General features: G+C 65.0%; 90 protein-coding genes and 1 other RNA gene (1 of these 91 running past the window's edge). 43 read left to right on the top strand and 48 right to left on the bottom strand.

The features are described 5' to 3' along the window. Nucleotides 1-1,066: the 3' portion of a Xaa-Pro dipeptidase gene (pepQ, locus tag AC3WJE_RS04375; protein ID WP_493729556.1), read on the top strand. 275 nt of this gene lie to the left of the window's left edge; 1,066 of the gene's 1,341 nt are visible here — the last part of the coding sequence; its start codon lies off the left edge, out of view; the stop codon is at nucleotides 1,064-1,066. A 625-nt stretch (nucleotides 1,067-1,691) separates the two neighbouring features. Here pepQ and AC3WJE_RS04370 read toward each other — a convergent pair. Next, the gene (locus AC3WJE_RS04370; protein WP_493729555.1) at nucleotides 1,692-3,023 is read right to left on the bottom strand and encodes an aminopeptidase P N-terminal domain-containing protein; all 1,332 of its coding nucleotides are present in this window, start codon (nucleotides 3,021-3,023) and stop codon (nucleotides 1,692-1,694) included. 159 nt (nucleotides 3,024-3,182) lie between these two features. After that, nucleotides 3,183-3,728 carry a YecA/YgfB family protein gene (locus AC3WJE_RS04365; protein ID WP_493729554.1) on the bottom strand — a complete coding sequence of 182 codons (546 nt, stop codon included), beginning with the start codon at nucleotides 3,726-3,728 and terminating at the stop codon, nucleotides 3,183-3,185. A gap of 161 nt (nucleotides 3,729-3,889) precedes the next feature. Here AC3WJE_RS04365 and AC3WJE_RS04360 point away from each other — a divergent pair, with 161 nt between their 5' ends. From AC3WJE_RS04360 to rpiA, 8 genes are all read left to right on the top strand, one after another. Then, nucleotides 3,890-6,100 carry a putative bifunctional diguanylate cyclase/phosphodiesterase gene (locus tag AC3WJE_RS04360; protein ID WP_493729553.1) on the top strand — a complete coding sequence of 737 codons (2,211 nt, stop codon included), beginning with the start codon at nucleotides 3,890-3,892 and terminating at the stop codon, nucleotides 6,098-6,100. Beyond that, nucleotides 6,097-6,354 carry a TIGR02449 family protein gene (locus AC3WJE_RS04355; protein ID WP_493729552.1) on the top strand — a complete coding sequence of 86 codons (258 nt, stop codon included), beginning with the start codon at nucleotides 6,097-6,099 and terminating at the stop codon, nucleotides 6,352-6,354. The genes AC3WJE_RS04360 and AC3WJE_RS04355 overlap by 4 nt, the downstream gene beginning before the upstream one ends. Next, nucleotides 6,351-6,653, top strand: coding sequence for a cell division protein ZapA (locus AC3WJE_RS04350; RefSeq protein ID WP_493729551.1), 303 nt, complete (start codon nucleotides 6,351-6,353; stop codon nucleotides 6,651-6,653). The genes AC3WJE_RS04355 and AC3WJE_RS04350 overlap by 4 nt, the downstream gene beginning before the upstream one ends. Before the next feature lie 98 nt (nucleotides 6,654-6,751). Continuing rightward, a non-coding RNA gene (ssrS, locus tag AC3WJE_RS04345) (6S RNA) lies at nucleotides 6,752-6,936 on the top strand. Nucleotides 6,937-7,104: 168 nt separating this feature from the next. Continuing rightward, the gene (locus AC3WJE_RS04340) at nucleotides 7,105-8,334 is read left to right on the top strand and encodes a peptidoglycan DD-metalloendopeptidase family protein (RefSeq protein WP_493729550.1); all 1,230 of its coding nucleotides are present in this window, start codon (nucleotides 7,105-7,107) and stop codon (nucleotides 8,332-8,334) included. A 194-nt stretch (nucleotides 8,335-8,528) separates the two neighbouring features. Continuing rightward, nucleotides 8,529-9,119 (top strand): 5-formyltetrahydrofolate cyclo-ligase, encoded by a 591-nt coding sequence (locus tag AC3WJE_RS04335; RefSeq protein WP_493729549.1) that lies wholly within the window; start codon nucleotides 8,529-8,531, stop codon nucleotides 9,117-9,119. Then, nucleotides 9,116-9,586: an EVE domain-containing protein gene (locus tag AC3WJE_RS04330; protein ID WP_493729548.1), complete on the top strand. Its 471-nt coding sequence runs from the start codon at nucleotides 9,116-9,118 to the stop codon at nucleotides 9,584-9,586. Before AC3WJE_RS04335 ends, AC3WJE_RS04330 begins: the two co-directional genes overlap by 4 nt. Before the next feature lie 86 nt (nucleotides 9,587-9,672). After that, the gene (gene rpiA / locus AC3WJE_RS04325) at nucleotides 9,673-10,320 is read left to right on the top strand and encodes a ribose-5-phosphate isomerase RpiA (protein ID WP_493729547.1); all 648 of its coding nucleotides are present in this window, start codon (nucleotides 9,673-9,675) and stop codon (nucleotides 10,318-10,320) included. A gap of 116 nt (nucleotides 10,321-10,436) precedes the next feature. Here the strand turns inward: rpiA and AC3WJE_RS04320 are convergent, their stop codons facing one another. Beyond that, nucleotides 10,437-10,823: a transcriptional regulator gene (locus AC3WJE_RS04320; protein WP_493729546.1), complete on the bottom strand. Its 387-nt coding sequence runs from the start codon at nucleotides 10,821-10,823 to the stop codon at nucleotides 10,437-10,439. Nucleotides 10,824-10,936: 113 nt separating this feature from the next. On the opposite strand from AC3WJE_RS04320, the gene AC3WJE_RS04315 reads away from it, so the two are divergent. The 3 genes from AC3WJE_RS04315 (at nucleotide 10,937) to AC3WJE_RS04305 (ending at nucleotide 12,885) form a co-directional block, all read left to right on the top strand. After that, a complete protein-coding gene (locus AC3WJE_RS04315; RefSeq protein WP_493729545.1) occupies nucleotides 10,937-11,446 on the top strand; it encodes a hypothetical protein in 510 nt (169 codons plus the stop codon). A 54-nt stretch (nucleotides 11,447-11,500) separates the two neighbouring features. Next, nucleotides 11,501-11,953, top strand: coding sequence for a DUF192 domain-containing protein (locus AC3WJE_RS04310; RefSeq protein ID WP_493729544.1), 453 nt, complete (start codon nucleotides 11,501-11,503; stop codon nucleotides 11,951-11,953). An 86-nt stretch (nucleotides 11,954-12,039) separates the two neighbouring features. Continuing rightward, nucleotides 12,040-12,885 carry a SirB1 family protein gene (locus AC3WJE_RS04305; RefSeq protein WP_493729543.1) on the top strand — a complete coding sequence of 282 codons (846 nt, stop codon included), beginning with the start codon at nucleotides 12,040-12,042 and terminating at the stop codon, nucleotides 12,883-12,885. A gap of 228 nt (nucleotides 12,886-13,113) precedes the next feature. Here AC3WJE_RS04305 and AC3WJE_RS04300 read toward each other — a convergent pair whose 3' ends face one another. Continuing rightward, entirely contained in the window at nucleotides 13,114-13,302 is a 189-nt protein-coding gene (locus AC3WJE_RS04300) for a rubredoxin (protein ID WP_493729542.1), read from the bottom strand. Nucleotides 13,303-13,370: 68 nt separating this feature from the next. On the opposite strand from AC3WJE_RS04300, the gene thiE reads away from it, so the two are divergent. After that, complete coding sequence (thiE, locus tag AC3WJE_RS04295; protein ID WP_493729541.1) at nucleotides 13,371-14,000, top strand: thiamine phosphate synthase; 630 nt, start codon at nucleotides 13,371-13,373, stop codon at nucleotides 13,998-14,000. A 220-nt stretch (nucleotides 14,001-14,220) separates the two neighbouring features. Here thiE and AC3WJE_RS04290 read toward each other — a convergent pair whose 3' ends face one another. After that, on the bottom strand, nucleotides 14,221-17,394 hold the full coding sequence (locus AC3WJE_RS04290; protein WP_493729540.1) for a TonB-dependent receptor: 3,174 nt from the start codon (nucleotides 17,392-17,394) through the stop codon (nucleotides 14,221-14,223). 304 nt (nucleotides 17,395-17,698) lie between these two features. On the opposite strand from AC3WJE_RS04290, the gene hemL reads away from it, so the two are divergent. The 3 genes from hemL (at nucleotide 17,699) to AC3WJE_RS04275 (ending at nucleotide 24,535) form a co-directional block, all read left to right on the top strand. Then, nucleotides 17,699-18,988: a glutamate-1-semialdehyde 2,1-aminomutase gene (gene hemL, locus AC3WJE_RS04285; protein ID WP_493729539.1), complete on the top strand. Its 1,290-nt coding sequence runs from the start codon at nucleotides 17,699-17,701 to the stop codon at nucleotides 18,986-18,988. Between the two features lie 586 nt (nucleotides 18,989-19,574). After that, nucleotides 19,575-22,343 carry a winged helix-turn-helix domain-containing protein gene (locus AC3WJE_RS04280; protein WP_493729538.1) on the top strand — a complete coding sequence of 923 codons (2,769 nt, stop codon included), beginning with the start codon at nucleotides 19,575-19,577 and terminating at the stop codon, nucleotides 22,341-22,343. Nucleotides 22,344-22,495: 152 nt separating this feature from the next. Next, nucleotides 22,496-24,535: a TonB-dependent receptor gene (locus AC3WJE_RS04275; RefSeq protein WP_493729537.1), complete on the top strand. Its 2,040-nt coding sequence runs from the start codon at nucleotides 22,496-22,498 to the stop codon at nucleotides 24,533-24,535. Nucleotides 24,536-24,571: 36 nt separating this feature from the next. Here the strand turns inward: AC3WJE_RS04275 and azu are convergent, their stop codons facing one another. The 6 genes from azu to AC3WJE_RS04245 all read right to left on the bottom strand — a co-directional run bounded on the left by azu (nucleotide 24,572) and on the right by AC3WJE_RS04245 (nucleotide 32,074). After that, nucleotides 24,572-25,021 (bottom strand): azurin, encoded by a 450-nt coding sequence (gene azu, locus AC3WJE_RS04270; RefSeq protein ID WP_493729536.1) that lies wholly within the window; start codon nucleotides 25,019-25,021, stop codon nucleotides 24,572-24,574. Nucleotides 25,022-25,232: 211 nt separating this feature from the next. Beyond that, entirely contained in the window at nucleotides 25,233-26,441 is a 1,209-nt protein-coding gene (locus AC3WJE_RS04265; RefSeq protein ID WP_493729535.1) for a pyridoxal phosphate-dependent aminotransferase, read from the bottom strand. 20 nt (nucleotides 26,442-26,461) lie between these two features. Then, nucleotides 26,462-26,956, bottom strand: a complete 495-nt coding sequence (locus tag AC3WJE_RS04260; RefSeq protein ID WP_493729534.1) for a RidA family protein — start codon at nucleotides 26,954-26,956, stop codon at nucleotides 26,462-26,464. 56 nt (nucleotides 26,957-27,012) lie between these two features. After that, complete coding sequence (locus tag AC3WJE_RS04255) at nucleotides 27,013-27,438, bottom strand: c-type cytochrome (protein ID WP_493729533.1); 426 nt, start codon at nucleotides 27,436-27,438, stop codon at nucleotides 27,013-27,015. Further along, on the bottom strand, nucleotides 27,435-29,018 hold the full coding sequence (locus tag AC3WJE_RS04250; RefSeq protein ID WP_493729532.1) for a flavin monoamine oxidase family protein: 1,584 nt from the start codon (nucleotides 29,016-29,018) through the stop codon (nucleotides 27,435-27,437). The genes AC3WJE_RS04255 and AC3WJE_RS04250 overlap by 4 nt, the downstream gene beginning before the upstream one ends. A gap of 347 nt (nucleotides 29,019-29,365) precedes the next feature. Beyond that, on the bottom strand, nucleotides 29,366-32,074 hold the full coding sequence (locus tag AC3WJE_RS04245) for a TonB-dependent receptor plug domain-containing protein (protein WP_493729531.1): 2,709 nt from the start codon (nucleotides 32,072-32,074) through the stop codon (nucleotides 29,366-29,368). Nucleotides 32,075-32,403: 329 nt separating this feature from the next. On the opposite strand from AC3WJE_RS04245, the gene AC3WJE_RS04240 reads away from it, so the two are divergent. Continuing rightward, nucleotides 32,404-33,018: an HAD-IA family hydrolase gene (locus tag AC3WJE_RS04240; RefSeq protein WP_493729530.1), complete on the top strand. Its 615-nt coding sequence runs from the start codon at nucleotides 32,404-32,406 to the stop codon at nucleotides 33,016-33,018. A gap of 22 nt (nucleotides 33,019-33,040) precedes the next feature. On the opposite strand, the gene AC3WJE_RS04235 is transcribed toward AC3WJE_RS04240, so the two are convergent. Together AC3WJE_RS04235 and AC3WJE_RS04230 are read right to left on the bottom strand one after the other, a co-directional pair. Further along, complete coding sequence (locus AC3WJE_RS04235; RefSeq protein WP_493729529.1) at nucleotides 33,041-33,469, bottom strand: HIT family protein; 429 nt, start codon at nucleotides 33,467-33,469, stop codon at nucleotides 33,041-33,043. Then, a complete protein-coding gene (locus AC3WJE_RS04230; RefSeq protein ID WP_493729528.1) occupies nucleotides 33,469-34,701 on the bottom strand; it encodes an acetylornithine transaminase in 1,233 nt (410 codons plus the stop codon). The genes AC3WJE_RS04235 and AC3WJE_RS04230 overlap by 1 nt, the downstream gene beginning before the upstream one ends. Before the next feature lie 267 nt (nucleotides 34,702-34,968). On the opposite strand from AC3WJE_RS04230, the gene AC3WJE_RS04225 reads away from it, so the two are divergent. Then, nucleotides 34,969-35,217 carry a hypothetical protein gene (locus tag AC3WJE_RS04225; protein WP_493729527.1) on the top strand — a complete coding sequence of 83 codons (249 nt, stop codon included), beginning with the start codon at nucleotides 34,969-34,971 and terminating at the stop codon, nucleotides 35,215-35,217. A gap of 90 nt (nucleotides 35,218-35,307) precedes the next feature. On the opposite strand, the gene AC3WJE_RS04220 is transcribed toward AC3WJE_RS04225, so the two are convergent. The 10 genes from AC3WJE_RS04220 to AC3WJE_RS04175 all read right to left on the bottom strand — a co-directional run bounded on the left by AC3WJE_RS04220 (nucleotide 35,308) and on the right by AC3WJE_RS04175 (nucleotide 49,258). Beyond that, nucleotides 35,308-35,763, bottom strand: a complete 456-nt coding sequence (locus tag AC3WJE_RS04220) for a DUF4265 domain-containing protein (RefSeq protein WP_493729526.1) — start codon at nucleotides 35,761-35,763, stop codon at nucleotides 35,308-35,310. Between the two features lie 433 nt (nucleotides 35,764-36,196). Continuing rightward, the gene (locus AC3WJE_RS04215) at nucleotides 36,197-36,703 is read right to left on the bottom strand and encodes an RHS repeat-associated core domain-containing protein (RefSeq protein WP_493729525.1); all 507 of its coding nucleotides are present in this window, start codon (nucleotides 36,701-36,703) and stop codon (nucleotides 36,197-36,199) included. A 47-nt stretch (nucleotides 36,704-36,750) separates the two neighbouring features. Further along, on the bottom strand, nucleotides 36,751-37,293 hold the full coding sequence (locus AC3WJE_RS04210; RefSeq protein WP_493729524.1) for a hypothetical protein: 543 nt from the start codon (nucleotides 37,291-37,293) through the stop codon (nucleotides 36,751-36,753). Nucleotides 37,294-37,504: 211 nt separating this feature from the next. After that, nucleotides 37,505-37,732 (bottom strand): hypothetical protein, encoded by a 228-nt coding sequence (locus AC3WJE_RS04205; RefSeq protein ID WP_493729523.1) that lies wholly within the window; start codon nucleotides 37,730-37,732, stop codon nucleotides 37,505-37,507. 474 nt (nucleotides 37,733-38,206) lie between these two features. Then, nucleotides 38,207-38,611: a hypothetical protein gene (locus tag AC3WJE_RS04200; RefSeq protein WP_493729522.1), complete on the bottom strand. Its 405-nt coding sequence runs from the start codon at nucleotides 38,609-38,611 to the stop codon at nucleotides 38,207-38,209. 493 nt (nucleotides 38,612-39,104) lie between these two features. Further along, complete coding sequence (locus AC3WJE_RS04195; RefSeq protein ID WP_493729521.1) at nucleotides 39,105-43,988, bottom strand: RHS repeat domain-containing protein; 4,884 nt, start codon at nucleotides 43,986-43,988, stop codon at nucleotides 39,105-39,107. Nucleotides 43,989-44,131: 143 nt separating this feature from the next. Further along, nucleotides 44,132-46,048 carry a glycosyltransferase family 39 protein gene (locus AC3WJE_RS04190; RefSeq protein WP_493729520.1) on the bottom strand — a complete coding sequence of 639 codons (1,917 nt, stop codon included), beginning with the start codon at nucleotides 46,046-46,048 and terminating at the stop codon, nucleotides 44,132-44,134. A 6-nt stretch (nucleotides 46,049-46,054) separates the two neighbouring features. Beyond that, a complete protein-coding gene (locus AC3WJE_RS04185) occupies nucleotides 46,055-47,218 on the bottom strand; it encodes a glycosyltransferase (protein ID WP_493729519.1) in 1,164 nt (387 codons plus the stop codon). 366 nt (nucleotides 47,219-47,584) lie between these two features. Next, a complete protein-coding gene (locus AC3WJE_RS04180) occupies nucleotides 47,585-48,403 on the bottom strand; it encodes an SDR family oxidoreductase (RefSeq protein ID WP_493729518.1) in 819 nt (272 codons plus the stop codon). A gap of 195 nt (nucleotides 48,404-48,598) precedes the next feature. Beyond that, the gene (locus AC3WJE_RS04175; protein WP_493729517.1) at nucleotides 48,599-49,258 is read right to left on the bottom strand and encodes a serine/threonine-protein kinase; all 660 of its coding nucleotides are present in this window, start codon (nucleotides 49,256-49,258) and stop codon (nucleotides 48,599-48,601) included. A 159-nt stretch (nucleotides 49,259-49,417) separates the two neighbouring features. Here AC3WJE_RS04175 and AC3WJE_RS04170 point away from each other — a divergent pair, with 159 nt between their 5' ends. Next, nucleotides 49,418-51,409 carry a bifunctional DedA family/phosphatase PAP2 family protein gene (locus AC3WJE_RS04170; RefSeq protein ID WP_493729516.1) on the top strand — a complete coding sequence of 664 codons (1,992 nt, stop codon included), beginning with the start codon at nucleotides 49,418-49,420 and terminating at the stop codon, nucleotides 51,407-51,409. Nucleotides 51,410-51,505: 96 nt separating this feature from the next. Here AC3WJE_RS04170 and AC3WJE_RS04165 read toward each other — a convergent pair whose 3' ends face one another. From AC3WJE_RS04165 to AC3WJE_RS04155, 3 genes are all read right to left on the bottom strand, one after another. Further along, nucleotides 51,506-52,093, bottom strand: a complete 588-nt coding sequence (locus tag AC3WJE_RS04165; RefSeq protein ID WP_493729515.1) for an LON peptidase substrate-binding domain-containing protein — start codon at nucleotides 52,091-52,093, stop codon at nucleotides 51,506-51,508. Beyond that, entirely contained in the window at nucleotides 52,093-53,448 is a 1,356-nt protein-coding gene (mpl, locus tag AC3WJE_RS04160; protein WP_493729514.1) for a UDP-N-acetylmuramate:L-alanyl-gamma-D-glutamyl-meso-diaminopimelate ligase, read from the bottom strand. Before mpl ends, AC3WJE_RS04165 begins: the two co-directional genes overlap by 1 nt. A 523-nt stretch (nucleotides 53,449-53,971) precedes the next feature. Beyond that, the gene (locus AC3WJE_RS04155) at nucleotides 53,972-54,535 is read right to left on the bottom strand and encodes an adenylate kinase (RefSeq protein WP_493729513.1); all 564 of its coding nucleotides are present in this window, start codon (nucleotides 54,533-54,535) and stop codon (nucleotides 53,972-53,974) included. A gap of 148 nt (nucleotides 54,536-54,683) precedes the next feature. Here AC3WJE_RS04155 and AC3WJE_RS04150 point away from each other — a divergent pair, with 148 nt between their 5' ends. Then, nucleotides 54,684-55,943: a 6-phosphofructokinase gene (locus tag AC3WJE_RS04150; RefSeq protein WP_493729512.1), complete on the top strand. Its 1,260-nt coding sequence runs from the start codon at nucleotides 54,684-54,686 to the stop codon at nucleotides 55,941-55,943. Nucleotides 55,944-56,110: 167 nt separating this feature from the next. Continuing rightward, nucleotides 56,111-56,911, top strand: a complete 801-nt coding sequence (locus AC3WJE_RS04145) for a hypothetical protein (RefSeq protein WP_493729511.1) — start codon at nucleotides 56,111-56,113, stop codon at nucleotides 56,909-56,911. Nucleotides 56,912-57,037: 126 nt separating this feature from the next. Here the strand turns inward: AC3WJE_RS04145 and AC3WJE_RS04140 are convergent, their stop codons facing one another. Beyond that, complete coding sequence (locus tag AC3WJE_RS04140; protein WP_493729510.1) at nucleotides 57,038-57,553, bottom strand: hypothetical protein; 516 nt, start codon at nucleotides 57,551-57,553, stop codon at nucleotides 57,038-57,040. A 246-nt stretch (nucleotides 57,554-57,799) separates the two neighbouring features. On the opposite strand from AC3WJE_RS04140, the gene AC3WJE_RS04135 reads away from it, so the two are divergent. After that, nucleotides 57,800-59,830 (top strand): sodium-translocating pyrophosphatase, encoded by a 2,031-nt coding sequence (locus AC3WJE_RS04135; RefSeq protein ID WP_493729509.1) that lies wholly within the window; start codon nucleotides 57,800-57,802, stop codon nucleotides 59,828-59,830. 53 nt (nucleotides 59,831-59,883) lie between these two features. Here AC3WJE_RS04135 and AC3WJE_RS04130 read toward each other — a convergent pair whose 3' ends face one another. Beyond that, entirely contained in the window at nucleotides 59,884-60,354 is a 471-nt protein-coding gene (locus tag AC3WJE_RS04130; protein ID WP_493729508.1) for a hypothetical protein, read from the bottom strand. A gap of 196 nt (nucleotides 60,355-60,550) precedes the next feature. Between AC3WJE_RS04130 and ppa the strand changes: the two genes are divergently transcribed. The 3 genes from ppa (at nucleotide 60,551) to AC3WJE_RS04115 (ending at nucleotide 65,621) form a co-directional block, all read left to right on the top strand. Next, nucleotides 60,551-61,087, top strand: a complete 537-nt coding sequence (gene ppa, locus AC3WJE_RS04125) for an inorganic diphosphatase (RefSeq protein WP_493729507.1) — start codon at nucleotides 60,551-60,553, stop codon at nucleotides 61,085-61,087. A 155-nt stretch (nucleotides 61,088-61,242) separates the two neighbouring features. Further along, nucleotides 61,243-62,361, top strand: coding sequence for an HDOD domain-containing protein (locus AC3WJE_RS04120; protein ID WP_493729506.1), 1,119 nt, complete (start codon nucleotides 61,243-61,245; stop codon nucleotides 62,359-62,361). A 245-nt stretch (nucleotides 62,362-62,606) separates the two neighbouring features. Continuing rightward, nucleotides 62,607-65,621, top strand: a complete 3,015-nt coding sequence (locus tag AC3WJE_RS04115) for a TonB-dependent receptor (RefSeq protein WP_493729505.1) — start codon at nucleotides 62,607-62,609, stop codon at nucleotides 65,619-65,621. A 191-nt stretch (nucleotides 65,622-65,812) separates the two neighbouring features. Here the strand turns inward: AC3WJE_RS04115 and AC3WJE_RS04110 are convergent, their stop codons facing one another. From AC3WJE_RS04110 to AC3WJE_RS04100, 3 genes are all read right to left on the bottom strand, one after another. Continuing rightward, nucleotides 65,813-68,707, bottom strand: coding sequence for a TonB-dependent receptor plug domain-containing protein (locus tag AC3WJE_RS04110; protein WP_493729504.1), 2,895 nt, complete (start codon nucleotides 68,705-68,707; stop codon nucleotides 65,813-65,815). A gap of 53 nt (nucleotides 68,708-68,760) precedes the next feature. Further along, nucleotides 68,761-69,648 carry a helix-turn-helix transcriptional regulator gene (locus AC3WJE_RS04105; protein ID WP_493729503.1) on the bottom strand — a complete coding sequence of 296 codons (888 nt, stop codon included), beginning with the start codon at nucleotides 69,646-69,648 and terminating at the stop codon, nucleotides 68,761-68,763. 126 nt (nucleotides 69,649-69,774) lie between these two features. Continuing rightward, nucleotides 69,775-72,018, bottom strand: a complete 2,244-nt coding sequence (locus AC3WJE_RS04100; protein ID WP_493729502.1) for a winged helix-turn-helix domain-containing protein — start codon at nucleotides 72,016-72,018, stop codon at nucleotides 69,775-69,777. A gap of 13 nt (nucleotides 72,019-72,031) precedes the next feature. On the opposite strand from AC3WJE_RS04100, the gene AC3WJE_RS04095 reads away from it, so the two are divergent. Then, nucleotides 72,032-72,175 carry a hypothetical protein gene (locus AC3WJE_RS04095; protein WP_493729501.1) on the top strand — a complete coding sequence of 48 codons (144 nt, stop codon included), beginning with the start codon at nucleotides 72,032-72,034 and terminating at the stop codon, nucleotides 72,173-72,175. A gap of 703 nt (nucleotides 72,176-72,878) precedes the next feature. Here the strand turns inward: AC3WJE_RS04095 and AC3WJE_RS04090 are convergent. Together AC3WJE_RS04090 and ggt are read right to left on the bottom strand one after the other, a co-directional pair. Continuing rightward, entirely contained in the window at nucleotides 72,879-74,234 is a 1,356-nt protein-coding gene (locus AC3WJE_RS04090; protein ID WP_493729500.1) for a glycoside hydrolase 5 family protein, read from the bottom strand. 70 nt (nucleotides 74,235-74,304) lie between these two features. Then, complete coding sequence (ggt, locus tag AC3WJE_RS04085) at nucleotides 74,305-76,017, bottom strand: gamma-glutamyltransferase (protein ID WP_493729499.1); 1,713 nt, start codon at nucleotides 76,015-76,017, stop codon at nucleotides 74,305-74,307. Between the two features lie 698 nt (nucleotides 76,018-76,715). Between ggt and ilvC the strand changes: the two genes are divergently transcribed. From ilvC to AC3WJE_RS04060, 5 genes are all read left to right on the top strand, one after another. Continuing rightward, complete coding sequence (gene ilvC / locus AC3WJE_RS04080; RefSeq protein WP_493729498.1) at nucleotides 76,716-77,723, top strand: ketol-acid reductoisomerase; 1,008 nt, start codon at nucleotides 76,716-76,718, stop codon at nucleotides 77,721-77,723. Between the two features lie 42 nt (nucleotides 77,724-77,765). Next, entirely contained in the window at nucleotides 77,766-79,490 is a 1,725-nt protein-coding gene (gene ilvG / locus AC3WJE_RS04075; RefSeq protein ID WP_493729497.1) for an acetolactate synthase 2 catalytic subunit, read from the top strand. Beyond that, a complete protein-coding gene (locus tag AC3WJE_RS04070) occupies nucleotides 79,474-79,725 on the top strand; it encodes an ACT domain-containing protein (protein ID WP_493729496.1) in 252 nt (83 codons plus the stop codon). The genes ilvG and AC3WJE_RS04070 overlap by 17 nt, the downstream gene beginning before the upstream one ends. A 177-nt stretch (nucleotides 79,726-79,902) precedes the next feature. Beyond that, nucleotides 79,903-81,021 (top strand): threonine dehydratase, encoded by a 1,119-nt coding sequence (locus AC3WJE_RS04065; RefSeq protein WP_493729495.1) that lies wholly within the window; start codon nucleotides 79,903-79,905, stop codon nucleotides 81,019-81,021. After that, complete coding sequence (locus AC3WJE_RS04060; RefSeq protein ID WP_493729494.1) at nucleotides 81,018-82,586, top strand: 2-isopropylmalate synthase; 1,569 nt, start codon at nucleotides 81,018-81,020, stop codon at nucleotides 82,584-82,586. The genes AC3WJE_RS04065 and AC3WJE_RS04060 overlap by 4 nt, the downstream gene beginning before the upstream one ends. Before the next feature lie 218 nt (nucleotides 82,587-82,804). Here the strand turns inward: AC3WJE_RS04060 and leuB are convergent, their stop codons facing one another. From leuB to leuC, 4 genes are all read right to left on the bottom strand, one after another. After that, a complete protein-coding gene (leuB, locus tag AC3WJE_RS04055) occupies nucleotides 82,805-83,878 on the bottom strand; it encodes a 3-isopropylmalate dehydrogenase (protein WP_493729493.1) in 1,074 nt (357 codons plus the stop codon). Nucleotides 83,879-84,040: 162 nt separating this feature from the next. Next, the gene (locus AC3WJE_RS04050; RefSeq protein ID WP_493729492.1) at nucleotides 84,041-84,811 is read right to left on the bottom strand and encodes a class I SAM-dependent methyltransferase; all 771 of its coding nucleotides are present in this window, start codon (nucleotides 84,809-84,811) and stop codon (nucleotides 84,041-84,043) included. Then, nucleotides 84,808-85,461, bottom strand: a complete 654-nt coding sequence (leuD, locus tag AC3WJE_RS04045) for a 3-isopropylmalate dehydratase small subunit (protein ID WP_493729491.1) — start codon at nucleotides 85,459-85,461, stop codon at nucleotides 84,808-84,810. Before leuD ends, AC3WJE_RS04050 begins: the two co-directional genes overlap by 4 nt. A 78-nt stretch (nucleotides 85,462-85,539) precedes the next feature. Further along, nucleotides 85,540-86,979, bottom strand: a complete 1,440-nt coding sequence (gene leuC, locus AC3WJE_RS04040) for a 3-isopropylmalate dehydratase large subunit (protein ID WP_493729490.1) — start codon at nucleotides 86,977-86,979, stop codon at nucleotides 85,540-85,542. Between the two features lie 129 nt (nucleotides 86,980-87,108). On the opposite strand from leuC, the gene AC3WJE_RS04035 reads away from it, so the two are divergent. From AC3WJE_RS04035 to AC3WJE_RS04015, 5 genes are all read left to right on the top strand, one after another. Continuing rightward, entirely contained in the window at nucleotides 87,109-88,011 is a 903-nt protein-coding gene (locus tag AC3WJE_RS04035) for a LysR family transcriptional regulator (protein WP_493729489.1), read from the top strand. A gap of 322 nt (nucleotides 88,012-88,333) precedes the next feature. Continuing rightward, complete coding sequence (locus AC3WJE_RS04030) at nucleotides 88,334-88,522, top strand: hypothetical protein (protein ID WP_493729488.1); 189 nt, start codon at nucleotides 88,334-88,336, stop codon at nucleotides 88,520-88,522. Nucleotides 88,523-88,737: 215 nt separating this feature from the next. Next, the gene (locus AC3WJE_RS04025; RefSeq protein ID WP_493729487.1) at nucleotides 88,738-89,391 is read left to right on the top strand and encodes a TetR/AcrR family transcriptional regulator; all 654 of its coding nucleotides are present in this window, start codon (nucleotides 88,738-88,740) and stop codon (nucleotides 89,389-89,391) included. Between the two features lie 151 nt (nucleotides 89,392-89,542). Further along, nucleotides 89,543-90,199 carry a protein-L-isoaspartate O-methyltransferase family protein gene (locus AC3WJE_RS04020; RefSeq protein WP_493729486.1) on the top strand — a complete coding sequence of 219 codons (657 nt, stop codon included), beginning with the start codon at nucleotides 89,543-89,545 and terminating at the stop codon, nucleotides 90,197-90,199. A gap of 17 nt (nucleotides 90,200-90,216) precedes the next feature. Beyond that, nucleotides 90,217-91,608, top strand: a complete 1,392-nt coding sequence (locus AC3WJE_RS04015) for a TolC family outer membrane protein (RefSeq protein ID WP_493729485.1) — start codon at nucleotides 90,217-90,219, stop codon at nucleotides 91,606-91,608. A gap of 111 nt (nucleotides 91,609-91,719) precedes the next feature. Here the strand turns inward: AC3WJE_RS04015 and waaA are convergent, their stop codons facing one another. Next, nucleotides 91,720-93,036, bottom strand: coding sequence for a lipid IV(A) 3-deoxy-D-manno-octulosonic acid transferase (gene waaA / locus AC3WJE_RS04010; RefSeq protein ID WP_493729484.1), 1,317 nt, complete (start codon nucleotides 93,034-93,036; stop codon nucleotides 91,720-91,722). Nucleotides 93,037-93,709: 673 nt separating this feature from the next. On the opposite strand from waaA, the gene AC3WJE_RS04005 reads away from it, so the two are divergent. Then, nucleotides 93,710-94,630 (top strand): LpxL/LpxP family Kdo(2)-lipid IV(A) lauroyl/palmitoleoyl acyltransferase, encoded by a 921-nt coding sequence (locus tag AC3WJE_RS04005; protein ID WP_493729483.1) that lies wholly within the window; start codon nucleotides 93,710-93,712, stop codon nucleotides 94,628-94,630. A gap of 117 nt (nucleotides 94,631-94,747) precedes the next feature. Here AC3WJE_RS04005 and AC3WJE_RS04000 read toward each other — a convergent pair whose 3' ends face one another. The 5 genes from AC3WJE_RS04000 to AC3WJE_RS03980 all read right to left on the bottom strand — a co-directional run bounded on the left by AC3WJE_RS04000 (nucleotide 94,748) and on the right by AC3WJE_RS03980 (nucleotide 101,384). Beyond that, nucleotides 94,748-96,070 carry an O-antigen ligase family protein gene (locus AC3WJE_RS04000; RefSeq protein WP_493729482.1) on the bottom strand — a complete coding sequence of 441 codons (1,323 nt, stop codon included), beginning with the start codon at nucleotides 96,068-96,070 and terminating at the stop codon, nucleotides 94,748-94,750. Further along, nucleotides 96,051-97,163 carry a glycosyltransferase gene (locus AC3WJE_RS03995; RefSeq protein WP_493729481.1) on the bottom strand — a complete coding sequence of 371 codons (1,113 nt, stop codon included), beginning with the start codon at nucleotides 97,161-97,163 and terminating at the stop codon, nucleotides 96,051-96,053. Before AC3WJE_RS03995 ends, AC3WJE_RS04000 begins: the two co-directional genes overlap by 20 nt. Nucleotides 97,164-97,173: 10 nt before the next feature. Further along, nucleotides 97,174-97,371, bottom strand: a complete 198-nt coding sequence (locus AC3WJE_RS03990; protein WP_493729480.1) for a zinc-finger domain-containing protein — start codon at nucleotides 97,369-97,371, stop codon at nucleotides 97,174-97,176. Between the two features lie 194 nt (nucleotides 97,372-97,565). Next, nucleotides 97,566-99,857 carry an NADP-dependent malic enzyme gene (locus AC3WJE_RS03985; RefSeq protein ID WP_493729479.1) on the bottom strand — a complete coding sequence of 764 codons (2,292 nt, stop codon included), beginning with the start codon at nucleotides 99,855-99,857 and terminating at the stop codon, nucleotides 97,566-97,568. 180 nt (nucleotides 99,858-100,037) lie between these two features. After that, nucleotides 100,038-101,384 (bottom strand): dicarboxylate/amino acid:cation symporter, encoded by a 1,347-nt coding sequence (locus AC3WJE_RS03980; protein ID WP_493729478.1) that lies wholly within the window; start codon nucleotides 101,382-101,384, stop codon nucleotides 100,038-100,040. A 245-nt stretch (nucleotides 101,385-101,629) separates the two neighbouring features. Between AC3WJE_RS03980 and AC3WJE_RS03975 the strand changes: the two genes are divergently transcribed. Continuing rightward, nucleotides 101,630-102,802 (top strand): OprO/OprP family phosphate-selective porin, encoded by a 1,173-nt coding sequence (locus AC3WJE_RS03975; protein WP_493729477.1) that lies wholly within the window; start codon nucleotides 101,630-101,632, stop codon nucleotides 102,800-102,802. A 119-nt stretch (nucleotides 102,803-102,921) separates the two neighbouring features. After that, the gene (locus AC3WJE_RS03970) at nucleotides 102,922-105,573 is read left to right on the top strand and encodes a hybrid sensor histidine kinase/response regulator (protein WP_493729476.1); all 2,652 of its coding nucleotides are present in this window, start codon (nucleotides 102,922-102,924) and stop codon (nucleotides 105,571-105,573) included. A 729-nt stretch (nucleotides 105,574-106,302) separates the two neighbouring features. Here the strand turns inward: AC3WJE_RS03970 and AC3WJE_RS03965 are convergent. The 4 genes from AC3WJE_RS03965 to AC3WJE_RS03950 form a co-directional block, all read right to left on the bottom strand. Then, on the bottom strand, nucleotides 106,303-106,941 hold the full coding sequence (locus AC3WJE_RS03965; protein WP_493729475.1) for a LuxR C-terminal-related transcriptional regulator: 639 nt from the start codon (nucleotides 106,939-106,941) through the stop codon (nucleotides 106,303-106,305). Between the two features lie 136 nt (nucleotides 106,942-107,077). Further along, entirely contained in the window at nucleotides 107,078-108,118 is a 1,041-nt protein-coding gene (locus tag AC3WJE_RS03960; RefSeq protein WP_493729474.1) for an ABC transporter substrate-binding protein, read from the bottom strand. 2 nt (nucleotides 108,119-108,120) lie between these two features. Continuing rightward, a complete protein-coding gene (locus AC3WJE_RS03955) occupies nucleotides 108,121-109,503 on the bottom strand; it encodes a sensor histidine kinase N-terminal domain-containing protein (RefSeq protein ID WP_493729473.1) in 1,383 nt (460 codons plus the stop codon). Then, nucleotides 109,487-110,182: a response regulator gene (locus tag AC3WJE_RS03950; RefSeq protein ID WP_493729472.1), complete on the bottom strand. Its 696-nt coding sequence runs from the start codon at nucleotides 110,180-110,182 to the stop codon at nucleotides 109,487-109,489. The genes AC3WJE_RS03955 and AC3WJE_RS03950 overlap by 17 nt, the downstream gene beginning before the upstream one ends. A 206-nt stretch (nucleotides 110,183-110,388) precedes the next feature. On the opposite strand from AC3WJE_RS03950, the gene AC3WJE_RS03945 reads away from it, so the two are divergent. From AC3WJE_RS03945 to AC3WJE_RS03930, 4 genes are all read left to right on the top strand, one after another. Then, a complete protein-coding gene (locus AC3WJE_RS03945; RefSeq protein ID WP_493729471.1) occupies nucleotides 110,389-111,588 on the top strand; it encodes an OprO/OprP family phosphate-selective porin in 1,200 nt (399 codons plus the stop codon). A gap of 163 nt (nucleotides 111,589-111,751) precedes the next feature. Further along, nucleotides 111,752-113,077 (top strand): CitMHS family transporter, encoded by a 1,326-nt coding sequence (locus AC3WJE_RS03940; protein WP_493729470.1) that lies wholly within the window; start codon nucleotides 111,752-111,754, stop codon nucleotides 113,075-113,077. Between the two features lie 85 nt (nucleotides 113,078-113,162). Beyond that, nucleotides 113,163-113,903, top strand: coding sequence for an acetoacetyl-CoA reductase (gene phbB / locus AC3WJE_RS03935; protein WP_493729469.1), 741 nt, complete (start codon nucleotides 113,163-113,165; stop codon nucleotides 113,901-113,903). Nucleotides 113,904-113,975: 72 nt separating this feature from the next. Then, nucleotides 113,976-115,007 carry a LacI family DNA-binding transcriptional regulator gene (locus AC3WJE_RS03930; protein ID WP_493729468.1) on the top strand — a complete coding sequence of 344 codons (1,032 nt, stop codon included), beginning with the start codon at nucleotides 113,976-113,978 and terminating at the stop codon, nucleotides 115,005-115,007. Between the two features lie 149 nt (nucleotides 115,008-115,156). Here the strand turns inward: AC3WJE_RS03930 and AC3WJE_RS03925 are convergent. Beyond that, on the bottom strand, nucleotides 115,157-115,343 hold a 187-nt coding region (locus AC3WJE_RS03925), incomplete at its 5' end, for a hypothetical protein (protein WP_493729467.1).

The raw sequence follows: 115,343 nt of genomic DNA, 5'->3' as shown, positions 1-115,343 counted from the left end.
CGTGGTGCCGGACGCGCCGAGCGGCTGGTGGGTCGAGCACTTCGACGTGCAGATCATCCGCACTCCGGAAGAAGCCCTTGCCCTGTTGCCGAAGAACCCTGCGCGCAGCGCGATCCTCGGTGAGCCACAGAGCGCACTCGGCGTCTACGTGCCGAACAATCCCGAGCCGGTGCTGAACTATCTGGAATATCACCGCGCCTTCAAGACGCCCTACGAACTGGCACTGATGCGTCAGGCGCAAGTGCTGGCAGTGCGCGGCCACCGCGCCGCCGAGGCTGCGTTCCGCGCCGGCCGCAGCGAATTCGACATCCACATGGCCTATTGCAGCGCGGTTGGCCAGGATGCCAACGACCTGCCCTACGGCAACATCATCGCGCTCAACGAACACGGCGCGGTGCTGCACTACACCGAACTGAGCCGCACCGCACCGCAGCCGCTGCGCAGCTTCCTGATCGACGCCGGCGCCTCCGCGCACGGCTACGCCAGCGATATCACCCGCACCTATGCGGCCGACACCGGTGGCGAGTTCCAGGCGTTGATCGACGCGGTGGACAAGGCGCAGATCGCGATGGGCCAGGCGGTACGTGCCGGCTTCGACTACAAGCAGTTGCACATCGACGCGCACCTGGCGCTGATGGGCGTGCTCAAGGACTTCGGCGTCATCACCGTCTCGCCGGAAGCGGCACTGGCCACCGGCGTCAGCGCCGCGTTCTTCCCGCACGGCATCGGCCACGGCATCGGCGCGCAGGTCCACGAGGTCGCCGGCTTCGCCGCCAGCGACCGTGGCGGCCGCATCGAGCGCCCCGCCGGCCACCCGTACCTGCGCCTGACCCGCGTACTGGAACCGGGCATGGTCGTCACCATCGAACCCGGCCTCTACTTCATCGACATGCTGCTCGACGAAGTGAAGAAGGCCGGCCACGCCGACAGCGTGGACTGGCAGCGCGTGGAGCAGTTCAAGCCTTACGGCGGCATCCGCATCGAAGACGAGGTGGTATGCACTGACGGTGAGCCGGAGAATTTGACCCGGCCGGTGTTTGCGGCGGCGGCCGGGAATGGGGAATAGAGAATGGGGAATCGTTGAAGCAAAAACGATGGCTGATGTTTCTGCCAACGCCGTTGGCTCTTTGTAGGAGGGACTTCAGTCCCGACGCTTTGCCGATAAAGCCCGTCGGGACTGAAGTCCCTCCCACAACCGGGATTTGGGGTTCGTTGGAGCCAGGCCGATGGTCGATGCTTCAACGGCCGCCGCGGCGGCCGCCGGTAATGGGAAATGGAGAATCGTTGAAGCAAAGGCGATGTCTGATGCTTCAGCCGGCGCCGTTGTCTCTTTGTGGGAGGGACTTCAGTCCCGACGCTTTGCCGGTAGAGCCTGTCGGGACTGAAGTCCCTCCCACAACCGGGATTAGGGATTAGGGATTTGAGATTCATTGAAGCAAAGGTGATGATCGACGCTTCAACCAGCACGCTGCTTCGCGCTGACGGTCAGTTGCCGCATGAAACCCGACCGTCGTCCCCGCGAAGGCGGGGACCCAGTGTCTTATCTCAGTAACAACCCAAGTCGCTGGATCCCCGCCTTCGCGGGGACGACGACTGAAAGGTTGTGAGAAAGCAGCACTGACACTCGCCGCCATCAGAAAACTCGAAGGCCGCCCAACAGGCGGCCTTCTGCTTTTTCGATTCCCCATTCCCTATTCCCGGCCGTCCCCCATCTCCGCCTCGATCTCCTCCGCAGAGCGCGCCAGCACACCGGTCAACACATGATGACCATCCTCGGTGATCACCACGTTGTCCTCGGTGCGGATCCCGATGCCACGCCACTTCTCTGCAACGCTGGTGTCATCCGGCGATACGTACAGGCCGGGCTCGATCGTGAACACCATGCCCGGTTCCAGCAGGCGCGATTCGCCCGCGACCTTGTAGTCGCCGACATCGTGTACGTCCAGCCCCAGCCAGTGCCCGGTCTTGTGCCGGTAGAAGCGCTTGTAACTGCCGTCAACGATGTTTTCTTCCAGATCGCCACTCAGCAGCCCCAGCTGCAACAGCCCCTCGGTCAACACCTCGATCGCGGCGAGATGGCCTTCCTCGTAGGCAATGCCCGGCCGCGCCTGTTCCAGCGCGGCGGCCTGCGCGGCGCCAACCAGATCGTGCAGCGCGCGCTGCTCCTTGCTGAAGCGTCCGTTGATCGGGAAGGTGCGGGTGATATCGGCCGCGTAGCCGCGGTACTCGGCGCCGGCGTCGATCAGCACCAGCTCGCCGTCGCGTGTCCTGGCGTTGTTGGCGCGGTAATGCAGCACGCAGGCGTTGCTGCCGGTGCCGACGATGCTGCCGTAGGCCGGCCAGGCATCAGCAGCGCGGAACTCGCGCTCGATATCGGCCTGCAGCTCGTACTCGTGGATGCCGGCGCGCGCCACGCGCATCGCGATGCGGTGCGCCTGCACGCTGATGTCGGCCGCGCGTTGCATCAGCGCGATCTCGTCGCGTGACTTGAACAGGCGCTGCTCGTGCAGCAGGTGGCCCAGCTCCAGGAACTCGTGCGGCGGCTGCGCACCGTGGCGCACCTGCGAGCGCACCCGATTCACCCAGCCGATCAGCTTGAGGTCGAAATCGACATCGCGACCGAAGTGGTAGTAGACCCGCGAGCGCCCTTCCAGCAGTCCCGGCAGGATGTCGTCCAGATCCTCGATCGGGTACGCATCATCCATGCCGTATTGCTCGACCGCACCTTCCTGCCCGGCGCGCGGTCCGTCCCACGCCTCGCGCTCGGGATCGCGCTCGCGGCAGAACAGCACCACCTCGCCATGCCGGCGCCCGGGCACCAGCACCAGCACCGCGTCAGGCTCTGGAAAACCACTCAGGTACCAGAAATCCGAATCCTGCCGGTACGGGTAGTGGGTGTCGTGGCTGCGCACGCGCTCCGGCGCGGCCGGCAGCACCAGGATCGCGTCCTCGCCAGCCATTTCCATCAGCTGCCTGCGGCGCCGCACGTACTCGGCCGCCCCGATGCCGGTGAGCTTCTTCATGAGAACTTGTTGAGTTGGATATTCATTGCAAAAGACCAACTGGACCGTAGCGCGGAGCTTGCCCCGCCGGGTCATGCCGAGAAAGCCTCCAGCGGAGCAAGCGCCGCGCTACAACACGGCACCCCACCGTTACGCGGGCGTACCGGATCCCGACACGTTCTAGTTCAGACGCTGCCGATAACGCGGCCCCAGCACGCAGTCGCTGTGCAGCAGCAGCACCGCCACGCGCACGAATTCCTCGATCTCGGCCAGCGCGTCCTCATCCTCGTCGGTGCTGTCGAAATCGGCGCTCGACGCCTGTGCCAGCTTGGCCAGGTCGCGCAGCGCCTCATCGCCTTCCTCCGACAGCTGCGGGCGCTTGCCCGAGGCCAGCCCGAAACTGCCCAGGAACGCGCGGCACCACTCGAACAAGGCATCGGCGCGCGCGGCCGGTGGCGCGCTGTCTTCAGTCAGCAACAGCTCGAAGGCGAAATCGCGGTCTTCCAGCTGGCTGGACGTAGCCTGCCGCAACTGCTCCAACGGGCCGTTCTGGGCCGGCGTCGGCAGGCTGTCATCGGCCAGGATCAGCGCCGGCCAGCGTTCGCTGTTATCGCCGCCGCCGGCCAGCCAGCCGCTCAGGCCGCCATGCAGCTCGGCCGCGTTCGCGGCCAACCCCAATTGCTGGCTCTCCTGTTGCACGGCCAACACATCAGGCAGGTGATTCATGGTCATTCCGCAGTCTCGATCCGGTGAACGATGGCGGACGGACGACAATCCTTCCATCGGGCTACGCAGTGTAATGCCGGCCAGTGCTTTTCGCCTTGTGCGGCTTCCATGTCGCCACCTACACTCTGGTGCTTCCATACTCTCAGAGCATCCCCTGCCCCATGCCGCCTGTCTGCATCGTCGTGGGGCTTGCCGCGCCGATGTCGGTGCTCCCGGCCTGGATCGTGGTGATTCCGGCGGCGCTGTGCGCCGGCATCCTCGGCTGGCGGCTGCGCGGCTACCGGCGCGACCCGCGCCAAGCGCATCTGCAGGCACTCGAACGCGCGCTGCACGGCAATAGCGGACAACTCTGGACCTACGATCTCGCCCGCGGCCGGCTGTGGCTCTATGCCGAGCAGATCCCGGGCCAACCGCAGCGCCCCCTGGAACTGGACAAGAACGAGCTGCTCGCGCGCCTGCATCCGGACGACCTGCCCGGCCTGCGCAGCCATGTCCACGCATGCCGCGCAGGCGATGTGGAGCATTTCCGAACCGAACAACGCGTGGACCTGCAACTTGTCGGCCATTGCAGCTGGCTGGACATCCACGCCCGCGTGGTCGAACGCGACGCCGCCGGCACGCCGTTGCATCTGGCCGGCATCGCCCGGCCATTCGCCCCGGCGCGGCTGGCCGGCGCCGAACCGGACATCGCCGCCGAGATCCTGCAGCGCATGCACGAGGCCGTCGCCGTGCTTGACCAGCACCTGCACTTCGTTTCGATCAACGCCGCCTTCACCCGCATCACCGGACACGACGAAGCGCAGGTACTGGGACAGCCGCTGCATCTGCTCGACCGCCCCATCGACAGCCGCCAGAACGAATACATGCGGGACTCGGTCGAACGCGACGGCCATTGGGAAGGCGAAGCCTGGAAAGTGCGTCGCGACGGCGAGGAAATCCTCTGCAGCCTGCGCCACAACCGGATCCGCGACGCATCCGGCCAGCGCGTCCTGCACGTGCTGGTGATGGACGACATCACCGTCCGCAGACGCACCGAGCAGGAACTGAGTTACCTGGCCAAGTACGACGCGCTGACCGGCCTGCCCAACCGCGCCCTGCTGTCCGAGCGCCTGGAGCAGGCGATCGCGCACGCCCGCACCCACGGCGAGCGGGTCGCGGTGCTGTTCCTCGATCTGGATCATTTCAAGGACGTCAACGACTCGATGGGCCACGCCGCCGGTGATCGCGTGCTGCGGCTGTCGGCCGAACGCATCCGCCACGCCACCGGCCTGCGCCACACCGCCGCGCGCCTCAGCGGTGACGAGTTCACCGTCGTACTTGACGGCCTGTCCGGTATCGGCGAGGCCGAACAAGCCGCACGGCAACTGCTGGCCCGCTTCGAAGTGCCATTGCAGTTGGATGAGAACCGCGAAGTGGCGATCTCGCCCTCGATCGGCATCAGCCTGTTTCCCGACCACAGCGAACAGCCCGACGAACTGCTCAAGTTCGCCGACACCGCCATGTACCGCGCCAAGGCCACCGGGCGGCGTACCTACAAGCTGTACTCGCCGCAGATGGACGAAGGCACCCACCAGCGCGCGCTGCTGGCCAACGCACTGCGGCGTGTGCGCATCGAGGACGAACTGCGGCTGGTCTACCAGCCGCGCTACTCGCTGCACGAGCATCGCATCGTCGGTTTCGAAGCGCTGATGCGCTGGGACAGCCCGGAATTCGGCGCGGTGTCGCCGGACCGCTTCATCCCGCTGGCCGAGGAAACCGGCCTGATCCTCGCCTTCGGTGAATGGGCGCTGCAGCAGGCCTGTCGACGGCTGCAACTGTGGGCGCAGCGCGGCATCGACAACATCTCCGTATCGGTGAATGTCTCGGCGATCCAGCTCGACCACGGCAACCTGCCCGACACCCTCGCGCGCATCCTGCACGAGACCGGCGTCGCGCCCGAGCGGATCGAACTGGAACTGACCGAAAGCGCGGTGATGAGCGACACGCTCGGCAATGCCGACGTCCTGCATGCATTGCGCAAACTCGGTGTGGGCCTGGCGATCGACGACTTCGGCACCGGCTACTCCTCGCTCGCCTACCTCAAGCGCCTGCCGATCGACACGCTCAAGATCGACCAGGAATTCATCGCCGATCTCACCTGCAACAGCGACGACCAGGCCATCACCAGCGCCATCATCGCGATGGCCCGCTCGCTGTCGCTGAAGGTGGTCGCCGAAGGCGTGGAGGATGCCCGCCAGGTCGAGTTCCTGCGCCGCCACGGCTGCGACGAGATCCAGGGCTACCTGGTCTCACCGGCGCTGGAACCGGAGGCCTGCGAGATCCTGCTGCGGCGCATGCCGACAGCCGACCAGGCCGAACCGATGCCATCTTGACCACCGCTCCAGCCGCCGCCTATCTTCCGCGCATGAACAACGCCGACGCCCTCGCCCAACTCCGTGCCCTGGCCGCACGCGTGGAGGCGTTGGTCGAACGCAGCCAGCGCCTGGCCGATGAGAACCGCAGCCTGCGCCACCAGCAGGAACAACTGATCGGCGAGCGCTCGCAACTGCTGGCCAAGAATGAACAGGCACGGTCACGGGTGGAAGCGATGATCACCCGACTCAAGTCGCTGGAGCAGCACACGTGAGTCACCCCACCGAGCCGGTCAGCGTCCGCATCCTCGACCGCGAGTACACCGTCGGCGTCACCGGCGAGGAACGTGACAGCCTGAATGCCGCCGCGCGCATGCTCGACGCGCGCATGCGCGAGATCCGTGGCAACAACCGGATGGCCGCGCTCGACCGCGTCGCCGTGCTGGCCGCGCTCAATCTCGCCCACGAGCTGCAACAACTGCGCGACGAACAGGCGCTGTACAACCGCGAGCTCGCACGCACGCTCGACGAGCTCAACCGGCGCATGGACAACCTGCCCGATACACCGCGTTGAAACCCAATGCGCACTTCCATGGGAAAAATGAATTCCCCGGGAACCCAAATTCGACAAATAACCTTCCCACGCCGGGCACGCTGGCTATAATGGCGACGCGTTCTCTGCTGTGAACGACGGCGTGTGCAAACATTCGCCTTGTCCCTTAATTACGACCACGGGGGCGCGACGACGCCGGGTGTGCATGTCCGCCTCGCAGCGGAAAGCCCGATGGCCTCCCAGCGTTCCCACTTGAACCCCGGGTTCAAGGTCGTTTCGCACGCATCGTCACCGCGGAGAATGCATTTTTTGCCCCCATGCAAGACCGGTTCGAAGGAAACCGGCTTGTGTGGGTTGGGGGCGCCGCCTGTTGCGGCCATCGCGTTCAAGGCTCCCCGAGGTCGATGCGTACATTGACCTGAACAATCTGCCATCGTATTGAGACTGTTCAATATCGTGATGGCGGCCCCGCATGACCTCCCTTTCAGTACGCAGTGCCGTCCTCGGCCTCATCGCCGTTGCCGGCTCCGTGAGCGCGTGGTCGCTTCCTGCGGCCGCGCAGACCGCCACGCCTGCCCAGGCGGAGGTTGCCGCCAACGTCCATCAAGCCCAGGTCGAGGCGCGCATCCTGTTCGCCCCGCGCGCGGTTGCCGGCAGCGACGGCGTGCAGCACCTGGGTTACGAGCTGCGGATCAGCAGTTTCTACGACGGCACCGATCCGCTGAAGCTGACCGGCGTGGCGATCTTCGCCGACAACGCTACGACACCGCTGACCACGTTCGAAGGCCCCGCGTTGCAGGCGCTGCTCGCGCAGCCGGCCGCTGGCGACGCCCCGCAGGACGGCATCCCGATCGAATCAGGCAAGAGCAAGACGCTGTTCCTGTGGCTGGCACTGCCCGCGGGCGCGCAACCAGCCTCGCTGCGCCATCAGCTGACCTTCCTTGCCGACAAGGACGCGATCCAGCGCGCCGACGATATCCGCACCCCGGTGATCCAGTCCCCCGCGCTCACGATCGCCTCGCCCTTGCGCGGCGGGCGCTGGCTCGCGGTCGAGGGCCCGGGCAATCACCAGTCGCACCATTGGGGCGGCGTGGTCGCGATCGACGGCAAGCTCAGCATCCCGCAGCGCTTCGCGATCGATTGGTTCGGGCTGGACAGCCACAACCATTCGGTCCGCGGCAAGCACGACTCGCTCACGTCGACCACCGATGCCGACTGGGTGGGTTACGGCCATGACGTGCTCGCGGTGGCCGATGGCGTGGTGGTCGATGTCCGCGACGGAGTGCCGAACGGCAAGCCCATGACACCGCTGGAAACACCTGAAGATCTCACCGCGCGCACCCTGTACGGCAACTTCGTGGTGCTGGAGATCGCACCGGGCGTCTATGCCCACTACGCACATCTGCAGACCGACAGCGTGACGGTTGCGGTTGGCCAGCATGTCCGGCGTGGCGCGGTCCTGGGCCGGCTCGGCCAGACCGGTTCTGCCGGCGCGCCGCACCTGCATTTCCATCTCAGCGACCGGCCGACGTTCGAGCAGTCGGAAGGGTTGCCGTTTGTCATCGATGCTTTCGTTTTGCTCGGACAAGGGGAGGTCGAGGACACCTTCGATCCGACCAAACCGGTCCGCTGGCCTGCGCGTAAGCCCGAAAAGCGGCAACTGCAGTTGCCGCTCGACGGGAGCCTCGTGGAATTCCCGTAAGCCCGTGCGGCCAGCCTTTGTGGGAGGGACTTCAGTCCCGACGCTTTACCGGTACCGCCCGTCGGGACTGAAGTCCCTCCCACAAGACCGCCCGGGAGCATGCAGCTCATCACAGAACCCGCAGCCCGCACCACGACGTTTCCCCCGCGCCACCGCTTCGGCGATGATGCGCAGCCCTCCGTTGCCTGCCACCCATGACCGAAGATCGCGACCGTCTGCGCCGCCAACTGCGTGATGTCCGCCGTGCCCTGCCGGCCAGCGAACGCATCGCGGCAGCCGAGGGCCTGGCCGAGCGCCTGCTGGCGCTGCCGTTCCTGCCGGCGCAGGGCTTCGTCGGTGGCTACTGGGCGATGGACGGCGAGATCGCGCTGCATGCGTTCCAGTTGCGCCTGCCTGCTGCGCTGAGCTACTGCCTGCCGGTGCTGCACGAGGACGGCACGTTGCGCTTTGCGCCATGGCGTCCGGGCGCGCCGTTGCGCAGCAACCGCTTCGGCATCCCCGAGCCGGACATCGCCATCACCGAGACGCTCACGCCGGTGCAGATGGCACTCGTGGTGACGCCGCTGGTCGGCTTCGACACGGCCGGGCACCGGCTGGGCATGGGAGGCGGCTGGTATGATCGCAGCTTCGCCTTCCGCCAGGCCCAAGCGCCGCCGCCCTGGCTGATTGGCGCTGCGTTTTCCGTGCAGCAGACCGACGCGGTGAGCGCCGAGACTTGGGACGTGCCGCTGGACGCGATCTGTACCGAACACCACACCTTCCTGACCGCCTCCGATCCCGCATGACCGCCCGCAAGCGCTACTGGCTGATGAAGTCCGAACCGGACGCCTTCTCGATCGACGATCTTGAACGCGTGCGCACCGAACCCTGGAACGGGGTCCGCAACTACCAGGCGCGCAATTTCATGCGCGACGGCATGAAGGTCGGCGACGGCATCCTGTTCTACCACTCCAATACCAAGGTGCCGGGCATCGTCGGGCTGGCCACGGTGGCCAGCGAGGCGTATCCGGATGCCACCCAGTTCGAGCCGAAGTCGGACTATTACGACGCCAAGGCCAGCCGCGAGCAGCCGCGCTGGTATCTGGTGGACGTGGCGTTCGAGCGCAAGCTCAAGCGCACCATCGCGCTGGACGAGATCAAACAGCACGCCGAAGCACTGGGCGAGGCGTTCCCGCTGACCGCACGCGGCAACCGGTTGTCAGTGTTCCCGGTCACCGCCGCGCAGTGGAAGCTGTTGCTTTCTTTGGAATAGCCGGGATTGGGGATTCGGGATTGGGGATGCGCCCCACCGACCTCGCTCCCGCTTTTACGAATCCCCAATCCCCAATTCCGAATCCCATGTCCGAAGCAAAACGGCTGGCCGCCGAAAAGGCCATCGACTATCTCGAAGACGGCATGATCGTCGGTGTCGGCACCGGCTCGACCGTGGCCTACTTCATCGACGCACTGGGCCGTAACGCGCACCGCATCAAGGGCGCCGTGTCCAGTTCCGAACAGAGCACCGCACGGCTGCTCCAGCACGGCATCGAGGTGCTCGACCTCAACCACACCGGCACGCTGTCGCTGTACGTGGATGGCGCCGACGAGTGCGATCCCAACAAGTGCCTGATCAAGGGCGGTGGCGCGGCGCTGACCCGCGAGAAGATCATCGCCGAGGCCAGCAAGCAGTTCATCTGCATCGTTGATCCGAGCAAACAGGTGCCGGTGCTGGGCCACTTCCCGCTGCCGGTCGAGGTGATCCCGATGGCACGCAGCCTGGTCGCACGCGAGATCGTCGCACTCACCGGCGGCCAGCCGGTCTGGCGCCAAGGCGTGGTCACCGACAATGGCAACGTGGTGCTGGACGTGCACAACCTGCACATCGCCGACCCGGTGAAGCTGGAAGCGCTGTTGAACCAGATCCCGGGCGTGGTCTGCGTCGGCCTGTTCGCACGTCGCCGCGCCGACGTGGTGATCGTCGGCGGAGAACCGCCGCAGGTGTTTTGAGCGGTCGGAACACCTCGTGACCGCCTTTGTAGGAGCGGCTTTAGCCGCGATGAAGCTTTCCTGGTAGAGCTCCATCGCGGCTAAAGCCGCTCCTACAAGTTGTTCTGCGGCTCTGATCAGACCTTCTTGGCGAGCAACTGCACCAGCTCACCGACCAACTCGCGCTGCCGCAACGGCAGCGCCAGATAGGCCTCGATCACCTCGCGCTCATGCGCCCCGGTCTGCGGTGGCGGCCATGGCGCGCGCGGCTCGGCCACGCTGCGTCCGTTGCCGTAGCGCAGCACATGCGGAGCGATGCCGAACAGGTCGGCCAACACCTGCAGCTTGTCCTGCTCGGGAATCGAACGTCCGCCCAGCCAGCGCGAAGCGCTCTGGAACGTCACCGAACGTCCGGGATAACGCGTATTGAACAGGCGAAACAGCACCGCCGGCCGCGGCTCGTAGCCTGCGGCTCGCATCGCCCCGGCCAGGCGACTGGAGAACTGAAGACGTTCATCGCTCATGGCGCGCAACGTTACGTAGCACGCTCAGCGTGAACTCACCTGTCACTTCCATTATATTCAACTTATTGCTTTCATGTACGCAAGGAAGTCCCCCCACCGAATGGAGACGGCATATGACGCACCGCTTACGCAGCCCTTCCGCAACGCCCGCCAGCACCGGTCCGCAGGTCGCCGCCTATGCGGCCCTGGACTATCGCCGGCACTATGCCGACCTGCTCGCCCGGCATCCGAGTCCGCGCCAGGCCATCGCGGAACTGGGCCTGTTCCGTTTCTGGCTGGCGTGCCGGGTGCTGCATCCCGGCACGCCCGGCGATTCCACGGACCTGCTCGCGCCGGTGCGCCCGTTGCGCGAGTGGCCGCTGCCGCTGCATCTGGGCGATTGCGATGTGCAGGAGGAACTCGATGCCGACATCACGCACCTGATCGAAAGCCGCTTCGATCTGTATGACCGCTTCTTCAGCCTGGGCCGCCACGCCGAGGATCCGTTCGGTGTGGATGCGGCCTCGCTCGCATTGGCCTGCCAACTGTTCGCGCAGCCATCGGTGGCCCTGCTGGAACGACTGCGGCACGAGAGCCGGCAGTTGTTCGAACAGTGGCTGGCGCCCTCCACCGGGTTGGCTTGACGGGCCTGGCGCCATCCCCGAAGGTGCGCAGCGCCCTCCCGCTGGAACCTCGCCATGAACGCCCTGCTCCGCGTCTGTTTGCTTTCCCTGCTGCTGTTGATCGGCGGTTGCGCCAGTGCCGGCGGCAAGTGGGTGGAACTGGGCGGCCAGCGCTATCAGGTCGAGCTGGCCCAGGACGACGCCACGCGTGCACGCGGCCTGATGTTCCGCTACGAGATGGATCCCGGCCACGGCATGTTGTTCATCCACGATCGCACCGAGCCGCAGGCGTACTGGATGAAGAACACCAAGATCCCGCTGGACATCCTGTACTTCGACGAGCAGCGCAAGCTGGTGTCACAGCAGCGTGATGTGCCGCCGTGCTCGGCCGGCAACGCCTGCCCGCCCTACCCCAGCGGCAAGCCCGCGCGCTACGTGCTGGAACTCAATGCCGGCCAGGCCGAGCGGCTCAAGCTGCAGGACGGCACCGAGCTCACCTTCGGCCCGGGCATCCCTCCGCTGCATTGATCGCCCGCGCCGGCTAGGGCGCGGCGTGCGGCCTGTCGGGCGGCACCGGACTTGAACATGCCGTAATTTGCCTCCAGTCTTGCGCCATGGAGGAACGCCTCACATTGCCGGGCTGGAACTCGCTGGCCAAGCAGGACGACGAGTCGCTGCCGCTGCTGGCGACCGCGCTGCTGATCGCGCGCGACGAATACCCGGAACTCGACGCGGCCACCTACGACACGCTGGTGCAGAGCCATGTCGAGCACCTGCGCCATGAGGTCGATTCGATCGATGTGTGGCCGTTGAAGATCGCCGCGGTCAATCGCCACCTGTTCGAGGAACTGGGCTACACCGGCAACCACGACGAGTATTACGACCCGCGCAACAGCTACATCAACCAGGTCTTCGAGCGCCGCCTCGGCAACCCGATCTCGCTGGCGATGGTGCAGATGGAAGTGGCGCGCAGGCTCGGCATTCCGCTCGATGGGGTGTCCTTCCCGGGCCACTTCCTGGTGCGCCTGCCGGTGGACGACGGGCTGCTGGTGATGGACCCGTTCAACGGCGGCCGCCCGCTCGGCGTGGACGAGCTGCGCGAGCGCGCGCGTCCGCACCTGGGCGGGGAGATTCCCGACGACGGCGCGCTGGCGCGGATCCTCGATCCGGCGCCCAATCGCGCGATCCTGGTGCGCGTGCTGCGCAACCTGCACGGCGTCTACGCCGACGACGAGCAATGGGACCGCGCCGCCCGCAGCGCCGACCGCATCATCAAGCTGATGCCCGACCAGCCCGAGGCCCTGCGCGACCGTGGCCTGGCGTATCTGCACCTGGGCCATGCCAACGGCGCCCGCGAGGATCTGGCCCGCTACCTGCAGTTGAACCCGCAGGCGCAGGATGCCGCCGGCATGCGCGAGCACCTGATCGATCTGGGCGGACGGCGCTTTCACGCGCATTAGGCGCGTGCGCTTCACTGCGGCTTTCCTGCAAAACCCTACCCGTCATCCCGCGAAAGCAGGGATCCAGGGTCTTTCGAGCAAGTCGAAGGATGACCTGACATGCCGAGGAGCGGGATGCCATCCGCGTCCCGCTGACACTGTGGGTACGTCCATGGATCTTCGATCCCGCGTTCGCGGGGACAACAGGCCGGAGAACGCGCGAACGTCGTCCAACCAGGTCCAGGTGGATTACATCTCCACCATCTCGAAATCGTCCTTGGTCACGCCGCAATCCGGGCAGGTCCAGGTGTCCGGGATGTCTTCCCAGCGCGTGCCCGGGGCGATCCCCTCTTCGGGCAGTCCGTCCTCTTCGTGGTAGATGAAACCGCAGACCACGCACATCCAGCTGCGATAAATGGTTTCGGGCGTGTTGCTCATCGGATAATCGCGGTACGGATGGGACCCCGCATTGTCCCACTCCACTCCCCGCCCAGGAAGCTCTGCCGATGCCCGCTCTCTCCGCCGTCCGCGGCGTCTATCTGATCACGCCCGACGAGGCCGACACCGCACGCCTGCTGGCACGTACACGACCGCTGCTCGGCGACATCGTCTGGCTGCAGTACCGCAACAAGCAGGCCGACGCGGCGTTGCGCCGTGAACAGGCCGGCGCGCTGCAGGCACTCTGCGCCGAGGCCGGGGTGCCGTTGATCGTCAACGACGATGCGCGACTGGCGCACGAGGTCGGCGCCGCCGGCGTGCATCTGGGCGCCAACGATGGCGACGTCGCCGAAGTCCGGGCGCTGCTCGGCCCGGGTGCGATCGTCGGCGTCGGCTGCTACGACCAGCTCGATCGCGCCGAGCGCGTGGTCGCGGCCGGCGCCAGCTACGTCGGGTTTGGCGCGTTCTTCCCCAGTCCGAGCAAGCGCACCACCTACCGCGTCACGCCGCAGTTGCTGCGCGATTCCGCGCACCTCGGTGTGCCGCGCGTGGCGATCGGCGGCCTGACGCCCGATAACTGCGGCCCCGCCATCGAGGCCGGCGCCGAGCTGGTCGCAACGATCAGCAGCGTGTACTCGGCGGGCGATCCGTTGGCGGTGTTGCGAGCGTATCGCGCCTGTTTTGACTTGCCCGGATAAGGGAAAGCCCCCTTCACACTTGCGGAAACCTGTGGGAGGGACTTCAGTCCCGACGCCTTATCGATACCGGCAAGGTGTCGGGACTGAAGTCCCTCCCACAAAAAAATCGGCACAAGGATGTGCCGTGCTCTTGTGAGGGACTCACAAAAAAAGCCGCCGCGCTGGAATGGCGCGGCGGCCGGGAAAGACTCCGGCCCGCCAGACGGCGGGCCGGAGAACGTCAGTAGTCGTAACTGACGGTCAGTCGTGCATAGCGCGGGGCCTGGTAGGCAACCGGCTGGCCATACAGCGGGTTGGCCGTACCGTCGGGCAACTGCGAGAACGGATACAGGTTGGTCGGCTTCTGCGCGTTGAACACGTTGAAGACGTTGAGGTTGAAAGCCAGCTTGCCATCGGCGAAATCCGGCTTGAAGGTCAACCCCAGGTCGAACTGGTTGATCCACGGCAGGCGACCGTGCGATCCCGGAGGCGAAGCAGTGCCCGTGCCGGTCGCCGGGTTGTAGCAGTAGTGATAGGGGCCGCCAGTGATGCTGCTGCCGCCGTAGCCAGCCGGATCGGTGCCGCTGTAGGCGGTCCCGTAGTAGTTGCCCAGGCAGTTCTTGGGTGCGCCGGAGATCAGGCTGGCGTTCGCGGAAATGCCGAACTCGCTGGTCAGCTGGTAGTAGCCGAACAGCTTGATCTGGTGGCGGTGGTCGTTGGACTGGTCGCCATTGACGTGCTCCATCAGCGCCGCGTGGTCCCAGCTCTGCGTGGTCGATACCGACGCCTGCCCCTGGTAGCTGCCCAGCGCGCCACCGGTGCGCCACAGATCCGACCGCAACTGGCCCTCGGTGGTGCCGTAGCTATGCGACCACACATAGTTGAACTTGGCGTACCACTTGCCGTCGAACGGCCGCTCCAGGTTGAACTCCACCGCCGAATAGTTGCGCTTGAGCTTCGGGAAACCGGCCGCCTCGCGAGTCACCGTGACTTGGCGCAGGTTGCCACTGGTGTCATAGACGTTCCAGACGTTGGTCCTGCCCGGGTTGATCAGTTCCGCACCTGCGGTCCGGGTCCAGTCGATGTCCACGCCCTGCGCGGCGGCCGAGTTGGCCAAGCCGATGTTGTCCTCGTCGAAGTTCTGGTCATCGATCGCGTCGTTGAGGCGGCGGTAGGTGGCGCGTACTCCGTACACCCAACCGATGCCCAGTTCCTGGGCGAAGCCGAGAATGACCTCATCCTGATTCTCGCCCTTGATGTCCTTGACCACGGCGGCTTTCGGGTCCGAGGCGCGACCGAAGCGGGAGTTCGCCGATACCGCCGGCCCGAGCGACTGGGAAATGATCGGCGTGCCGTCGGCATTGATACCGCTGTAGGTGAAGTATTCGGTCTTGGAGACCGAGGAGGTGAACAACCCGACCGCGGACAGCGGCAGGCCCAGGTAGTAGCGACCGACGTTGCCGAACACCTTCAGGCTGGAATCGCCATGCACATCCCAACTGAAGCCGATACGCGGCGACCATGCGTCGACGCTGATGTAAGGCTCATTGCTGATCGGCACGTAGTTGGTGAACTCGTCCTTGCGCACGCCCAGGCTCAGCAGCAGATTGTCGGTCACCTGCCACTTGTCCTCGATGTAGTAGGCCTTCTGTTTGGCGTCGTAGGAATTCAGGCCGCTGGTGGTGTCCTTGGTGACGTAGTAGCCGGATGCGCCGTAGGTCGGATCGACCAGGGCCGGACTCGGTGCGCCCTTGCCACCGGCCTCGTTGGCGGACTGGCTGATCAGGCCGTTCGCGCCGGGAGCGGTGCCGTAGGGATCGTTGGTCACGCCGTAATTCCACGCATACCCGGGGCCGGACGCCACGGTGCCGATGTTCGTGGCCTTCAGGTCCTGGTTGTCGACGCCGAAGCTGAGCGTGTGGTCGCCGATGCGCCACTCAAGGTTGATGCGCAGGTTCTCCTTCTCGTATTCGCGGTCCGATGCGGTGATCGAAGTGATCTTCTGCGCACCATCGATCGGGCTGCCGCCGTTGTAGGCCGGGTTCTGCAGGCTGGAATTGCCGATCACCGGACCGTTGGCGGCACTGTAGTTGTAGTAGCTGATCTCGTCCGGCGTCTTCATCTTTCCGTACAACGCGCTCACCGTGACGTTGTCGCCGAAATAGCCGGTGTACTTGGCCGACGTCAGGCTGGGACCGGCCTTGTTGGTGTTCTCGTTGGTGTAGTAGGCGCCGCGCTCGCGGTTGACGTAGTCGTACTGGTACGTTGTACCGTCGGTCTTGTACTTGTCGCCGGCGCTGGTGACCTCCAGCAGGTGGTTGTCGGTGATGTACCAGTCCAGCTTGCCGTACCAGCGCTTCTGCTCGTATTCGTAATCGGTCAGGCCGCCGATCCTTCCGTTGTCGACGTCCCGGTTGGTGGCGATGCGGGTGCCGTGGGAGTCAACCTTTTCCCCGGCCAGAAAGAAGAACAGGCGATCCTGGACGATCGGGCCACCGACATAGGCGCTGTAGGTATTGGACGTGGCCTTGGTCTCGCTCAGCGGCTGGTAAAGGCCATCGGCGGCCCGGGCATACCTGTAAGCGGCATTGTTGACGGTGGAGGACTGACTGTCTGGACGCCAATAGAGGTCCTTCTGGTCGGTCTTCAGCGCAGTGGGCTCGAATACCGCTGCTGCGCCGAAATGCCATTCATTGCTGCCGCGCTTGCCGACCTGGCTGATCACGCCGCCATTGGAACGGCCGTACTGGGCACCGTAGCCACCGGTGAAGATTTCCTGCTGGTCGATGGCGCCGTAAGGCAGGGTCAGGCCACCGAGGTTGTTCTGGGTAGTGGTGGTGTTGAAGCCATTGAGATAGTAGGCGTTCTCGCTGGCCGCCGAGCCACCGAAGCTGGTCAGCGAACCACCCAGCGGGCCGTTGTCGAAGCCACCGCTGTTGGCTACCACCCCCGGCGCCAGCAATGCGATCGCCTCGGCGCTACGTCCCAACGGCAGCTGCTGCAGCTGCTCGGCGGAGATGACGGTGCGGGTATCCACGCTGGAAACGTCGATGGCCTGCAGGCGCGAGCCGGTCACGCTGACGCTGTCCAGCGTCTGCATCGCGCCGGCGGTAAAGGAGACGTCCGTGTTCGCGCCGACGGTGAGGCCGATGTTCTCGCGGCTCTCGACCACCGCACCGTCCCGCTTCACGGTGATCTTGTAGGTGCCCAGCGGCAGGTTGCCGATGCTGTAGCGGCCGCGCGCGTCCACCGGCACTTCACGGCTGAAGCCGCTGTTGTTTTCCACCAATACGGTCTTGCCGGCGCCATCGGCCACGCTGCCGACGATGCTGCCGGTGGTGGATTGCGCGTGCGCGCCGCCGATGGCGACCGCCAAGGCCAACGCCAAGGCACGCCTGTGCATCAATTTGTTCATGCTCTCTGTATCCCCGAAATGAAATCGTCAATGACGAAACAAACCCCTGAAAAGCGGCCGTCCAATCGGACAGAACCGCCTGAACACTTTGTTAAGGACGGGCGCCCCCTGCCCAATAACCATCAGCCATGACGTGATGCCCCCCTTAGCCCCCCGAGGTTGGCCGAACGGCCTGCGCTCCGGCACGGTCACGACGGGTAGGGCCCGCAGAGCCGGGTAGGCGCGATCCCGTCGAAGCCGCGACAATAGGCAACGCATGGCCTTCCAGGCCCGTCTCCACTCGCGACCCCCAAGGATTTCCCGCATGGATCACTCCCGTTCCCACGACCTTTTCGCCCAGGCGCAGACGCTGATCCCCGGCGGCGTCAACTCGCCGGTGCGTGCATTCAAGTCGGTCGGTGGCGAGCCGTTCTTCGTCCAGCGCGCGGATGGTGCGTACCTGTTCGACGTGGACGGCAACCGCTACATCGACTACGTCGGCTCGTGGGGCCCGATGATCGTCGGCCACAACCATCCGGCGGTACGCGAAGCGGTCGCCAAGGCGATCGGCAACGGTTTGTCATTCGGCGCGCCCTGCCCGGCCGAAGTCACGATGGCCGAGACGATCACCCGGCTGGTGCCGTCCTGCGAGATGGTGCGGATGGTCAACTCCGGTACCGAGGCCACGCTGTCGGCGATCCGGCTGGCGCGCGGCGCCACCGGGCGGCAGCGCATCGTCAAGTTCGAAGGCTGCTACCACGGCCATGGCGACTCGTTCCTGGTCAAGGCCGGCAGCGGCATGCTCACGCTCGGCGTGCCGACCTCACCGGGCGTGCCGGCCGGATTGAGCGAGCTGACCGCCACGCTCAGCTACAACGACTTCGAAAGCGCCACGCAGTTGTTCGATGACATCGGCAGCGAGATCGCCGCGGTGATCATCGAGCCGGTGGTCGGCAACGCCAATTGCATTCCGCCGCTCGAAGGCTACCTGCAACATCTGCGCGAGCTGTGCACGAAGCACGGCACGCTGCTGATCTTCGATGAGGTGATGACCGGTTTCCGTGTCGCCCTGGGCGGCGCGCAGGCGCATTACGGCATCGTTCCGGACCTGACCACCTTCGGCAAGATCATCGGCGGCGGCATGCCGGTGGGTGCCTACGGCGGCCGGCGCGAACTGATGGCGCAGATCGCACCAAGCGGCCCGATCTATCAGGCCGGCACGCTCAGCGGCAACCCGGTGGCGATGGCAGCCGGCCTGGCGATGCTGGAGCTGATCCAGGCGCCGGGCTTCCACGAACGCCTGGCTGCGACCACCGCCACCCTGTGCGAAGGCCTGGAAGCGGCCGCACGCGAGGCCGGCGTGGCCGTCACCACCAACCGCGTCGGCGCGATGTTCGGGCTGTTCTTCACCGACCAGAAGGTCGAGACCTACGCGCAGGCGACCGCCTGCGACACTCCGGCATTCAACCGCTTCTTCCACGCGATGCTGGAGCGCGGTGTGTTCCTGGCACCGTCCGCGTACGAGGCGGGTTTCCTGTCGAGCGCGCATGACGACGCGGTGATCGAAGCGACATTGGCCGCAGCACGTGAGGCGTTCCGCATCAGCGCTGGCTGAGCGCGGCCACCCGCAGGTCATCCTTCAGATCGACCGGTGACGAGACAGCATCACGCATCGCTTGGACCGGCGTACGTACAGGCCTGCGTGGTCAATTCGCAGAGCTAGTACGAATGGGTTATAGACCCGCGACAGCATGCGCTTGGATAAAGGCACTGGATCCTCGCCTCCGCCTTCGCAGGGGCAAGCTCTACGCGGGGACGACGGTAGATGCATCGCAGAAATGGCGTGGCTTCCAATCAGCCATTCGACGGTCGAAAACCCACCGGGACGACCATGAATGGCTGGCAGAACGGCGCCCGGCGACACCGGAAAACCATGCCCTCCATCCTCAAGTCCCCCACCCTGCCGTCGCCCCATCACGAGCGACCCAACGTGACCCCCAACGACCTTTGCTTTTGTCTTGCCAGTGTCATAAGTTGGGACTCGGTGTCCACGGAAGGACATGGGTGGGGACCCTCGACACAACGCGTATGGCCGGATGCCGCCTTTGGCGGTGCGGACGTGGCCTGCGCACTGTCTCTTCCGTCCTCGAGCGTGCTGGCAGGCGCGTGAGAGGTCGATTGCACGGTATTGCCCTCGCGCCATGCTCAAGCCTGTTGCGTTGCTCAATCCGCGTCCGCTCCCCGCACGCGACCCCGCTTTGCCCGACTGGGTGCTTGCCTGCAAGCTCGATCCGCCGCAGCTGCGTGCCAATGCGGTCACGCGCCACGCGTTGCTGCGCCAGCTCGAACAGGCGCACGCACTTCCCCTGACCCTGCTGCTGGCGCCCCCCGGCTTCGGCAAGACCACCTTGCTGCTGCAGTGGCATCGCCAGTTGCAGGAGCGCGGCCTTGGCGTGGCATGGCTGGCGCTGGACGAGGACGACACCGAACCGGAGCGCTTCATCGGACATCTGGCGCTGGCGCTGCAAGCGGCCGGCGCCGATCCGACCCTGTGTACGCAGGTGCTTCAGCAATCCTGGGATGCACCGACCTGCACCACCGCGGTCAACCTGCTGATCCGTGCCATCCATGGCGCCCCGCACGATCTCACTGTGCTGCTCGATGACTATGAGCGCGCCAGCTGCGCCGTCGTCGACGAGGCCGTACTGCGGCTGGTGGAACACGCCGGCCCGCGCCTGCACCTGCTGCTGGCGACGCGGCGCCCGCCGGCGCTGCCGCTGGCGCGGTTGGGCTCGCAAGGTCAGCTGGCGCGCCTGGGCAGCAGCCAGTTGGCGCTGGATGAATTCGAGACACTCGCACTGCTGGGCGAGGGCGTCCCCGAGGACATCGCGCTGGAGTTGCGCCGCAGTACCGAAGGCTGGCCGGTGGCGCTGCATCTGGCACGCCTGTGGCTGGCCCGCGACGCGCGACGCCCGGCGCAGATGGCCCGTTTCAGCGGACGCTCGGCCGAGATCGCCGCCTACCTCGCCGAACAGGTGGTCAACGATCTGGATGCGACCACGCGCGATTTCCTGCTGCGCACCGCGCCGCTGGAACGCTTCGATCACGCACTCGCCGACCATGTGCGTGGCAGCACCGACAGCGGCACGCTGCTGCCGCGCCTGGAACACTTCCACGGCCTGCTGGTCCCGCTCGACGACGAACACGCCTGGTTCCGCTACCACCCGCTGTTCGCCGACTATCTCCAGCAGCAACTCGAACGCGAACGACCCGGCGAATTGCAGCAACTGCACCAGCGCGCGGCGCGTTGGTTCGGCGAACGCGGCCATCTGGCCGAAGCGGTGCGACATGCCGCGCGCGGCGACGCCGGCGATCTGGCGGCTGGCTACATCGCGCGCGCCGGCACCTGGCAGATGTTGTTGCAGCACGGCCCGGCACAGGTGCGTTCGCTGCTGCGCCACTTCGACCACCGCACCATCCGCGACACGCCCGCGCTCAACCTCACCCAAGCCTATCTGCACATGAAGCTGGGCGAATTCGCGCATGCACGGTTGCTGCTGGAACGCTTCCGCGATTTCCCGGCGGCGATGCGCGAACCGTTCCAACGCGACTACACGGTGGTGGTGGCGCTGCTGCGCGATCTGTTCGATGAAATTTGCGGCAATCCGCACGGCCGTGTGCAGATCGCCGCGCAGGCCACCGCACTGGACGAGGACGATCACCTTGGCCGCGCCACGCTGGCCTGCATCTGCGCCACCACCGCGCTGGGCCAGGCCGACTTCGTCGCCGCCGAGCGCCACGCGCTGGCGGCCCGCGAAGACATGCAGCGCTGCAACAGCGAGATCGGCGTCAACTACACCCTGCTGCACCTTGGCCAGAGCCTGTACTACCGCGGCGCACTCGACGAGGCCGAGGCCGCCTACCTGCAGGCGATGCAGCTGGCACAGCGCCATGAACACACCGACCGTACCCTGCACGCCGCCGCCAGTTGCCTGCTGGCACAGTTGCAGTACGAACGCGGCCGTCACGATCAAGCCGCCGATCTGCTCGAACCTTCGCTCGCGTTCCTGGAGCAGCACGACGGTTGGCTGGACCTGTTCGCCAGCGGCCACGAAACCGCGCTCGGCCTGGCCAAGGCGCGTGATCGCAGCGGTCGCGCCGCACTGACGCTGCTGGATCACATCGATGCCATCGCACAGACGCGTAAGCTGGCGCGCCTGTCCGAACTGGCCGTGGCGTGGCGCCTGCAAGTGCTGCTGGATCTGCCGACGCAAGCCGGCGCCGATCTGCTGATCGCACGCACGGGCGGTGAAGCCGGCCTCGCCCACGCGTTGCGTCACGCACATCACTGGCGCCAGCGCGCGGCGTTCGGCTTCGCGTTGGCACGCTGGCACAGCCTTGCCAGCCGCACCAGTGCGGCACTGGCGATCCTGCGCCAGCTGGAGGCAGCCTGTCTCGCCGACGGCAATCATCATCACCTGATGCGCACCCGCATCCGCATCGTGCTGGTCCTGCAACAACGCGGTGAACTGGATGAAGCGCTGCCCTGCCTGCACGGTGTGCTGGACCACGTCGCGTTGACGCGCAGTTGGCAGGTGGTCGCCGAACTGGGGCTACCCGCCAAGGCGATGCTGCGCTCGCTGCGCCAACACGATCCGGACATCATCGCCGGCACCACCCGCGCGCTGACCATCCAGGCGTTGTTGGAGCGACTCAGCGGCGAAGAGGACGCGGCCTGCGAGGATTTCAGCGAACGCGAGCGCGAAGTGCTGGCGCAACTGGCCGGTGGCCATTCCAACAAGCAGATCGGACGGCGCCTGCATCTGTCCGAGAACACGGTGAAGTTCCACCTGAAGAATCTGTACCGCAAGCTCGATGCGCGTACGCGTGAAGCGGCATTGGCGAACGCATTGCAGCGGGGATTGCTGCGGGGTCTGAACGACGAAGCCGCTCCACTGCCAGAAACCTGAAGGTCGCAGAGGCCACGCCCTTCTCGTGGCGGCGAATCGCAACGCAGCGTCTGACCCGCAATTTTCTTGTCAGTTGATGTCGCTGCGCTGACATGCGTGAGCGCTGAGGGCCCCAGTAGACTCCGCGGCCACCGGGGCCTTCATTCTTCTCCATGAATAAGTCCGCAGCACGCTGTTCTCGAATTTCCGCGTCGGCCATTGCGCTTGGATTTTCCACGCTGGTCCACGCCCAGGAGGCGAGTGATACCAAGACCCTTGACGGCATCGTCGTCTATGGCCGCTCGCTGTCGCAGATCGGCGTGGCACAGTCCGGCTCGCAGGGCGTGGTCGGTTACGAGGATTTCGAAAACCGTCCACTCGCGCGCGTGGGCGAGCTGGTCGAGAACGTACCGGGCGTGATTGCCACCCAGCATTCGGGCACGGGCAAGGCCAACCAGTATTTCCTGCGCGGATTCAACCTGGACCATGGCACCGATTTCGCCGGCTTCGTCGATGGCGTTCCGGTCAACATGCGCTCGCATGGACATGGCCAGGGCTACATGGATCTCAATTTCCTGATCCCCGAGCTGGTCGAGCGGATCGATTACCGCAAGGGGCCCTACTTCGCCGATGTCGGCGATTTTTCGGCCGCCGGCACGGTGGCGTTCAAGACCAGGAACACGATCGCGCCGATGGTGGAAGTCACCACCGGCAGCTACGGCTATGAGCGCGTACTGGCGGCGGGCAGCTTCAAGGTGCGCGACAAGGACGTGCTGCTTGCCATCGACGGCACGCTCAACAACGGCCCATGGACGCTCGATGAGGATCTGCACAAGGTCAACGCCTTCGCGAAGATTTCCGCGAGCGACTGGAGTCTCTCGCTCAGCGCCTATCACGCCGACTGGAATGCGACCGACCAGGTCCCCGAGCGCGCGATCGAAAGTGGCCAGATCAGTCGCTACGGCAATATCGACCCCTATCTTGGCGGCCGCACCAATCGGGTGGGCCTGACCTTCAACGCTTCCAGCGGCGATACCGACTGGACCGCCTATGCCACCTATTACGATTTCTCGCTGACCTCGAACTTCACCTATTACCTCAATGACGCGGTGAACGGCGACGAGTTCCAGCAAGCCGACCGGCGCGGCGTCTTCGGTGGCTCGGTGCATCACCGGATCGATACCGAGTTGGCGGGAATTCCGGTGCAGGTGACGCTGGGCGCGGACACGCGCTACGACATGATCGGCAAGGTCGGGCTGTATCACAGCGTGGACGGCGTTCGTACCAGCACCGTGCGCGAGGACAGCGTGGACGAGTACAGCGCCGGTGTGTTCGGCGAAGCGCAGTTCATGCTCACCGATCGGTTGCGGCTCACGGCAGGCCTGCGCGGCGATGCTCTCGGCTACAACGTGCATTCGGACCTTGCAGCCAATTCCGGCAGTGGCTCGGCGGCGATGCTGGAACCCAAGTTCGCGCTGGCGTGGCGCGCGACCGATCATCTCGAGCTCTACGCTGACTATGGCGAAAGCTTCCACAGCAACGACGTGCGCGGCGCGACGATCACGGTGGACCCTTCGACGGGCGATGCCGCCGCAAAGGTCGGTGCACTGGTGCGCGCGCGCGGCACGGAACTGGGCGCACGCGTGGAGACCGGCACCTTCACCGCCTCGCTGGTGGGCTTCTATCTGACCTTGGGATCGGAGCTGGTCTACACCGGAGATGGCGGTACGACCGAGCCCAACGCCGCGTCCCGTCGTTACGGCACCGAGGCCAGCCTGTTCTGGCAGCCGGCCAGGTGGCTCACATTGGATGTCTCCAGCGCGCTGACCCATGCACGCTTTACCGGCGTGGCCGCGGACGAGTCCTACATCCCCAACTCGGTGAGCCAGGTTCTGAGCGCGGGCGCGTCCTTCGAACTGCCCCGCGACATTTCAGCGACGCTGCGCCTGCGCTATCTCGGTTCCGCACCGCTGATCGAGGACGGCAGCAAGCGCTCCGATCCGACGACGCTGGTCAACCTCGGCATCTACAAGCAGATACGACGCAACCGGATCGGTCTCGATGTACTCAACCTGCTCGATTCCAAGGATGCCGACATCACCTACTACTACACCTCGCGCCTTCAGGGCGAGGCGTCGGATGGCGTGGACGATTACCACATCCATCCGGTCGAGCCGCGCGAGGTCAGGATTTCCTGGCGCTATAGCTTCTGAGCCTACGGCGAGTGCGGGGCTTCAAGGAGAACCGCATCAGCCGAAACTTAGCGTGCCCTTCATCATCGCCCAGTGGCCGGGGAACGAGCAGAAGAAGGTGTAGGCGCCGCCCTTCTCCAACTTGCTGGTCGAAAATTTGATCGTGTCGCTCTCGCCACCGCCGATCACCTTGGTGTGGGCGATCACGCGTGCATCGTCCTTGGGCAGATAGCTGTCCTCGATCTTCGCGCGCAGGCCGGCGTTGGCGACGGGCTGGAAATCCGCCGTCTTGGTCAACACCCAGTTATGCCCCATCACCGTGGCCGCTATCTTGCCGGAGTGCTTGAGAGTGAGGCTGACCTCGGTGCAATCCGGTGCGAGCTTGATCGCGCTCTGGTCGAACTTCATCTGGTCGTTTCCGACGATCGTGACCGCGCAGGTCTTGGCCCAGGCGGCGGGGGCGAACAGAAGGAAACACAGCGCGAGCAATGCGGAAGCGGATTTCAAGACAGACTCCTGATGAAGGCGAAGGAAAAGGAAAGCGGAAAGACAGGTTTGAATACCCACACCGGGGTGGGGGGACTTATGCAAACGGCCCGGAACTCGTCACCCCCGCGAAGGCGGAGATCCAGTGTCTTTGACTTTTCCTGAAGCAAAAGTCGCTGGGCTCCCGCCTTCGCGGGGACGACGGTAGTGATCTTGCCGATCACGCCAGTACTCAAGCAATCTGGATACCGGTCCGGTCCGCGTAATTATCCGCCAGACGGCGGCGATCGGGCAGCGGATACGGGCCACGCTTGCCGGCCTCGACCTGGACGAAGGCCTCCTTGAAACGGGCCATCTCGGCAGCGTTGCCGATGGTGATGCGCGATTGGGTCGGGAAGCCCTCCCAACTGCGCCCCACCATCACGCCCTGGGTCGCCATCGCGTCGATGAAGTCCTTCGCCGGCATCTTCACGTCGACCATGAAGCAGTTGCTCTCCGAAATGCTGCAGGTGTAGCCCTTGCCCGCCAGCCAACCGGTCACGTCCTTGCGGATCGCGCTGTTGGCGGCGCGCCGGGCCGGCACCAGCTGCGGGTCACGCAGGCTGGCGAGGCCGGCGGCGGCGGCGGTCACCGGCAGGCTGTTGATGCTGTAGAACTTCAGCTTGTCGAGCAGGTCCGGACGCGCGGCGGCCAGACCGAGGCGGATGCCAGCCATGCCGTACAGCTTGGAGAAGGTGCGCAGCACGATCACGTCCTTGCCCGCCGCGACCAGATCGATGCCGCTGACCGGACTGTCGGCGAAGTGGATGTAGGCCTCGTCCAACACCAGCACGCTGCCCTTGGGTTTGTGTGCCAGCGCGTACTCGATGTCCTTGCGCGTGGTCACCGAGCCGGTCGGGTTGTTGGGGTTGCAGATGTAGATGATCCCGGCATTGGGATCGGCCGCGCACATCGCCTGCACGTCGTGCGACCAGTCCTTGCGCAGCGCGATCCTGTGCACGTTGGCATCGTTGCGCGCGGCCGTGCGCCAGCTCTGTTCGTAGGACGGGTTGGCGGTCACCAGCGAGCGCTGCGGTGAGGTGAAGGCCAGCGTGCTGTAGTCCAGCGGCTCGGTCGAACCGGCGTAGATCATCAGCGAATCCATGCCCACACCCAGTTGCCCGGACAGCTCGGACATCAGTTCGAGCTGTATGTCGTGCAGGTAGCGGCCACCGCGCGGGGCGATCTCGGCGATCGCCTTCAGCGCGGCCGGCGCGGGACCGGCCGGGTGTTCGTTGGCGCTGATCTCCACGACCGGCAACAGTCCGTTCGCCGCCACGGCCGGTGCTTTGGCGACCTCGCCAGACGCCTTGGCCAGCATCGGCAACGAGGCGGTGCCGGCAGCGCCCGCGAACAGCGCAGATGTGCGCAGGAAATCACGGCGGGAAGTTGAGGTGCTCATGGATTTCTCCTGCTTCGGATTCAAGGACGCACGGCCACGACTTCGATTTCCACCCGCCACAGCGGATTGCCCAGCGCGGCGATCTGGAACGCCGAGCGCGCCGGCAGGTTGGGCTGTTCCTTGGTGCCGAAGAACTGGGTGTAGCCGGCCATGAAACCGGCGAAATCCATCTTGCCGTCCAGCGCGGGATCGCCGACCAGGAAGGCCTGCATCTTCACCACGTCGCCCATCGTCAGCCCCATCGATTCGAGCTGCTGCTTGATCTGGGTGAGCACGCTGATGGTCTGCGCCTTGGTGTCGCCCCAGGCCGCCTGCGAATCCTTCGGCGCGCTGGCGTCGAACACCGCCGGCACCTTGCCGCTGACGTAGACGGTGGTCTTGCCGGCCGGCACTTCGACCGCCGCCGAGATCGGGAAATCGCTGCCCGGAATCTTGTGACGCACCACGTCGGCGGCGCTGGCAGCCAGCGGCAACAACAACAGCAGGCCGGCGATGGAGAACTTGGATCGGGACATGGGCGATTTCCTTTTGGCGTGAACGTTTTGCATGAAAGCGGGATTGGAGCGCGAGATCAATGGCGCAGGCTGCGCACATCCTCGACGCTCAGTGCATCGGAATACTCATTGCCGAAGTGGCTGCGCACATAGCCCACCACCTCGGCCACCTGCCGATCGTTGAGCATCTGGCCAAACCCCGGCATGCCGGCGTGGCCGTCGAGCACCATCATCGCCACGTAAGGCCCGGCAGCGAGTTTGGGATTGGCGGCCAGCGCGGGGTATTCGCCCGCGCCCAGCGCACCCTGCCCTTGCGGCATGTGGCAGCCCTGGCAGATCGCCTGGTACACGGTCTTCCCATCGGCGGCGCCGAAGCCTGCCTGCGGATACAACGGCGTGGCATCGGAACTCTGCGCATGCGCCTGCGGACCGAGCGGCGGCGCCACCAGCCAGGCCAGCGCGGCCACGACGGTGATGATCGTCAGCGTGTGCAGCGGCTTCATGCGCGACCTCCGTGGGACAGCACGCGCCGGTGCAGGCGCTCGACGATGTCATGGGCGGACAGGATCGCGCCCTCCTGCCAGGCCGGGATGTACGAGACGTGCTCGCCGGCCAGCGCCAGGCGGCCATCGATCTGGCAGATGTTCTGGTAATGCTCGGCGCGCGCTTCATCGCTCCACATGCCGAAACAGCCATGCGTGAACGGCACCCGGTGCCAGCCGACCGCAATGCCGTTGTCGAACTCGCGCGGGTACTGTGGATGCAGCTGCGTGCCGTACTCCACCGCCTTGCGCACGCGCTGCTCGGGCGTCATCGAGGTGAACTCGAACGCCTCCAGTCCCCACACGTAGGCGCCGAGCAGCACGCCCTTGCCGGCGCTGTGATAACCGGTGCTGGGATAGCTGATCAGGGTGATCGGCAGATCGGTGTAGCTGATGCCGCCGTAGATCGCCTCGTCCTCTTCCCAGAAGCGGCGCTTGAACTGCAGGCCCACCTTCACCGAGGACGCGTACGGCACCGAGGCGATCGCCGTGGTCATCGCCTCGCTGGCGGTGACCGGGATGCGGCTGAGGATCGACAGCGGGATCGTGCAGATGCACCAGTCGGCCTTGGCGACCTGCTCGGCATTGCCATTGGCGGTGTCCTGCCAGGTGACGCTGACGCCCTGCGCGTTCTGATCGATGCCGGTGACCTTGGCGTTATAGCGGATCACGCCCGGCAGTTGCTTGGCGAATGCCTTGCCGATCTGGTCCATGCCGCCGACCGGCTGGAACATCGTGGTCTGCATCTCGTAGTTGTTGCCGGCCGCGAGCGTGGTCCACAGCCGCGAGCGCAGCACGTCCTGCACCGTGAACGGTTCGGAGAATTCGGGCTTGCCGGACAGCCCGCCGCCGGGATACTTGGCAAAGCCGCGACGCTCGCTGCTCTCGCGGCCCTTCACGTAGCCGAACTTGCCGTCGAGCGCGCCCCAGGTGCGCAGTGACTCCAGCAGCAGCTCCTGGTCTTCCAGACTGACGACCTGATCAAGCGCATGCTGCTGCGTGCACTTGGCCAGCAACTCGGAGACGTGGCCCTTGTAGTCGGCATCGATGTCGCGGAAGCGCTTGGGCTTGCCATCGAACCCCTTCTGGCTGTGCAGCAGTGCGTTGAAGTTGACCTGGTTGAACGACTCCAGCGCCACGCCGAACTGCCGGCAGTAACCCAGCACCGCGCGATGGTGGTGCGGGATCCGCCACGGCCCCGGATTGAGGTAGTGGCCTTCATCGAAATTGCAGTGCTGGGTCGCCCCGCCCAGCTCGGTGTAGCTGTCGCCGCCATGCAGCGTCCAGTTGCGCCCGCCGGGACGCGCGTTGAACTCCAGCACCTGCACTTTGTAGCCGGCCTTGCGCAGCTCGTAGGCGGCGGTCATGCCGGCCAGGCCCGCGCCGAGGATCAGCACCGAGGCACCACGCGCATCGCCCTCGAGCCGGAAACCCTCGCGGAAATTCGATTCCGCCGCCATCCCCAGGCTGCTCATCGCCTGGTACATCATCGCGCCACCTGCCGTCATGCCGATCCTGGCCAACAGCTGGCGACGGGTCATCGCCCCACGGGATATTGCCTGCATCGTCAACATAGCCTCACGAGTGGCCGCGTATCGACGCCGTCTTCCATTACGACGCCCCGCGGAGTGCACGGTAACCATAGCCGGAGCAGTGGCGGCGCAAGCCACCCACCACGGGTAGGTCGAGATGGAACGGGTAGGTGCGCTCGTCCGCCACCGTGGCTACGAACCGCTCGCCCAACGTTTTCATTGCCGTCGCGGCCGACCGGACACCCCCCCCGCAGTGGGGCCGAGACGGCTTTCATAACGGCGAAGCCTCCACCGCGCTGCCTTCCGCCATGGCGGAAGGCAGCGCGGGAATCACGGAGAAAACCGAAGCACGCGCCTCAGAACCTGTAGGTCGCCTTGGCGTACCAGCGCCCACCGAAGTAGCCGATCGGGCTGTAGGTCTGGTACTTGGTCAGGTAGCCCCACTGGTTCTCGTAGTGCGAGGTCACCCAGTTCCACACCGCCGCCGGGTACTTGTCCGGGTACTTGTTGAAGATGTTGTCGCCGCCCACGGTGAGGGTCCACTTGTCGTTGGGCTTGAAGGAAATACTCAAGTTGGTGGTCGGCAGCACGCCGATCTCCTGCTTGTAGTAGGTCACCCCGTCCATCACCTTGGTGGTCAGCTGCGCCAGCACTTCGTCCGGGAACGCGGTGCCGAAGCCCTCGTCGTTGGTGTTGGCGGCCTGCCAGCGGTGCTGCGGGCCATAGATCGCCTCGGTGACGTTGATGCTGAACTTGCCGATGTTGATGGTGGCGCCGAGGTTGATGCGGTACTTCGGATTGGCGCTTTCCATGTTGAGGATGGTGGCGGTGCTGTACATGGAGCCGCCACCCAGGCTCGCCGGTGCCGACTTGACCCCGGTCACATCGAGCGTTCCGTAGTTGGCCGCCAGCGTCCAGTCAACCGAACCCCATCCGAACTCGGTCAGGTAGTTGGTCACCCAGTCCACGCCCTGGGTCTTGGTATCCAGCCCGTTGTTGAACAGGTACACGCCGATGTTCTGGCGCGCACTGGTGTCCAGCGTGCCGCCACTGGTGCTCGGGTCGATGCCCCCCAGGTAGCCGGCATCCACCAGGGCCTGGCCCAGCGCGGTGTTGTAGCTGTCGGTCTCCGCGCCGCTGACCGGGTCGCAGGCCTCGCCACCGCTGACGTAGCAGAAGTAGGCGCGGGTGATCCGGTCCTTGATCTTGATCTGGTAGAAATCCAGGGTGCTGCTGAGGTTGGGCAGCGGATTGAAGACGAAACCCAGCGAGAAGTTGGTGCTGGTCTCCGGCTTCAGCGTGCCGAAGCCCAGCGCCGCGGCCGCCGCACCGTTCGGCTGCAACTGCGGATAGGCGCCGGACGGACTGACGTTGACCGCCGAGTAATATCCCTCGCCCAAGGTGGGCGCGCGGAAGCCGGTGCTGACGGTGGCGCGCATCGCGAAGCTGTCGGTGAAGTCGAAACGCGTGGTCAGCTTGCCGATGGTCTTGCTGCCAAAATCACTGTAATGCTCGTGGCGCACCGCGCCGTCGACCAGCCATTTCTCCACCGGGTACAGCACCGCGTCGGCGAACAGCGAGTAACTGTTGCGGCTGTAGTCACCGGTGTTGGTGTCCGGGTTGTAGCCGGGGAAGGACGAGGCACCGGTCTTGTAGTAGGAGGCGTAGTCACCCGGTGAGATCCCGTACTTGTCCTGGCGGTACTCGACGCCGACGTTGAAGGTCAGCGGCGCGGCCAGGCCGATGTCGAAGTCGCGGGTGGCGTTGAGGTTGGTGGTCCACTGGCTGGCGGTGAACGTGCCGTCGTAGAAGTCGGTCGGCGAATAGCCGTACTCGTTCCACAGGTTCTGGTTCATCGAGTTGAGCGTGTAGACATCCATCTTGTCCTTGCCGTAGGTGCTGGACGCGTCCCAGGTCCAGTCGCCGAGCATGCCGGTCAGGCCGGCGGTCAGCGTGTAGTCCTTCTCGTCGGAATATTCGGAAGGGTTGAAGCCGTACGGATACATGTACTGCGCGGTGCCCGACGAATCGGTGTAGCTCATCAACTGCGCCGGGCCACGGTAGTTCTCCTCCGACTCGGCGGTCTTCTTGCCATAGCCGCCGAAGGCGTAGAAGGAGATGTTGTCGCTGAGCACCGCGCCGGAGTTGAAATACAACGCCTTGCGGTGCACTTCGGGGGGATTGAGCCAGTTGTTGAGGTAGGGGTACTTGGAGTTGTACTGCGAGGTGCGGTTCGGGTCGATGCGGCTGAAGTAGCTGTAGGCGTCGGGATTGACCGCCGCGCAGTTGGTCTCGTTGCTGAGGCAGTTGGCCATCGCGGTCGGCACGAACCGGTACACCGACTGGCGGTTCTCGGCCTCGACGCTGAGATTGAAGAAGTTGCTGGAGTCGCCGAAGCCGATGTTGGCACCCCACTTGAAGTCCGCGCCGCCGCCGTCCTGGTAACCGGAGTAACCGGTGTTGACCTCGCCGCCGTCATGGTTCTTCTTGAGGATGATGTTGATCACGCCGGCAATCGCGTCCGAGCCGTACAGCGCCGCGGCGCCATCGGTCAGCACCTCGACGTGGTCGATCGCCGCCTCCGGGATGAACGACAGGTCCGGCGCGGCCGAACCGTCGGAGGCGTTGACGTTGGCGGTGTTGTGCAGGCGCTTGCCGTTGATCAGGATCAAGGTGTGGTTGGGCGACAACCCGCGGAGCGAGGCGGTCAGCGTCTGGCTGCCCATGTCGCCGCCGACCTGGTTGACGTTGTACGACGGCACCTGGTTGGCGATGGCGTTCTGCAGGTCTGGCGCCGCGGTGGAGCTGAGCTTCTCCGGGCTGATCAACTGGATCGGCGCCGGGCTGTCGGTAACCGCCATGTTGGCCTTGCGGGTACCGGTGGAGATCACCGTGATCGCGTCCAGTGTCTTGGCGTCATCGGACGGACCTTCGTCGGCCATCGCAGGCAGCGCCTGAGTCCCCATCAGCAGCATGGCCGTGGCGAGCATGCCGGCCTGCGGCCTGCCGTTGAGCACCCTGGAAATCGAATACGCCAGTCGATCGGAATTGATGCGCTTGCCCATTACTCGGAACCCCCGGATGAAAGTGATGGTGATCGGATTGCGTCGTACCGGCTCCCCTTGCCGGCAATAGCCACGTCGGGCATGGATCGACCATAGCCACCACGATTAACGAATCGATCACATCCGGCGGGTAGGTCCGATATGGATGGGTGGGCGCTGACATTTTTGTCAGCCACCGACAGCTCGCATGCCCTGTCATCGCATCGCCCGCCACCTACCCGGCCGGCCACCCCGGGTATCCTGCTTGCCCCCTCCACCCCACCTGCCCCCTTGCTTCCCCATCACTTCCGCAGCACCGCGCGCGCATCCGTCATCGCAGACGAACGCCAATGAGGCCCGCGCTCGAACTGCTGCTGCTCGACTTCGACGGCGTGCTCGCCCATTATGAACGTCCACTGCGTTGCGCCCACCTCGCCCACAGCACCGGCAGCACGCCAGGGCGCGTGACCGACGTGCTGTTCAACTCGGGCCTGGAGATGGCGTACGACGGCGGCGAAGTGACGACCGCGGTGTACCTGCGTCGATTGAGCGAAGGTCTCGGTGGACTGGTCGACGAACAGACCTGGATCGCCGCACGGGTCGCCGCGTGCAGCATCGATGCGAGGGTCCAGGAACTGGTGCAGCAAGTCGCCACACGCATGCCGATAGCGGTACTGACCAACAACGGCTCATTGATGGCCGAAGCCGTGCCCAGGATCGTGCCGGCCCTGGCCGATCTGCTGCAAGGACGCGTGCTGTGCAGCGGCACACTCGGCGGACGCAAGCCGCAGACGCAGGTCTACACACGTGCGCTGGCGCGGCTGGACGCACGCGCGACGACCACGCTGTTCCTTGATGACCTGTTCGTCAACGTGCGCGGCGCCCGCGCCGCCGGCCTGCATGCCGATACCGTGACTGGGGCGGCATCGATGCGGCGGGTGCTCAAACGCTACGGCCTGATCTGACCTCTATTCCGGCCGGATACGTTCAGCCCGCCAAAATCTCGCGCAACTCCGATGCCCACTCATCGAGTTGCGTGCGCGCCGCAGCCGCCGGCGCACCGTCAGCATAGACACGCAGTAGACCGTCACCGACGCGGCGTGGCTGCACATGCAGATGGACATGCGGCACTTCCTGGCCGCCGGCAGCGCCATTGGACTGCCACAGATTCAACCCCGGCGGATTCCAATGCGCCCGCGATGCCACCGCCACGCGATGGGCAACACGCATCAATGCCGCGGCGGTGTCTTCGTCGAGTTCGTACAGCGTTTCGGCATGTCGGCCAGGCACCACCAGTACATGCCCCGGCACCACCTGCCGCAGGTCCATGAACGCCACGACCTGCGCATCCTGCCAGACCACACTGGCCGGCAATTCGCCGGCCACGATCGCGCAGAACGGACAGGTCCCCGCCATCAGTCCTTGCGGCTGGCGAGATAGCTGGCAACCGCCTTGCGCAGGCGCGCGATGCCGTCAGCCATCTCGACGTCGGTGATGTTCATCGCCGGCACGAAACGCAGCACATCCGGACCGGCCTGCAATGCCAGCAGCCCCTGCTCGGCAGCAGCGTCGAGGATGGCACCGGCCTGGCCGGCGTGCGCCGGCGCGAGCACCGCACCCAGCAGCAGACCACGGCCACGTACCTGCGTGAATACGCCAGTCTCGTGGCCGATCTCCTCCAGCGCCTTGCGCAACACCTGCGCCTGCCGGGTCACGTTGGCGGCGATCTGCGGCGAGCTCAGCTTGCGCAGCGACACGCGCGCCACCGCCGCCGCCAGCGGATTGCCGCCGAAGGTGGTGCCATGCGCACCGAACTGCATCGTCTCGGCGACCTTCGGCCCGGCCAGCATCGCACCGATCGGGAAGCCGCCGCCCAGTGCCTTGGCCAGCGTGACGATGTCCGGCGTCACCTGATCCTGCCAGTGCGCGAACAGCGTGCCGGTGCGGCCCATGCCGCTCTGGATTTCGTCCAGCACCAGCAGCGCACCGTGGTGATCGCACAGCTCGCGCACACGCTGCAGGAAGCCCGGCTTGGCCGGCACCACGCCGCCCTCGCCCTGCACCGGCTCAAGCATCACCGCCGCCACGTCGCCGGCCGCCATCGCGGTTTCCAGCTGGACCTCGTCATTGAAGTCGACGTAGCGGAAACCACCCGGCAGCGGCTCGTAGCCTTCCTGATACTTGGGCTGCGCGGTCGCAGTCACCGCCGCCAGCGTGCGACCGTGGAAGCTACCACGGAAGGTGACGATCACCCGGCGATCAGGCGTGCGGCCCTGGCCGGTGGCCCACTTGCGCACCAGCTTGATCGCCGCCTCGTTGGCCTCGGTGCCGGAGTTGCACAGGAACACCTTCCTGGCGAAACGCGAGGCGGTCACCAGTTCCTCGGCCAGGCGCAGCGGCGGCTCGCTGAAGAACACGTTGCTGGTGTGCCAGAGCTTGCCGGCCTGCTCGGTCAACGCCGCCAGCAGGTCGGGATCGCCATGCCCCAGGCTGCACACCGCGATGCCGGCGGACAGATCCACATACTCACGCCCCTCGCTATCCCACAAGCGCGAGCCCAGCCCTCGCTCCAGCACGACCTGGCGCGGGCGATAGATCGACAGGTAGAACTGGGAAAGGGACAGCGGGGAGTCGGTCGTGGTGCTCATGGCAACGTGAATGGCTCGGAAAATCGCTCGGAAGCGGGCCTGGCATTCTCGCGCATTCGGCCGGCCGTGGCACGGTGCGTCGTACTAGCCTGATCTGCCGAGGTCCCGATACAGGCGCTCTGTTGACGCGAATCCTTCCCAAACTCACCTGCTCGCCTCGAGTCGATGGCATCGATCAGAACCCCATGCCCTGACGAACGTCATGAAACAAACCGTGGATTAACGCGCAGAGACATTATTAGTTAATACATGATCGATTACTGACTCATGCACTACGAGGCCGGCAAGGCACAACCCACGCCGCCGGTGCCACACCAGCTCGCCGCCACCCTGGGCATCAGCGGCGATGCGTGCTGTTCGATCATAATAAACGCGGTCCCGGTAACGATCTGCGCCTGCACTTCGAGTGCAATCTCACGCATGTCGCCCGAGGACCGGCAAGTCATCCGCTCGCTGCTCAAAGGAATGGTCGTTAAACACGATGCGTGCCGGCTCCAGTGCAATACCGATCACTGATCGACAGCATCACAATCCAACAACGGCAAGGCCCACCATCGGCGGGCCTTGTGCTTCACACGCAGTCAGCACGCGAACCTGGAACCGTTCTTAGTGAGACACAGGCCTGAAATAATGCCCCTCTTCAAAGAACCATACCTTTCCGCGCTCCCCCTCTTCAAGCAATCGATAAACTTCAAAGACATCCGTCCCCGCCGGAATATCTATTGAGTAAAGCCTTTCAGGGTTCACCGACGAACCCTCGTACGTACATCCTAGCTTTTCCAACGCCGGCCAGTGCGCCGTAAAATCTTCATGATTGCGTCCGGCTGGCAATTTAACCCGATAGGTGGAATGCCCACCACGTGACACCACTTCGGAAAAGACCAATCCACCATCTTCACTTGGAGAAGCAGAAAAAACATCTCCGCAACTGATGCCAAATGCATAAAACGGCGAGTTATCAAGAACAAAATTCCCATCTCCACGGGCAAGCGCATGCATTCTCTCAACAAGATGCTCGCCGCCTTCAAAGACAGGAAATTCCACCATGACTCTTTGATTCATTTTTTTCTCAATTTATACAGCCCAATAAAGCAACGAAAACTAACAATCCCGAAAAACAATGCCATCACGAGCGCAATCCAGAAAACCTCAGTGTACGCGTAGCCATCTTTCACCCCATACACTATAGCCACAATCTGCTGGATAAATCCAATTCCGAATAAAACTCCAAAAAACCAGTACGCCACCTTACCCATTAGTTAATTTCGTTTTCCACTAGTAGCATCTTGAAGCTGACGTTCCGCTTGCATTAACTCGACTGCATCTTGGATTGTCTTCGGTCCTCCCTGCCTATACGCGTGCCTCCAGCCTTGCGCCGTTAGAGCTTAAGATGCCATAAAGCTCGCAGCCGCCCCGGGGCACCTAGCCTCCCATACCTGAAGATTCGGCTCACGCTCCACTCCGTCGAACGCAGTCCTGATATCATTTATTCCATCTATAAAGGTCGCACCCCGAGGAGGACAGAACCAGCCGCACTCACCGGAAAGCTCTCCGTGAGAGCAGCATCTATCACACCGTTTGTAAGCCCAATACTAACTTCACCATATCCAATAGCAACGTCAGCCACCTCAAAAGCCAAACCGATAAGATCGACACTTCGCTTGCCACCAGACTCGCTCGTGGCACCATTCTTCATCGGCTGGGCACGCGCAGCTTGGCTGCCAGTGATCGCTTGACCTGACTGGGTGTTACCACGGAGGCTGCCAATCGGCCCCGAACTTGCAATACTATCCTTTATACAAATGTTGGATCCGGTGGGTTTTTCACAACGCCCATCTTGATCAGTAAACTTATAGGGATTGTTTGCGGCATATTTATAGCGATTGAACATCCCAATCGGACCACTCAAAGCTGTCACTGGATCTACTGACAGAAATCTTGGTATCGTTGGGTCATAGTACCGCTGCTGCATGTAACTCAGCCCGGTCGCCGCATCGTGCACGCGTCCCTGTACCCCTGCCCATCCCGCGGCGTCGCGATCACTAATTTTCACCCGACCCGTCGAAATTTTAAACCGGCTAAGCCACTACGCTGCCAAGTATCAACAAAGCGCTTACTTACAAATATCGGGCTCACGCGCAGATTAACTAGTTTAAACGCATCAATGCCCTTCAAAGGCTCATGGACAAAGGCATATTTCCACACCATCATTATTCGCCCATCCTCAAAGCGGACAAGTGAAGATTCGGATTCGTCAAGCGCAGGCAATGCATGCAGTGGATTTAACGCAAGAAGACCCGCATTCCGACACGCCAGCGGCAGCAACTCGCCAGCATGCCCAAGCAGTTCACCCAGCGCAAGAACTGCCTCCGCCCTGAATATCAATGCATGATCGCCCAACCACGGAGAATCTGACCTTAGAAGATGGCGATGGCCCTCTTTCTTGATAAGCTCCATCTGTACCGGAACCCACTCTACATCCTTTCTCCTGCCATTTATCTCTCTATTTATCGTTTCGAAATCTCCCGAATCAACAGGGTGACAATATTCGTAGCCATCTTCACCAATAGGAATAAATATCTCATCGCTCATGGGAATTTTCCTGAAGCAAGCCCTTGCCGAATCGTCTGTAGGACCTGTAGGAAGCAGGGGTCAGAGTACCAATTCCTTAACCAGATAACCGATCCTGTTAGTCATCCGGAGCAACCAATTTCTCGGCGATCTCAAGCGCATCACGGGCACGCCCATTTTTGAGCAGCCTTACTGCCTCGCCGAACAGCACGGATCGCTGAAGTTTCATGGTTCAAGAATCTCTCCGCTCATCGGCGAGTTCAAACTCATTCCAAGGCCAACCTCCACGGCCACCTTCGAAATACAGATATGTGCCTTCTTTGATAAAGGTGATCCTGGCAAATTCATCAATTTTTAAGCCGAACGCCTCGATATCCTGATAAAGACCACGGGTTCTTGCACTTGGCCTGAAACGCACCCAATCTCCCACTTTGAATGGACACTGGCTAATCTCACCCATTACTCACCCGTGACTAGAGGACATGGACCTGTAGGGAAACAGGGGTCAGAGTACTAATTTCCTTAAAAGGCACTCTGACCCTGTTTTCTCTCGCAGTACAGCTGATGATCTGCTGGCTCTGCTCGTCGCAGCCGTGCTACTCCTTGGCTTGTCATAATAAATAGATGGCAAACTCAATCCGTGCTCCCACGCGACTCATCTCCACAATATTATTACAAAAACAGACAGGGAAAATAAAATAAAACCCTTGTCATTATAACCCACATCTTAATGGACGAATTCATGTTATCGGAAGGGAATAATACAGTTCTTACAAGAGAATCCTGCCCCCTCAGCGAAAATAAACTTACGGGCATTCCCTCCTTTTTAAATTCAATGGAAAGTTTTACGATACAAATCGTCACGACCGCCGCCGCCATTATAAAAATAAAGATAAGTATATATATTTTATCCTCTCATTTATCAATATCTACCTCAGCAGTCACTGCGCCGATCAACACTTGTGATCAGTTCCACTGTGATTTTCTCTTTTCCCGCTAAATCGTTGCCACTCCATTTTTTGAAGGCGTCCCCCCAACGGCAAGGCATTGCATCGAGCGCAACGTTCAGATCTCCTACACTGTACTGAATCTGTGCCTTGAACTTGCCGTCGTGCCCCGTCCTTACCTCCGTGACACTCACAACCTTTGGCATGGGCATACCCTTGCTCGCTAGTTCGGTGATCGCAACCACGCCACCATCCACAGGCTTACCGCTATCAAAGAAAGCGCCCCCTTCCACGCTCAGAGTCGTTACATGTTGGCATGCGGAACAACTTAGCAACCCAGCCACAAACAGCGTGTACTTACGGAGCGATAACTTTATTGATTTGGTTGCCATAGTTTTCCAATGAGTATTGGATGGCTGACGTGTGGTTAACGAGCAGGTCCGTTAGATTCACATCTAAACAGGATGAGCACGATACATCTCCGCTGAGAAATAGATTTGGATAAGCAGGGAAACGGGAAATAGCGGTCGGGAAACAGGGGCAGAGTACTAATTTCCTTAAAAGGCACTCTAACCCCTGCCCCTAAAATTATATAATTTTAAATACGCAGCCTATGCTTCACGCTTCGAAATCCAGGTCTTAAATGCAACACCGCAACCGAGAAATGAAATCACACCGGCCGCTAAAGTTCCATTCAGAATAAACTTTTGCCGCATTGATAAGAAAATAGTCACCCCGTGCTGGAAATATGGATATATCTGCCCTGTTGCAACGTTTGATACATGTGGACTTTCGCGCATATACTCATCCATTAAATATGGGTGCACAATGAATGTCAGAATTACACCCGCCACTAACATGATTAACGTCACAATATAATTAATTCTAGTCATCGAAACTACTCCATACAGAAACTTCGGTTTCTGTCACTGTTCCAGATGCCCCCCCTCCTGCCCCAAGACCGAGAGAAAAGCCACCGCTATATATTTGCTTTTGTCCGGGCACCACGTCCGATTTTTCACCCTGCAGTGAGAAATGCCCCAGTACACCACCCCCGATATTTCCTGCCTTTCCAGACCCCCCTAAATCCTTGATAGAATCAGCATTTGACCAATTAAAAACAACACTTATATTTGCATCGTCGCGTGGACCAGCCCCCAGACCATTCATGCTGTATGAGCCAATTTCTTTATCGCTAACCGCGATTCCAAATCCAACTTCCGTTGCGCCGATTGCTGCTACGGAGCCATGGATTCCAATCTGAAACGTTCCACCTCTATCCCCTCTGTATCTCGAGTAGCTTGGTTGTGATGGATTTTGCTTAGGCGCGACATAACCATCCTTCCATGGCCCTGGCTGCCTTCCTTTCGGAGTTGGGCGATCTCCATATTTACCTGCATAACCACGCCCAATACCCGAGCCGGGATTGTTTGATGTTCTACTCGGCATGCTATTAACGATAAAAGATGTGCAGCCAGGAGCAACACCGCCTTGAATACGAGTTCCGCATCGGCCATCTGGATCAATGAACGAATACGGATTGTCGTTGGCATATCGGTAGCGATTGAACATCCCAACCGGATTGCTATAAGCCGTCACCGGATCGACGGATAGAAACACACCCAACTGCGGATCATAGTAGCGTTGCTGCATATACGTCAGCCCCGTCGCCGCATCCTGCACGTGCCCCGTGTATCCCGGGCCATCCCGCAGCGTCGCATTCACCAACTGTCCGTAGGGCTCGTACTCGAATCGGTCCACTATGTTCTTGCTCGCGTCCGTCGTCACGATCGGCGTGCCCTGTGCATCGGTGTGCTGGTAGCGCACGGTAGTCGTGCCGCCTCCCGTCGGCGCTTCCCGAATCGCTACCAGACTACCTCCCAGGTAAATGCGCTCGTACTGCTTGCCTTGACGATTATCATGGCTGTAGAGCGGCTGCCCGCTCAGGCTGTATTGCTGGTAGACGCAGGCAGTGGGTGAGCAACTGAGGGCCCGCCGGCCCTGACCGTCATAGCCGTACCACTCCTTGCCACTCGCCTCTCTTAGCCGGTTGCCCTGATCGAATACATAGACCTGCCCGTTCTTGTTGGCCAGGTTGCCCTGCGCGTCGTAACCCAGTCCCACCACACTCGTCCCGCTACAGTTGCCCGTCTTCACATTGGTCAGGCGCCAGGCCGCGTCGTAGCAATAGTAGTGGTTACGTACCTGACTTCCGCCGTTGACGGACACTTGAGCAAGATTGTCCAGCACGTCATACGTGTAGCTGGCCGTGCCGAACATGCTGGAGGTCGTCTGGGTCAGACGATCGAGCCCGTCGTAGCTCATGCCGCGCGTCTGCCGGCCGTTCACCCCGTCCACGATCTGGGTCACATTGCCAACACCGTCGTAGCTGTAGGTCAGGTCCAGCCGACGGTCCGCCGTTGCGCAGCTACCGCTCGCGGTGCAGTCCGTGCTCTTGCTGGGCAATTGCCGGGCGTTCTGCGTCAGCGTGTGGATGACGCCATTGCCGTAGGTGAAGCCCTTGATCGCGCCGTTCGGGTAATAGCTCACACCCGTCGCATAGCTGCCGACTTGGCTGGGTTGTCCCAGGGCGTTGGGGACATAATCCACCATCAAGCCACTTGGGTAGCGCTGGCGGCTAAGGAATCCATTGGCGTCATAGTCGTGGTTCAGCCCCAGCGTCATGCCACCTATGTATACCGACTCGCTAATCAACAAGCGACGCTTGTTGTAACCGTAGGTGGTAACCGCCGGATCGGTGACATTCGGATTGACCACCGAGATAGAAACAGGCAATCCGTCCGCGGCATAGCTCCAGCTCTGGTTGCCCTTGCCATCGGCAAACACCAGCGTCTTGAGCCGGTTGCGTGCGTCATAGGTGCGGTCTGTCCGGCGCGCCGCCACTGCAGCGCTGGTGCCACCAGCCTCGCAGGCCGTGCCGCTGGCCACGCCGGAGGCCGACCACTTCAGGTTGCCGGCCGCGTCGTAGCCCATCAACGTGGCTCCGGTCTCCGGCTCCACCGTGCGGCACAGCTCCTGATGGGTCGTGTAGGCATAACTGCGGGTCACCGACTGGGTGCTGTCGCTGTTGCGTCGGGTGATGGCCGTGGGCTTGCCGAACACGTCGCGGGTGATGCCGGTATAGGCGCCCTCGGGATGCTGGATCGCCACCGGCTTGCTGTAGTCCGGCTGGTCGAAAGCCTGGAAGCTGGTGGTGGTCTGCTTCCCCTTCGGGTCGGTGACACGCACCTGCCCGCCGGCGAGATAGCTCGTCACCGTGGTCAGCAGCCCCAGCTCGCTATCTTGCGATGAGGAGGTGACCCGCCCCAGCGCGTCGTACTCGGTCCAGCTGCCGGTGCTCAGGCCGTCGCTGGTTCCGGGATACGAGGCAAATACCGGTCGGCCTTCCGCATCGTAGGCCAGGCGCTGGAACCGCTGGGTCGCCGCCACGGCGCCGTTGTCGTACTCCCGGGTCACGAGCGGGCGCCACAGCGCATCGAAGTAGGTCTCCTTGCGCGCATTGCCGGTGGCCACCACCTGCTTCCAGTGACCGGCGGCCAGGCCATACTCGACGCCGTTGACCTGCGAGAACGTCTGGGTGGTCGTGTTCCACGCCACGCTGTCACTGCCGGGATAGGTGATGCTCGCCAACCGCCCCATCGCGTCATAGCCATAGCTGGTGGCGTAGCCGTTCTCGTCGGTGACCGAGGTGATCCAGCCGCTGTCGTTGACCACCGCCGACTCGCCCGTGCTGTCGGCATGCGTGATCGACTGGGGAACGCCGCGTTTCCACGACGACAGCGTGGTCGTGTTGTTGTTGCCGTCCTTGACCGTGGCCAGCGTGCCGTCGGTGTTGTAGCTCAAGCTCTGTTGCAGCTTGCCGAACGACCAGCTCTGCACCGGCATCGCGTTGCCGTCGTAACTGGTCTGTGACACCACCAGCCCGGTGGTGCTGTTGGTCACCTGCGCCACCTGGTCCAGGATCCACCTGGCCGTGTTGTCGTGGTATGCCGTGACGTCCGTGCGGCTACCGGACGGGCCTGAGCGCGTTACGCTCAATGGTCGTGCGTAGGTGTCGAAGCTGTTGACGGCTGATTGGAAACTGACGCCGTCCTGCTGAATGAGCGTGCTTACCTCAGGACGCACCTGGGCCGTACTGGGATCATCACCGTTGTAGATAATGCCGTAGCGTGGCGCGAACGGCTGGTTTGCCACTTGTGCAGTGGTCAGATAGGTCGTCGCGCGAGTGCTGACCACGTTGCCGGCAGCATCCAGCGTACTGCTGCCCAGCAACTTGCCCTCGTTCAAGGCGTACTGGAAGCCATAACGATATTTGGTTCTGGTCTGGTCCGGGTTGGTGACCACGACCTCTTTCTCGGTCTGACAGGTGGTGCAGGGATAGTTGGCCGCAACACCGCTCGAACCCCACAAAGGTTGGTAGCTGCCACCGTAGCTGTAGATCCATTGCAGCGGCGATGCGAGGCCGGGCCCGGTGATGGTCTTCTGGTACAGCGAGACAACGTCGAAGAAGTTCGGCGTATTGAGGACAAAGTAGTAGCTATTTTGGGGCACTTCACCTTCGCCACTGAAGTTGTTGGCGTACTTGAAGCACTCGCTCATGTGCACGCCGCTACGATAATGGCGAGCATTACTGAAGACGAAACTCCCTTGTGCACCACTGGGATGGACAACACCAAAAGTGAATTGCGCCGATACCTCAGGCGGCTGCTCGGCGCAGTTCGAGGTCGAATTTCCGTCCCAGCGCACATAGGAAGGACTCAACGCATTGGAGTAGGTGTACTGCCAGCGCGTACTGTCGGGCAGCGTCACCCCGCTCAGACGTGTCTGGCCTTCCACCGCTCCGTATTGATAGGTCCAAGTCCGTCCATTCGCGCTGGCCGAAGCCAAATGCGCGCCGTTATAGGCCAATGTGATCTCGCGACCATCGTTGGACCAGATGCGTACCGGGTGTCCATCGCTGTTGTACTGATATTGGACTGTATTGCCGAAACGGTCCTCGACCTTGCTCGCCAGCAGATATATCCGGGTCCGGGTCGTCTTGATCGACTGCAGTACTTCATGCCCGAGCGGACGCTCCATGATGCCGGCGACACGGGTCACTGCAAGATCGAAGTAATAACGCTCTCCACCGGTAGTGGTCACGCGGAAGCCCTCGCCCGTCAGACCTGATTGCATTGGAATGCAGTTGATCGCATCACGCTGACCGGTGGTCCAACGGCGGGCTACTCCATCGCTAGGTCTTGGCGTATTGCTCTCCAGGCCCAGCATCGTACGATCACCTGCACTTGGTATATGAATGGTGTTGCCCTGCCAGATCTCGGACACGTTGAAGCCGCCGGAGACCGTGGGCACCATCGAGGCCGAGCAACGTTGATCACTCCAACCAGAGACCGGCGCGAACATGCCGGAAATGTGGGGAACTTCCACGTCCCAACCACCGGCACCTTCCAGATTGGAATTGAAGTTGCTCGCCGTTCCGGCCAAATGGATCTCGACGTTGAATCGGCGCTGCAAACGCACCGACAACGAGTTATTACCGGCCAGGTCAATATCGGTGTTGACGAATTCAGTCTTGCCGTTGAAAAGACTGACGCTATCCCCGAACAAATCGTTCTTCAGCGCTGTCAGGTTCTGCGACGACTCGATGCGCTTGCGATATTCCTGATAAGGCTCAACCGCCTGCGCCACCTGGAACGTTCCGCAGATCACCACAATCACGCCGATCCGGCGCAACCACTTGCCTTCCATGTCCATCCTTAGTTCTCTCGTCGGCGAATGCAATCCTGCATCGCGATACCGCGAACGTACTGACGCTTCGCCCCTTCGTCAGCAGCCGCTATATAACATATCGTTGCGCCCAAGGGCCCCCGAAGGGGCCTGACCCCGCGCCGCTACCGCATCGGCCGCGGCGAACACCCTGGCATGCGCGCATCCGGCCGCAGGTCATTACGCAGCGCGGAGGTTGGCGGGTCGCAATCGATCCGCTGCACCACCTCGAACGACTCGACCATCGGCCCGGCCTGCGCCGACCAGCGTTGCATCGAATAGCCGTCCAGATGGTATGGCGACCCATCCTGGCCGTCGTAGCGATACAGGTGTGAGACCACGACGCGATCGCCCAACGCCTGATCGGGATTGCCCGCCGCGCGGGCCAGTGCGATGCCCGGATCGGCCAATGGTGCCCCCGCTGCTGCCGGCGGCACTATCAGATAGACATAGCCATCGACCACCTGCCGCCATCTCAGCGAGTGCCGCTGGTAGCGGACGAATTCCTGCATCACCACCCGGTTCGGCGACACGCCCGGCAGGCGCGCCAGATCCTGCGCCAGTTCCAGCGCGGTATCCGGTTGGAGATCGTGCACGCCCCAGGCCAGCGCCGGGCAACCACCGGCCAGTGCCTGCGCCGCGCGATCGCGCAGTTGCTGCTGCAGGTCAGGTACGTGGTGACGGTCGGCGAGTTCGGCCGGCAGCCAGGCGCGCAGGTGCATCGCATCGCCCAGGTAACGGCCGAAGAAATCCTGTTCGGCCAGTTGCCGGAACGGCGGCGTCGACGGGCCGAACTTGTACGGCAGCATGATCGCCAGCTCCTGGCCTGCGCAGCCGGGCAGATGCGCGACGAACTCGGCCGAGGCGCGCCAGTTTTCCTGACGCTCCAGCACGCGTCCACGCAACACCAGCAATTGTGCGGCGACCAACACCAGCAGACCTGCCGCAACCCAGCGTCCGCGGCGACTGATCGCGGACGGACCGGCCGCGTCATACAGCCATGCCAGCAGTACCCATGCGAACGGTGAGGCGGTCAATAGATTCCGCGAAGAGAACGACGGCGCAACCGCATAGCTGACGACGATACCGCTGATGATGACCCCGATCAGAACGAACACGCCGAGTTGCGCGGCATGCGCACCCGGCACACGCCAGCGCGCCAGCGCTGCATCCGGCTGGATCCGCAGCAGACGCCGCACCAGCCACGCCAACACCAGCAACTTGACCGCCACACCCGCCGACGCCGCTGCAACGTCGCGCACCGCGATGCCGGTCTGGCCCACGAAGAAGCGCATGCCGGTGTCGAACCACATGTTGTGGACGTCCTGCTGGGTCGAACGCAGCAGCACCACCACGTAGGCAAGATTGACCGCCAGGATCACCAGGCCCGACGCCGCCAGCGCGAAGCGCACGCGCCAGTCACGCACGCTGATGATCAGGAACAGCAGCACCATGCCGGTCGACAGCAACACGTACGAATGCACCAGGCTGCCGGCCAGGCCGAAGCCGCTGACCGCTGCCCACAATCCCCACGGGAATCGCCCCGGCGCACGCTCGCGCAACGCCGTCGCGGCGACCAGCAACGCACTGGAGAGCGCCATCGCCAATGCATAACCGCGCGCGTTCTGCGACTGCTCGAACCAGAACATCGACAGCGCGCCCAGCGCCGCCGCAAACCCCAGCGCGATCGGGGAGAAACAACGCCGCATGCCACGTGCGAACACCACAATGGCAGTCACCGCGAAGATCGCGCTGGGCAGCCTCAGCACCCACTCGGCCAGTCCGAAGTGGCGCACCCATGGGTACATCAGGAAGTAGTACAGCGGCGGATGGGTATCGGTCAGCGCGCGCCGCCATACCTCACCCAGGCCACCGTCGTGACCGATCACATGCAGGGTGAACAGCTCATCGGTCCAGTAGTTGCTGGCACCGAAACCGACAAATGCGGCCACGCAGGCGATGGCGGTAAGCGCCGCGTAGCCCCAGGCGGGCCAACGCGGCAGCAGCGCGGTACGGGCGTCGGGAACGGAAGCGTCCTGCATGGGCGGTTATTTCTCCAGAGCGGCGGCTCCGATCTCCGCCTCGACGATGGTGGCGATAGCCACATGCTCGCGCTTGCGCCATGCCGTGCGTGTGGCGATCTGGTAGTTCCAGACACCGGCGAACAACGCGCCCGCGGTGCCCGCCAGCAGGAAGGGCGCGTTCAACGCCGCCAATGCACTGCCCAGCGTCTCGCTGACGATCGCCCCGCTCAGGCAGCTGGCGTAGAACATCGCCAGCCCGTGCCACCGCCGCAGCCCGGTCAGGCGCCGATCGCGGAAGGTCAGCAGGTTGTTGAGCTCGAAGTTCCAGGTCATCGCCAGGCTGATCGCCACCAGTTGCGCCAACCAGAACGGCAACTGCAGCCCGCCGGCGGCACACAATACCGACAAATGCACCAGCAACCCACTCAGGCCGACGCCGAAGAACAGCGCCGCGCGTGCTGACACCCGGCCACGCGTGGCCTTCTCGAACAACTGTGCGCCCAGCTCCAGCAACACGCGCAGATCCAGCTTGGATTCGCCACCGGCGCGGCTGCGCAGGCAGGTGGGGATCTGCACGATCCGCGGCCGCGCAATGGCCGGCGGCGCCAGCACGTCGAGCAGGATCTTGAAGCCCATGCCGGACAGGCTCGGGCGTGCCTTCTGGTACCACTGCCGGGTCATCAGGAAGCAGCCGCTCATCGGATCGGCCAAGCGCAATCCCAGCAAGGCACGGGTCAGCCCGACCCCGCCGCAGCTGAGCAGATGACGGGCACGGCTCAGGCCGGATTCGTCCGAAGCCAGGTAGCGGCTGGCGATCACCACATCGGCCTCGCCCCGCGCCGCGAGCATGCGCGCCACCAGTTGCGGATCGTGCTGACCATCACCGTCCATCAGCGCCAGGGTGCGGCCGCGTGCGCGGTCCCAGCCCTCGATCGCCGCCGAGGCCAGCCCGCGGCCGTTGCGTCGGCGCAGCAGGCGCACTCCCGCGTGGCCCGCGGCGAACTCGCGTACCGCATCGGCGGTGCGTTCGTCCTTGGAATCATCGACAACGATGATCTCGTGACTGCATCCGGCCAGCGATGCGGTGACATCGCCCAGGACACCGGCAATGGCCTCGTGCTCGTTGAGCGTGCAGATCACCACGGAGACATCGGGGATACCGCTCGGACTATCGAATTCGGACGACATGCAAGCTCCTCAATGGACGAAGGGCCGGAAAACTCCGCCCCGTCGGTTGCGACACGTCGGGGATGCGCTGCCTTCCCCGTCGCTGGAGCCGCGAAGCTAGCGGGGCCTGTCCTTGGGTATTTGCCGATGCCGCCCGCATTCGTGCAGGGCTTGTCACACATACCCTCACGGGCCCGGACACCCCTGTCAAAACTCCATCAACCCATTGATTGCATGGATATTTCAAACTCAATTAACGCATTCATCAAGTTGACACAAATCAACGTTGCGGCATGAATGCAGGACAACCGGCGCCTCTTGAACGGCTCCGCGCGTCATCGCCACGCAGGCATCCGCGCGGCGCCCGGGCGCATCAGTCCAGGAACTTCAGTCCAGGAACAAGTCCGGCAGCAGCGGCGCGGCCGGGTCCGCCGCGTAGCCGGACAGGTCGGTGACGCCGGCTTCGGCCAGCACCTCGTCGTCGATCAGGAAACGACCGCTGAAACCCTCCGCCGGCCGGGTCAGTACCGCGTGCGCGGCATCGGCCACGATCTCCGGGCGGCGACCATTGGCGCTCTCCACGCCAGGGATCATGTTCAGCGCGTCGGTGGCGATCAGCGTGCGCGGCCACAGCGCATTGACCGCTACGCCCTGCGGCCCGAACTCGGCGGCCAATCCGAGCGTCACCAGGCTCATGCCCATCTTCGCGAGTGTGTAGCCGGTGTGCGGCCCCCACCACTTCGGATCCAGCGAGGGCGGCGGCGCCAGGGTCAGGATGTGCGGATTGGCCGCCTGCAACAGGTGCGGCAGACACGCCTGCGCGCACAGGAAGCTGCCGCGCGCATTGACCTGCTGCATCAGATCGAAGCGCCGCATCGGCGTGTCCAGCACGCCGTACAGCCAGATTGCGCTGGCGTTGTTGACCAGGATATCGATGCCGCCGAACGCATCGACCGTGGCCTCCACCGCAGCCCGCACCTGATCCTCCTCGCGGATATCGCACTTCAGCGGCAATCCCTGTCCACCCGCCGCGGTGACCGCATCGGCCGCGCTGTGGATGGTGCCCGGCAACCTCGGGTTCGGCACCGACGACTTGGCCGCGATCGCGACGTTGGCGCCATCACGTGCGGCGCGCAGCGCGATCGCCAACCCGATGCCCCGCGAAGCACCGGTGATGAAGAGGGTCTTGCCTGCGAGAGTGGTCATGGGCTCGAAGTCAGGGAGTGGAGATTGGGGATTCGGGGAGAGCGTAACCGCCTTTCGCAGGAGCGGCTTCAGCCGCGATGGGGCTCTCCCCTTTGAATCTTTGTACAGGGCTGCTGAAGCGGGATCTGCATGACAGCCCCGTCGCGGCTGAAGCCGCTCCTACGATCCCCCATTCCTTATTGCCCATTCCCGGCTTCAAGGTTTCGGCCCCTGCCCCTCGTTGTCTTCCCAATGCAGGATCCGGCGGGTAACGAAGCGATAGACCGGCTTGCCGGTGGCGAACCATAGCTCGCGCACCCATGAATGGCGCTTGAGCAGGCGCTTTTCGACCGGCGTCAACGCTTCGCGGCAGTACATGCGCTTGTGCTTGAGCAGGTGGCGCAGGTCCTCGCGCGCGAGCAGGCGCATCCAGCGCGAGCGTGGATCGCCGCGTACCGCCAGCTGGAAATCGATCAGCGCCGGACTGCCGTCCTCCAATACCAGCCAGTTCGCCTCCTTGGCCAGATCGTTGTGGGCGATGCCGCGACGGTGCACCTGCTGCAGCAATCGGCGCGCGGCGCGGAAGTAGCCCAGATCACCGCGCGGCGGGCGCTGGTACATCGCTTGCCCGGCCATGAAGCTGCGATCCAGCCATGTACCGTCCCAACTGAGCAGGCGCGGCGTGGCCGGCATGCCATCGAGCTGGCGCAGCGCCAGCGCCTCGCGCCGCGCCAACCACCAGGCCGGCCACCGCAGCCACCACGGCGAAGCGGTGAGATCGCGCCGCACGAAGGTTCCAGAAGCGCCGTGCACCAGCAGGATGCGGCCGAAACTGTCGGACTTGAGTGCGGAGGTATCGGCGGGCAGCGGTTTCATCGGGTGCATTCTAGGTGTGTCTTGCTGACGGAAAGTATCCGACAACGTCACTGGGTCCCCGCCTGCGCGGGGACCCAGCGTCTTGCATCACGCAGATCGATCTCACACGCAGATCGCCCACTCGACTGCCTGTCAGCAACACCCCCCTATAATCCCTGGATGAATTCATCATGGATTGACGCCACGCTGGAGTGGATCAGCAACCACCCCACCCTGGCGGGCGTGGTCATCTTCGCGATTGCTTTCAGCGACGCGGTCATCATCCTCGGCGCGATCGTGCCGGCGCTGCCGCTGCTGTTCGCGGTCGGCGTGTTGATCGGGCTCGGCCAGATCAACGGTCCCTACGCGGTCGCCTGCGCCACGCTCGGCGCGTTCTTCGGTGACGCACTCAGTTACTGGGTTGGCCACCGCTGGGGTCATCGTCTGCGTGGCATCTGGCCGTTCAGCCGCTATCCGCAGTTGCTGGATCGCGGCGAAGTGCTGTTCCGGCGCAATGCTTTCAAAAGCATTCTGATAGCCCGCTACGTCGGTGCGATCCGTCCGTTCGTGCCGGCGATCGCCGGCATGGCGCGCATGCCGTTGCGGCGTTACGCACTGGCGAGCGGAATGGCCTGCGTCTCGTGGGCCGTGCTGTTCCTCGCGCCCGGCTGGGTGCTCGGCCAGGCCTACGACGCGGTCGCCGCGGTGGCTGGGCGATTGTTCATCGTGGTGACGTTGTTGATCGTGGTGCTCGGCCTGGTCTGGGCCGGCGTGCTGTACAGCTACCGCTGGTCGGCCACGCACCTGGATGTGCTGCTGACGCGGCTGCTCGACTGGTCACACCGGCATCCGGTGATCGGCAACTGGTCCGGCGGCGTGCTCGACCCGCGCAGGCGCGAGTCGGTGCCGCTGGCGGTGCTGGCGGTGATGTTGCTGCTGCTCGGCTGGGGCTGGTTCGCGCTGTTGATGGTGGTGGTGTCGCACGGCGAGCCGCTCAGCCTCGATCTGGCCGTGCACGATCTGATGCTGGCGCTGCGCAACCCGCTCGCCGACTACCCGATGGTGGCGCTGGCCTCGCTCGGCGACTGGCAGGTGCTCGCTCCGGCGATCGGCGTGGCGATGGGTTATCTGGCCTGGCGCCGACGCTGGATGTCGGTACTGCATTGGCTGGCGGCACTGGGCTTCGGCCTGGCGCTGACCATGCTGCTCGGCGCGACCGTGCACGTGGTGCGTCCGCCTGCGGCCAGCAGCGGCTTCGGCTTCCCGTCGGTGGCGGTGACGATGGCCACGATCACCTTCGGCTTCTTCGCCGTGCTGATCGCACGCGAGTTGCCCGGCCGCAGCCGGGTGTGGCCGTACCTGGTGTGCGGCGCGATCGTCTCCACGATTGGCTTCGCGCGCCTGTACCTGGGCGCGCACTGGCTCAGCGACGTGATCGGCGGCATGTTGTTCGGCATCTTCTGGCTGCTGGTGCTGGGCATTGCCTATCGCCGCCGCTTCAACCGCCCGTTCTGGACCAAGCCGGTGTCGTGGCTGTTCTACGGCAGCTTCCTGCTGGCGGCAATGGTGTTCGCACCGCGCAATCTGGAGCGCAAGCTGGCCAAGTTCGAACCGCCGCCGCCGACCCCGATGGCGCTGCAGGCCACCGGCTGGTGGCAGGGTGACTGGCAGCAGCTGCCCGCGCGCCGCAACGAGTTCGACGACGACCAGCGCTGGCCGCTGGACGTGCAACTGGCCGGCCCGCTGGCACCGTTGCAGCAGCAGTTGCAGGCGCAGGGCTGGCGCCTGCAAGCGCAGGCCGGTTGGGAACAGGCACTGCAGGTACTCAACGTCAGCGCCACGCCGGAGGACGTCCCGGTGTTGCCGGCCACGCTCGACACCCAGGTCGAAGCGCTGCTGATGGTGCGCAAGGGCGAGCAGCCCGACGAGATTCACGTGCTACGACTATGGCCGGCCGCCGCGCGCCTGCAACCGGGCGATGTGCCGCTGTGGCTGGGCAGCACGCAGACGCTGCACTACGACCGTCACTTCAGCCTGATCGGCCTGTGGCGTCCGCTGCGCGGTGTCGATCCGGCGCTGCAAGCATTGACGCAATCGCTGGGCGGCCTGTCGCATCGCACCGAACAACGCGCCAATTCGGAGGTGCCGTTGCTGTTGATCGACGCTCGGTAAAGGCCGGGATTGGGGATTCGAGATTCGGGATTCGCAAGAGCGATTCCCGCGCCGCTTTTACGAATCCCTAATCCCCAATCACGAATCCCGGCTTCCTTACGGTATCCAGCAGAGCAACTGATCCAACCGCCGATGTGGATCATCCATCTGCAGCAATGCCAACCGCTGCTGCTCGCCCAGCGGCAGCAGTTCGGCCAGTCGCCAGCTGACCCAGGCGGCCTGATCCAACTGCGCCGTGCTGGCCGTGGCGTATTCGCCGCCGGCCTGTTCCAGCATGTGTTCCAGCACCGTTGCCAACAAGCCGTGCTCGGGGCGTAGTTCGTCGTCGTTGTCCGGCTCGCACCACGCCAGGTCGCCGATCACCAGCCCGCTGTCGCGTACCCGCGCGCGCAGCACGTGGAAACGCCGCACACCACGCAATCGCAGCACCAGCACGCCGTCCGCGCCGACGTCGAAATCATCGACCTTGACCTCGACGCCATACGCCGCCGGCGTGGCCGGCGCGCCGACCTCGTCCCCTTCCAGGATCAGGCAGACGCCGAAGCTGCTTCCGTTACGGCCGCAGTCGCGTACCAGATCCAGATAGCGCCGCTCGAACACCCGCACTCCGATCGTTGCTCCCGGCAGCAGCACGCAGTGCAGCGGAAATAGCGGCAACACATCAGTCGATGCCGGCTCGACCATCAGGACAACCGCTCCAGCAAACGCCGCGGCGCGCCGTCGAAGCCGCCGTTGGACATGAACACCACGTGGTCGCCCGGCTGCACATCCTGCGCCAGCACCTCCAGCAGCGCATCGACATCGGCCACTGCCTGCGCGCGCCCGCGCACCTGCGCGATCACCTTGCCGGCATCCCATGGCAGTTCCGGCCGCGCCAGGAACACCACCTCATCGGCGGCATCCAGCGACGGTGCCAGCGCCTGCGCGTGCGCGCCCAGCCGCATCGAATTGCTGCGTGGCTCCATCGCCACCACGATGCGGGCATTGCCGACCTTCGCGCGCAGGCCTTCCAGCGTGGTGCGGATCGCGGTCGGGTGATGGGCGAAATCGTCGTAGAGGGTGATCCCGCGCGGCTGCCCGATCACTTCCATGCGGCGCTTGACGCTCTGGAACTCGCGCAATGCCGGCATCACCGCAGCCGGATCGACGCCGACCGCATGCACCGTCGCCAAGGCAGCCAACGCATTGAGCACGTTGTGGCGACCGAGCAGCGGCCACTCGACACGGCCGATCTCCACGCCCGACTTCAGCACCGCGAATACGCTGCCATCGGCCTCGATCAAGCGCGCACTCCACTCCAGCGCAGGATCGAAGCCGAAGCGCTCCACCGGCGTCCAGCAGCCCATCGCCAACACCTCGGCCAGACGCGCGTCCTCGCCGTTGACGATCAAGCGGCCATTGCCCGGCACGGTACGTACCAGATGATGGAACTGGCGCTGGATCGCGGCCACGTCGGGAAAGATGTCGGCGTGGTCGAACTCCAGGTTGTTGAGGATCGCCACCTTCGGCCGGTAGTGGACGAACTTGCTGCGCTTGTCGAAGAACGCGGTGTCGTACTCATCGGCTTCCACCACGAACTCGCGCCCCGTCCCCAAACGAGCCGACACGCCGAAATCCTCGGCCACGCCGCCGATCAGAAAGCCCGGCTCGCGCCCGGCCGCCTGCAGCAGCCAGGCCAGGATCGTCGTGGTCGTGGTCTTGCCGTGGGTACCGGCGACCGCCAGCGTGTCGCGCCCGGGCAGCACCTGTTCGGCCAGCCACTGAGCGCCGGAGGTGTAGCGACGGCCCTCGTCCAGCACCGCCTCCACCGCCGGATTGCCGCGCGAGAGCGCGTTGCCGACCACCACCTGATCGCAATCGGCGGCGATGTTGCCCGGCAGGTAGCCCTGCGCCAGCGCGATGCCGAGTTTTTCCAACTGAGTGGACATCGGCGGATAGATCGCCTGATCGCTGCCTTCCACCTGCACGCCCAATTCGCGCGCCAGTGCGGCCACGCCGCCCATGAAGGTGCCGGCGATTCCGAGGATATGGATCTTCAAAACGGTACTTCCATGGTCACTCGCCGCACTTTAGCCGAGCCCAGCGGATCCAGCACCCCACGCGGCGCACTCGGTCGAGGGCAGCACAGCGAAAGCCCCTGTCCCGGGACGGCTGGCCCCGGCACCGGAAAACCGCCCGGCAGCGCATCAGGGAATTCTGACCGCCTGTCGGGAACTCCCCGATATCGCCAGGACCCATTCATTGACACAATTCTCCACGCCAGTCGCAGTATCCCGATCGGTCCTACTCCCCAAGAGGCCATCCCCAAGGGAGCTCATGCTGCGGGGCCCTGAGCAAGCTCGACCACTGGCGCTTACAACAAACCCCGGTACTGCCATGCAGCACCGGGGTTCTTTTTTTTGTGAGTCCTTCACAAGAACGCGGCACATCCTCAGTGCCGGGCTTTTCGTTTGCGGATGAGTCCTGGCAGCCGGCCATACCCTGGTTGCCTCGGGGAAGCTCCGCCGAACAACCTTTGTCGCCGGATGTTCCGGCCAGGAAACCTATCCCGGCCGGCGACGCTCAGCCCTGGATCGCGGTGGTTATCCGATCGAGCACTTCATCCAGCGAACCCACGCCGTCCACACGTGCCAGCGTGCCGCGCTGCTCGTAGAAGCCGATCACCGGGGCGGTCGAGTCGTTGTAGATCTGCAGGCGCTTGCGCACCGACTCCGGGTTGTCATCCTCGCGACCCTCGGCCTTGGCGCGGCCGGCGATGCGCTCGACCAGCAGCTCGGTCGCCACGTCCAACTGCACCACCGCGTCGAGCGGCTGCTCGATCTCGGCCAGCAGCCGGGTCAGCGCATCGGCCTGGGCCAGGTTGCGCGGATAGCCGTCGAGGATGAAGCCCTTGGCGGCGTCCGGCTGGCTCAGGCGCGACTTGAGCATGCCGAGCAGGATGTCGTCGGACACCAGCTCGCCGCGTGCCATCACTTCCTTGGCCTGCAGGCCGAGCGGCGTGCTGGCGGCGACTTCGGCGCGCAGCAGATCGCCGGTGGAGATATGCGGAACCTGCAGCTTTTCCTTGAGGCGTGCCGCCTGCGTCCCCTTGCCCGAGCCGGGCGGGCCCAACAGAACCAATCGCATCAATATGACTCCATACGTACGTGAGAATGGGGGGCGGCGCGCGGCGTTAGACTCGGGGGAATCGCCATCGTTGCGCCGCAACGGCTTTCAGCTTACCGCATCCGGGCAATGTCCCGGCACTGTCCCGCGACCCAGGAGCTTCGTCCCTATGGCCCAAGGCACCTTGTTATATGCCCAGTCCGGCGGTGTCACCGCCGTCATCAATGCCACTGCCGCGGCGGTGATCGGCGAGGCCCGCGCCCGCAAGGTCAAGGTGCTGGCCGCGCGCAACGGCATCCTCGGCGCGCTGCGCGAGGAACTGATCGATACCTCGAAGGAGTCGATCGCGGCGATCCGCGCACTGGCGCACACGCCGGGCGGCGCGTTCGGCTCGTGCCGCTACAAGCTCAAGTCGCTGGAGGCCGATCGGGCCAAGTACGAACGCCTGCTGGAGGTGCTGCGCGCCCACGACGTGCGCTGGTTCCTCTACAACGGCGGCAACGACTCGGCCGACACCGCATGGAAGGTCTCGCAGCTGGCGGAGGCGTTCGGCTACCCGCTGCACTGCATCGGCGTGCCCAAGACCATCGACAACGACCTGGCGATCACCGACACCTGCCCCGGCTTCGGCTCGGCGGCCAAGTACACCGCGGTGTCGGTGCGCGAAGCGGCGCTGGACGTGGCGGCGATGGCCGAGACCTCGACCAAGGTGTTCATCTACGAGGCGATGGGCCGTCACGCCGGCTGGCTGGCCGCCGCCGCCGGGCTGGCCGGGCAATCGCCGAACGAGGCGCCGCAGGTGATCCTGCTGCCCGAGCGCGCGTACGACGAGGCGGCATTCCTGGCCAAGGTCGACGCGGTGGTGAAGAAGGTCGGCTGGTGCGTGGTGGTGGCCAGCGAGGGCATCCACACCGCCGACGGCCGCTTCGTCGCCGACGCCGGTGGCGGCACCGACGCCTTCGGCCATGCCCAGCTTGGCGGCGTGGCCTCGTATCTCGCGCAGCGGGTCAAGCAGCAACTTGACTACAAAGTGCACTGGACGCTGCCGGACTACCTGCAACGCTCGGCCCGCCACATCGCCTCGAAGACCGACTGGGAACAGGCGCAGGCCGTCGGCAAGGCTGCGGTGCAGTACGCGCTGAAGGGCATGAACGCGGTGATGCCGGTGATCGTGCGCAGTTCGGACGCACCGTACCGCTGGAAGATCGAGCCGGCACCGCTGAGCAAGGTCGCCAACGCCGAGCGCAAGATGCCGCCGAGTTTCCTGAGCAAGGACGGCTTCGGCATCACCGAGCGCGCGCGCCGCTATTTCGCCCCGCTGATCAAGGGCGAGGCGCCGTTGCCATATGGCAGTGACGGCCTGCCCAGGTATGTGGCGCTGAAGAACGTGGCGATCAGGAAAAAACTGCCGGCCTGGCAGGAAGCCTGACAAGGCTTCGGAAGGACGCTGCATTTCGGACGGACACAGGGCCGCAATTGCGGCCCGCTCTAGCGGTCCATACAATCCGCCCGGCCAGCAAGGCTTGCTGGTCTTCGCCATTGCCATGCAGCGACTCCACTCCCCGCACTCGCGGGAGCCGACAAGGACCGTACCGAATGAAATGCCAACCTCTGTTTGCCGTGCTGCTGCTCGCAGCGGCGGCTCCCGCCCTCGCGTCCACCTGCGAGGACAACTTTCAGAAGAAGGGAAACCCCATCACGGGGACCACCTACACCACCTCGGTCAGCCTGCCCGATTTGAGCGTCCAGAGCGCGATCGGCCAGATGCGCGTGATCGCCAAGGGCGCCAACATGGATGTGCTCAGCGAAGATGCCGAAGGTGGCTCGATGCTGATCGAAGAACCGGAGACCTTCTCCCACAAGCCGATCCCGATCATCATCAGCGCCACCCACGAGGCCGGCACCGGCACGGTGGGCATGATGGTCAAGCTCAACAAGGGCGCCTTCGCCAAGGCCGACAGCATCCGTGCGGAGATGTGCACGCTGCTGACCCAGATCAAGCCCGGCAAGGCCGGCGAGCAGTTCGCTCAGTCCACGCCGCAGGCATCGACGGTCAGCATCACCGCCGACAAGTTCGGCTTCCAGCTGCGCAACCAGCACAAGGACAACCCGGCCGCGATCGAGCCCCGCTACCAGGGCAAGACCTACGCCATCACCGGCCGGATCAACGGCGTGCTCAAGAGCGGCGGCACCTACAACACCGGTTTTGAAATGACCGGTGACGGTTCAGGCGGCATCGATTTCGAACGCGTCGCCATCACCTGCGCCTTCGCGCCGAGCCAGGCGGCTTACGCGCTGGCCTTGCGTCCGAAGGAGAAGGTCACCCTGATCGGCGTGGTCGACCACTACGACCAGTTGGGTCGCGTGCTCTGGCTGAAGGACTGCAAGGGCAGCTGAGCCCGGCGCGCAAAGCATCATCGCTACATCGAGGCCCGGGCGGTTGCGACCGTCCGGGCCTTTTCATTGGATGCCGAACTGTCCCAAGCCTGCAGGTCGGACGGACATCGACTCAGGCGAGCGGCATCACCGGCAGGCTTTGCCTTCGACCTTCATCTGTGCGGCGAACAGCGGGATCGGAATCCGTGCGATCTGCCCGGCGGCGGCCTGCTTCTTCGCATCCTCCAGATAGATACGCGACTGCCCTTGCCCATCCAGCTGCGGCGTATTGTCCGCCGGCTTGCGCCAGACCCTCACCACCGCCTGCTGCGACGGGCACTGCGCACTCGGCACGCGGATCACGTCGTTGAGCTTCCAGCCACTGGCTTCGCTCGGGGCGGCCTTGTCGAAATCGACGAAGCGCGCGCGCGGCTGGCAGGTCGGGCTGCTGCGCACCGTCGTGAACGTGTAGGGCTGCGCGGCATCGCCGGTGAATACCCCTTCCAGTCGCGTGCAGGCTTCGGGAATCTGCCGCAGCGTATGCACGGCACCCACCGCCTGCGGCGTTCCGACCGGACGTTGCAGTTCGGGCACGGGATCGGCAGCCATGGCCAGGCTGGTGACCGGCAGCAGGCCCGCCAGTACGAGCTGACGAAAGTCCATCGCAGAGCTCCTTGGGAGTGAGGGGCGAGCAGGCTGTCACGGCATGACTGAACCTTCCGGAAAAGCCGCGCAGTAGCGGTACCGCACCCCCGCGCGCATACTCGACCCCGATCCAGGCAAGCATGAACATCGCGACGTGAGCTTCTGGCCCCAGGCCGACGAGTCCGTTTTCGCAGTTTCACTCGCCGTGCCACGTCCCTCGTTCGTCCCTTGGCTGGACGATATCCATCATCCTTGGGAGGGGTCATGCTGGAACAGTACGGATTGGCGCTGTCATTGGGCTGCGCACTGCTTGCGATTCTCTACGGCGTGGTATCGGCACGCTGGGTCCTGAAACAACCGGCCGGCAATGCGCGAATGCAGGAGATCGCCGGCGCCATCCAGGAAGGCGCACGCGCCTACCTCAACCGGCAATACCTCACCATCGGCATCGTCGGCATCGTGCTGTTCTTCGTCGTCGGCGTGTTCCTGAGCTGGCATACCGCGATCGGCTTCGCGATCGGCGCGGTGCTGTCCGGCCTGGCCGGCTATATCGGCATGAACGTCTCGGTGCGCGCCAACGTACGCACCGCGGAAGCGGCACGGCGCGGGCTCGGCGCGGCCATGGACGTGGCGTTCCGCGGCGGTGCGATCACCGGCATGCTGGTGGTCGGACTGGGCCTGCTCGGCGTGGCCGGCTACTACACCGTGCTGACCCACCACCTCGGCGTAGGTACCGAACAGGCGCTGCATGCCTTGGTCGGCCTGGCATTCGGCAGCTCGTTGATCTCGATCTTCGCGCGCCTGGGCGGCGGCATCTTCACCAAGGGTGCGGACGTCGGCGCCGATCTGGTCGGCAAGGTCGAGGCCGGCATCCCCGAGGACGATCCGCGCAACCCGGCGGTGATCGCCGACAACGTCGGTGACAACGTCGGCGACTGCGCCGGCATGGCCGCCGACCTGTTCGAGACCTACGCGGTCACGGTGATCGCCACGATGCTGCTGGGCGGGCTGATGACCGCCGAAGTGGGCCGCAACGCGGTGCTGTACCCACTGGTGCTGGGCGGTGCCTCGATCATCGCCTCGATCATCGGCGCGACCTTCGTGAAGACCCGCGAAGGCGGCTCGATCATGGGCGCGCTGTACAAGGGATTGATCGTTTCCGGCGCACTCGCCGCGATCGCGTTCTGGCCGATCACCACGCAACTGATGGCCGACTCGCCCCATGGTGCCGGCGCGCTGTACGCCTGCGCGCTGATCGGCCTGGTGCTGACCGGCCTGATCGTGTGGATCACCGAGTACTACACCGGCACCAACTACAAGCCGGTGCAACACGTGGCCGCGGCCAGCACCACCGGCCACGGCACCAACATCATCGCCGGCCTGGGCGTGTCGATGAAATCGACCGCGTTGCCGGTGGTGGCGGTGTGTGCGGCGATCTGGGGCGCGTTCCATTTCGGCGGCCTGTACGGCATTGCGATCGCCGCCACCGCGATGCTGTCGATGGCCGGCATGGTGGTCGCGCTCGACGCCTATGGCCCGATCACCGACAACGCCGGCGGCATCGCCGAAATGGCCGAGCTGCCACCGGAGGTGCGCGCGGTCACCGATCCGCTCGACGCGGTCGGCAACACCACCAAGGCGGTGACCAAGGGGTATGCGATCGGCTCGGCGGCGCTTGCAGCACTCGTTCTGTTCGCCGACTACACCCACAACCTGCAGGCCGCGCATCCGGGCGAGACATTCGCCTTCGACCTGTCCGACCACACGGTGATCATCGGCCTGCTGATCGGCGGCCTCATTCCCTACCTGTTCGGCGCGATGGCAATGGAAGCGGTGGGCCGCGCCGCCGGTGCGGTGGTCGAGGAAGTGCGACGCCAGTTCCGCGAGATCCCCGGAATCATGCAAGGCACCGCCAAGCCACAGTACGACCGTGCGGTGGACATGCTGACCCGCTCGGCGATCAAGGAAATGATCCTGCCCTCGCTGTTGCCGGTAGCGATCCCGATCGTGGTCGGCCTGCTGCTCGGGCCGCGCGCGCTCGGCGGCTTGCTGATCGGTACGATCGTCACCGGCCTGTTCGTGGCGATCTCGATGACCACCGGCGGCGGCGCCTGGGACAACGCCAAGAAGTACATCGAGGACGGCCACTTCGGCGGCAAGGGCAGCGAGGCGCACAAGGCCGCGGTGACCGGCGACACTGTCGGCGATCCGTATAAGGACACGGCTGGGCCGGCGATCAATCCGCTGATCAAGATCATCAATATCGTGGCATTGCTGATGGTGCCGCTGCTCTGACCGGAGCTGGTTGCGCTCCCCTCTCCCGCTCACCGGGAGAGGGGAGTCAACGGTCACAAACAATCGATCAGGCTTTCGTAGATCGGCTGTCCGCCAGGCAACGGTTCGAACAGCGGTTGTTGCACGGCCAACGCCTGAAGGAATTCCGGCTGGGTCAAACCCCGTGGCAATGCGAGCGGACAGTTCCAGGTCCGGGTGTCGATCAGCAGACGTCCGGTGCGCGGCTCGACGCTGATCTCGCTGGCCGCAAACGTCCACGTGCACTGCCGCATCACGCCGCTGACGCGATTGACCGAGCAACGCAGGCGCAGCGGCCGATAGTCGCTGTATTCGCCCTCGCAGAACGTGTCCCCGCAGATCGCGTCGAAATCTCGCCCCAGGCCACGCTGCACCTGGTAGAAAGCCTCCCAGCCCTCGCTGTTGCCCGGATAGTCGACCACATCGACATATCCCGGTTCCGCCGCCGTTGCTGAACCCGCCAGCAACACCGCCAATACACCGGCCATACCCATTCCCTTGCGCATCTGCCACTTCCTGTTTGAGGGGGAAGCCAGCATCGCCAACGGCAAAGCCGCCGGATATCGGCTCCCTCCTCGCCCGTAAGCCGGAAATGACAGGCAGACCCGGTCGGGAAACACCGACCCACCACGCTGCAGCGCAACAGCCGAACGCGTAGAATTGGCCGCCTCATCACATCACTGCAAGCTTCGGAGCTAGCGCATGGGTCTGGAACTGGTCAACTCCGGCAAGAACGTGCCGGAAGAAATCAACGTCGTCATCGAGATCCCGAAGGATTCCGAGCCGGTCAAATACGAAGTGGACAAGGCCAGCGGCGCGATCTTCGTCGACCGCATCCTGTCCACCCCGATGCGCTATCCCTGCAACTACGGCTACGTGCCCAACACCCTGTGCGGCGACGGCGATCCGGCCGACGTGCTGGTGGTGCTGCCGCTGCCGCTGGTACCGGGTTCGGTGGTGCGCTGCCGTCCGGTCGGCGTGCTGAAGATGAGCGACGAGGCGGGCAGCGACGAGAAGATCCTGGCCGTGCCGGTCGCCAAGATCTTCTCCGGCTATGCCCACATCGAGGACATCGAGCAGGTGTCCAGCCACTGGCTGGAACGCATCGGCCACTTCTTCGAGCACTACAAGGACCTGGAGAAGGGCAAGTGGGTCAAGCTCGATGGCTGGGGCGGCGCCAAGGAAGCCAAGCAGATCCTGCTCGAAGCCGTTGATCGCTATCAGGCCGACTCGGTCTGAGTTTCGAAAGACCGGTCCGGCCCTGGCTGGACCGGTTGCTCTGGTGATCGGATCACGTTTCGCGCGTGCTCCCGATGACCCACCCCAATGGATTGGGTACATTGCCGATGTAATCCAGGCCGTCATCACCGCCGGCCCGATCTTGGGGAAATGCCTTGCGTATCCTGTTTGTCGGCGACGAAACCCGCTTGCCGCCGGAGCTGGCGAGCTATATCCGTGATCTTGGCGATGACTGGCATGCCCAGCAGGTGCCGGATGGCAATGCCGCAATCGCCGCGGCTGCGCAATCGCCGTTCGATGCGGTCATCGTCGCGCCATCGCTGCCCGACCTGACGCCGGCCACCCTGCTCGGCCAGATCCGCACCTTGCGTCCGGAGACGATCCGGATCGCCCTGCTCGAAGCCAGCGAGGGCAATCGCACGCCCGCAGCGCGCGTCATCGGTGTGGCCCATCGCTTCCTGCCGTTGCCGCTGCCACCGGAATTCCTGCTCGAGGCGATCACCAGCCTAGAAGAGCTGCGCGAGCTGCTGGACAACCCGCGCCTGCGCAGCGCGATCGGCCGCATCGAGAAACTGCCCTCGCCTCCGCACCTGTACATGCGGCTGATGCATGCCCTGGAGGAAAACGACACCAGCGATGCGGCCGACATCGCCCGGCTGGTGGCCGGCGATCCGGCAGTCGCGGCGAAGGTATTGCAGCTGTGCAACTCGGCGTTCTTCTCCGGCGGCCGCGCGATCACCGACCTGCGCACGGCGGTCACTCGCCTGGGCGTTTCCACGCTGCGCGACCTGGTGTTGGCCAGCGAGGTGTTCTCGGTATCGACGTTGTCGCCGGCCGAGCGCGCCGCGATGCAGCGTCGTGCCCTGCTGGCCTCACGCATCGCCAGCAAGATGCTGCCGCAGTCCAGCGCCGAACTCGGTGCCACCGCGGCACTGCTGGCCGACATCGGCCTGTTGTTGCCGGGCGTACGCGATGAGCGTCAGCACTCCGCGACCGAGGATGACACGCGCCCAGGCCACACCGAAGCCGGCGCCTACCTGCTCGGCCTGTGGGGCCTGCCGATGCCGATCATCGAAGCAGTGGCCCTGCACCGCCAGCCGCAGCGTTCGAGCCTGCGCAGCTTCTGGGTGACCGGCGCGGTGCACGTCGCAACCGCACTGGCCAGCGGCGAACCGGTCAACGAGGAGTACCTGGCCAAGGTCGGCGTAATCGCGCGCCTGCCGCTCTGGCAGGAGCAGGCGGAGACGCTGTCGGGGCAGACCAGCGAGGTTTGATCGAGCGCTCGCGCGCCGCTCCATTCAATTCACGCTTTTCAAGAAGCCCGGCTTTGCAGTCGGGCCTTTTTATGCCTGCATGCAACAAAGTTGCCATCTCATGGCAATTAATGTTCATGAACAAAATATAAATATGCCCACGGGTTGTTAAGTTTCCGTTGCCGTCATTCCACCGCAGTTCATATCGCGGAGTGACGCCGCCACGGCATCGGCTTTTCCGATGTCTCTACCACCCAGGGGATTACATGAAACGAGAGAACAGCATTGCGCTGAAGCGCACCGTATTGGCCGTGGTATTGGCTACTACGCTCGGCCAGGGCACCGCGTGGGCCCAGAGCACGTCCGGCGACATCGTCGGCACTGTCCCGGCCTCGCAAGGCGAAAAGATCCAGGTCAAGAGCCTGAACTCAGGCGTGACCCGCGACGTATCCATCGGATCGGATGGAAAGTTCCGGGTGTCCTCGCTACCGACCGGTCAGTATGAGGTGACCGTGTTGGGGCAAACCGGCAGTACCCACAAGACCACCGTAACCGTCGTGGCCGGCCAGGCTGCGACCGCAACCTTCGCCGATGCCACCAGCCTCGATACGGTGGTCGTACGCGGCACGGGGCGAAACTCGATCGATCTCACCAGCGTCGAGTCGCGCACTACCTTCACCGCCGATCAATTGAACACGTTGCCGGTGCCGCGCGATGTCACCAGCGTCTCGCTGCTGACGCCCGGTACGGTCGCCAGCAGCGGCTATTTCGGGCCGGCCTCGTTCGGCGGCGCCTCGGCGGCGGAGAACAGTTACTACGTTGACGGTTTCAACGTCACCAATCTGTACGACAGCCTGTCCTTCTCGGAAGTACCGTTCCAGGCGATCGATCAGCTCGACATCCAGACCGGTGGCTACGGCGCCAAGTACGGCTTCTCCACCGGCGGCGTGACCAGCGTCAACGTCAAGCGCGGCACCAACGAATGGAAGGGCGGCTTCAGCTGGACCGGCGTGCCCGACAGCTTGACCTCCAAGCAGCCGGACCGTTACATGAGCGACGGCTCGATCTTCCAGTCTTCCGACAAGAACTATTCCAGCTCCAACGCCTACACCGCGTGGGTCGGCGGCCCGCTGATCGAAGACAAGCTTTTCGTCTTCGCACTCGGCCAGTTCAGCCAGTCCAACACCACCGTCTACGGTGCACGCACCGCCACCAGCACCACCGGCAGCGCACCCACCTCGGTGTCGACCACGGTCTACGACTACGAGTCCAAGACGCCCTACAAGTTGATCAAGCTCGACTGGTACCCGAACGAAAGCAACCACATCGAGTACACCGGTTTCGACAACAGCCGCCGCTACACCTACGACTACTACAAGGCGGCCTACAGCAGCACCGCTGCCGATGCTGAAGCCTCCAAGACCTCGTATCTCGGCAAGCAGGTCAACAAGACCGGTGGTCGCACCGACATCTTCAAGTGGACGAGCTATCTGACCGACGACCTGACCGCATCGCTGCAGTACGGCCACATGCACAACCGGAACTCGCAGTTCACGGTCAGTCCGAGCGGTGTGGTGAGCTACTACGACGGCGACATCAACGGTTCGACCGGTGCCTGCCCCTACGTGTACTCGTACGTATCCGGCAGCCAGCTCGGCTGCGCGGTGACCAGCAGCGTCAACATGAAGGACGGCTACAACGACCGCAAGAACGCACGCCTGGACCTGGAGTGGCAGCTCGGCGACCACAAGATCGGGTTCGGCTACAGCAACGAAGACTGGACCTCGAAGGCCGGCCGCGCCTACTCGGCCGGCGCCTACTGGCTGATCTACGCGAAGTACGCGCTGCTGTACAACTTCCGTACCGGCGGCACCGTCAAGATCAACCAGAAGTCCTGGTACCTGGACGATCACTGGCAGATCACCGACAACTTCATGCTGTACTACGGCGTCCGCAACGACTCGTTCGACAACAAGAATGCGTCCGGCGCCTCCTTCGTCAAGCAGGACAACATCTGGCAGCCGCGCACCGGCTTCTCGTGGGACATTGCAGGTGATGGTCGCGACAAGCTGTTCGGCTCGCTGGGCCGCTACTCGCTGCCGATCGCCGCCAACGTGGCGATGCGTGCTGCCAGCGCGTCCTACTACACCGCCAGCTACTACACCTACAGTGGCGTGGATGCGACCACCGGCGTGCCCGTCGTGACCGGTTCGTATGGCAACGGCGCCTACGACTACGTGGTCAATGGCGAAAACGGCTCAACGCCGGATGCCAAGGCAGTGACCAGCAAGAACCTGAAGCCCTACACGCAGGATGAGCTGATCCTGGGTTACCAGCACCAGCTCGCGTCGGACCATGACTGGCTGGACGCATGGACCGTCGGCATCAAGGCGACCTACCGCCGCATCAACCACGTGATCGATGACACCTGCGACTCGCGCGCCGTCTACGACGCTGCAGAAGCAGCTGGTTACGATCTGTCCAACTGGGACGACGAGTGGAGTGTCCCGAGCAATCTGCCCGGCTGCTGGCTGTACAACCCGGGCGAGAACATGACGCTGACCCTCGACGTCGATGGCGACGGCACCGCCGAGACGATCACGGTACCGGGCTCCTCACTGGGCGACAAGGCAAAGCGCACCTACAAGGCCGTCACGCTGAGCGCCGACAAGAGCACGGACAAGTGGTATGCCAGCATCAATTACACCTGGTCCAAGCTGCAGGGCAACTACGAAGGCCTGGTCAAGAGCACCAACGGCCAGTCCGATACCGGCACGACGTCGGACTTCGACTTCGCCGAACTGACGTACGGCGCCAATGGCTACCTGTTCAACGACCACCGCCACAGCTTGAAGCTCTACGGTGCCTACAAGTTCAGTGACGAGTGGCAGGCGGGCGTGAACGTGCTGGTCCAGTCCGGTGCACCGATCAGTTGCCTCGGCGGCGGTTACGGCTCGTTCGGCACCGAATACGGCTATGCGGGTGTTTTCCACACCTGCAACGTCGGCGAGGACGACATCTCCAAGGTCGGAAGCGCCGGCCGCACGCCGTGGACGGTCAACTTCAGCCCGAACGTGGTGTACAAGCCGTCGTGGGCGGAAGGACTGAGCATGCAGCTCTCGGTGATGAACCTGTTCAACTCGATCAAGCCGCTGCAGGTCTACGAGACCAAGTTCAGCCAGAACTCGGCCGGCACCATCACCACGTACTACAACTACAAGGTCGCCAAGTACTACACCGACCCGCGTACTGCGCGTCTGCAAGTCCAGTACGACTGGTAAGCAGCTGCCGCCTCACCAGCGGCAAAAGCAAGAGGGCGGGCCTTGCGGCCCGCCCTCTTCTTTTTTGTGAGTCCCTCACAAGAGGCACCGCACATCCTTGTGCGGGTGTCCTTTTTCGTGAGCCCCTCACAAGAGCACCGCACGTCCATGTGCGGGGTCCCACTTTTTTGTTACTTCCAGACTTCGATGGATCAGAAGCGCTGGGTGTACTGCATGAAGAAGTAACGATCGTAGTCCAGCATCGGGTCGATCAGCGCGGTGCTGGTGTTGGTCGCCGAATAGTTGATCGGCGGCTCCTTGCCCCAGATGTTGCGGACGCCCACGGTGACGCTGCCGTTCCACGGTGCGTTCCAGCTCAGCGAAACGTCCTGGAAGTTGATCGAACCCTTCTTGTTGGCACCGTCGCCACCGCCCCAACCGGAGTTGGAAGTCATGTAGTTCGGGTCGTTGCACTCCACGTCGGTATCCCAGCAGTAGTCGCGGAAGCCGCCGTAGTAGCGCAGGTCCCAGCTCGCCGACAGGTCACCCTTGGACCAGTTCACGCCCAGGGTGCCGCGCACCCGCGGGAAGTTCCAGTAACCGGCGTAATCAGCCCACTCGGTACCGGCACCGCTCTGCAGGCGATAGTTGACTAGGTAGTTGGCGTCCAGGTTGACGCTGAACTGGCCGATGCCCAGCTCCGGCAGGCGGTAGTTCACACCGAAGTTGTAGCCCTCGGTCTGCATCTGGCCGAGGTTGGTGTTGCCACGCTCAAGCGTGACCACCTGGCCATCCGCGTTGCGGGTGAACTGGTCGCAATAGGCCGTGTTCGCACCGGTGTAGCACTGGCTGAGCACGTAGTTGGCCGAAATCGCGGTGATCACGTTCGAGATCGAGATGCGATACCAGTCAAGCGAGATGTCCAGTCCCTGCACATAGCTCGGGCTGTACACCAGGCCCAGGGTACGGGTACGGCTGTACTCCGGCTGCAGCGTGCTGTTGCCGACGCCCGACTGGAACGGGGCGATGCCCTGGGTACCGCTCGGACCATCGATCGCGACACCGGCGCTGTCCTTCTGCCGGAAGTCCGCTGCCAGGCCACCGGCCAGGCAGTTCGCGTTGACGGTGGCGTTGCCTCGCTGGCCGTACACCGCATCGCAAGGATCGATGTAGGTGTCGAACGTCTGCGAGCCGCCGCCGAAGGTGTCATCCAGCGTCGGAGCGCGGAAGCCCTTGCCGTAGGTGCCGCGCACCAGCAGGTCTTCGATCGGCTTCCAGGTGAAGCTGTACTTGGTGTTGATGGTGCTGCCGAAGCGATCGTAGTTCGAGTAGCGACCGGCCACGTCGAACGACAGTTCCTTGGCGAACGGCACGTCCTTCAGCACCGGAATCATCAATTCCAGGTAGACCTCGTTGGTCTGGTAACGGCCGGTGGTCGGCTGCGCGGCCAGATCGGTGGTGAAGCCGTTGCTGGAAGCCTGGTCAGGGTAGTCATAGCCCTTGACCTGACGGTGCTCGGCGCCCGCGGCGAAGGCGAACTCGCCGGCATTCCACGGCATATCGAACAGGCCGCCGGTGATGTTGGCGGTCCAGATGCTGGTTTCGCTGCGCTGGGTGGCCTGGCCGAGCGTGCTGATGTACTTCAGCGCGTCGGCGGTGGAGGCGCTCGGGCCGCCCAGCACGTTGAACGGCGTGCACTGGCCCAGGCCGAGGTTGGTGCCCAGCGTGATCGGGTTGGCCTCAGTGCCGCACTGCACGACACCGTTGCTGTTCAGGAACGACGGGCCCAGCGCCTTCTGCAGCGCCAGCAGGTTGATGTTGCCGGTGCTGGTCTCGGTGACGTCGTACTTGTTGTAGTTGTAGCCGACATCCCAGTTCCAGCCATGGCTGCCGACGTCGAACACGCCTTCCAGCGCCACGTCGAAGTGGGTGTTCTTGACGTTGTTCTCGCTGACGCGCGGCATCTCGACCATGCGACGGTAGAAGGTCAGGTCGTTGCCCGGCAGCGGGTTGTAGTAGCTGTTGGCGTCGACGTAGACCGGGAAGTTCGGCTGCGACGTGGTGCTCAGCGGATAACCGGCGATCTGGCGCTTGGAATCGCGCTCGGAATACATCGCGGTCGAGGTCAGCTTGAGGCTGTCGTTGATGTCGTACTCACCCGAGGCGAACACCGACTTGTTGGTGCTGCCCTGGTTCCACATCATCTGGTCGATCGCGTTGTAGCGATCGTTGGTGGTCACGCCGGTGTGGTAGTTGGCGATGTCGCGCGAATCGGCACCGACGCCGATGCCGTCGTACGAACCGGTGTGGTTCAGCACCCTCTGCGCACCGGTGTCCGGGTCGACAAAGCGGCCCCACGGGCCGGTCGCGCTCAGGCCGCTGGAGATGTGGTTCTTGCCGTAGGTGTAGCGGGTCAGCTCGCGATCCTTGGCCCAGACCGGATCTTCCTTGCTGTAGCTCGCGCCGAGCAGCAACGAGGAACGCTCGCCGGTGCTGCCCAGGGTCAGGGTGTACTGGGTCTTGCCGCCATCGCCGCGCTGGTTCTGGCCGTACATCACCGACGCTTCGGCGCCGTCGAAGTTCTTCTTCAGGATGATGTTGACCACGCCGGCCACGGCGTCGGAGCCGTAGATCGCCGATGCGCCGTCCTTCAGCACTTCGATGTGGTCGATCAGCGAGCTCGGAATGGTGGACAGGTCGGTGTAGCCGGCCAGGCTGGAGGTCCAGCGCTTGCCGTTGACCAGCACCAGGGTGCGGTTCTCACCCAGGTTGTACAGGTTGACGTACTGGCCGCCCTGTTCGGAATTCGAGGTCAGCACCGCGGCCTTGCTGAAGGTCTGGGTGCCGGCGATCGACATGTTCTGCAGGATGTCACCGACGCTGATCAGGCCGGACTTCTTGATGTCCTCGCTGGAGACGGTGAAGATCGGCTGGGCGGTTTCCACGTCCACCGAGCGGATGCGCGAGCCGGTGATCTCGATGCGATCGAGGGTGGTGGTCTTCTGGTCAGCGGACTGTTCTTGTGCGCTGGCGAATGCCGGCGTCAACGCGATCGCGATGCCGGCGGGCAGCATGCCCAACCGCATCGCAGGAGTGCGAAGCTTCATCAATCTCTCCAAGGTTCGTTAGGTGCGTGTTAAGCGCCTTGGAGAAATTACGTTTACGTGAACGGCATCGCTTTGCGGCGCACGTCACGTGACTTTGCCGAATCTGGCGGCAGTGGCAATTGTTCGCGATAGTGCGATGCGGAGACACCGAAGCGCACACGGAAGGCACGCGCGAAGCTGCAGCAGTTGTCGAATCCGCTGGCGGCGGCGACCTCGCCGATCATCATCGAAGTGTCGCGCAGCAGATCGGCCGCCCGCTCCAGCCGCAGCCGTGCCGACAAGGCCTGCGGGCTCTCTTCGTACAGGCTCTGGAAGGTCTTGGACACATACCAGCTGGAGAAGTTGGTCAGCTGTGCCAGTTCGGCCACACGCACCACGCGGTCGCTGTTGCCTTCCAGGTAGAGGCGCGCGCGCTGCATGCGGTGGAACACCTGGCGGCGCCGGCTGCGCGAACGCCCCGGACAGCGCTGCTCCTGCTCGATCAGCCCCAGTTGCATCTGCGCCAGGTGCAGCAGCAGCGGCCGGGCGGTGTGCGCACCCTCGCCACGGGTGGCGTTACGCCACAGTCGCAGAGCGGTGCGCAGATCAGCTCGGCTCAACCGGCTGCGGCCCGGATACAGGGTGGTGTCGGTCAGCTCGGCCAGCGATTGCAGGCTGGAACCGTCCAGTCCCACGCCGATGCACAAGCCATTGCGGTCGGCCTGCAGGGTCGGGCGCGATTCCTTGTCGAAGGCGATCCAGTCACCGGCGCGCAGCCGGAACTTGCCTTCCTTCGCCTCGATCCACGCGCGACCACGCAGCTGGACCCAGACCGTGAACATGCTCGGTGCGGCCCGCACGCTGCCCAGCCGCGCCGCCGCCATGCATGCGGTTGCCGGCAAGCCGGTTTCGTTGTCCAGAAATACCGGTACGCCCCGGTCCGCCACCATGACCTGATTCATCGCCCGCCCCCCCCAACCCTGTGCAAGAGGGATGGGATTGTTTTGCCGGATCTGGCGGGAATCAGGAGGTTCCGGCGAATTCGTGGCGAAATCGCCACGAAGCGCCCTCCGAAGAAGTTCCGAAAGCTACTTTCCCTGTGCCATCAGCAACTTGGGAATGAAGCCGATGAAGCCGCCGCGCTCGTACGGCAGGTTCATGAAGCCGATGCCGCTGCCTTCCTCGCTGGCGAGCGAGACATAGAGCGCGGCCGAGGCAGCATCCACGCTGAATCCGTTGGTCGCGCTGAAGCTTCCAGGGTCCAGACAGCCACCCGCGGGCTGTCGCGCCGCGTCTGGACCCAGCGCGCTCTCGAAGGTCGAGCAGACCTCGGTCGACGACAGGTAATGGACCTGACCACCCGCCCCCACCGCCCAGCTGCGATAACGCCAGCGTGACGGCCCGTCGGCCTCCATGAGCTGAACACTGGCGAGGTCGAGGGCCGCATCGGCGCTCCACAGACCTTCCGAGGAGAACCGGGTGAACAGGATGCGCGCGCTGGCCCGGTCGAAGCGCACCTGCGATACGTCATCGATCGAGGCCATGCGCTTCCACGGGTGGGTCGAGCGGTCGTACAGACTCAGCGTCGCCGCGCCGTCGGCGGTCGCTCCAAGCACCAGGATCCGCTTCGGATCGGACAGATAGACCGCCTGCAGCGGGCGTTGCTCGGGCACGGCCAGGCGTGCGGCGCGATTCAGCGCCGGCATCAGCTCGTACAACGCCGAACCGCCATCGCTCTCGCGCGCCACCACCAGCACGCTCAGCGAATCCGGCGACCAGTCCGGTGGCTGGCGCGTCTCCGGCACCAGGCCATCGACCGGGCGCAACGAATCCGGCGCGGCCATGTCGGCCCACCACAAGGCGAACTCGCCGGAACGATCGGAGGTGAACACGATCTGGCGGCCGTTGGGTGACACCATCGGCTGCGCATCGCGACCGTTGGAGGCGAACAGGTGCTCGCGCCGATAGGCACCCTGTGCGTCGCGCTCGACCCGGTAGATCCCGAACTTCGGCTTGCGCTGCACGAACGCCAGCTTGCCCTTGCTGGCCGAAATCACCGGCGCCTGCGCATCGTCCAGCCCCATGTCGCGCACCCGGCGCGTGGCCAGGTCGAGCCGGTACAGCCGCGACTGACTGTCGACCCGCCGCCCGAACACCACGCCGCTGCTGTCCGGCAGCCAGGTCAGGCCCCGAAACTCGGCACTGTCGCGGGTCAGCGGCTCGGGCTGGCCACCTTCGGCAGGCATCAGCCACACGTCACCCATCTGCGGATTGCGGATGAAGGCGATCCATTTGCCATTCGGCGAATACTGCGGGGCGTAGTCGAAATCCTGCGCGCCGGACCGGTAGGCCAGTTCCTGCCAGCGGCCACTTTCGATATCGAAACGACGGATACCGTGGCGCGGCCCGCCGCCCGCCATGCTGCCGAACAACAGCGCGCGGCCGTCCGGGGACCAACTGAAGCTGAGCGTGTCGGACTGATCGCAGCGCGCCAGCTCACGCTCATCGGAGGCGCCATTGGCCGAGGCGATCATCACCCGGCACTGGCCATCCACCGAATGCCGCGCGAAGGCGATCTCGCGCCCGTCCGGCGACCAGGCCGGCAGCCGGTCGCCCTCGTCCGGCTGCGGCCGGCTGAGCACGCGCGGCGGCGCATTGTTGGTGGTCTTGACCAGGATCGAGGTGCCCGGGTGTTCCGGCACCACCGAGGTATAGGCCACCATCGAACCGTCCGGCGAGAGCGTCGGGGTGATGTCGAAATTGCCGCTGGACGTGATCAGGCGATACGGCGGCTTGGGGACACCGGTGGCAGCATGCTCCTGGCCGGCCGGGTTCTTTGCGTGATCGAGATTCAGCCAGAAGGGCACCGACAGGCCGCACCCGAACGCCACGACCAGCAACGCTGCGATCGCCAGCCAACGACGCGAACGCCTTGGCCGTGCCACCGCAGCGACACAGGCCTCCGGCGGCGTCACCGCGATGGGCTCGGCTTCGTCCTGCAATGGCTCCGGCTCCAGCAGCACCTGCGCGGCGGGATCGCCCAGCCACTCCACTGGCGCCAGCAACCGGTAACCGGTCTTGGCGATCGTCTCGATCTCGTTGCCGCGTTCCTCGCCACGCCCGGCCAATGCCTTGCGCAGTTGCGTGATCGCCTGGGTGACCACGTCGTTGGTCGGCAGCGTGTCGGGCCAGACCTCGGCGAGCAGTTGCTCGCGGGTGACCACCTGTCCGGGCTGGCCTGCCAGCACCTGCAACACGGCCATCGCCTTCGGCGTGAGCCTGAACGCACGTCTGGCCGCTGGCGAATGCACCTCGCGCGATGCCAGATGCACGATGCACTCGCCTATGCGCAGCCTGGACGGCGACGTGGATGAGGGCGGAACGGAATTCATCTGGATTGAGGAACAGCAGCCTGGTTGCGAAATTCATCCCGGAATGGCGAAGCCGCCAAATACCGCAAAGCGCTGCAACGAATTGGGGCAGGCGTGACAGCGCCGGCAAATATTAGCCTATGCGGTGTCGTTTCCCATCATGGGAAGCCACATCAGGCTCTCTCTCTCTCGCCGAAGCATTCATATAACCCGTTTCAGGATTCGCGCCCTTCTGGGCGCGTTCTTTTATGTGAGTCCCTCACAAAAGCACGGCACATCCTTGTGCCGGTGTTCTTCTATAGGTGAGTCCCTCACAAAAGCACGGCACGTCCTTGTGCCGGTGTTCTTCTATAGGTGAGTCCCTCACAAAAGCACGGCACGTCCTTGTGCCGGTGTTCTTCTATATGTGAATCCCTCACAAAAGCACGGCACGTCCTTGTGCCGGTGTTCTTCTATATGTGAGTCCCTCACATATGGATGCCCCGGGTTTCTGGCGATGATGGATGAATGATCGATATTTCAAATTCATTCATATTCAACGCAGACATTTCACTTCTCGATGACGCGCATATTCCCTTCCTGCGCGGTTCGGGAAAGACCGGCGATATCCGGCACCCTATTTTTGTCAATCACGACATAAAAAGAACACCTGCGGGTCACTTTCCGGCAAACCCAAGGCACGTAAGCGGCCTAGTCTGGCGCCACTACTCCTATAAATGCTCTCTCTCCCCTGCCGCCGATCAACATCGGCGGCAATTTTTTTGCCTGTTTTCCGGCCACCGCCTGCCTGTGCGGAGAAGCGACGACGGTCCCACCATCCATCAGGGCGTGATGGCATGCACTGCGCGGGCGTGCTCGGAGACGATCTTCAAGGTACTGGCGTCGCGGTCGAACACCGAGAACAAGCCCTGCGCCTCCTGCGGCGGATCACCGGTGAACGGATCACCCGGCTTCCACATGAAATCAGCGTTGCTGGTGCGCCCGCGTCCACCCCAGGCCCAGAAGTTCGAACCGGCGATCGCATCACCCACCTGCATACGCTCCAGCAATCGCGCATAGATCGCCCGATAGAAGTGGTCGCGCGCGGTCACGCTTGAATCCGGCGAGTACCCACCGCCATCCCGGTTCAGGCCGAACTCGGACAGCACGATCGGCTTGCCCAGCTTGCCCGCGATGTCGATATGACGGTCGATATAGGCCAGCGAGGTCTTCAGCCCGGACTCCAGGCGCGCGGCCGGATCCTGATGATCCATCCAGCTCCAGTTGGACGGCCACAGATGGAAGGTCAGGTAATCCACGTTCGCACTGGCGTGGGCAATGATGTACAGGTCCGCGTCACCCAACGACCCCATGACGCCTTCGCTGCCGGTGCTGACCAGTTGCCTGGGCGCCAACCCGTGGATGAAGCCGGCGGTCTCGTCGATCCACTTGCGATAGGCCGGGAAGTTGGGCCGCCCATCGGCCTCGCTCCCCGGACGCGGCTCGTTGGCCAGCTGCCAGGACATCACCGTCGGATCATCGACGTAGACCACGCCGTTGACCGTGTTGCGGCGGCCGATCACGGTGCGGATCGCATCGCGATACCAGCGTTGCGCCTCGGGGAGCGTGTAGAAGCGCGCCGAGTTCTGCATGAAGCCCGGCCAGTCCTTGCGTGCATCCGGGTCGAACACCGGCTCGCCGGTCGCCCAGGCCACGTACTGCGACATGCCGCCGGACCACTGCCAGAAATTGTTGAGATACAGCACCGCCTTCATGTCGCGGCGGGCCATTTCCGCCAGCAGATAATCCAGCCCGCGCAGCATCTGCTCGTCGTATTGACCAGGCTTGGACATGATCGCCGGGCGTACGCCGCGCAGGAAATCACTGGCCTCGGACATCGCCAGTACCCGCAGGTTGTCGACGCCGGCGGCCTTGAGCTGATCCAGTTCGGCACGCAGGCGCGCACGATCGCCGACACCATCCGGCGCGCCCAGATAAGCGCCGTACCAGAAGTTCGCCCCGGCAAAGCGGTAAGGCTTGCCGTCGAGCACGAAGTGGGTGCCCTCGACCCGCACGAAACCGGACTGCTCGCCGGCCATCACATTGCCGATGCAGAGCATCGCCAACGCCATCAGCACACCGCGCAGCCCGATCCGTCGTTGCAGCGCCCCTTCCCCTGTATTGCGTTCCGCTCCCATTACGCCCCTCCCTCTGATCCATCGGTTATCCATCGCTCACGGGACTTGCCCGCGCGCTGGTGCATCGAACTCAGTAACCGGCCGCCTGCCCGTCCTTGCGACTTTCCGAGGCGCCGTAATACACGCCCGTATCCGGATCACGCAGGATCGCCTGATAACCGCCGTATGGACCATCGGCAAACACCACGCGATGGCCCTTGCGCATCAACGCGCGAATCGTCTCGTACGGAAATCCGGTCTCCAGCTCGACCTCACCGCCATCACTCATCGCGGTGACCTGCCCGGTCGGCTCGGTCGAACCCTCGTGCTGGATGCGCGGTGCATCGCCAGCCTCCTGCAGATTCATGTGGAAGTCGATCAGGTTCATCACGATCTGCACATGCCCCTGCGGCTGCATCGCCCCGCCCATCACCCCGAAGCTCAACCACGGCTTGCCGTCCTTGGTGACGAATGCCGGGATGATGGTCTGGAACGGGCGCTTGCCCGGCGCATAGCCGTTCGGATGCCCTTCCTGCAGCACAAACATCTCGCCGCGATCCTGCAGGATGAAGCCCAGCCCCGGCGGCGCCATGCCGCTGCCCATGCCGCGATAGTTGGACTGGATCAGCGACACCATCATCCCGTCCGGGTCGGCTACCGTCATATAGATGGTGTCGCCGTCCTCCAGTTGCTTCGGTGTTCCCGGCTGCACTTCCTTCAGCGCCTTGTCCATCGAGATCAGCTGGCGGCGCTGCGCGGCATATTCCTTCGACACCAGCTTGTTCACCGGCGCCGGATTGAACGCCGGATCGGCATAGAAGCGCGCCCGATCGGCGAACGCCAGCTTCTTGGCCTCCACGAACAGATGCACGTGCTCGGGCGAACCGAACGCGATCTTCGAAAAATCGTAGCCCTCCAGCACATTGAGCATCTGCAGCGCGGCGATGCCCTGGCTGTTGGGCGGCAGCTCCCACACGTCATAGCCGCGATAGTTGGCCGACACCGGCTCGACCCACTCGCCGTGGTGGCTGGCCATGTCCTCGTAACTCAGGAACCCACCGTTGGCCTTGAAGTAGGCATCGATGGTGCGCGCGATCTCGCCCTTGTAGAACGCATCGCGACCGCCGTCGGCGATCTTCTGCAGGGTGTTGGCCAGATTCGGGTTCTTCCACAGCTCGCCCTTGCGCGGACCACGACCGTCGATCGTGAACTGCTCCTTGAACCCCGGGTACTGCGACAGGCGCGGCACCGAGCGATCCCAGTAATAGGCGATCGTCTCGGCCACCGGATGGCCTTCACGGGCGTAGCGGATCGCCGGCGCCAGATCCTGCGCCATGCTCCTTCGGCCAAAACGCCCGTGCAGCGCGAACCAGCCATCCACCGCGCCCGGCACCGAGACCGGCAGCGGCCCGGTCGGCGGAATCTCCTTCAAGCCGCGCCGCTGGAACTCGGCCAGGGTCAGCGACTTCGGCGAACGACCCGAGCCGTTGTAGCCGTACAGCTTCTTGGTCTTCGGATCCCAGACGATCGCAAACAGATCACCGCCGACACCATTGCCGGTCGGCTCCATCAGCCCGAGCGCAGCGTTGGCGGCGATCGCCGCGTCCACCGCCGAGCCGCCCTGCTTCATCACATCCAGCGCGATCTGGGTGGCCAGCGGCTGCGAGGTAGCGGCCATCGCGTGCGGCGCGATCACCTCCGAACGGGTCGCGAACGGCTGGCCGGTGATCCGATCGGCGGCGAAGGCGGATGGCAACACCGCCAGCACGATCGCGGCCAGCGGCATAAGACGAAGGTGATGCATACGTGAACTCCCCATGACGACCAGCCCCGCAAGATACAGCGCCTCCGTCATCCTCGCGACGCGCTTTGCCGGTCTTAATGGCGATCGCGCCCTCCATCGCCATCCACCCGGAATCACGTGAAAGTCGCCGACTCCCCCGCCTTCACCACGATGCCGACAGCGGCCAAATTCTGCGCAGATACCGGCCCATCTTTGCCGTCGCGCATTCGCTTTCGACAGAAACCATCCTTTGCTGATGGACCTTCCCCGCGCCTGCTGTCACAAATTCCCGGACAAGGGTTGACAGCAATGAAAACGGCATGGTTATCTGGTCTGCATGACGCACCGCAACGCCAGCTCCGAAGCCCTGATGCCCTCGCCGACCGGCGTGGCCGCATCGCTTCTCGTGCTCGTACTTATTACCTCGCCAACAGGTGCGGGACGAGCCGGCGTGTAAGCAACATCGCACACAGGTTTCGACAAGACCCCGCACCGGCAACGGCGCGGGGTTTCGCGTTTCAGGGATCACCAAAAGTTTCGAATGACATGAACACGGCAAGCAAAAAACATCGCACTGGCACAACCACCGCCCCCCGCGCGGCGATGGCATCTGCCCGCGTCTCCGCCCTGAAACACCCCCATACCCAACCGGCCAGCGCCCCCGCAGCCGGTTGATTTATTTCCGCCCTCCCCTTCCCAACTTTCCCGAGGAACCCACCATGAGCAACGAGCAGTCCACCCCGAAAATCGCCGTCATCGGCTACGGCAGCCAGGGCCGTGCGCACGCGCTGAACCTGCGTGACTCCGGCTTCGACGTCACCGTTGGCCTGCGTCCGGGCGGCCCGACCGAGGCCAAGGCCCAGGCCGACGGCTTCACGGTCAAGGCCCCGGCCGAGGCCGTGAAGGACGCCGATCTGGTCGCCGTGCTGACCCCGGACATGGTGCAGAAGAAGCTGTACGAGGACGTGCTGGCCCCGAACCTGAAGCAGGGCGCGGTGCTGCTCTTCGCGCACGGCCTGAACGTGCATTTCGACCTGATCACCCCGCGCGAGGACCTGGACGTGGTGCTGGTCGCACCGAAGGGCCCGGGCGCGCTGGTGCGTCGCGAATACGAGATCGGCCGCGGCGTGCCGTGCATCTACGCGATCTACCAGGACAAGAGCGGCAAGGCCAAGGACTTCGCCCTGACCTACGCCGGCGGCCTGGGCGGCGCGCGCGCCAACCTGATCGAAACCACCTTCAAGGAAGAGACCGAGACCGATCTGTTCGGTGAGCAGGCCGTGCTGTGCGGTGGTGCCTCCTCGCTGGTGCAGGCCGGCTTCGAGACCCTGGTGGAAGCCGGTTACCAGCCGGAAATCGCCTACTACGAAGTGCTGCACGAACTGAAGCTGATCGTCGACCTGTTCTACGAAGGCGGCATCACCCGCATGCTCGAATTCGTCTCCGAGACCGCCCAGTACGGCGACTACGTCAGCGGCCCGCGCGTGATCGACGCCAGCGTCAAGGCGCGCATGAAGGATGTGCTGACCGATATCCAGAACGGCACCTTCACCAAGAACTGGGTCGCCGAGTACGAAGCTGGTCTGCCGAACTACAACAAGTTCAAGCAGGCCGACCTTGAGCACCCGATCGAGAAGGTAGGCAAGGAACTGCGCGCCAAGATGGTGTGGCTCAACGGCCAGACCGAGACCCTCCAGACATCCGCCAAGCAGCAACAGGCCGCGTAACCGCGCGGCCGCCCCCCACCGCAACGCAAAGGTCGCCACCGCATGAACACCTCCGCACAACCCGGCACGCCCCGCAATGGCGCGCGCTGGTTGACGCAGGCCCTGGAAGCCGAAGGCGTGGATACGCTGTTCGGCTATCCGGGCGGCACCATCATGCCGTTCTACGACGCCCTGGTGGATTCCAGGCTCAAGCACATCCTGGTACGCCACGAGCAGGGCGCCGCCCTCGCCGCGAATGGCTACGCACGCGCCTCCGGCAAGGTCGGCGTATGCGTGGCCACCTCCGGCCCGGGTGCCTCCAACCTGGTGACCGGCATCGCCGATGCGATGCTGGATTCGGTACCGATGGTGTGCCTGACCGGCCAGGTGGCCACACCGCTGCTGGGCACCGACGCGTTCCAGGAACTGGACGTGTTCGGGCTGACCATGCCGATCGTCAAGCACAGCTTCCTGGCCAAGCGGGTGGAGGACTTGCCGCACATGCTGAGCGAAGCGTTCCGGATCGCCCGCGAGGGCCGTCCGGGACCGGTGCTGATCGACCTGCCCAAGGACGTGCAGGTGGCCGATGCGAGCCACCTGCCCGACCACGTGCCGGCCGCGATCGAACCACCGCCGGCCCCGGAGGACGCGCGTCTGGCCGAGGCACTGGCGGCGATCGCCGGTGCCGAGAAGCCGGTGATCTACGGCGGCGGCGGCATCGGCCTGGCGGATGCGGTCGACGCGTTCCGCCAGTTCGTCGACGCTACCCACATCCCGACCGTGCTGACCCTGCGCGGCCTGGGCGCACTGCCGGCCAATCATCCTGACTACCTGGGCATGCTCGGCATGCACGGCACCCGCGCCGCCAACATGGCGGTGCAGGAGGCCGACCTGCTGATCGTGGTCGGCGCCCGCTTCGACGACCGCGCCACCGGCAAGCTGAGCGAGTTCGCCCCGTTCGCACGCGTCATCCATCTGGATGCCGATGCCTACGAGATCTCCAAGCTGCGCACCGCCGATGTCGCCATCCCGGGCGACGTCGCCATCGGCCTGAAGGCGCTGGCCGGCGCCAGAAGCACCTGTGAAGACTGGCGTCAGCGTTGCATCGCCAATCGCGAGCGCTTCGGCGCCCGCTACGACGCTCCCGGCACCGACATCTACGCCCCCGCGCTGCTCAAGCGCCTGAGCGAGGTCGCTCCGGCCGATGCCATCGTCACCTGCGATGTCGGCCAGCATCAGATGTGGGTGGCCCAGCATTACCGCTTCAACCATCCGCGCAACCACCTGACCAGCGGCGCACTGGGCACGATGGGCTTCGGCCTGCCGGCGGCGATGGGCGCGCAGTTCGCCTGTCCGGATCGCACCGTGATCCTGGTCAACGGCGACGGCGGTTTCATGATGAACGTGCAGGAGCTGGTGACCATCGCCCGCTGCAAGTTGCCGGTGAAGATCGTGCTGCTGGACAACTCCTCGCTGGGCATGGTCCGGCAGTGGCAGGAGCTGTTCTTCGCCGAGCGCTACAGCGCGATCGACCTGTCCGACAACCCGGATTTCGCCGCGCTGGCACAGGTGTTCGGCATCCCGGCCAAGCGCATCACCGCGCGCAGCGAAGTCGAGGATGGCCTGGCCGATCTGCTGGCCCAGCCTGGCCCGGCCCTGCTGCACGTCATCATCGACGCACGCGCCAACGTCTGGCCGCTGGTTCCCCCCAACAACGCCAACAGCACCATGCTGGAAAGCAACCCTGCCCATGCCCCCAAGGAGGCCAGCCATGCGTTACCGGCTTGACCTGATCATCAAGCCCGTCGATGGCGCGCTGCTGCGCGTGATCGGCATGGCCGAGCGCCGCGGCTTCAGCCCGTGCGCGATCAACGGCAGCCCGAACGCGGCCGACGCCGGCCGCTGGCACCTGCAGTTGGTGGTCGATGGCGGCGCACGCCCGGCCGAGACCCTGCAGCGCCAGCTGGAGAAGGTCTACGACTGCGAGTCGGTACGGATCACCGCGCTGGAGGAGGCGGCATGAGCCGGCAGGGACCGGAGGCCAGGGGCCAGGGGCCAGCGTGCCCTGCGTCGCGGCGTGTGCGCCGTGGCGCGTCCGCACGGAGGTGGCTTCTTCCGCGGAGACGCCTTCTTCCAGCCACCGACCTTCTCCAGCCCCTGCCCCTTGGCCTCCGGCCCCTGGTCCCTGGCCCCCGGTCCCATGCCTGACACCGGCCGCGCTCCCGCCCAGGAACCGGACGTAGGCGACGTAGTCGTCAGCGTGGCCGACGTATTGGCCGCGCAGGCCCGCCTGCGCCGCTACCTGACGCCGACGCCGCTGCATTACGCCGAGCGCTTCGGCACCTGGCTGAAGCTGGAGAACCTGCAGCGCACCGGCTCCTACAAGGTGCGTGGCGCGCTGAACGCGATGCTGGCCGGGCTGGAGCGTGGCGACGACCGCCCGGTGATCTGCGCCTCGGCCGGCAACCACGCCCAGGGCGTGGCCTGGTCGGCCTATCGCCTGGGCCTGCAGGCCATCACCGTAATGCCGCTGGCCGCCCCGGCCACCAAGATCGCCGGCGTCCAGCACTGGGGCGCGACCGTGCGCCTGCACGGCAACAGCTACGACGAGGCCTACGCGTTCGCGCGTGATCTGGCCCAGCAGAACGGCTATCGCTTCCTGCCCGCCTTCGACGATCCGGACGTGATCGCCGGCCAGGGCACGATCGGCATAGAAATCGCGCAGCACAGCCCGGACGTGGTGATCGTGCCGATCGGCGGCGGCGGCCTCGCCTCCGGCGTCGCGCTGGCACTGAAATCGCAGGGCGTGCGCGTGATCGGCGCCCAGGTCGAGGGCGTCGATTCGATGGCCCGCGCGGTGAAGGGCGACGTGCGCCTGATCAACCCGGTGGCGACCCTGGCCGACGGCGTGAAGGTCAAGATTCCCGGTTTCATCACCCGCCGGCTGTGCACCAGCCTGCTCGACGACATCGTCATCGTGCGCGAAGCCGAGCTGCGCGAAACTCTGGTCCGGCTGGCACTGGAAGAACATGTGATCGCCGAAGGCGCCGGCGCACTGGCCTTGGCCGCGGGTAAACGCGTGGCCGGCAAACGCAAGTGCGCGATCGTCTCCGGCGGTAATATTGACGCCACCGTGCTGGCCAACCTGCTTTCCGAAGTGCGACCGCGCCCACCCCGCAAGCCCCGCAGGCGCAGCAGTGAGCGACTTAGAAGCCAGCGCAGTCCACCGCCCGATGCTTCGCCTACCGCTCCATCCAGCCCCATCGCTCACGCCACCACGCCCGCATTAGCCATCGCAGTAGAGGAGTCAACCTGGTGAACACGACCGTATCCGACCAGACCCCCCGTATCCGAATTTTCGACACCACCCTGCGCGACGGCGAGCAATCCCCCGGCTGCAGCATGACCCCGCAGCAGAAGCTCGTGATGGCCCGGGCGCTGGACGAGCTGGGCGTGGACATCATCGAGACCGGCTTCCCGGCCAGCTCGCACTCCGATCGCGAGGCGATGACGCTGATCGGCCGTGAGCTGCGTCGCCCGACCCTGGCTGTGCTGTCGCGCTGCCTGCAGGCCGACATCGAGACCTCGGCGCGGGCGCTGGAAGTGGCGGCCAATCCGCGCCTGCACGTGTTCCTGTCGACCAGCCCGCTGCACCGCGAGCACAAGCTGCGCATGACCCAGGAGCAGGTGCTGGAGTCGGTGCACAAGCACGTGGCGCTGGCGCGCAGCTACATCAACGACGTCGAGTTCTCCGCCGAGGACGCGACCCGTACCGAGGTCGAATACCTGATCGAGGTCTCGCGCGTGGCGATCGCCGCCGGCGCCACCACGATCAACCTGCCCGACACCGTCGGCTTCACCACGCCCGAGGAAATCGGCGACATGTTCCGGCGCGTGATCGCCGGCGTGGCCGATCTGCCGGGCGCGGACAAGGTGGTGTTCAGCGCGCACTGCCACAACGACCTGGGCCTGGCGGTCGCCAACTCACTGGCCGCCGCCGAGGCCGGCGTGCGCCAGATCGAGTGCACCATCAACGGCATCGGCGAGCGCGCCGGCAACTGCGCGCTGGAAGAGATCGCGATGGCACTGAAGGTGCGCAGCGCGTTCTACGGCTTCGAGAACGACATCGTCACCCCGCGCATCGTGCCGACCTCGCAGCTGCTGCAGCGTCTGATCGGCATGCCGGTCCAGCGCAACAAGGCCGTGGTCGGCACCAACGCGTTCGCGCACGAGTCCGGCATCCACCAGCACGGCATGCTGCGCCATCGCGGCACCTACGAAATCATGCGCCCGCAGGACGTGGGCTGGCCGGACACCCAGATGGTGCTGGGCCGCCACAGCGGCCGCGCCGCGGTCGAAGCGCGCCTGCGCGCGCTCGGCTTCTGGCTGGAAGAGGAAGAGCTGAAGCTGGTGTTCGAGCAGTTCAAGGCGCTGTGCGAGAAGCAGCGCGTGGTCACCGATGCCGACCTGCAATCGCTGATCCAGGGTGCCGCCACCCAGGACGGCTATCGCCTGGCCTCGATGACGATCAGCGATGTCGGCAGCCGCGCCAACGCACTGGTCGAGCTGTCCGATCCGGACGGCAACCGCGTCGCCGAGACCGCGCAGGGCAACGGCCCGGTGGATGCGTTGTTCGGCGCGCTGTCGGCCGCCACCGGCGTGCGTCTGGAACTGGACAGCTACCAAGTGCACAGCGTCGGCATCGGCGCCGATGCGCGCGGCGAAGCCAGCCTGAGCGTGCGCCATGACGGCGTGGAATACGAAGGCAGCGGCACCAGCAAGGACATCATCGAAGCCAGCGCATTGGCGTGGCTGGACGTGGCCAATCGACTGCTGCGGCAGCGGGCTGGCGTGCAGAGCAAGCAGGATGTTGCGGTGGCTTGAGGGCCGGGAATTGGGAATTGGGAATCGTGAAAGCGGAAAACCTGATTCCGTCCCGCCCATGAAATGAAACGGCCGGTGGAGTGATCCACCGGCCGTTTTTTATCTTGTAGGAAAGAGGTCCTGTCGCCAGGATTTCTGTGGGAGGGACTTCAGTCCCGACGGGCTTTACCGGTGAAGCCTGTCGGGACTGAAGTCCCTCCCACAGTGGGATGCTGGCGTTACAGCGCAGCGACCACCGCGTCGCCCATCGCCGTCGTTCCTACCTTCGTGGTGCCCTCCGACCAGATGTCGGCCGTGCGCAGGCCCTGGTCGAGCACCTGACCGACCGCGTGCTCGATCGCGTCGGCCGATTCGGCGTGGCCGAAGCTGTAACGCAACAGCATCGCCACCGACAGGATCGTCGCCAGCGGGTTGGCGATGCCCTTGCCGGCGATGTCCGGCGCCGAGCCGTGGCTGGGTTCGTACATGCCCTTGTTGTTCGCATCCAGCGAGGCCGAGGGCAGCATGCCGATCGAGCCGGTCAGCATCGAAGCCTGGTCGGAGAGGATGTCGCCGAACATGTTGTCGGTGACGATCACGTCGAACTGCTTGGGCGCGCGCACCAGCTGCATCGCCGCGTTGTCCACGTACATGTGCGACAGCGCCACGTCCGGGTAGTCCTTGGCGACTTCTTCCACCACCGCGCGCCACAGCTGGCTGGAGGCCAGCACGTTGGCCTTGTCGACCGAGCACAGTTTCTTCGAACGCAACCGCGCCGCCTCGAAGCCGACCCGCGCGATGCGCGCGATCTCGCTCTCGCTGTAAGGCAAGGTGTCGTAGGCCTGGCGCTCGCCGTTGTCGAGAACACGGTTGCCGCGCGGCTGGCCGAAGTAGATGCCGCCAGTCAGTTCGCGCACGATCAGGATATCCAGGCCGGCAACCACCTCGGGCTTGAGCGTGGAGGCCGCGGCCAGCTGCGGGTACAGGATCGCCGGGCGCAGGTTGCCGAACAGGCCGAGCTGCGAGCGGATCTTCAGCAGGCCGCGCTCCGGGCGCAACGCCGGATCGATCGTGTCCCACTTCGGGCCACCGACCGCACCGAGCAACACTGCATCGGCCGCGCGTGCGCGCTCAAGTGTTTCATCGGCAAGCGGGCTGCCGTACTTGTCGTAGGCCGCGCCGCCGAGTTCGTCGAACACCAGCGTGATACCCAGGCCGAAGCGCGTGTTCACGCGCTCGATCACCTTGACCGCTTCGGCCACGATCTCCGGGCCGATGCCGTCGCCGGGGAGAACCAGAATCTGCTTGCTCATCAATTAGTTTCCTTGTTGTTTTGCTTTCCGTAGGAGCGGCTTCAGCCGCGATGGGGCTTTCATGCAGCACCCTCTTGCAAAAGCCCGCACATCCATATGCGGGGATTCGAATGGGAAAGCCTCATCGCGGCTGAAGCCGCTCCTACGGGAATAGGCTGGATTTCAACCGCGTCCGGTCCACAGCACCAACACATCGGTGCTGAAAGAACCGTCGTCGGCGATCTCGAAATACTCGCGCACCTCCGCGCCCACGCTCTGCTGCAGCGCGCGGATCGCCTGCCGGAAGACGTCAGGCGTACGCATGCGCTCCACCCACGAGCTGAACTCCAGGCGTAGACGTTGGCGATGCAGGCGCTGCACCTGCAACCCCGCTTCGCCGGTCAACCGCAGCCATTCCGCCGCCGAGTAGTCGCGCACGTGGCTGGTATCGCGCAGCAGCTCGACCGCCTGCAGGTGCGTGTCCAGCAGCGGCGTGCCCGGCGCGATCACGTCGATGAACGCCGCCATGCCGCCGGGCTTCAACACCCGGCGTACTTCACGCAATGCCTGGCCGACATCGCTCCAGTGATGCGCCGAGTAGCGGCTGGCGATGAAATCGAATTCGCCATCGGCGAATGGCAGTCGCTCCGCGGCACCGCGCACCGTGCGGATGTTGCGCAGCCCGCGTTCGGCAGCCGCGGAAGCGACCACCTCCAGCATCTGCTCCGACAGGTCGTAAGCCACCACTTCGGCCACCGCCGGAGCGAGGTGAAACGCGACATGCCCGGCACCGCACCCCAGGTCGAGCACCCGTGCCTGCGGCTGCGTCACCAACGCCGCCTGCAACTCGGCGAACTCGGTGCCCTGCGCATGCACCGCACTGCGCAGATAGGCGTCGGCCTGCTCGCCGAACTGCGCCTGCACCACCTGTGTGTGCGAAGCCGCCTCGCTCACGCGCGGCCACCCGCGCCGAACAGCCACGGTTGACGCTGGCGATGGCCGGTTTCGAACGCGCTAATCGCCTCGGCGTCCTGCAGGGTCAGGCCGATGTCGTCCAGACCATTGAACAGACAGTGCTTGCGGAATGCATCGACCTCGAAGCGGTACTGCACGCCGTCGGGACGGGTCACGGTCTGCGTGGCCAGATCGACCGTCAGCGTATAACCCTCGCTCGCCTCGCACTGCGCAAACAGCGCATCGACTTCATCGTCCTTCAAGATGATCGGCAGCAAGCCGTTCTTGAAGCTGTTGTTGAAGAAGATGTCGGCGAAGCTCGGCGCGATCACCGCGCGGAAGCCGTACTCCTCCAGCGCCCACGGCGCATGCTCGCGCGAGGAACCGCAACCGAAGTTCTCACGCGCCAGCAGCACGCTGGCGCCGGCATAGCGCGGAAAGTTCAGCACGAACTCGCGGTTGATCGGACGCACGCTGTTGTCCTGGCCGGGTTCGCCGATGTCCAGGTAACGCCACTCGTCGAACAGGTTCGGGCCAAAACCCGTTCGCTTGATCGACTTCAGGAACTGCTTGGGAATGATCTGGTCGGTATCGACATTCGCGCGATCCAGCGGCGCGACCAGACCAGTGTGTTGGGTGAAGGCTTTCATGGTTTAAGACCGGGATTGGAGAGTGGAGATTCGGGATTGGCAAGAGCGGGACTGCGAGGGCGTTGTTTTTACGAATCCCTAATCCCGATTCCCCATTCCCTGCAGTTCACGCACATCAACAAAATGCCCCGCCACCGCCGCCGCGGCCGCCATCGCCGGGCTGACCAGATGCGTGCGGCCGCCGGCGCCCTGGCGTCCTTCGAAATTGCGGTTGGACGTCGATGCGCAATGCTCGCCATGGCCCAGCTTGTCCGGGTTCATCGCCAGGCACATCGAGCAGCCCGGCTCGCGCCACTCGAAGCCGGCCTCGATGAACACCTTGTCCAGGCCTTCCCGCTCGGCCTGCGCCTTGACCAGGCCCGAACCCGGCACCACCAGCGCCTGCTTCACGTTGGCGGCGACCTTGCGGCCCTTGGCCACTTCCGCCGCCGCGCGCAGATCCTCGATGCGCGAATTGGTGCACGAACCGATGAACACCCGATCCAGCTTGATCGTGGTGATCGGCTGATTGGCCTGCAGGCCCATGTACTTCAGCGCGCGCTGGATCGAATCCTTCCTGACCGGGTCGCTCTCGCGATCCGGGTCCGGCACGTTCTGGTCCACCGCCAGCACCATTTCCGGCGAGGTGCCCCAGCTGACCTGCGGCTTGATGTCGGAGGCTTGCAGCTCGACCACGGTGTCGAAGTGCGCGTCCGCATCGGACACCAGGTCTTTCCACACCGTCACCGCCGCATCCCAGTCGGCACCCTGCGGCGCGAATGGGCGACCGCGCACGTACTCGATGGTCTTCTCGTCCACCGCGACCATGCCGACGCGCGCGCCGGCCTCGATCGCCATGTTGCAGATGGTCATGCGACCTTCGACCGACAGATCGCGGATCGCGCTGCCGGCGAATTCCAGCGCATGGCCGTTGCCGCCGGCGGTGCCGATCTTGCCGATCACCGCCAGCACGATGTCCTTGGCGGTGACGCCGAACGGCAGTTCGCCATCCACGCGCACCTGCAGGTTCTTCATCTTCTTGGCGACCAGGCATTGCGTGGCCAGCACGTGCTCGACCTCGGAGGTGCCGATGCCGTGCGCCAACGCGCCGAACGCTCCATGCGTGGAGGTGTGCGAGTCACCGCAGACCACGGTCATGCCCGGCAGCGTCGCGCCCTGCTCCGGGCCGACCACGTGCACGATGCCCTGGCGCACGTCGTTCATCTTGAACTCCAGGATGCCGAAGTCGTCGCAGTTCTCGTCCAGGGTCTGCACCTGCAGCCGCGAGACCGGATCGGCGATCGCGATCAGCCCGCCCAGGCGCTCGGTACGGGTGGTCGGCACGTTGTGGTCGGGCGTGGCGATGTTGGCATCGATGCGCCAGGGCTTGCGCCCGGCCAGACGCAGGCCTTCGAACGCCTGCGGCGAGGTCACTTCGTGGAGGATGTGGCGGTCGATGTAGATCAGCGAGGAGCCGTCGTCGCGACGGGCCACCTCGTGCATCTCCCACAGCTTGTCGTAGAGGGTCTTGCCGGCCATTGCGGTGCTTCCAAATCGGTTCTGGCGATCGGCGGAACGGGCCGCCGGGCTGGAGAAGTGATGCTAGGCAGTTGCACTTCATAAAACAAATTCATAATTTTCATCCGAACCCATAACCAACGCGACTTCATGGACATCGCCAACCTGACCGCGTTCCTGGCCATCGCCGACAGCGGCAGCTTCTCCGGCGCCGCCGAGCGGCTGCACCTGACCCAGCCGGCGATCAGCAAGCGCATCGGCCTGCTCGAAGCCGAGCTGCGCGTGCGCCTGTTCGACCGGCTCGGCCGCCAGGTGGTGCTGACCGAGGCCGGGCAGGCACTGCGCCCGCGCGCGCAACGCATCCTCGACGAGCTGCAGGACGCGCGCCGGCTGCTGGACACGCTCGGCAGTGAGGTCAGCGGCACCCTGAGCCTGGCCACCAGCCACCACGTCGGCCTGCACCGGCTACCGCCGCTGCTGCGCCAGTTCGCCGTGCGCCATCCGGAAGCCGGGCTGGACATCCGTTTCCTCGACTCCGAGCAGGCTTACACGCAGGTATTACAGGGCGAGGTCGAACTGGCGGTGACCACGCTCGGCCCGGACACCCAACCGCCACTGCAGGCAGTGCCGATCTGGGACGACCCATTGCAGTTCGTGGTCGCCCCCGACCACCCGCTGGCCGCACGCCGCGATCTGACGCTACAGGACATCGTCACGCATCCCGCGGTGCTGCCGGACCGTGACACCTTCACCCACCGCATCGTCGCCGCGCTGTTCGCCGCGCACGGCCTGCCGCTGCGGCTGCGCATGACCACCAATCATCTGGAGACGATCAAGATGCTGGTGTCGGTGGGCCTGGCCTGGAGCGTGCTGCCGCAGAGCCTGGTGGATGCGCAGGTGGTCGCGCTGTCGCTGCCGGGCGTGGACCTGCACCGCCGGCTCGGCCACGTCACCCACGGCGGCCGCACCCGCTCGCGCGCCGCACAGGCGTTCATCGCCCTGCTGGAGGAACATGCCGACCCGGTCTGGAGCACGCCATCCGGGCCCGGCTGAATCCTCCCCGATGACAGCCGCCCCGGCTTGACCTACATTGCGCCTTCGCCGGCCCCTGGGCCGCCCGTTCCCCGAAAGGACCGTCTCGCCGCCGCGCCGAAGCCATCCAGCGTTCCGCATCCTGCAAGCGGCCCTGCCCGCCCAGGCGGAAACCGTCCGTTCTTCGGCATTGCCCCGAAGAAGCCGCACGGAATGCCTCCGTTCCGCGCCATCCGAAGATTCCCGTCATGCCTCCAGCCATCCCTCTGCCTTGCGGCGGACTGCGGTCCGTCTTTTCCGGCGCATGTGCGCCGTCCCTGCCCGCCCCTCCGGTGCCAAAGGCATGACCACGCGCGACAGCAGCACCGCGGCGACGCTGGCCTTCCAGGCCGAGATCGCCAGCGCCAAGGCCCGTCGCGACCGCGACCTGCCACGGCATTCGACGCTTCCACCCCGCCCATCGCCCGCGCCTGAATCCAGCGCCAGCGAGCCCGCATCCGACCGCCCCGGCATCGACGGCAAGGCCGCCTGACCGCGGCCCGGTCCTCATGTCGCCGCCCCTCCAGCCGAGCCCCGCGACCATGACGCCCTGCCCGATCAGCCGCGTCCCGGCGGGCCAGCAGCGTGCACCAACGGCGCACCCCGACCCGATCGTTTCGCCGTCGCTACACGGCCGGCTCCGCCGCCAAAACACTGACCTTCCTGGCTCAGTATAAATATAGAACCGCATGGTCTAGTATTGGCGGCATGGCGACCGCAAACCCCTCGAAGGCACGTACCCGCAGCACCGGTCCCGGCCGGCCCAAGGACCTCGGCAAACGTGCCGCGATCTTGAATGCCGCGCGCACGCTGTTCTTCGAACAAGGCTATGCCGGCGTCAGCATGGACGGCATCGCGGCCCTGGCCGGCGTCTCCAAGCTCACCGTCTACAGCCACTTTGGCGACAAGGAAGCGCTGTTCGCCGAAGCGATCCGCGCGCAATGCCAGCAGATGATGCCGGACGACCTGTTCGAGCATGAACTGCACGGCCCCCTGCGCGAACAGTTGCTGGAGATCGGCGCAGCCTTCTTCACGATGGTCAGCAGCGACGCGGCGATCGCCACCCATCGCATGATGCTCAGCCCCGGCACCGGTGACGACCATGTGCGCCGGATGTTCTGGGAAGCCGGCCCGCAGCGCACCCAGGAAGCCATGGCCGACTTCCTCACCGCGCGCGTGCAGGCCGGCGAGCTGGCGATCGACGACCTGCATCTGGCCGCCGCACAGTTCTTCCAACTGGTCAAGGGCGATCTGCACATCACCATGATGTGCGGCCTCAAGGGCCCACCGAGCGCGGAGGAGGTGCAGCGTCACGTCGCCGCCAGCGTTGATTTCTTCCTGCGCGCCTATGCCCCATGCTAGGCCGTGCCCCTGTTGCCTCCAGACCGCGCGCCGGTGGTCGCGGTGACTTCCGGCACTGCGCCTTCACGGGCCTCAGGGCGATGCTAGCGCCACGCCACCGACCCGCGGCACCCGGTAAAATGCCCGCCCCACCGCGTTGGATGACCGCACCATGACGATCGATTACACCCAGGCCCGCGAAACGATGGTCGAGCAGCAGATTCGTCCCTGGGACGTTCTGGACCTGCGCGTACTGGATGTGCTGGCCCGGCTGCCGCGCGAGGCCTTCGTGCCGGACGCCTACAAGGCGCTGGCCTATGCCGATCTGGAAATTCCGCTGGCCGCCGGCCAGAAGATGATGAAGCCGGTGATCGAGGGCCGCATGCTGCAGGCGCTCGACCTGCAACCGGGCGAGGACGTGCTGGAGATCGGCAGCGGCAGCGGTTTCGCCACCGCCTGTCTGGCCGCGCTGGCACGCGAAGTGGTCAGCCTGGAGATCGATCCGGCGCTGGCCGCCGGTGCCCGTGCCAAGCTTGACGCCGCCGGCCTGGGCAGCAACGTGCGCATCGAGACCGCCGACGTGTTTGCCTGGCAGACCGAGCGCAAGTTCGACGCGATCTGCCTGACCGGCGCGGTCGATGCGCTGCCGCTGCAACTGCTGTCCTGGCTGCGCCCGAACGGTCGCCTGTTCGCCGTACGCGGCCGCGACCCGGTCATGGAAGCCGTACTCGTGCGTGGCGAAGTCAACGCGCCGCGCGTGGAATCGTTGTTCGAAACCGATCTCGCCTACCTGCAGGGCGCGGCACCGGTGCCCCAGTTCCAATTCTGATCCCAAGGAAGCCCCTGATGATTCGCCGATCCCTCGTGCTGGCGCTGGTCGCCGCCCTGTCTCCGATGGCCGCACAGGCCACCGATCTGCTGCAGGCCTACGAAATGGCCCGCAACGGCGATCCGACGCTGGCATCGGCCGAGTCGACCCGCCTGTACAACAAGGAAGGCCAGGTACAGGCCCGCGCCGCACTGCTGCCGCAGCTGGATGGATCGGCTTCGCTGAGCCAGACCAAGACCGACTACCAGGGCCTCAGCGGCCGCGGCCTGTCCAAGACCCGCAGCTACGGCATCAACGCTTCGCAGACGCTGTTCAACTGGGCGCAGTTCTCCAACCTGCGCGCCCAGCGCGACGTCAGCAAGGCCGCCGACTTCACGCTGGAATCGGCCAACGACGACCTGATCGTGCGTACCTCGGCCGCCTACTTCAACGTGCTGGTGGCGATCGAATCGCTGGCCGCGTCCGAGTCCAACGAAGCCGCTGCCAAGAAGCAGTTCGACTACGCCGACAAGCGCCTGCAGGTCGGCCTGGCGCCGATCACCGACGTCTACGAAGCCCGCGCCGAGTACGACCAGGCACGTGCCGACGTCATCACCGCGCGCAACACCCTGGCCGACTACTACCAGGCACTGGCCGAAATCACCGGCCAGCCGGCACGCGGCCTGCGCGGCCTGCCGGACGACTTCCGTCCAGAGCTTCCGGCCAACTACGCCAACGTCAACGATCTGGTCACCAACTCGATCGACGACAACCCGGCGCTGAAGGCACAGCAACTGCAGGTCAGCGCCGCCGAGTCCAGCGTGACCGCCGCCCGCGCCGGCCACCTGCCGACGCTGAGCCTGGGTGGCAGCCTCGGCCGTGACAAGACCTGGGGCGACTACACCGGCGACGTGGCCGTTCGTCAGGACGCCACCAGCATCAACAGTCCGCGTGCCGACTCCAACATGATCGGCATCACCCTGAGCGTGCCGATCTTCTCCGGCGGCGCCACCCAGTCGGCGGTGCGCCAGGCGCTCGCCCAGCGCGACATCCAGCAGGACACCTACGAGCAGCAGAAGCGCGCGCTGGACCGCAACGTGCGCAACTACTACCAGAGCGTCGTGCAGGGCATTTCCGAGATCGAGGCACGCCGCCTGGCCGTGGTCTCCGCGCAGGCTGCCTACGACGCCTCGCAGGTCGGCCTGGAAGTCGGTACCCGCACCGTGCTGGACGTGGTGCAGAACCAGAAGACGCTGTTCTCGGCACAGCTCAACTATGCGCAGGCCAAGTACAACTTCCTGCAGAACCGCCTGCTGCTGGCCGAAAGCACCGGCAAGCTCGACATCGCCGACCTGCAGGACATCAACCGCCTGTTGACCGCCGACGCCGAGGCCCGGCTGCAGTCGCCGCCGCCGACGGCCATGCGCTGAGCCGGCGCATCTTTCGTGTGATCGAAAAAGCGGGCCATCGGCCCGCTTTTTTTGTGAGCCCCTGGCAGGAGCACGGCACCTCACTTGTGCCGGCGTTCTTTATTTCAGAAGTCACGTTTTCCGAAGCAACTCCGCCACCGGCGGCAGGTGCGGCGCGATCTGCGCCAGTGTCCGCTGCACCGCACCGCGCCCGTTGGCGACCAGCGCCAAGCCCGCCTCGACCATCACACGGCGTGCCTCGACATCGATCAGCAAGGCTTCCAGTGTGTCGGCGACCACACCGGCGTCTTCGCAGATCCTCACCGCGCCGGCTTCGCGCATGCGCCGGGAAATCTCCGAGAAATTGTGCAGATGCGGGCCGGTCACCGCCGGCGTACCGACCGCGGCCGGCTCCAGCAGGTTGTGCCCGCCGATCGGCTGCAGGCTGCCACCGACGAAGGCAACCTGCGCGCAGGCGTAGAACGACATCAACTCGCCCAACGTATCGATCACGAATACCTGTGCCTGCGCATCCGGCCATTGCTGCGCCCGACGGGTCGCCACCTGCCAGCCACGCTCGCGCGCCAGCGCCTCGACCTTCGGGAAACGCTCGGGATGACGCGGCGCCCACAGCAGCAGCAGATCGGGAAAACGCCGCAGCAATTGGGCGTGGATATCGGCGGTGGCGGCTTCCTCGCCATCGTGCGTGCTCGCGGCAATCCACACCGGGCGCGTCGGTGGCACGTGTTGCCGGAACTGCGCCACGAACGCGTCCAGATGCTCGGGCACGCCGATGTCGAACTTCAGATTGCCGAGCGCGATCACTTGATCCGGGCGCGCACCAAGCGTGACGAAGCGTGCGGCATCGTCGACGGATTGCGCTGCCACGCGGGTCACCGTACGCAGCGCGCGACTGATCAGCGGCGCCAACAACCGGTAGCCGCGCAGCGAACGCGCCGACAGCCGCGCGTTGAGGATGTAGACCGGGATGCCACGATCGCGGCAACCGAACAGCATGTTCGGCCACAACTCGGTCTCCAGGATCAGCGCCAGGCTGGGCTGGAAGTGCTCCAGGAACCGCCCCACGCTGCCTGGCACGTCATAGGGCAGATAGACGTGATCGATCGCCTCCCCCCACAGCGCACGCACCCGCTCCGAGCCGGTCGGCGTGATCGTGGTGATCACCCAACGGATGTCCGGCCGCTGCGCACGCAACGCATTGACCAATGGCGCGGCCGCATTGACCTCCCCCACCGACACCGCATGCAACCACACCCGCGGCTGCCCGCACGCCTGCGCGTAGGAGGCATAGCGCTCGTTCCAGCGATTGAAGTACTCACGGACCCGGAATCCACGCCACACCAGGTGGTAGACCGTGATCGGCAGCAACAGATAGAGCAGCGCCGAATACAGCGTGCGCAACAGCCATTCGATAGGGTCTTTCCGCATCCGCGAAGGATACGGGAGCGGCTGCTTCGGTGCATGGTCCAGGCCGGCGCTCCTTGCCCTTGCCCTTGCCCTTGCCCTTGCCGTTGCCGTTGCCGTTGCCGTTGCCGTTGCTCGTGATTTTGCCTTTGCAGTTGCAGTTGCTCTTCGCTTTTCCGGGGCCCCCATCCGCAGCGACGGAGCCAGCGGGAAAAACCCCGAAGGGGCGACGTGCATGGATGCACGTCGTTTTCTGCCGCGGCATGGATGCCGCGTCAGAAAATCCCGCTGGCGGAGTGAACCCGTAGCGCAGCGAAGGGCGCGAGGACTGGGGCGTGCTTTCTTTGGGTTACCTTTCTTTGCACGAGCAAAGAAAGGTAACTCGCTCCGAAGGAGCGAAAGCCTTTGCCTTTGCCTCTGCCGTCGCTGCCACTGCAACGTCAAGACCCAAAAGCAACATCCATGGATGATCAGCCTTCGGCTGCTGAAAAGCGCTTCCCGCTTTACCAGCCTTCGGCTGTGGAAAAGCACTTCGCGGGAATGACGGCGGGGAACGGCAAAGGAATGTCGCGGAAGTCACTGGGTCCCCGCCTGCGCGGGGACAACGGTTGGTGGATCACGTGAAATCCCTCCACTCCCCACACAGCAATCACACCCAGCAAACCGGTCCAACCAACGATTCCCTTAGAATTCCCCCATGTCCGAAGCACCCGACGTCGCCACCCGCCCTTCCCTGCTAAAACCGGCCCACTGGCCGATGTTCCTGCAGCTCGCCATCGCCGCCGCCGCCGCGCGCCTGCCGTGGACCCTGCAGCGCGCGCTGGGTCGTGGCGTCGGCTGGCTCACCTACCACCTGATGGGCAGCCGGCGCCGGGCCGCGCAGACCAATCTCGAACTGTGCTTCCCGGATCAGGACCCGGCCTGGCGCCAGCGCCTGCTGCGCGACAGCTTCGACGCGTTCGGCGTCGGCATCTTCGAGTTCGCGCGTGCCTGGTGGGGCAGCATCGACGTGATCCGCCCGCAGGTGCAGATCGAAGGCCTGGAGCACCTGCGCAAGCTGCAGGACGAAGGTCGCGGCGTGCTGCTCGTCTCCGGCCACTTCATGACGCTGGAGATGTGCGGGCGCCTGCTGTGCGACTACATCCCGCTGTCCGGCATGTACCGCCCCTACAAGAACCCGGTGGTGGAGTGGGCGGTCAAGCGTGGCCGCCTGCGCTACGCCAAGAGCATGTTCGGCAACGGCGACATCCGTGCCACGGTGCGCCACCTCAAGCGCGGTGGCTTCCTCTGGTACGCGCCGGACCAGGACATGCGCGGCAAGGACACCGTGTTCGTGCCGTTCTTCGGCCATCCGGCGGCGACGATCACCGCCACCCACCAGTTCGCGCGCCTGACCGGCTGCGCGGTGGTGCCGTACTACCATCGCCGCGAGGGCGGCGGCTACCGGCTGAAGATCGGTGCCCCGCTGGAAGGCTTCCCCACCGACGACGTCGCCATTGATAGCGCCCGCGTCAATGCGGTGATCGAGGACATGGTGCGGCAGGCCCCCGAGCAGTACCTGTGGATCCACCGCCGCTTCAAGCGCCAGCCGGAAGGACGCAGTTCGTTCTACGACTGAGGCCGGCACATGTTTTGGCAGGAGCGGCTCTGGGTGGCCTGGGGCCATCAGCCGCGATGAAGCTTTCCCGGTAACACCCGATCGCGGCTGATGGCCCTGGGCCACCCAGAGCCGCTCCTACGGCGTCTCCTCGGCCCGCCCCAGCAGCGCACCGGCATACAGCCCGGCCAGCATCAGCGTCAGCCCGCCCCAGAAGCTGGAGTAGAACGCCAGGTGGGTGTTGAACGGAAACACCGTTGCCACCAGCGCGATCATCGCCGGACGCGCACGATCGCGTGCTTCCGGCGTCGAGTAGCGCCATGCGCGCCAGGCCTGTGCCGCACCCGCCAGCCATAGCAGCAGGCCGATCACGCCGGTCTCGGCAAGAATCTCCAGCACGATCTGGTGAGCGTGGAACGCCGGTCCTTCGCCCCAGGCCGGCGCTTGGCCCGGATGCGGATCGCAGGCCGGATACGCCTCGCGGAAGCCACGCGCGCCGACGCCGTTGAACGGATGCTCGCGCACCATGCACAACGCCGCGTCCCAGATGTCGCTGCGTCCCGACAACGCCGCGTTGACGCCCGCATTCTCGCCGGTGAACGCCATCGTGGTGCGATGGATGCGCTCGCGTGCCTGCGGCGAAACATAGGTCAGCACCGCGGCCAGCGCGGCACCGGCGACCATCACCGCCAGCAGCCGGCGCAGCCCCAGCACCCGCCCGCCCGACCACAGCAGGATCAGCGCGAAGGTGATCCACGACGCGCGCGAACCGGCCAGCACCAGCACTGCTCCCACCGCCGCGGCGGCCAGCAGCCACGCAATCAGCGAACGCCTTCCAGCGGCGAACAGCAGGAACGGCGACAGGCTGGCCAGGGTCTGGCCGAACTTCAGATTGCACGGGCCGAGCACACCGCTCAGGCGGTCGGCGGCGGCGATCTCCTGCGGCGTGCAGAAGCCATGTCCGCTGACCAGTTGCTTGAGCAGGTCCAGCGACCAGAACAACGGGCTGGTACCGAAGGCGGCCTGGGCCAGCGCATCAACGGTCCATATCAACCCGATCAACGCCAAGCCGCCGAAGGTGATGCGGCGTCGGCGCGGCGTAGCCACCGCGATCGCGCACAGCCACATGAAAGGCAGGTAGCGCAGATCGGTCGCGGACTTGCGCAGCGCCAGCGTCACGTCGACCGCACCGAATGCCGACAGCAGTTCCGGCAGCCAGTACGCGAAGAACAGCACCGAGGTCAGCGCCCACGCCGCTCCGCTCAACAGCCGGGTGCCGCCCCGGAAACGCGTCTGCAGCAGCCGTATCGCCGCGAACAGCGCGCCCAGCGACAGTACCGTCTCGGCGATCCCGGGGAGCGGCCACAGCGCCACGAACGCGATGACCCAGGCCGGCGTCCAGTACCCCGGCTCGCGCAGCGGCGCGGTGACAGGGCCGGACTCAGCGACAGAGTTCGTCATAGACCTTCAGGGTGGCCGATTGCATGGCCTGCAGCGTATAGGGAATGTGTTGCGGCGCGCGCGGTGGCTGCCGCAACAACGTCGCGGCCTGCGTCGCCAGCACGGCCTCGTCGAACGGCGCCACGGCGCCTTCCGGCTGCAGTTGGCGCAGCAGCTCGCCGACTCCGCCGTGCGCCCAGCCCAGCACCGGACGCCCGACCGCAAGCGCTTCGAGCACGGTACGCCCGAACGCCTCCGGCTTGCGCGAGAGCTGCAACACCAGGTCGCTGGCGACATAGGCCTCGGCGATACGCGCGGTAGCCCCGGTGAAGGTCACCTCCGCGCCGACGCCGAGACGCTCGGCTTCGGCCTGCAACTCGCGCAGGTAGGCCTCGCGCCCCGCCTCGACCGCACCCGGCAGCCACAGCCGCGCCTTGCTCCCTCCGGCCCGCAGGGCGCCCAGCAGACGCAGCCCGTCGGCATGGCCTTTCAGGCGGGTACCGCGACCCGGCAGCAGCAGCAGCGATTCGTCAGGCGCCAGATCCGGCACCTGCTCACGCGCCCAGGCGCGTGCGCGAGGATCCGGCCGTGGCCGACGCGGGAACTGGGCGATGTCGATACCGCGCGGGATCGTGCGCAGCTTGCCGGGATCGGTGCGCGGATAGTGCTGCAGCACGTAGTCATGCACGGTCTGCGAGACGCAGATCACCCGCTCGCCGTAGCTCATCACCGCGCTGTAGCGACTGGGCGAGTTCAACCCATGCACGGTGGTGACAAAGCGCGGCCGGCTCGCAGCCGGCATGCCCTTCAGCGCGTACCATCCGATCCAGGCCGGCAGGCGCGAGCGTGCATGCACGATGTCGGCGCCGAGTTCGGCGAACAACCGGCGCAGCGCGGCGACGTGGCGCAGGGTCAGCAACGACTTGCGGCCGATGTCGAGGGTGAGATGTTCCGCGCCGCTGTCCAGCAGCGCCGGCACCAGCCGGCCGCCGGCGGAAACCACCACGGCACGATGGCCAGCACGCACCAGCGCGGCGGCGATTTCCAGGGTAGAACGCTCGACGCCACCGGACTGCAGCGCCGGCAGCAACTGCACCACGGTCAGGCGGTGCATGGGACCGGGGTCAGTCCGCGAGGACGAACACAGCGCCGCAATACGGGCACTTGGCCTCGTGGTTCGGCTCGTCCTCGATCGGCAGGTACACGCGCGGATGCGAGTTCCACAGCGCCATCTCCGGGGTCGGGCAGCTCAGCGGAAGGTCGCTGCGATGCACGGTGTAGCGCTTCTCGGCATTGGCGGGCGCGGTGGCGGTCTGGCTCATGGCGGGTACTTGCAGGGGAATCGGGTCGGGCAATTCTAGCAGTGCCCCCAACCTGTAGGAGCGGCTTCAGCCGCGAGGGGCTTTACCGCCGCACTTGGAGGTCCGGGCTTTTCTGCATGAAAGCCCCTCGCGGCTGAAGCCGCTCCTACAAGTACCGAGGAAGCGGCGATTCATCGCCGCTTCCCTAACTGGCGTCAGCCGTTCTTCTCGGCTTCCAGCTGCTTGCGGATCTGCGCATCCACCGCGGCGATCGCGGTCATGTTCATCACGCGGCGCGAGGTGGCGCTGCTGGTGAGGATGTGCACGGGCTTGGAGATGCCCATCAGGATCGGGCCGATCGCCACGCCGTCGGTGAATACGCGCACCAGGTTGTAGGCGATGTTGGCTGCTTCCAGGTTCGGCAGCACGAACAGGTTGGCGCGGCCCTTGAGGGTGCTGTTGGGCATGATCTGCTTGCGCAGTGCTTCATCCCAGGCGGTGTCGCCCTGCATTTCGCCGTCGATGTTCAGGCGCGGGTTGCGCTTGAGCAGCAGCGCGCGCACCTGGCGCATCTTCAGCGCGTCACGTGATTCGTGGCTGCCGAAGTTGCTGTGCGAGAGCAGCGCGATGTTCGGCTCGATGCCGAACAGCTTCAGGCGATAGGCCGCCTGCAGGGTCGCTTCGGCGATCTGCTCGGCGGTCGGGTCTTCCTGCACGTGTGTGTCGACGAAGAAGAACACGCCCTGCTGGTTGATCACGCCGGTCATCGCCGAGGTCGAGCTGACGCGCGGTTCCAGCGGGATCACGCTGCGTGCGTAGCCGAGCTTCTTGTGGAAGCGGCCGACCACGCCGGACAGCATCGCGTCGGCCTCGCCGCGCGCGACCATCACCGCGGCGATCAGGGTCGGGCGCGAGCGCATCAGCTCCTTGGCGGCGCTGACGGTGACGCCACGACGCTCGGTCAGCGCGTGGTAGTACTGCCAGTAGTCGTTGAAGCGCGGATCGTCGAGGATGTTGGTGACTTCGAAATCGACGCCGGCCTGCATGCGCAGGCCCATGCGCTTGATGCGCGCCTCGATCACGTCCGGGCGGCCGATCAGGATCGGCAGCGCCAGCTCCTCGTCGATCACGCTCTGCACCGCGCGCAGGATCACTTCCTCCTCGCCCTCGGCGTAGACCACACGCTGCTTGTCGACGCGGGCACGGTCATAGACCGGCTTCATCATCAGGCTGGTGCGGTACACGAACTGGCTGAGCTTGTCGCGATAGGCGGCCATGTCGGCGATCGGGCGGGTAGCAACGCCCGAATCCATCGCCGCCTGCGCCACCGCTGCCGACAGTTCCACCAGCAGGCGCGGGTCGAGCGGACGCGGGATCAGGTATTCCGGGCCGAAACTCGGGGTCTCGCCGCCGTAGGCCGCGCCGAGATCGGAGGCCTCACGGCGCGCCATCGCGGCGATCGCCTTGACGCAGGCGATCTTCATTTCCTCGTTGATCGTGGTCGCGCCAACATCGAGCGCGCCGCGGAACAGGTACGGGAAACACAGCACGTTGTTGACCTGGTTCGGGTAGTCCGAACGGCCGGTGCCGATGATCGCGTCCGGGCGCACCGCCTTGGCCGCCTCCGGCATGATTTCCGGGTTCGGATTGGCCAGCGCGAAGATCACCGGGTTCGGCGCCATCGTCGCGACCATCTCCTGGGTCAGGATGCCGGCGGCCGACAGGCCCAGGAAGATATCCGCGCCCTCGACGATCTCGGCCAGCGTGCGCTTGTCGGTGTCGCGTGCGTAACGCGCCTTCTCCGCATCCAGGTCGGTGCGGCCGGTGTGGATCACACCGTCACGGTCAAAGGCCAGGATGTTCTCCGGCTTCAAACCCAGCGCGACCAGCATGTTGACGCAGGAGATGCCGGCCGCGCCCATGCCGGTGGTGGCGAGCTTGATCTCGCCGATCTTCTTGCCGGTCACTTCCATCGCGTTGAGCACGGCCGCGCCGACGATGATCGCAGTGCCGTGCTGGTCGTCGTGGAACACCGGGATGTTCATGCGCTCGCGCAGCTTGCGCTCGACGATGAAGCACTCCGGCGCCTTGATGTCTTCAAGGTTGATGCCGCCGAAGGTCGGCTCCAGGCTGGCGATGATGTCGACCAGCTTGTCCGGGTCGTTCTCGTCGATCTCGATGTCGAACACGTCGATGCCGGCGAACTTCTGGAACAGCACGCCCTTGCCTTCCATCACCGGCTTGGATGCCAGCGGGCCGATGCTGCCCAGGCCCAGCACCGCGGTGCCGTTGGAGATCACCGCCACCAGGTTGCCGCGCGCGGTCAGCTCGCTGGCCTGTTGCGGGTCGGCGGCAATCGCCTCGCAGGCGAAGGCCACGCCCGGCGAATAGGCCAGCGCCAGATCGCGCTGGGTCAGCATCGGCTTGGTCGCGGTGACCTTGATCTTGCCCCGCGGTTCCTGGCGGTGGTACTCGAGGGCGGCCTGTTTGAATTCGTCGTTGGACATCGGGAGATGGATCGCTGAATGGGCGCGGGAAGCTAGGGATTCTACCCCCACCCCGCTGGGTGGACCTGTCGGGCGGCTGTCGCTGCGCGTGCGTTGAGCCCCTGCGCACAGATATGCAGACCTCGCATTACAGAAAAACCCGCGCCATCGGGCGCGGGTTTCTCAGTTCGTCCTGCCGGGTTAGCGGGCGATCACGGCTTCGGTTTCCAGCGCGGCCACGGGATCCAGCTTGATCACGGACGCATCGCCATCGAGCACGCTGCGCAGGCGGTCACGGTCGAGCGCGCCTTCCCAGCGCGACACCACCACGGTGGCCACGGCATTGCCGATGAAGTTGGTCAGCGAGCGGCACTCGCTCATGAAGCGGTCCACGCCCAGGATCAGCGCCATGCCGGCCACCGGCACTTCCGGCACCACCGACAAGGTGGCGGCCAGGGTGATGAAGCCGGCACCGGTCACGCCGGCGGCGCCCTTGGAGCTGAGCATCGCAACCAGCAGCAGCGTGATCTGGTGGCCCAGGGTCAGTTCGGTGTTGGTGGCCTGGGCGATGAACAGCGCCGCCAGGGTCATGTAGATGTTGGTGCCGTCCAGGTTGAACGAGTAGCCGGTCGGCACGACCAGGCCCACCACCGACTTCTTGCAGCCGGCATTCTCCATCTTCTCCATCAACGCGGGCAGCGCCGACTCGGAGGAGGAGGTGCCCAGCACCAGCAGCAGCTCGGCCTTCAGGTAACGGATCAGCTTGAGCACCGAGAAGCCGCTCAAACGACAGACCGCACCCAGGATCACCAGCACGAACAGCAGCGAGGTGATGTAGAACGAGCCCACCAACCAGGCCAGGTTGATCAGCGAGGCCACGCCATATTTGCCGATGGTGAAAGCGATCGCGCCGAACGCACCGATCGGTGCGGCCCGCATCAGGATGTGCACCAGCTTGAACACCGGAGCGGTCAGCGCCTCCAGCAAATTCAGCACCGGCCGACCGCGCTCACCCGTCAGTGCCAGCGCGATGCCGAACAGCACCGACACGAACAGCGTCTGCAGGATGTTGCCATCCACGAACGCGCTCACCAGCGTGCTGGGGATGATGTCCATCGCGAAGCCGACCAGCGTCATGTCATGCGACTTCTCGACGTAGTCGTGGACCTTGCTCTGATCCAGGGTGGACACGTCGATGTTCATGCCGGCACCGGGCTGCACCACGTGCGCGACGATCATGCCCACCACCAATGCCAGCGTGGAGAAGAACAGGAAGTAGATCATCGCCTTGCCGAACACCCGGCCCACCGTCTTCAGGTGGGTCATGCCGGCGATGCCGGTGACGATGGTCAGGAAGATCACCGGGGTGATGATCATCTTGACCAGCTTGATGAAGGCATCGCCCATCGGCTTGAGCGAAGCGCCGATGGCCGGTTCGAAATGGCCCAGCAGCACGCCCAGCACGATCGCGACGATCACCTGGAAGTACAGCTGACGGTAGAAGGGCACATGGGCCGCGGGTGTGCGGACGGGAGTGCTGATGTGCATGGTAGGGCTCCGGCTGTGGCACGGGCCGTGTCGGTGGACGCGGCTGAGGCGCACTTTGTAGCCGAGCGCCGTGCCGGCGCGGATAACCTATTGGTACTAGCCGGCATCCATTCCCTGCCGACGTGCCGTAGTCTCGCGGTCCTTGCCAGGCAGGTCGATGCGCCCAAACTGCGTATTCAGCAGCGGCGCCACCCGCCAGCGCAGGCCCCCACGGCCCTTCCCGACCGTCCCACATGAGAATTCGCATGCGCCCGACTACGCTCTTCACCGCCCTGTGCCTGGCCATCGTCGCCCCCGTCGCCGCCAGTGCCGCGGACTTCGACAACTGGCCGACCAAGTACGCCCTCAACGACGGCACCGAGCTGGCGCTGACCGGCAACTTTGCCTACGACGTCAATGACTTCTCCGGCAGCGACAAGCTGGAAGACGACCACTTCATGCGTCGCAAGGAATTCGGCGCCACCGTGAAGAAGAAGGGCGTCTACGACGCGATGGTGTATTTCGACTTCCAGTCCAAGCTGTGGCTGGACGTGTTCTTCCGCTTCGAGACCAAGGCGCTGCTGGGCAAGGACTACGGCCGCATCCGCCTGGGTTACATCAAGACCCCGGTCGGCCTGGACGCGGTGACCAGCTCGCGCGCGACCAGCTTCATGGAAGTCGGCCTGCCGACGCAGGCGATCTACGAAGGCCGCCGCACCGGCGTGGAATGGGTGCTGGAGCGTCCGCAGTACCTGCTGCAGGCCGGCGCCTACGGCGGCAAGGACCTGCAGGGCGACAACCCCGGCACCACCCAGGCGGTGCGCGCGGTGTGGACCCCGTTCAAGGCCACCGGTGACGTGCTGCACCTGGGCCTGGCCGCATCGGTCGAGAATCCGCGCGGCTACCACAACGGTCTGGATGTGAGCTTCCCGGCCAGCGCACGCGTGCGTGCCCGTCCCGAAGCCGGTCTGACCGACACGCGTCTGGTCGACTCGGGCGCGCTGAGGTACGCCGACCAGATCCAGCGCCTGGGCTTCGAGCAGATCTGGATCCATGGCCCGTTCTCGATCCAGAGCGAAGCGCTGCGGATGAACGTCACCCGCGAAAACGGCCTGCCCGACTACACCGCCAACGGCAGCTACGTCTACGGCAGCTGGGTGCTGACCGGCGAATCGCGGCCCTACGCCGGCGGCGCGGTGGCCAACATCAAGCCCGAGCACGATTACGGCGCGGTCGAACTGCTGGCGCGCTACAGCACGCTGGACCTCAACGACGCCGGCATCCAGGGCGGTCGCGAGACCGACTGGACCCTCGGCGCGAACTGGTACCTGACCAGCCACTTCAAGTTCCAGGCCAACTACGTGAAGGCCGACGTCAACCGCGCCGGCGTGCGCACCAAGCCCGACATCGTCGAGCTGCGTGCGCAGGTGATGTTCTGATCTGTCGCTGAAACACCCCTCTCCCGCCAGGGGGAGGGGGTGCGCTGAGCGGCGCCGACGGCCCGCGAGCATTACGCCTTCCTGCAATGGGAGAAGGCAGTTCACCGCATAATCCCCGCATGCACTCGGCCTATCAACGCAGACGCCTGCTGCTGACCCTGCTGGTGGTGATCGGCGGCATGCTGCTGGCCGCGATCAGCGCCGACCACCTGGTCGAACAACGCGCGCTGCAGGATGAAAGCACCACCGTGCGCCGCCAGCTCGACCTGTACGCGCAGGCGCTGCAACAACGCATCGATCGCTATCGCACGCTGCCGCAGATCCTGGCGCTGGACCCGGAGCTGCGCAACGCGGTGTCGGGCCCACTCGACGAGGCCGATGTCGCCCGGCTCAACCTCAAGCTGGAACGCGCCAACGCGGTCACCCAGTCCTCCACGCTGACCCTGATCAACCGCCACGGCATCGCAATAGCGGCAAGCAACTGGCGCGAACCGCGCAGCAATGTCGGTTGGGACTACAGCTTCCGTCCCTACGTGCAGCAGGCGCTGGCGCAGGGCAACGGCAGTTTCTACGGGATCGGCCTGACCACCAACGAGCCCGGCTATTTCCTGTCGCAGGCGATCCTCGACGACGACGGCACGGTGCGCGGCATCGTGGCGATCAAGATCGCGCTGGCCGCACTGGAACGCGAATGGCTGCAGACACCGGACGTCGTGCTGGCCTCGGACGCACATGGCGTGGTCTTCCTCGCCAGCCGCAGCGAATGGCGCTATCGCCTGCTGGCACCACTGAGCGAGCGCGACCGGCGCGAACTGGACGATACCCGCCAGTATTCGAATCAGGTCCTGCTGCCACTGCGCTACCAGATCCTCGAACAGACCTCCGACAACGGCCAGCTCGCGCGCGTGGACGAGCCGCCGCTGCCCGGACGTCTGCTCTGGCAGACCCTGGAGCTGTCGGAAAGCCATTGGCGCCTGCACCTGCTGCACGACACCCGTGCCAGCACCGCGGCCGGCCGTGGTGCCGCACTCACCGCCGCCGGGCTCTGGCTCGCGCTGTCGCTGCTGGTGCTGTACGTGCAGCAGCGGCGTCGGCTGGCCACGCTGCGCCAGCGCAGCCGCCAGGAGCTGGAAACGGTGCTGCAGCAGCACGCACGCGAACTGCGCACCGCCCAGGACGGCATCGTACAGGCCGCGCAACAGGCCGATACCGGCCTGAGCCGCAGCCTGGAGCACCTGCCGCAGGGCGTGGTGATCATCGACGCCGAACTCAATCTGGTGGCGTGGAACTCGCGCTATGTCGAGCTGTTCCGGTTTCCGCCGGAGCTGGTGCAGATCGGCCGTCCGATCGAGGAACTGTTCCGCTTCAACGCGCGCCGCGGCCTGCTCGGTCCCGGGCCGATCGAGGAGGCGATCCAGCGCCGCCTCAACCACCTGAGCAGCGGCAAGCCGCACATGCGCGAGAGCGAGAAGGACGACGGCACGGTGCTGGAAATCCGCGGTAATCCACTGCCCGATGGCGGTTTCGTCACCAGCTACGCCGACATCACCAGCTACAAGAACGCCGCACGTGAATTGCGTTCGCTGGCCGATGCGCTGGAACACCGTGTCGAAGAACGCACCCGCGACCTGGAAGCGGCCAAGCGTGAGGCCGAGGCCGCCAACCGCTACAAGACCCGCTTCGTCGCCTCCGCCGTGCACGACCTGCTGCAGCCGCTCAACGCCGCACGCATGTTCATCTCGGCGCTGCGCGGCCACCTGCACGATGACAGCAGCCGCCAGGTTGCAGACCACATCGACAACGCGCTCAGCGCGCAGGACGGGATCCTCAACAGCCTGCTCGACATCTCGCGAATGGAATCGGGCCAGTTGCAGACACGGGTGCGCGATTTCGCACTGCAACCGCTGCTGGACGCGCTGCTGCGCGAGTTCGGCATCATCGCCGAGAGCCACGGGCTGGTACTGGAAGGCGTACCGACGCGCGCAGTGGTGTACAGCGACGAAGCGCTGCTGCGGCGCATCCTGCAGAACTTCCTGTCCAACGCGATCCGCTACACCCCGCGTGGGCGACTGCTGCTCGGCTGCCGGCGCCAGGGCGACCAACTGCGGATCGAGGTGCACGACCAGGGACCGGGCATTCCCGACAGCCTGCAGCGCGAAATATTCGAGGAGTTCCGCCGCCTGGACGACGCGCGCGGCGACGATCGCGGTGCCGGGCTCGGGCTGGCGATCGTCGAGCGCATCGGACGCCTGCTGGATCACCCGATCGGCCTGCGCTCGCGGCTGGGCCGTGGCAGCGTGTTTTCAGTGAGCGTGCCACTGGGCGACGTGGAGACCGTGCAACGCGCCGAAGTCCCACCACCGGCGTTGGTCGACGCGAATGGCGACTCGCCACTGCACGGCTGCAACGTCTGGTGCATCGACGACGACCCACGCGTATGCGAAGCCACCCGCGCCCTGCTGGAGCGCTGGGGCTGCCAGGTCCGCTACGCCGGCGGCCCGCAGGACGCACTGGAACAAGCCTCTCCCGCCAACGCACCGCAGTTGCTGTTGCTGGACGTACGCATGGGCACACTCGAAGGCCCACAGGTCGCCGCCACACTGCGCGAACGCTGGGGTACCGCACCGGCGGTGATCCTGGTCACTGCCGAACGCGACGACGCGCTGCGTGCCTTGGCTGCGGGGAATGGCTGGGGTTTTCTGTCCAAACCGGTACGTCCGGCCGCATTGCGCGCATTGATGAGCCAGATACTGTTGCGGCATCCGGGGTAGTGGTGTTGCGTGGTGTTGTGGATGCGTCATTCCTGCAAAGCGCTTTCAGCGACCGGGGCACTTCGCGGGAATGACAAGCGACTATTTCTTGAGAGCGGCACGCCAGCCAGATCCCGGTTGATCGCATTGCGGTCTTGATTGCATCACCGTCCAGGGCGAAGTCGCTGGATCTTCGCCCCCCGGCCATCGGGCATAGCCCGATGGCGCTCAGCGCCACGCGAGCCAGTGGCTCGCAAGCAGTGGCACTTCGCCCCCGCCTTCGCGGGGACGACGGTAGAGAGAGGGCTGTTGCTGTTGCTGTTGCTGTTGCTCGTGATTTTGCTGTTGCTCTTCGCCTTTGATTTACCGGGGCCCCCATCCGCAGCGACGGAGCCAGCGGGAAAAACCCGAAGGGCGACGTGCATGGATGCACGTCGTTTTCTGCCGCGGCATGGATGCCGCGTCAGAAAATCCCGCTGGCGCAGTGGACCCGTAGCGCAGCGAAGGGCGCGAGGACTGGGGCGTGTTTCTTTGGGTTACGTTTCTTTGCACGAGCAAAGAAAGGTGACTCGCTCCGAAGGAGCGAAAGCCTTTGATCCTGATCTTGGCCGTAGCTTCAACCAGAAAATCGCAGCATCACCAGGAAAGCCCGTCGGGACTGAAGTCCCTCCCACAGACGCACAGGCAATCACGAGGTTACGGGTGAAGCTCCATCGCGGCTGAAGCCGCTCCTACAAGAGCGAGGACACCTTACCCCTCCCCCTCAGGCTCCAACCCCTTGACCAACACCGCCGCCTGCGTACGGCTATAGCAATCCAGCTTCTTGAGAATCGCCGTCACATGCACCTTGACCGTGTTCTCCGCCAACCCCAGCTCATGCGCAATCTGCTTGTTGAGCAACCCATCCGCCAGACACAACAGCACCCGGAACTGCTGCGGCGTCAGCTGCGCCAACTTGGCCGCAAGCTGCGCATCGGCCTCCGAGCGCTCCGCCGCCATCGGCGGAAACCAATTGCCACCATCCAGCACCGCCGCCACCGCCTCGCCGATCTGCTCGGCCGGCGCCGACTTGGGAATGAAACCGGCCGCACCGAACTGCTGCGCACGCCGGATCACGCGCGGATGGTCATTGGAGGAGATCACCACCACCGGAATATCCGGATGCTCGCCGCGCACGTGCAGCAGCGCTGAGAACCCGCGCGCACCCGGCATCGCAAGATCGAGCAGCACCAGCTCGGCGCCGGGATGGGCCTGTAGCGCGGCCCCCAGCGTGGCGGCGCTGGAAGCCTCCACCACCGTGGCATGCGGCAGGCTGCCGCGCAGCACATGGATCACCGCGGCGCGGAACAGCGGGTGGTCGTCGGCAACGATCAGGCAGGCATCGGACATAGCGGCAAGTCTGGCATATCGCCCGGCACCGTGGTCCGGGAAGGCCGCCACGCCCCCCCTGTGGGAGGGGCTTCAGCCCCGACAGGGCATGCCCGTGGAAAGCGCCCAAGGCCACCTGCCCCTCCTCCCGGAACGATCAGGGCGCGGCCGCCTGACGCACGCTGCTGCGCCACGCGTCGAGGAACTGCTGGCGCTTGAGCGCATCCAGGTACACCAGCAGACCCGGCCCCAGCGCGATCGGCCGGAACGGCGGCGCGGTGTGTGCCGGTGCCGACACGATCGGCGTCAGCCGCACCTCGCGTGCCAGCACCTGCTGGCCACGCGCCGACAGCAGGTAGTCGAGGAACCGCTGCGCCTCGGCCACGTGCTGCGCGCGGCGCGGGATCACCGCGGTGCGCAGCGCGACCAGCGTGTAGTCCTCCGGCTGCACGATCGCCAGCGGCGCGCCGGCGTCGATACGTGCCTGCGCATACGAGCCAAACACGTTGTAGGCCAGCAACAGCTCGCCACGCGCGACCTTGTCCAGCAACGCACCGGTGCGCTCCTCCAGCCGCACGTCGTTGTCGCCGAGCGCGGCCAGCAAGGCGCCGGCGATGCTGCCGAGCTGCGCGTCCTGGGTCGCGAACAGGTAGCCCACGCCACTGCGTTCGACATCGTAGGTGCCGACTTTCCCTCGCAATGGCATCGCCGGATCGCGCAACAGCGCCAGCAGCTCGCGGCGCGTGTGCGGCACCTGCGCGGCCGACAAGCGACGGGTGTTGTAGACAATCGCTACCGGCTCGTAGCTGATCGCGAAGATCTCGTGGCGCCAGCGTGCCCAGCCCGGCAACGCATCGGTCTGCGGCGAACGGTATTCGAGCGCATGGCCGTCGTTCACCAGCTTGGTCTGCAGATCCATGCTGGCGCTGATCAACAGATCCGCACCGACCGCACCGGCTGGCGGATGCAGGTAACGGTCGTACATGTCCCAGGCGATCACATCCTCGTAGACGACCTCGGTACCCGGATGCAGTCGCTGGTAATCGGCGACCACCGCGGCAAACACCTCGATGTCGGTCGAACCCTGGATGCGCAGTTGCGCGGTCGCGACGCCCTGCGCCGGAAAACGCCGCACGTCGCCGGGATTGGCCAATGCCGGCAGGCAACACAGCAGCAACAGGAGGGAAAGCCAACGCATGGTCATGCATGCACCCGGGGAAATCGCAGAGTGGCGACCAGCCCGCCACCAACACGATTGGAAAGATCGATGTGCCCGCCATGGCTTTCGACAATGCGCTTGACGATCGCAAGCCCCAGCCCGGCGCCGCCTGATGGCGCGTGCTCGCCACGCACGAAGCGCTCGAACACGCGCTCGGCATCGGCCGGTGCGATGCCCGGCCCGTGATCGGCCACGGTCAGCACGCACTCGCGTTCGTCGCTGCTCAGCGCCAGTTGCAGCGGTGCGCCACCGCCGTACTTGCAGGCGTTGTCGATCAGGTTCTTCAGTGCCTCGCGCAGCAGCAGCGCGTCGCCGCGCACCCGCGCCGGCTGCGGGTCGATCGCCAACTGCACGCGTGGCGCATCGCTGCTGCGCGGCACCGCCTCGTACAGTGCCTGATGCAGCAGTTCGGCCAGATCCACCGTTTCGAAGCGCGGCACCTGCGAGCGATGGATCGCGCTGGCATCGCTGAGCAACTGGTTGAGCAGGCGACTCATGTGGCTGGCGTTGCGCTCGATCGCCTCCAGGCTGCGGCGCAGCTCGCGCGGATCGTCCTCGTCGATCGCCAGCTGCGCCTGCGCGCGCAGCGCCGCCAGCGGCGTGCGCATCTGGTGCGCGGCCTCGGCCATGAACGCGCGCAGCGTCTCGTTGCTGCTGGCCAGGCGCTGCATGAAGCGATTCAACGCGCCGACCATGTGCGCCATCTCGCGCGGTGGTGCCACCGACAGCGGCTTGAGATCGGACGGCTCACGTCGCGACAGGTCGTTCTCGATCCGGCGCAGCGGCCGCAACGCGCGATGCACGCCGAGCCCGACCAAGGCCAGCGAGAGCAGCGACAGCACCGCGATCGCCGTCAGCGCATTGATCACCATCGTACGTGCCAATGCATCACGCGCCCGTCGGGTCTGGCCGACCTGCACACGGACTTCCGCCTGTCCCGCCGCCGACGAAACCGGTCGCGCCACCACGACGAAGCGCACGCGCTCGCCGCTGTAATCGGCATCGAACAACAGCGGCGCACTGCCGGGTATCGGCACCTGCGGCGTCGGCAGGTCGCCATAGCCGGTGATGGTGCGGCCCTGCGCGTCGTAGACGCGATAGAACACGCGGTCTTCCGGCGCCATCGACAGCAGGTCCAGCGCCGCGTAAGGCAGATCGACCTGCCACTGCCCGCCGGCCAGCGCGACGCTGTCCAGGATCGACAGCGCCGAGGACACCAGCAGGTGGTCGTAGGAGCGATTGGCAGCGCGCTGGCCGTACTCGCGCGCGCCGAAGAACAGCACCACCGCGCCAAGCACCGACAGCAGCCCGAGATACAGCCACAGGGTGCGGCGGATCGAGCCGCCGTCAGCCGGCTGATCCATCGCCCGCCTCCACGTCCACCGCTTCCAGCAGGTAGCCAGCACCGCGCACGGTGACGATACGCAGCGGCGCGTCCGCCAGTTTCTTGCGCAGCCGCCCCACGTACAGCTCGATCGCATTCGGCCCGGCCTCGTCGTCGAAACCGAACAGGCCGTTGCCGATCTCGTCCTTGCCGACCACCTGACCGAGCCGGCCGATCAGGATTTCCAGCAGGCGGTACTCGCGATTGGGCAGTTCCAGCGGTTCACCGTTCAAGCTGACCCGATGCGCGGCGTTGTCGAACTGGAACGCGCCGATCTGCACCACCTCGCTGGCCTGCCCGCGATTGCGCCGCAACAGCACCCGGCAGCGCGCCTCGAGCTCGCGGAAATCGAATGGCTTGCCGAGATAGTCATCGGCACCCACGTCCAGCGCCTGCACGCGATCCTCGATGCCATCGCGCGCGGTCAGCATCAGTACGGGCGTGGCATCACCGCGCTCACGCATGCCGGCCAGGATGCGCAGCCCATCCAGCCGCGGCAACCCGATATCGAGCACCACCAGATCGAAGCTCTGGTAGCGCAGCACACCGGCCGCCGCCAGGCCATCGCTCTGCCAGTCCACCGCATGCCCACTGCGACGCATGCGCCGCACGATCGCATCGGCGAGGTCGGAGTTGTCTTCGACTAGGAGCAAGCGCATGAGCCGGTAATGGGGAATGGGGAATGGGGAATGGTAAAGGCAAGCCAGTTGGTGCTCCCGCTTTTCCGATTCTCTATTCCCCATTCCCTATTCCCGCCGCATTGACAGGTCAATGACAGCTTCCACCGCCTAGTCTGCCTGCACCCGCCGGTGCATGCCGTTGCGGCTCGAACACAACGCGCCATCACGCGCACCTGGGAGGGTACGTGCACGAATTCACACTGCGCCAGCGCGGTTCGCTGGCCTGCGCGCTGGCGCTTGTCGTCGGCACCGCCACGGCGGCCGAATCGGCCGACGGCAATGTCACCGCGAACCTCGGTGGTCGTCTTCACTGGGACTTCGCCCACTTCGACAACGACGATCGCGGCACGCCGAACCGCAACGACAGCGAGATCCGCCGGCTGTGGATCGACGTGTCCGGCAAGTTCTACGGCTTCGGCTACAAGATCGAGGGCGATTTCGCCGGCCTGCAGGACGATTTCAACAACAAGGGCATCGAGGCCAAGGATGTCTACATCACCCGTGCCTTCGGCAACGCCGGCACGTTGAGCATCGGCCAGTTCAAGCAGTACTTCACGCTGGATGACCGCACCGGCTCCAACTACGGCCAGTTCCTAGAACGCAGCGGCGCAGCCAGCACGCTGGCGCCGCTGTATCGCAAGGCGGTGTCATGGCAGGCGGCGGGCAAGGACTACACCTGGGCGGCCAGCATCTACAGCCTGGAAAGCATCGATGTGTCGAACGTCAAGGGCGATGCGTTCGGCGGCCGCGCGACCTGGGCGCCGGGCGCCACCGATGGCGACGTGCTGCACCTGGGCCTGTCACTGGCACAGGAACACTACGACCATCCTGGCAGCGGCGATGCGGCGGCGCTGAGCATCCGCCCGCGTCCGGCCGGGCACCTCTCCGACAACAGCCGCGTCACCCTGGCGCGCTTTGCAGACGGCCGCGACACCGATGTGGACAAGTGGTCGCTGGAGTACGCGCAGGTGCGCGGCCCGCTGTCCTGGCAGAGCGAATACAGCGGCGGCGTGTTCGACGATGGCGCGCAACGCGCGACCGTGCAGTCCGCCTATGGTTTCGTCAGCTGGTTCGTCACCGGCGAATCGCGTGCCTACGACCGCAAGACCGGGCGCTTCACCCGGGTCAAGGCGCTGAACCACGAGGCTGGCGCGTTCGAACTGGCGCTGCGTTACGACCGCATGTGGGGCAAGCAGCACCGCATCGGCGGCGCGGACCTGATCGATGCCTCGACCGCCTCATGGACGCTCGGCGCGAACTGGTACCTCAAGCCGAACCTGCGGCTGATGCTGGACCTGATCGACAGCCGCAACCGCGACCATCTCGCCGGCACCACGCTCGACCATACGCGCGCGGTCACCGGGCGCTTTCACTACGACTTCTGATGGTCCCGATTCCCTTGTGGGAGGGACTTCAGTCCCGACAGGGCTTTCCCGAAAAGCGTCGGGACTGAAGTCCCTCCCACAGAAAAGCTCCTCTCCCGAAAGCTCCTCTCCCGGGAGCCCGCACAGAAATCCCCACTCTCCCCCGCACTACCAAGGAACTCCCATGCTGACCGTGCTCGGCTTCGGAATGGTCATCACCTTCATGTACCTGATCATGAGCAAGCGGCTGTCGCCGCTGGTCGCGTTGATCGTGGTGCCGATTGCATTCGCGCTGGCTGGCGGTTTCGGTACCGGCATCAACGAGATGATGCTCGAAGGCATCAAGAAGATCGCGCCGACCGGCGTGATGCTGATGTTCGCGATCCTCTACTTCGGCGTGATGATCGATGCGGGTCTGTTCGATCCGCTGGTGCGGCGGATCCTGCGCCTGGTCAAGGGCGATCCGATGAAGATCGTAATGGGCACCGCGTTGCTGGCGCTGCTGATCTCGCTCGATGGCGACGGCTCGACCACCTACATGATCACGGTCTCGGCGATGCTGCCGCTGTATCGCCGGCTCGGCATGAATGCGTTGAACATGACCTGCGTGACCATCCTCGCCGGCGGTGTGATGAACCTGACGCCGTGGGGCGGACCGACCGCGCGTGCCGCCACCGCGCTGCATGTCGATCCAGCCGACGTGTTCATTCCGCTGGTGCCGGCGATGGCGCTGGCGATCGCGGGCATCCTGCTGCTGGCGTGGTACCTGGGCCTGAAGGAGCGCGCACGCCTGGGCGTGGTGCATCTGCCCGGCGACAACTGGATGGACGCCAGCGTGTCCGACGATGGCGATGCACTGCCGCGTGTGGAAGATACCGAGGACACCAAGCGGCCGAAGCTGCTGTGGGTGAACTTCGCGCTGACCGTGGCGCTGATGGCCGGACTGGTGATCGGCATCATGCCGATGCCGGTGCTGTTCATGATCGGCTTCGCGCTGGCGCTGGTGATCAACTATCCGAACCTGGCCGAACAGCGCCGTCGTCTGGTCAATCATTCCGGCAACGTGCTGGCGGTGGTATCGCTGATCTTCGCCGCCGGTGTCTTCACCGGCATCCTCTCCAACACCGGCATGGTCGATGCGATGTCACGCAGCTTCCTGGCGGTGATTCCGGAGAGCTGGGGGCCGTACCTGGCGGTGATCACCGCGATCGCCAGTATGCCGTTCACCTTCTTCATGTCCAACGACGCGTTTTACTTCGGCGTGCTGCCGATCCTGTCCGAAGCCGCCAGCCACTACGGCATCACCCCGGTGGAAATGGCCCGCGCCTCGCTGGCCGGCCAGCCGGTGCATCTGCTCAGCCCGCTGGTGCCATCCACCTACCTGCTGTGCGGCCTGGCCAAGGTCGATTTCGCCGACCACCAGCGCTTTACGTTGAAGTGGGCGGTGTTGATTTCGTTGCTGCTGCTTGCGGGCAGTCTGTTGTTTGGCCTGTTTCCACTGGCGCGCTGAGTGAAGCGCGGGAATGGGGAATCAAAAGAGCGGTTCCCGCCTTACCCATTCCCTGTTCCCCATTCCCAACTCCGAAGGAGCCCCCATGACCCTCCGCATCGCTTACGTCACCAGCGGCACGGGCAGCATCGGCACTGCGATCTGCCAGAAGCTCGCCCGTAGCGGCCACACCGTGGTCGCCGGCTGCGGCCCCAACTCACCACGCAAGGCCGCGTGGTTGCGCGAACAGCGCGAGCTGGGCTTCGACTTCGTCGCCTCGGAAGGCAATGCTGCCGATTGGGATTCCACCGTCGCCGCCTTCGACAAGGTGCGTGCCGAGGTCGGCGAGATCGACGTGCTGGTCAACAACGCCGGTGGCAGCCGCGACATGCTGTTCCGGCAGATGAACCGCGAAGACTGGCAGGCGGTGATCGCCAGCAACCTCGACTCGCTGTTCAACATCACCAAACAAGTAATCGACGGCATGGCCACACGCGGCTGGGGACGGATCGTCAACATCGGTTCGGTCAGCGCGCACAAGGGCCAGATCGGCCAGGTCAACTACGCTACCGCCAAGGCGGCGATGCACGGCTTCACCCGCGCGCTCGCACAGGAAGTGGCGATGCGCGGCGTCACCGTCAACACCGTCACCCCCGGCTACATCGCCAGCGCCTCGATCAGCAGCTTCCCGCCGGATGTGCTCGACCGGCTTGCCAGCTCGGTGCCGGTACGCCGGCTCGGCAAGGCCGAGGAAGTGGCCGGCCTGTGCGCGTGGCTGGTCTCGGACGAGGCCGCCTACGTGACCGGCGCGGATTACGCCGTCAACGGCGGGCTCTACATGGGTTGAACTGCTGCGACGCGCCGTAGCCTGCGTGCGCGTCGAGGTTAGACTTGCGGCTTCCGTCGCCGTCGAGTTCCCATGCCGAAGAAGTCCGCCAGCGCCCGTCCCGGTGCACGTCCGCAGATGGCCGACATCGCGCGCATGGCCGGCGTCTCCGAATCCACGGTCTCGCGTGCGCTCGCCGACAATCCGCTGGTCGCCGAGCGTACCCGCGCCTACATCAAGCAGTTGGCCGCCGACGCCGGCTATCAGGTCGATCCCGCCGCGAGCAGCCTGCGCTCGCGGCGCTCCAACACGATCTGCGTGGCGGTGCCGTTGATGCACGCGCACGAACAGCCGCTGTCGGACCCGTTCATGATGACGATGCTGGCGCTGCTGGCCGAGGAACTGACCGGGCGTGGCTACAGCATGCTGCTGTCCAAGGTCGACCGGCATCAGGATCATTGGGTCGAGCAACTCGCACGCAGCAGCCGTGCCGACGGGCTGATCATGCTCGGCCAGAGTTCCGAGCACGATGCGATGGACGCCGCCGCACGCGAAGGCTGGCCGATGGTGGTCTGGGGCAGCCGCATCGACGGCCAGGCCTACGCCAGCGTCGGCAGCGACAACCGCGGCGGTGGCGAACTGGCCACCGCACACCTGATCGAAGCCGGCCGCCGCCGCATCGCCTTCCTGGGCGACGAGCAACTACCGGAGGTGGCACCGCGCTTCGCCGGCTACCGCGCCATGCTCGACCAGCACCAATTGCCATTCGACCCACGCCTGCACGCTCGCAGCCACTTCGTCAGCGAAGACGCCTACCGGCTGACCCGCGCGATGCTGAAGAAAGCCGACCCACCCGACGGCATATTCGCCGCCTCGGACCTGATCGCACTCGGCGCGATCCGCGCCCTCACCGAAGCCGGCCTGCGCGTACCGCAGGACGTCTCGCTGGTCGGCTTCGACGACCTCACCCTGGCCGGCTACAGCCAACCGTCCCTGACCACGATCCGTCAGGATCTCAACATGGCCGCCCGGCTACTGGTCGACCATCTATTGAAGCTGCTGGCTGGCGAGAAAGTCGAATCGATTGAAATGCCGGTGCAGCTGGTGGTGCGCGAGTCCGCGTAGGAGCGGATGTCGGCAGGGCAGGCTGTTTTCCTTCCTCCACTTGCGGGGGAAAGGACTATGGCGATCTGATCGAAAAGTCACTGGGTCCCCGTCTACGCGGGGACGACGGTAGAGAGATCGCCGCAACCGAGACGATTGCGGCGGCGGCTCTAGCTCCCGCTTCTGCCGTTGCCGTTGCCGTTGCCGTTGCCGTTGCCCGTGATTTTGACTTGGCTGTTGGCTTCTCCGGGGCCCCCATCTGCAGCGACGGAGCCAGCGAGGAAAAACCCCGCAGGGGCGACGTGCATGGATGCACGTCGTTTTCTGCCGCGGCATGGATGCCGCGTCAGAAAATCC

This window comes from Pseudomonas sp. GW821-FHT07E12 (assembly GCF_058986605.1).
Note: the sequence above shows the minus strand (reverse complement) of the source record. Positions and strands in the feature narration are given on the sequence as shown.

What these genes read in the sequence shown, in the direction of transcription:
- AC3WJE_RS04370 (WP_493729555.1), bottom strand. Translation starts at nt 3,023, where the DNA reads ATGAAGAAGCTCACCGGCATCGGGGCGGCCGAGTACGTGCGGCGCCGC.
- leuD (WP_493729491.1), bottom strand. Translation starts at nt 85,461, where the DNA reads ATGAAAGCCTTCACCCAACACACTGGTCTGGTCGCGCCGCTGGATCGC.
- AC3WJE_RS04230 (WP_493729528.1), bottom strand. Translation starts at nt 34,701, where the DNA reads ATGAGCACCACGACCGACTCCCCGCTGTCCCTTTCCCAGTTCTACCTG.
- AC3WJE_RS04195 (WP_493729521.1), bottom strand. Translation starts at nt 43,988, where the DNA reads ATGGAAGGCAAGTGGTTGCGCCGGATCGGCGTGATTGTGGTGATCTGC.
- ppa (WP_493729507.1), top strand. Translation starts at nt 60,551, where the DNA reads ATGGGTCTGGAACTGGTCAACTCCGGCAAGAACGTGCCGGAAGAAATC.
- AC3WJE_RS03955 (WP_493729473.1), bottom strand. Translation starts at nt 109,503, where the DNA reads ATGGATCAGCCGGCTGACGGCGGCTCGATCCGCCGCACCCTGTGGCTG.
- AC3WJE_RS04165 (WP_493729515.1), bottom strand. Translation starts at nt 52,093, where the DNA reads ATGGTCGAGCCGGCATCGACTGATGTGTTGCCGCTATTTCCGCTGCAC.
- waaA (WP_493729484.1), bottom strand. Translation starts at nt 93,036, where the DNA reads ATGCGGAAAGACCCTATCGAATGGCTGTTGCGCACGCTGTATTCGGCG.
- AC3WJE_RS04015 (WP_493729485.1), top strand. Translation starts at nt 90,217, where the DNA reads ATGATTCGCCGATCCCTCGTGCTGGCGCTGGTCGCCGCCCTGTCTCCG.
- AC3WJE_RS04065 (WP_493729495.1), top strand. Translation starts at nt 79,903, where the DNA reads ATGCCTGACACCGGCCGCGCTCCCGCCCAGGAACCGGACGTAGGCGAC.
- AC3WJE_RS04220 (WP_493729526.1), bottom strand. Translation starts at nt 35,763, where the DNA reads ATGAATCAAAGAGTCATGGTGGAATTTCCTGTCTTTGAAGGCGGCGAG.
- leuB (WP_493729493.1), bottom strand. Translation starts at nt 83,878, where the DNA reads ATGAGCAAGCAGATTCTGGTTCTCCCCGGCGACGGCATCGGCCCGGAG.
- AC3WJE_RS04320 (WP_493729546.1), bottom strand. Translation starts at nt 10,823, where the DNA reads ATGAGCGATGAACGTCTTCAGTTCTCCAGTCGCCTGGCCGGGGCGATG.
- AC3WJE_RS04235 (WP_493729529.1), bottom strand. Translation starts at nt 33,469, where the DNA reads ATGGCGGGGACCTGTCCGTTCTGCGCGATCGTGGCCGGCGAATTGCCG.
- AC3WJE_RS04140 (WP_493729510.1), bottom strand. Translation starts at nt 57,553, where the DNA reads ATGGACTTTCGTCAGCTCGTACTGGCGGGCCTGCTGCCGGTCACCAGC.
- AC3WJE_RS04210 (WP_493729524.1), bottom strand. Translation starts at nt 37,293, where the DNA reads ATGAGCGATGAGATATTTATTCCTATTGGTGAAGATGGCTACGAATAT.
- AC3WJE_RS04290 (WP_493729540.1), bottom strand. Translation starts at nt 17,394, where the DNA reads ATGAACAAATTGATGCACAGGCGTGCCTTGGCGTTGGCCTTGGCGGTC.
- AC3WJE_RS04335 (WP_493729549.1), top strand. Translation starts at nt 8,529, where the DNA reads ATGACCGAAGATCGCGACCGTCTGCGCCGCCAACTGCGTGATGTCCGC.
- AC3WJE_RS04205 (WP_493729523.1), bottom strand. Translation starts at nt 37,732, where the DNA reads ATGGGTGAGATTAGCCAGTGTCCATTCAAAGTGGGAGATTGGGTGCGT.
- AC3WJE_RS04275 (WP_493729537.1), top strand. Translation starts at nt 22,496, where the DNA reads ATGAATAAGTCCGCAGCACGCTGTTCTCGAATTTCCGCGTCGGCCATT.
- AC3WJE_RS04095 (WP_493729501.1), top strand. Translation starts at nt 72,032, where the DNA reads ATGCGCAGCCTGGACGGCGACGTGGATGAGGGCGGAACGGAATTCATC.
- AC3WJE_RS04185 (WP_493729519.1), bottom strand. Translation starts at nt 47,218, where the DNA reads ATGTCGTCCGAATTCGATAGTCCGAGCGGTATCCCCGATGTCTCCGTG.
- AC3WJE_RS04200 (WP_493729522.1), bottom strand. Translation starts at nt 38,611, where the DNA reads ATGGCAACCAAATCAATAAAGTTATCGCTCCGTAAGTACACGCTGTTT.
- AC3WJE_RS03965 (WP_493729475.1), bottom strand. Translation starts at nt 106,941, where the DNA reads ATGTCCGATGCCTGCCTGATCGTTGCCGACGACCACCCGCTGTTCCGC.
- AC3WJE_RS04245 (WP_493729531.1), bottom strand. Translation starts at nt 32,074, where the DNA reads ATGGGCAAGCGCATCAATTCCGATCGACTGGCGTATTCGATTTCCAGG.
- AC3WJE_RS04130 (WP_493729508.1), bottom strand. Translation starts at nt 60,354, where the DNA reads ATGCGCAAGGGAATGGGTATGGCCGGTGTATTGGCGGTGTTGCTGGCG.
- AC3WJE_RS04150 (WP_493729512.1), top strand. Translation starts at nt 54,684, where the DNA reads ATGGCCCAAGGCACCTTGTTATATGCCCAGTCCGGCGGTGTCACCGCC.
- AC3WJE_RS04025 (WP_493729487.1), top strand. Translation starts at nt 88,738, where the DNA reads ATGGCGACCGCAAACCCCTCGAAGGCACGTACCCGCAGCACCGGTCCC.
- AC3WJE_RS04070 (WP_493729496.1), top strand. Translation starts at nt 79,474, where the DNA reads ATGCGTTACCGGCTTGACCTGATCATCAAGCCCGTCGATGGCGCGCTG.
- AC3WJE_RS03990 (WP_493729480.1), bottom strand. Translation starts at nt 97,371, where the DNA reads ATGAGCCAGACCGCCACCGCGCCCGCCAATGCCGAGAAGCGCTACACC.
- AC3WJE_RS03960 (WP_493729474.1), bottom strand. Translation starts at nt 108,118, where the DNA reads ATGCGTTGGCTTTCCCTCCTGTTGCTGCTGTGTTGCCTGCCGGCATTG.
- AC3WJE_RS04030 (WP_493729488.1), top strand. Translation starts at nt 88,334, where the DNA reads ATGACCACGCGCGACAGCAGCACCGCGGCGACGCTGGCCTTCCAGGCC.
- AC3WJE_RS04250 (WP_493729532.1), bottom strand. Translation starts at nt 29,018, where the DNA reads ATGACCCGTCGCCAGCTGTTGGCCAGGATCGGCATGACGGCAGGTGGC.
- ilvG (WP_493729497.1), top strand. Translation starts at nt 77,766, where the DNA reads ATGAACACCTCCGCACAACCCGGCACGCCCCGCAATGGCGCGCGCTGG.
- AC3WJE_RS04225 (WP_493729527.1), top strand. Translation starts at nt 34,969, where the DNA reads ATGCACTACGAGGCCGGCAAGGCACAACCCACGCCGCCGGTGCCACAC.
- leuC (WP_493729490.1), bottom strand. Translation starts at nt 86,979, where the DNA reads ATGGCCGGCAAGACCCTCTACGACAAGCTGTGGGAGATGCACGAGGTG.
- AC3WJE_RS04115 (WP_493729505.1), top strand. Translation starts at nt 62,607, where the DNA reads ATGAAACGAGAGAACAGCATTGCGCTGAAGCGCACCGTATTGGCCGTG.
- AC3WJE_RS04005 (WP_493729483.1), top strand. Translation starts at nt 93,710, where the DNA reads ATGTCCGAAGCACCCGACGTCGCCACCCGCCCTTCCCTGCTAAAACCG.
- AC3WJE_RS03975 (WP_493729477.1), top strand. Translation starts at nt 101,630, where the DNA reads ATGCGCCCGACTACGCTCTTCACCGCCCTGTGCCTGGCCATCGTCGCC.
- AC3WJE_RS04280 (WP_493729538.1), top strand. Translation starts at nt 19,575, where the DNA reads ATGCTCAAGCCTGTTGCGTTGCTCAATCCGCGTCCGCTCCCCGCACGC.
- AC3WJE_RS03940 (WP_493729470.1), top strand. Translation starts at nt 111,752, where the DNA reads ATGCTGACCGTGCTCGGCTTCGGAATGGTCATCACCTTCATGTACCTG.
- AC3WJE_RS04255 (WP_493729533.1), bottom strand. Translation starts at nt 27,438, where the DNA reads ATGAAGCCGCTGCACACGCTGACGATCATCACCGTCGTGGCCGCGCTG.
- AC3WJE_RS04155 (WP_493729513.1), bottom strand. Translation starts at nt 54,535, where the DNA reads ATGCGATTGGTTCTGTTGGGCCCGCCCGGCTCGGGCAAGGGGACGCAG.
- AC3WJE_RS03970 (WP_493729476.1), top strand. Translation starts at nt 102,922, where the DNA reads ATGCACTCGGCCTATCAACGCAGACGCCTGCTGCTGACCCTGCTGGTG.
- AC3WJE_RS04240 (WP_493729530.1), top strand. Translation starts at nt 32,404, where the DNA reads ATGAGGCCCGCGCTCGAACTGCTGCTGCTCGACTTCGACGGCGTGCTC.
- ilvC (WP_493729498.1), top strand. Translation starts at nt 76,716, where the DNA reads ATGAGCAACGAGCAGTCCACCCCGAAAATCGCCGTCATCGGCTACGGC.
- AC3WJE_RS03930 (WP_493729468.1), top strand. Translation starts at nt 113,976, where the DNA reads ATGCCGAAGAAGTCCGCCAGCGCCCGTCCCGGTGCACGTCCGCAGATG.
- AC3WJE_RS04315 (WP_493729545.1), top strand. Translation starts at nt 10,937, where the DNA reads ATGACGCACCGCTTACGCAGCCCTTCCGCAACGCCCGCCAGCACCGGT.
- AC3WJE_RS04265 (WP_493729535.1), bottom strand. Translation starts at nt 26,441, where the DNA reads ATGAGCACCTCAACTTCCCGCCGTGATTTCCTGCGCACATCTGCGCTG.
- AC3WJE_RS04105 (WP_493729503.1), bottom strand. Translation starts at nt 69,648, where the DNA reads ATGAATCAGGTCATGGTGGCGGACCGGGGCGTACCGGTATTTCTGGAC.
- thiE (WP_493729541.1), top strand. Translation starts at nt 13,371, where the DNA reads ATGCCCGCTCTCTCCGCCGTCCGCGGCGTCTATCTGATCACGCCCGAC.
- AC3WJE_RS03995 (WP_493729481.1), bottom strand. Translation starts at nt 97,163, where the DNA reads ATGCACCGCCTGACCGTGGTGCAGTTGCTGCCGGCGCTGCAGTCCGGT.
- phbB (WP_493729469.1), top strand. Translation starts at nt 113,163, where the DNA reads ATGACCCTCCGCATCGCTTACGTCACCAGCGGCACGGGCAGCATCGGC.
- AC3WJE_RS03980 (WP_493729478.1), bottom strand. Translation starts at nt 101,384, where the DNA reads ATGCACATCAGCACTCCCGTCCGCACACCCGCGGCCCATGTGCCCTTC.
- AC3WJE_RS04020 (WP_493729486.1), top strand. Translation starts at nt 89,543, where the DNA reads ATGACGATCGATTACACCCAGGCCCGCGAAACGATGGTCGAGCAGCAG.
- AC3WJE_RS04180 (WP_493729518.1), bottom strand. Translation starts at nt 48,403, where the DNA reads ATGACCACTCTCGCAGGCAAGACCCTCTTCATCACCGGTGCTTCGCGG.
- AC3WJE_RS04305 (WP_493729543.1), top strand. Translation starts at nt 12,040, where the DNA reads ATGGAGGAACGCCTCACATTGCCGGGCTGGAACTCGCTGGCCAAGCAG.
- rpiA (WP_493729547.1), top strand. Translation starts at nt 9,673, where the DNA reads ATGTCCGAAGCAAAACGGCTGGCCGCCGAAAAGGCCATCGACTATCTC.
- AC3WJE_RS04300 (WP_493729542.1), bottom strand. Translation starts at nt 13,302, where the DNA reads ATGAGCAACACGCCCGAAACCATTTATCGCAGCTGGATGTGCGTGGTC.
- hemL (WP_493729539.1), top strand. Translation starts at nt 17,699, where the DNA reads ATGGATCACTCCCGTTCCCACGACCTTTTCGCCCAGGCGCAGACGCTG.
- ggt (WP_493729499.1), bottom strand. Translation starts at nt 76,017, where the DNA reads ATGCATCACCTTCGTCTTATGCCGCTGGCCGCGATCGTGCTGGCGGTG.
- AC3WJE_RS04190 (WP_493729520.1), bottom strand. Translation starts at nt 46,048, where the DNA reads ATGCAGGACGCTTCCGTTCCCGACGCCCGTACCGCGCTGCTGCCGCGT.
- AC3WJE_RS04360 (WP_493729553.1), top strand. Translation starts at nt 3,890, where the DNA reads ATGCCGCCTGTCTGCATCGTCGTGGGGCTTGCCGCGCCGATGTCGGTG.
- AC3WJE_RS03985 (WP_493729479.1), bottom strand. Translation starts at nt 99,857, where the DNA reads ATGTCCAACGACGAATTCAAACAGGCCGCCCTCGAGTACCACCGCCAG.
- AC3WJE_RS04365 (WP_493729554.1), bottom strand. Translation starts at nt 3,728, where the DNA reads ATGAATCACCTGCCTGATGTGTTGGCCGTGCAACAGGAGAGCCAGCAA.
- AC3WJE_RS04035 (WP_493729489.1), top strand. Translation starts at nt 87,109, where the DNA reads ATGGACATCGCCAACCTGACCGCGTTCCTGGCCATCGCCGACAGCGGC.
- AC3WJE_RS04145 (WP_493729511.1), top strand. Translation starts at nt 56,111, where the DNA reads ATGAAATGCCAACCTCTGTTTGCCGTGCTGCTGCTCGCAGCGGCGGCT.
- AC3WJE_RS04175 (WP_493729517.1), bottom strand. Translation starts at nt 49,258, where the DNA reads ATGAAACCGCTGCCCGCCGATACCTCCGCACTCAAGTCCGACAGTTTC.
- AC3WJE_RS04090 (WP_493729500.1), bottom strand. Translation starts at nt 74,234, where the DNA reads ATGGGAGCGGAACGCAATACAGGGGAAGGGGCGCTGCAACGACGGATC.
- AC3WJE_RS04260 (WP_493729534.1), bottom strand. Translation starts at nt 26,956, where the DNA reads ATGTCCCGATCCAAGTTCTCCATCGCCGGCCTGCTGTTGTTGTTGCCG.
- AC3WJE_RS04310 (WP_493729544.1), top strand. Translation starts at nt 11,501, where the DNA reads ATGAACGCCCTGCTCCGCGTCTGTTTGCTTTCCCTGCTGCTGTTGATC.
- AC3WJE_RS04330 (WP_493729548.1), top strand. Translation starts at nt 9,116, where the DNA reads ATGACCGCCCGCAAGCGCTACTGGCTGATGAAGTCCGAACCGGACGCC.
- AC3WJE_RS04000 (WP_493729482.1), bottom strand. Translation starts at nt 96,070, where the DNA reads ATGACGAACTCTGTCGCTGAGTCCGGCCCTGTCACCGCGCCGCTGCGC.
- AC3WJE_RS04110 (WP_493729504.1), bottom strand. Translation starts at nt 68,707, where the DNA reads ATGAAGCTTCGCACTCCTGCGATGCGGTTGGGCATGCTGCCCGCCGGC.
- AC3WJE_RS04170 (WP_493729516.1), top strand. Translation starts at nt 49,418, where the DNA reads ATGAATTCATCATGGATTGACGCCACGCTGGAGTGGATCAGCAACCAC.
- AC3WJE_RS03950 (WP_493729472.1), bottom strand. Translation starts at nt 110,182, where the DNA reads ATGCGCTTGCTCCTAGTCGAAGACAACTCCGACCTCGCCGATGCGATC.
- AC3WJE_RS04340 (WP_493729550.1), top strand. Translation starts at nt 7,105, where the DNA reads ATGACCTCCCTTTCAGTACGCAGTGCCGTCCTCGGCCTCATCGCCGTT.
- AC3WJE_RS04135 (WP_493729509.1), top strand. Translation starts at nt 57,800, where the DNA reads ATGCTGGAACAGTACGGATTGGCGCTGTCATTGGGCTGCGCACTGCTT.